Source organism: Parabacteroides sp. B2-S-102, from assembly GCF_023656665.1.
Taxonomy (GTDB): Bacteria; Bacteroidota; Bacteroidia; order Bacteroidales; family Tannerellaceae; genus Parabacteroides; species Parabacteroides distasonis.
This window is the reverse complement of sequence record NZ_JAMOKM010000008.1, coordinates 1-115,343: the sequence shown is the minus strand read 5'-3', so window position 1 is coordinate 115,343 and position 115,343 is coordinate 1. Positions and strand designations below refer to the sequence as shown.

Sequence of the window (115,343 nt, the reverse complement as noted above, 5' to 3'; positions counted from 1 at the left end):
ATTACCAAAGCATGGGATTCAAGTTTGCCTTCGAGTTATTTCAATAAATCGATAGTGGGCGGGCTACCAATATCCCTTTACAGCTCTTTATCCCCTCGGCGTAATCTCGTAAGGAGGATGCTTGGATGATTACCTTTTTAGCGGAAGAAGAGGCATGGATAAATGTCAGTTGTCCATCCTTCCAATAGGCAATCCCGACATGCGTCACGTCCAGCCCCTTGATAGAAGTAACAAAACAGAGGATATCGCCATTCTTGATTCCGGACGAACATTTCTCGATCTCCTGTTTAGGCACATAATAATGAGGACGCAGGTTTATCTCCTTTTCCTTATCGGCCATCCTTCGAACCCTTTCCGGATGGTTCTTCAATTGCTTATAGCTATCCGGATGCGTGGATATAAAAGATAAATCCAAAGGTAGGGAGGCACCACCGATCTCCCGCCCCATATCTTTCACGATTCCTTTTCGCTCGTTCTCATAGAACCAGTCGGTCATATAATGCAAACGATCCGTGTAATCATGGATCGTGCCGTCTCTGTACCGGAGCTGCTGTAAATTCTCACAGAAGTTCTCAAAGGTAGGATTTTCTTCCCACAGGGTGCGGGATAAAGCCAATACGGTCTCCGCGAATGTGGTACAATCCAGTTCCCGCAGATTGACCACCAAGCCCTCCGGCTCCTTTTCCAAGGTAGAGGCGACATAAGGAGTCCCCCGGAAGAAAAGGGCGGTATGGATCATTAGCTCGTCTAGGGGTAACGACTTCTTAGGTTCCATCTGAGTACAATACCGATCGAAAATAGCACGATCCTCATCCGTACAATACAACTTACGGGATGTATGCTCTTGGGCGTTCACTAAAAACACCATACATACACACATCCAAAAACCGAGCAGTATCATTCCCCTTCTCATAAGCTAATCCTTTTTCGTTTTCAGTAAATCCTCCAATTTCACCAGCTCGTCACGGAATTGGGCAGCCTCGATGAAATCCAGTTTCTTCGCTGCTTCCGTCATCTGTTTGCGAGTCCGCTCGATCGCCTTCTCAAGCTGCGTACGGTTCATGTATTGCACGACCGGGTCCGCTACCAAGCTTGGTTCCGGCTCTATATAAGCGTAAGGCTCCGCCGTTTGTTGTTTCTCGGCAAGCATGGATACACTGTTTTTCATGACTTGCTTCGGAGTAATGCCATGCGCCTCGTTATAAGCCATCTGTTTCTCCCGCCGGCGATTGGTCTCGTCCATGGTCTGCTGCATACTCGCCGTGATCTTATCGGCATAGAAGATAACCTTTCCATTCACGTTTCGGGCGGCACGTCCAGCTGTCTGCGTCAAGGATCGGTGGGAACGCAAAAAGCCTTCCTTATCCGCATCCAAGATAGCGACCAACGAGACTTCCGGTAAATCCAGCCCCTCGCGTAGCAGATTGACACCGATCAGCACATCAAACAGGCCATTCCGCAGGTCGTCCATAATCTGTACACGTTCCAAGGTATCTACATCGCTATGTATATAGTTGCATCGTACCCCCATGCGGGTCATATACGTAGTCAGCTCTTCCGCCATACGCTTGGTCAAGGTAGTCACCAAGACTCGTTCGTCTTTTGCCGAGCGCTGCGTGATCTCCTCCATCAAGTCGTCGATTTGGTTTAATGAAGGACGGACATCGATAATCGGGTCCAGCAGGCCTGTCGGACGTATCACCTGCTCCACCACCACTCCCTCGCTCTTTATCAACTCGTAATCGGCGGGAGTAGCGCTCACATAAATGCCTAGAGGCGTCAACGACTCGAACTCATCGAAGGTAAGCGGACGGTTATCCATCGCCGAGGGCAAACGGAAACCATACTCCACCAAGTTTTTCTTCCGGGCATAATCCCCGCCATACATCGCACGAATCTGCGGGATCGTCACATGGCTCTCGTCTACGACAAGCAGGAAGTCTTTCGGGAAATAATCCAACAGGCAGAAAGGACGATCTCCCGCCGCGCGTCCGTCGAAATAACGGGAATAGTTCTCGATACCCGAGCAATGCCCTAGCTCCCGGATCATTTCCAGATCAAACGTGACACGCTCATACAGGCGTTTCGCCTCGAAGGGCTTACCGATCTCCTTGAGGAAATTCACCTGCGTCCCCAGATCCACATCGATCTGACCGATCGCCATATTGATACGCTCTTGGGTGGTCACGAATAAATTGGTAGGATAAATATTCAGCTCATCTTGCTCATCATACTCCTCGCCTGTCAACGGATTGAAAGAGGAGATGCGGTCTATCTCATCATCCCAGAACTCGATACGGTACGCCATGCCGTCGAAGGTCTCGATCGCCGGGAAAATATCCACCGTATCACCATTCACACGGAAACAGCCACTTTTGAACTCCAGCTTATTATTCACGTACAAGGCGTCTACAAACCGGCGCAACAGCTTATCCCGGTCGATACGCATACCCCGTTCCAGATGCGTCACTTTCTCGGCGAATGCCGTAGGATCCGCCATACCATATAAGCAGGATACGGATGAGACCACGATCACGTCCTTACGACCCGACAATAAGGAAGCCGTGGCCCTCAAACGCAGCTTATCGATCTCCTCATTGATCGCCAAATCTTTCTCTATATAGGTATCGGTAGAAGGTAGATAGGCCTCCGGCTGATAATAATCATAATAAGAGACAAAGTACTCTACCGCATTATTTGGGAAAAACGCTTTAAACTCACTGTATAACTGAGCGGCAAGCGTCTTATTATGGCTGAGTATCAAGGTTGGTCTCTGAACTTCCTTTATCACGTTAGCGATCGTAAACGTCTTACCAGAACCGGTAACACCTAAAAGTGTTTGAAAAGGAACGCCGCTCTTGATCCCTTCCGACAATGCCGCAATCGCCTCGGGTTGGTCACCCGTGGGACTGAACGAAGACGATATTTCAAAATTCATTCTTTATCCGATCTGTTGTTTAGGCATTATTAACCATAATATAATGTAGAGCAGTATACCGAATCCGGCGAAAAGAACCATCAATACCCATACGATCCGTACGATCGTCGGATCGATATCCAAGTATTCCGCAAGACCGGCACAAACACCCCCTATCATCTTATTATTCGAACGAGTCAATCTTTTCTTCTCTTCCATTATCCTCTATTTTAACAATTAGACAGTATACACGCAAAGATAATTTTTTCCCTCTAATAAAATAACAACTCCTGTCGATAATTCTTACAAATACGACAATGCCCATTGCAGGCTCTTTATAATGGGCATTATAAAGCACTTACAATGGGCATTCAACACCGCTTACAATCGTGATTAAGCGGCCTATCGATCCAGCAACTCTTGCAAATATTTACGAGTTTGGATCACATAATCATGGCGGGTACCATTCAGCTCACATTCAATTGTTATCGCACCCTTGAATCCTTGTTTTTTCAACTCGGCAATCACTGCGGGAAAATCTACATCGCCCGTAGGGATCGGTACCTCATGGCCCAGCTCATACGGATTGTTAGGATCCGGATACTTGCCATCCTTCGCATGGAACTCTTTAATCAAGTTACCAAACAACTTGACCGCATCCAGGGAGTTCGACTTGCCATACATTAGTAAATTCGCCAAATCACAATTGATAAACAAATTACCCGTACCGATATCCCGGATCGCACGAATCAAAGTGATTGGTGTCTCCTGCCCAGTCTCGAAATAAATCAAGACATTACGCTCCTTCGCATAAGTAGCCAAGCCACGCATCACCTCAATGAAATCCTTATACTGCGCCGAAGACGGATCCTCTGGAATAAATCCAAAATGCGAGTGCATAGCCGGAATACCAGCCTGTACACAAAAATCGATCATTTTACGGTATAAGTCCAACTTCTCGAAACGCTCATCGATAGGTACCAGGCCGATCGTAGCCGGTCCTTGACGAAAATTCCACGTACTTTTACTTCCCGGCACACCAACCAACGTAGTTACCCGGATCCGGTGCTTCTCGGAAGCGGCCTTCACCTGCTCCGCCAATTCCTTCGTGAATCTTTTTTCACTATAATTTAACTCACAAGAACCAAAGCCCTGCTCATGCAGGGCTTTGAAACTCTTATCTATATCGCGTACATCATATTGGATGACACCGATCGTGATCTGTTCCTGCGCCTTCACGCCCGGACAAATCAAGGCCATAGCCACCACGTACGCCCATATATATTTCCTAATGTTCATATTCCTTATTATTCAATCTAAGAATCAATCAATTATTGTTCCATAGTCGGATTGAACGTACCTCCCCAATTATTATTCTGCTCCAAATTCGGGTTCTCGTCCAAGTAAGTTTTCTTGATCGGGAAGAAATAGAAGCTTTCCTCGATCACGAACTGGCGCTCAGCTGCCTCCGTATAAGGAACTTGATGGATTACGTAGCGAAAATCACCGGTAGTCAACTCATTCTTGGCGATCCGGTCGCGAGCGACGTTCAAGTCCATATCCGAGCCATCCGGGTTGACTGCGATCGCCTCGATACCATGTTTCGTCCAACCGGCCAACATCATCATATTACGCGTACGGCGCAAGTCCCAGAAACGATGTCCCTCATAGCACAGCTCGATATGACGTTCATCCAAAATCGCCTGACGGATCTCCTCACGGCTACCAATCTTCAAGCCATACAAACCATCCGCCCCTGCCTCTATACCCGCACGCTTACGGATCTGTTTCAACAAATCGATAGCTACATCAGAATGTCCGTTCTCATTAGCGGCCTCCGCATAGATGAACATCACTTCGGCAAAGCGCATCAAGATATAATCAATATCGAACGTCATCACCTTGTCTTGTGTCAAGGAAAGATCAGACACTTTGTAATTATACATTCCAGAGAAAATATCATTGTTGGCCGCATTGACACCCGCATTCGGATTGACACCATATTGATCGTCTGCGTTGCTCACACCCAAGGCGTTATACATACGGTTGTCGGCAGATCTACCAGCTACCGGCCATTCGCGTCCGTTATACAAACAAGCCCTGTTGAAACGCGGATCGCGATTCTTCCAGAAAGCCTTCAGCAAAGCCTGCTCGTCACCTACGTAATACTTGCCCGTAGGATCGTCGTAACGCTTACCATCCAACATCGGGAAATCCTTTACGAATTCCCAAGTAGGATTATGATAAGGTTTATCACGGCTCACAGAAGCCGGACGCGTACCATACTCCCAAGTAGCGACACGGTTCGGATTTGAATAAATAACCGGGAAGATAACCTCCGGACCTCTTTCTTGCAACCAAATATCCGCCGGATTCTCTGTCAACGCGATGCCATTCTGCACACAAAAATCATACGCCTCCTTAGCCGCCACGTAAGCCTCTTTCCAGTATGCGTTATCATACATACGTTTCGGATTGAACTGAGGAGAAGCTTTCAGTAACAAGGTCTTTGCTTTCCAAGACTTTGCAAAACACTGGTCTATACGCCCATAATCACTGGAACTACCAGCTATTTTGGCAGGCAACAAGGAAATCGCATGATCCAAATCCTCTATCATAAACTGGAAACATTCCGGCGTAGAGTTACGTTTCACGTACAAATCATCCTTATCTTTATCTTGCGGCACTTTCAAATAAGGTACGCCACCATGATGCAACACCATCCAATAATACATATAGGCACGCATGAAATAGGCTTGTCCCAACATGAAATCCACAGCTTTCTTATCCTCTATCACGCTAGACTCCAGTTTAAAGATCGCCTCATTGATGTGGCGGATCTTGGTATAGTCCCATTTTTTATAACTATCCCCAGTCTCCGTGATCGTACCCAAATACCAAGGAATGCCCGTCACTTGATCCGAATTTTGGTCGGCAGAAACACTCCAGCCCTCAAAACACTCCTCATACAGATTGTTCACGTACGCCTGAGCCAGGTTAAGGTCTCCCCAAACCATAGACTCATCGTAGGTCTCTAGGTTGTCGATATCCAACGTGTCACAGCCTGTTGTCATTCCACCTAACAGAAAGGCCGCACTAATTATCGCGTATTTAAATTGAATCATTTTCATATCTTCCTATATTATATTTAGAATGAGAAATTAAGACCAAAAGAGAACGTTCTCATCAAAGGATAAGAATCATAATATTCTTGTTCCGGATCCAAGAACTCGGTCACAGCTGAAATACAGAACAAGTTAGTAGCATTCGCAAATACCTGAGCATGCGTGATTCCTAACGGACGAAGAATAGCCATAGGCAAATCGTAACCAATATTTAGATTCTTCAAACGCAAATAAGCGCCATTGCGCATCCAGTAACTCGTATTACCCGCTCCAGACTCATACCAACTCGTGCCCGTGATACGTGGATAAACCCCATCCGGATTAAGTTCCGGATCATACACCTTATCACTCGTCCAAATCGGGAAATAAGGACGAATCGTACCACCATGTTGATAGAAACCTCCATCTACGCCACCTACGAAGCGATCATATTTTCCGACCCCTTGAAAATGCACATCCAGCGTGATTCCCTTCCACTTGATACTACCGCCAAAACCATAATTGATACGTGGCGTACCATTCTCACTCAACAAATTATACTCATCATTGCTATCAATACGTCCGTCCGGTCCCTCCGAGTAGCCATCGCCTCTCGTATCCTTATACAAGATACCACCCAGATAAGGATCCCGTCCAAATTGCTTGAAACCTTTCGCCTTCAAGGCTTCCACCTCTGCCGGATCCGTCAGCAAGTGATCGGCGATCAGGCCCGTCAAGATTCCCTCAGCCTTACCCTGTTTTGACAACGCATGCAGGTTACCCCCTTCTCGATAAGTGGCATCCTCATCCAATACATCCCAACGATCACGAGCGAATCCCAGATTCAAGTAGGCAGAGTAAGTAATCTCGCCATTCGCGGCCTTATCCATCCAAGTCAGAGCCAACTCACCGCCTCGCCAAGAACGCTCGGCATAGTTTTCCGGAGCCAAAGCCTGTCCGTACGTGCTTGGGAGTGTCACCGTACGCGGTCCGAGGATATCTACCTCTTTCCGATAAAAGGCATCGAACGTTCCAGACAAACGATTATTGAAGAAACCAAAATCCAAACCACCATTATAAGTAGTTGAGGTTGCCCATGTCAAGGCATAGTTCGGAGTCGCTCCAGCCACAATCGTATTTGCCAAGTTATTACCAAAGATATATTTTTCACCCAATTGATACTTTTGCAAATAAGAGAACGCATCCACCTTGTCAATCGGGTCCTTGCTCAAATCCATATCATTACCCGTCGTACCATAAGAGGCACGGATCTTCAAATTACTCAACCAATCAGATGTCGGCTCCATGAAAGACTCTTGGCTGATACGCCATGCGGCAGATACAGAGGGGAAGAAGCCCCAACGCTTACCGTCTGGGAAAAGGGTATTACCATCGTAACGGAAAGAAAATTCTGCTATATACTTCTGATCAAATGTATAATTGAAACGGCCGATCCAAGAAAGGCGCCCTCCGTTCTTCTCCTTCGCCTCGCCCCAGCGTCGCAAAGCATCGGATGAGTAGTTGAACATCTGGTCTAAATTCGTAAGCGGAGACTCACCTTTGGCCGATACCTCCTCGCCACCATTAGATGCCTGCTCGAATACCACCATGGCTGCCACATCATGCTTACCGAACGTATTGGCATAATTCACGAACCAGTTGAATTGCTCGGTCCACAATTGTTTAGTCTTATACTCCAGATTCTCGTAATTCTGCGAGAAGTTGAAGGTATTATATTCATTCAAATTCAATGGAGCCGGCAAAAAACGATTGCCTTGCGGATCCGCTTGCTGGAATTTATAGTTTTTCTGGAAGGTCATAAAGCGCTTCCGGTTGTAATCGTGGCCTAGATAAGAGGCCATCACTTTCGTGCTCAAACCTTTCGTTATGAAATCAAGGTTGATATTGAACGAAACGATACCGTTCAAATTACGCCGACGTGTCTTCAAATAACGGTTTCCAACCACTTGATCCACGGGATTCCATCCCTGCCAAGAGCCATAGTCTTGATAGATCGGATAATCCGTGATGGTGTTAGCGGGCGTTCCGTCTAAGTAAGAGTAAAACGGCGTTGTCTTCATTGCGTTGAAGGTACAACGATATAAATCGTACACCGATTGGTCGTCATCGTCAGAGAAAGGCCAGTAGAAACGCTTATCGTTCGATTGATTCGCATCCAAGTTCACATTCATGGTTATATACTTGGTCAAATCGACAGAAAGGTTCGAACGTAAGGAGAATTTCTTATTCTCCAACGACACATACGATCCCTCCTCGGCCAAGAACGATCCCATCACATAATACTTTACCTTATCCGTACCACCGTTCACGCTCAAGGAGTGTTTCGTATTCCAGGGATTCTGCCAAATATAATCGTTCACGTTATAGTTGATCTTATTATCACGGAAATAGGCATACTCCTCCTCGCCATTAGGAAGCGGCGTACCTTGGAAACGAGCTACCGCATTCTGGTAGTCCAAATCATCAATCGCATCCCAACGGTCGGCAAACAATTCCTGAGTCGGTTTACTAAACGCATAAGAACCTTGGTAATTAAATATCGGTTTTTGGTTTTTCGTTCCTCCCTTAGTCGTTACCAACACGACACCATTTCCAGCAGCGGAACCATAGATTGAGGCGGTAGCCGCATCTTTCAAGAAGCTCATTTGGTCTATTTCATAAGGTTCCAATAAGTCGAAAGCCTCTTTATCGCGAATCACCCCATCAATAACGAACAAAGGATCACCGAATCCTCCACGCATACGAATCTCGGATTTAGCCCCCATCAAACCAGAGTTGCCCGTGATCGTAGCTCCCGGAGCACGTCCGGCCAAAGAGTTTGAAAGGTTTGTACTCGGGATCACAGATAGATCATCCGCTTTCACGTTCGATATAGACCCGGTCATGTTCACTTTTTTCTGCACGCCATAACCTACGACAACGACCTCATCCAACTTCTGCGTATCCTCTTTCAAACGGATTTCCAACGTACTTTTCCCTGCCACAGGAATCTCACGGTCTAGATATCCGATATAAGAAACCACCAAGATTGCGTTTTCAGGAACATTGATTAACGTAAACTTACCATCCATATCGGTAATCGTACCGTTTGTCGTACCTTTTACAAGAATGTTTGCACCAATCACTGGTATACCGGCTTCATCAATAACGGTACCCGTCAATCTTATATCATTCTGATTTACAGAATAATTATGGGGGGGGGGGGGGGGGGGTATTTTGTACACCATACAACGGAGAGAACGCTCCTAACGCTAAAAGCACCGTTGCTAAGTAATATTTATTATTCATAAAACTAGATTTAAGTCTCTTTTACACTTGAATTATACTAAAAATTCTTTTCAAAAACATCTCATCTGAATGAGATTACCCACACACTGTTCTATCCATCTCTCACCATATCTAAAATTTAAGATTTATTCATTAAACATCAAGGTTAACTTGCCTCAAAATCTTGTTTGCATTGAGAAGCATTTTTCTTTTCACCGCAAATATAAATAAAAATCATAAAAAACAAACAACACGATCAGGTTCCGCCAACATCCATTCAATAATTCAATCCGAACTACAAATAGACTATAGATTGAACCAATAATTCATTTTGATCATGAACGTATTTGTAGCGGGGAGTCCCCACATACGATCCAGATTACTTCCCCAGCCGGAGGAGTACCAGTTGTCCCGGTTAGACATCCGGTGTTCCCATACGAAATAAAGCGTGGAACCGGGCAAGTATTCCCAGCGGGCTACCAAGTTGGAACGAAACTCGTTAAACCTAAAATCAGGGTTCCTAAAAGGCATCTGCCCAGCTCCCTCCCCGATGGTATAGACTCCATCCGCATAAGTCAATTGATCCGGATCAATACGTTGGAAACGGTTCTCAAAGGTATGCGACTTCGTATCCGCCGCTAATTTAAAATCATCGTATTTAGCGATGGAGGTGAACGGGGCACCATAAAATTGAATGGAAATATCGGGGGTCACGTTCACTTGTAATTTCAGCGTGAGGCCATAGGTCTTCTGATCCATGTGGCCCATGACATAATAATAAGGGGCCAAGCTACTCGAGCTAAGCGGACTCGTCGTAGCCACATATTGCATCTCATCCGTATTCCACGCATAATCCAGTTGACCGGACAAATAGACATGGTTTCCCAAGCGGAATGTCAAGCTCGGCGAGATCGTATTGAAGCGATTTCCCTCGAAATTATGATCGCCCTCGTATTTGAGCATGAACATCATTCGTTTCGCCTTATCGGTATTGAACTTAGCGGAAGTTAAGAAATAAGAACCGAAGCGAACATCCGGTCCCCCTCGCAGCAAGCGGCTATCCAGCCAATTCCAAGCAAAGGTTTCCTTGACATCCCATTCATACCGGTTCATCGTCATACTTTGCCAACGCAAAGAAGCGTTGTTGCTAAAAGGAGTACCGCCGTAATTCCACATATTCTTTTGGGACAGGGTAAAGGCGTTGTACCGGAATATCTTCCAGATATCGGTCTGCCGATACATGATCTCCGTCTCATTCATCAGATAATCTGTCTCCTTCATATATCCCATATCATTCAAGTCGAAACCGGGTGACGACCAAGTAAAGGTCTCCGAGAAGTTCCATTTGGCGTTTCCTTTCCGTCCCACTTTCACATAACCACCCGTTCCGGTCAGGGAGCGACGGGTAGGATCCACCCCCAGATAATCGGCGGAGGAAGCCCTTTGATAATAATGCGCCACGCTATTCTGCAAAGCCGTGATCGCCCCGGCGCTACCATGCAAGGAACTCAACATTCCCTTTACATCTATATAATAAAGGCGATTCTTGAAATACTGGGTAAAGTCAATACCCGCCGTGAAAGCGTTACGCACCATGAAATCCTCCAGATAAGGCTGATCCAAGGCACGGTTTACCGAAGTCACCATACCGCCCAGCAAGGTATTCCCCTTCCAGTTCTTTTGCACACGGGCCACGGTATAGTTTGTCAAAGGCTCCACGACTTCCACATCCTCCACCCCGTTACGGGTAACCTTGGAGGAGGAACGTGCCGTTACGCTCTCGATCACTCCGATCGTCAAGCCCCGTTTATTCGTACCCGTCAGTTTCAAAGCACCAATAATCGGCACATTCTCTTTCGTCTCGGCATAACTGCCTACATTGTCTATACCCCGTGGCGTATAAGAGGGAGAGGCGCCGATCCTACGGGTATAAAACATCATATCGCTACCGTTCGCGAAATCCAAGATATGTTTTCCTTCCAAGAAGAAGGGGCGTTTCTCATCGTAAAACGTCTCGTAAGCCGTAAGGTTCATTACGGAGGGGTCCAACTCCACTTGTCCGTAATCCGGATTGATCGTCATATCCAACGTATAATCCGAGAGGGCGAACTTAGCGTCCAAGCCCACGTTTCCTCCCCAGCTATACCCTTTTTGATAAGGGCTGCCGTCTATCCGGGGTTCCTGCCTGTATTTACCCATTACATACGGCAAGAACTCGATGCCACGAGGCTTGGGAACAGAGTCCATGCCGCTCATGTTTCCGAACGAAAAGACATGTCCGTTATTCTTCAAGGGGATCATGCTCCAATTTTGCACCTCGTTATTCCTACGGATGATACGGCGTACATGCAAGCCCCAAACGCCATCCTCCGATCGCTGGTTATAACGCAACTGGCTGAACGGGATACGCAGCTCGGCGGTCCAACTGGAATCCGCCCGGTTGATATTCGTTCGTCCTTCCCAAACGGCGTTCCAGCTAAGGTTGACGTTCAACTTATCCGTTACGACCAGATCCGTCTTATTTCCTCCTAGATTGATATTGAATTCCGGTGCCGCACGATAATCATGGTAGGTATCGAAAGCGACACTGATCAAATCGCCCAGACTATTATCATCCCGGTTCCCGATAAAACGGTTCATCTTATCCGGCACGGCGTCCTTACAATACACGCCTATATAGATATATTTATCATCATAGAAAAGTTTCACCCGGGTCGGAGATTGGGTGATCGCCCGCTCATAGGGGATAATCTGTACGAAACGATCCGACCATTCGCCTTGCTTCGTCCAAAAGTCCTCATCCAGCTTACCGTCAATCGTAGGTTTCACTCCCGATACTTTCCGGATATTATAGGTACGCTTATAAGCTTTCTCAAAAGGGACGATCGAATCTTGCTGGGCTTCGCACAACAACGAGATTCCTAAAAACACGAGTAGAGTCAGATATTTCATAATGGTCTAGACTATAAGATAACAATAAGCCTCAAAGATAAGCACTTCTTTTCAGAAAAGAACACATCTTCCTTAGATTTATCGCAACGAAGCCGAAGGCATACGATATCAAGTACTCACTGCACCCCGTTTTGCAGTATTACCGCGACACACGTGCAGCGCTACTGCAACCGGCGTGCAGTAACACTGCAATGCGGGTTGCAGTACAATAACAATAGCGTCACGATAAAAATCAACAACCGCCTCCCAACGCCCGGTATAGCAATATCTTCTTCCGGCATAAATCGGTGACGATATCGATATGCTCCAGCTCGCTATCCAAATAACGCTCCTCGGCGGAAAGAACCTCCAAGAAACCGGTATAGCTTAATTGGAACATCTCGCCAGCATTCACCACGGAACGTTGGTGGGCAAGGGATTCTTTCTCTTTCAAGCGGATACGCTCCGTTTGGGTCTGGCTGGCGCAATAGAGATCGAGCACCTCGGTGTAAGCGTTCAAAGCGGTCTCGTGGTATTGGGATAAAGCGATACGCTGGGAAGCCTTCGCCTCGTTCCACATCGAACGGATCTCATTGCGGCGGAAGATAGGCGCCGTGATACCCGCCGCCAAGTCGTACACCAAAGAGGCCGGCGAATGAAACCACTTACCCACATCAAACGCATTGAAACCGCCACTGGCGCCAAGCACCAACGAGGGATAGAAAGCTGCCTTCGCCGCTATCACATCCGCCTTGGAGGCGATCAGCTCCATCTCGGCGGAACGTACATCCGGACGCAACGTCAAGAGGTTCGCCGGAATCCCTTCCGACAAGGGAACCGGCAACTTACGCAACTCATCGAATCCCATCCGGCGAATCTCGAAAGGGAAAACACCCAACAGGCAGGCGATCGCTCGCTCCTTCTCACCGATCAACTGATCGTTTTCCAGCAACTTACTCTCGATCGACAGCACACGGGCATAAAACTGATCGACCGCCAACTGCGTCTCCGCCCCTTCCTTCTTCAACTGGCGGGTCAGCTCATGGGAACGACGGGCACTGGCCAGCGCGTTCCGCAACACCTCCTTACGCCGGTCCAAGCCGATCAACTCATAATATTGAATCGCCAAATCGGAGATCAACATCGACTGGGCAAAACGGGTAGCCTCCACGGAAGCCATCCAGCGAGCGGCGGCGGCCTGCTTCTTCCGGGTCAGTTTGCCCCAGATATCCGCTTCCCATTGAAAGCTCAAGCTCAAGCCGAAATCCCGGTAAGGGTCCGGTATATGCTTATCTTTTGGCAAAGAAGGCACGTTCGTCTCGCTATTCCCCACACCATCCATCGTATATTCACCGAAACGGTTCACGGAGGCTCCGATGTTCAAATTCACGTCCGGCAGCAAAAGCCCTTTCGCCCGCTGCAAGGCCGCGCGGCTCATGGCGATGCGCTCCATGCTCTGCCGGAAGGAATGGTTATTGCGTAAAGCCACATCCACATAGCCTCGCAATAAGGTATCTTGGAAAAAGACATCCCACGACAGCGGTTTCACGAACGTAGCGTCGTTCATTCCCATCTCGCCGGATTCCGGAAGCGAGATCCGCTCGTCCATCGATAGCTCGGGAGTCTTACAACCGGCCAAAGCAATCAGAGCCAAGGCGCAGCCTATCATTATATATCTCATCTTATCAATACACATACTCGTCTTCTTTAATTTGCTCTTTCTCTTTTCTCTTTTTAAAATAAGTAGCCAGCGACTCGAAGATCACGTAAAGCCCCGGGATCAAGAAGATACCGACAAACGTACCGATCAACATACCTCCGGCCGCCGCCGTACCGATCGAACGATTACCCAAGGCACCGGCTCCCGAGGCGATCGTCAACGGGATCAAGCCGCTGATAAAAGCGAAGGAGGTCATTAGGATCGGGCGCAAACGACTGGTAGCCCCTTGAATAGCGGCCCCCATCACGCTGATACCTTCCTTACGGCACTGGTTCGCCACCTCGATAATCAAGATCGCGTTCTTTCCCAGCAAACCGATCAACATCACCAACGCCACCTGCGCGTAGATGTTATTCTCCAGCCCTACCACGTACAGCAAGAAGAACGAGCCGAACACACCCGCCGGAAGCGACAGGATGACCGGAAGCGGAAGCAATAAGCTCTCGTATTGGGCGGCAAGCAACAGATAGACGAATGCCAAACAAATAGCGAAAATCACCAACGTTTGCCCGCCGGACTCTTTCTCCTCCTTCGCCACACCGGACCATTCGGTATCGTAACCACGGGGCAATACCTCGGAAGCGATCTCCTCGACAGCCGCCAACGCCTCACCCGAGCTGACACCCGGGGCGGCCTCGCCGGTAATCATGGCCGAGGTAAACAGGTTGTAACGGGTAATCTGGCTCGGGCCATACACACGCTCCATCGTCATGAAGTTGGAGTAAGGCACCATATTCCCCTCCTTATTCTTAGCATACAGGCTGAACAAATCCTCCGGATTCATACGATACTCCGGCGCCGCTTGCAACATGACCTTGTACATCTGGCCGAAACGGACGAAGTTGGAGGAATAGAAACTACCTACATAGGATTGCAAGGTTTCCATGGACTCGTTCACGTTGATGCCTAGCTTAGCCGCCTTCGCCAAATCCACCCGGAGCAGATATTGCGGGAAATTCGGGTTGAAGCCGGAAGTGACACCAGTCAGGCGAGGATCAGCGTTCAGCTTCGCCACGAAGTTCTTGGCGACCTCATCCAACTCGGCGAACGTACCGGCGGTCTTATCTTGCAGACGAAGCTCGAAGCCGCTCGCGTTACCGAATCCCGGAACCGTAGGCGGCAGGAAGAACTGGATGTCCGCATCCTTGATATGGGCGACACGATCGGCATACACACTCATCAACTCCGCCGCCGTCTGCTCCCGTTGATCCCAAGGGGTTAGGTTAATCATACCCATACCGAAGCTGGCACCCTCCGTCTCGGTCATCAAGCTATAGCCGGCCAAGGTAGAGATCGTCTCCACCTCTTCCAACGGCAACAAAGCCGCTTGCACCTTGTTCAAGGCAGCTTCCGAACGCTCCAAGGTAGCTCCGGGAGGTGCGTCTACGTTCACATAGATCATACCTTGGTCCTCGTTCGGGATAAAGCCGGAAGGCAACACGAACGTCATGCCCCACGTGGCCAGACAGAAAAGGATCAAGGTTGCGTACGTCAGCATCCGACGGTTCAAGAACCATCTTAAATTCAAGCGATAACGACGCTCCAAGAAATCATAACGGCGGTTAAAGCCCTCGAAGAAACGAGTCAGAAGGCCCTTCTTCGCCTTTTTCGAATGAGATACCGGCTTCAGTAACAAGGCGCAAAGAGCCGGAGACAACGTCAAGGCGTTCACGCCGGAGATCACGATCGCCACAGCAAGCGTCAATGAGAACTGGCGATAGAAGATACCCACCGTACCATCCATGAAACCGACCGGGATAAACACGGCGGACATCACCAGCGTAATAGCGATAATCGCCCCTCCGATCTCACCGATCGCCTTTTTCGTCGCCTTCAACGGGGGCAGCTTCTCGTTGTGCATCTTCACGTGGACCGCCTCTACCACCACGATCGCGTTATCCACCACGATACCGATAGCAAGCACCAAGGCGAACAAAGTCAGCATATTGATCGAGAAACCCAGCATCTGCATAAAGAAGAACGTACCGATCAACGATACCGGAACGGCGATAGCGGGTATCAACGTAGACCGGAAATCCTGCAAGAAAAGATACACCACGATAAATACCAAGATAAACGCCTCCAGCAAGGTCTTGAGCACGACCGATATGGAAGCGTCCAAGAAACGGGATACGTCGTACGAGATATTATATTCCATACCCGGGGCAAATGTCGTTTCCTTCAATTCCTCCATCTTCGCCTTGATCTGCTGGATCACCTCACGGGCGTTAGAGCCCGGACGCTGCTTGATCATGATAGAGGCCGAGGGCTTTCCGTCCGTCATGGAGATCATATTATAATCCTCGGAATCAAACTCGATCGTAGCCACGTCTTTCAGGCGAAGCACGGAACCGTCCGGCAGGGCTTTCAAGACGATCTCGCCATATTCCTCCGGCGTGCTGAACTTACCGCTATACTGCAAGACGTATTGCAATTGCTGCGGGATCTTGTCGGAGCTGATACCCGTCTTACCCGGCGCCGCCTCGATATTCTGCGAGCGGATCGCCTCCGTAACCTCTTGCGGCGACATATTATAAGCCGCCAATCGGTTCGGGTTCAGCCATACACGCATCGCATAGTCGCGGCTACCCATGATCTCCACGAATCCCACGCCGTCGATACGCTTCAACTCACGCAAGATATTGATATCGGCAAAGTTATATACGAATTTCTCCGTATGGGTACTATCCGAGCTCATGATGTTCAGGTACATCAACATACTGTTCACCTCCTTCTCCGTGATCACGCCGGCACGGATCACCTCTTCCGGAAGCTCATCCAGCACGGTGGTCACACGGTTCTGCACATTCACGGAAGCTACGTCCGGATCGGTACCGACCTTGAAATAGATCGTAGTCAAGGACATACCGTCGTTCGTACAAACAGAGGTCATATAGGTCATTCCGGGCACGCCGTTGATGGCACGCTCCAACGGAGTCGCCACCGTTTTCGCCATCACGTCGGCGTTCGCTCCGGTATAACGGGCGGTAACGGTAACGGATGGGGGCACGATATCCGGGAATTGGGTGATCGGCAAAGAGTTGATCGCCAGCAATCCCAAGAAGACAATTACCACCGAGATCACGCCCGATAAGATAGGGCGTCTGATAAATATTTCAAACATAGGGCTTACTTATTATTCTCGATTTCGTTAGACGATTCCAATTGGCGATGGATCGTGGCTCCATCTACCATATCGGGATTGATAGTCATGCCGTCCGTGATCATCTGAACACCCTCGTAGACGATGACGGTCTGGTCCGGCAAATCCTGTGTCACGTAATAAGAACCGTGGCGGGCCAACGGCTCGAAGCTACGTACGCTCACCTTTCCATCTTCCGCTACCGTATATACATAGGTAAAATCCTGTATCTCGAAAGTGGATTGCTGAGGAACCAAGACCACGTTCTCCATCTTGGTCAGCATCCGGATCTTACCGGATACGCCATGTCGCAGCAAACGTTCCGGGTTCGCAAAACGGGCACGGAAAGCGATCGATCCGGTACCCCGCTCAAAGTCGCCCTCCACGGTCTCTACCTTCCCTTTATACCGATAGGTGGATTGGTCGGAAAGGATCAGCTCCAGATTATTATACTCCGGCTGGTCGATACCGCTCAACTGCGTCCGTTTATATTCCAGATACTCCTTCTCGTTGATCTTGAAATAGGCGAACATATCCGATACGTCCGTCAAGGAGGTCAATAAGCTGCTCGGCGTAACCAAACTTCCCACCTTAAAGGGGATGCGGTCCACGTATCCCTCGAAAGGAGCCGTGATCGTCGTGTACGAGAAATTAGTCTCCGCACGTTGCAAACGGGATTTGGCCTGTTGCACCTGCAAGCGTGCCACGTCCGCCTCGGCCATCGCCTGCTCCAGACGAATCGGCGAGATGATATCTTTCTCCACCAAACGCTTGATGCGGTCTACCTCTACCTCCGCCATCTTCAACTCGGCTTGGGCCTGTTTGTGATTGGCTTGCGCCTCTTTCACCTCCTCGTACAATTCCGCCGAGGAAAGCTTGAAAAGCACCTGCCCTTTCTTCACGTGCTCGCCCTCATCTACAAGGACGGCCTCCACGAACCCTTCCACTTTCGGTTTCACCTCTACGAACTGTACGGCTTGTACATCCGCTACATAGGACTGCGGCACCTCGATCGTGGTCGTGGTTAACCGCATCACCGGCGTATGATCTTTCTTCCCGGACTTTTTCTCCCGGTTTTGGCTACAAGATACCCATACACAAGCCGTTAAGCATAGTAAGGGTAAATAGTTAGAAAACAATTTTATCCTCATAAAACTTATAGATTTATAATTATTTGAATACGACGAAAAGCACATAGGCGAATCACCCCATGCGCGACAATAAGAAACAGGTAAGTTCTACTAAATCAGATAGGAACAGAACCAAACGAAATTCTGTGCTTTGTGTAGGTTATAAAATAAAGGAAGCTTGGCGCATTGCCGTAGTTCCAAGGAATGAATTAATTCATGTAAATCCAGAATCGTAAACAAGTCCCATATCAAATCGATCTCCAAGGCTCGGATTTGCACTTGCTCCTGACGTACCGTTCGCAAGGAGGCGTTATCGTCAAAATCCAACAACACATCGGGTGCCTCTTTATCGACTATTTCCATCGAGGTAGTGGTAATATTCTCCGGAAAGAAATCGCTTCCAATGGAATAAAACTGTAACAGCACCAACATGATCATAAGCATGATACGCTGGTGAAACCCAAAACGATTATTCACTGTTACATTTAGCATCTTTTATCTAATGGAGGCGCAAAGATAAACAATCTTTTTGGGAAGAAAAAACATTTCACCCGCATACGAGTATTGGTATCGCCCCACGCCGGTATAGGCATGAGGCGATGCCGGTATAGGCGTAGGGCTACACCAATACCGACACAGGCTCACGCCTATACCAGCACTTAAATATATGCTTTTACCTTCTCCCGATCCGTTTGCACCGTCTCGAATTCGGAGGACACGATACTGCTTCCCATCGGGACATTCTCATTGCGGTATTCCATTTTACTATATACGATACTTCGGGCGGACGTATGAAACTCTTTCGCTCCTGTCTCCGCCTCTATTTTCCCGATATTATTCTCACGTACGCCACATCCCGGCATGATGATGATCCGTCCGTCCGCACGTTTCACCAGCTCGGCGATCAAGGGGATTCCTTTCACGGCATCCGATTGCTGGCCGGAGGTCAAGATACGGTCGCATCCCAACTCGATTAGCTGCTCCAACGCAGTGAATGGGTCCCGGCAAACATCGAAAGCACGATGACAAGTTACGGACAGAGGTTTTGCCGCCTCGATCAAGCGCCGCATCAAGGGTACATCGATATCCCCGTCTTTCGTAAGACAGCCGAAAACGACGCCATGCACTTTTAGCTCCTTGCACAGTTCTATATCCAATAGCATGGATTGTACCTCGGCTTCCGTATACAAGAAATCACCGCCTCTCGGACGGATAATCACATTGATATCGATCTTGGAAGTCAGAGCCTTCGCCGTCTTGATCTCTCCATAACTAGGTGTAGTTCCCCCTTCGGGTATCCCGGCGCAAAGCTCTACACGGGTAGCGCCTCCCGCCTCCGCCTCCACACAGCTCTGGGCGGAGTTCGCGCATATCTCAATAATTCGTTTCATGTTTATTTAGTATTGTTGACGTACAAAATTACATAAATATCACCACTTGCTCAACAGAACCACAAATAACTATCCGATACCATTAAAAACACCTCTATTATGGATTAACAAAATAAAACAGAACTGTCACCTTTACTATCAAAAAGGCAGCAAATTCGTATCTCCTTATCTATCTATGCCTTAGAAATTTGACTATAGCTTTCTGATTCGTCCAAATAAGAAACAAATTGGTCTATTTCGGAACTACAGCTAAATAGTTTAATGTTTAACTAATCTCAAAAAGACACAAAAAGTTCTATTTTCAAGGATCGAAACGCCATAAAACGTAATATTGCAACGACATTTTAATAGGTTAAGATAAATAACAAATAGGCTTTATGGGAGAAATAAAAGGCTATATCTCACAGGTTATCGGCCCGGTAGTGGATATCCACTTTGATTATGGGACAGAAGAAACAGTAACCCTCCCCCGTATCCACGACGCCATGGAGATTTCCCGCCCAAACGGAAAGATCTTGATCGTCGAAGTTCAGCAACACATCGGGGAAAACACCGTCCGTACCGTAGCGATGGATACGACCGACGGATTGAGACGAGGCATGGAGGCCGTGTCATACGGAATGCCCATCACCATGCCGACCGGCGACCAAGTCAAAGGACGTTTAATGAATGTCACCGGCGACCCTATCGATGGCATGGCCCAGCTTACTAAAGACGGGGCTCTTCCCATCCATCGTGAGCCTCCTAAATTCGAGGATCTGACAACGACCCAAGAGGTCTTGTACACGGGTATTAAAGTAATCGATTTATTGGAACCTTACGCCAAAGGAGGCAAGATCGGACTTTTCGGAGGAGCCGGAGTCGGCAAAACGGTATTGATCATGGAATTGATCAACAACATCGCAAAGAAAAACAACGGATTCTCCGTCTTCGCCGGTGTGGGTGAACGTACACGTGAAGGAAATGACCTATTGCGTGAAATGATCCAATCCGGTGTCATCCGATACGGCGAGGAGTTTAAGAAGAGTATGGAGGCAGGCAACTGGGACTTGTCGAAGATCGATTACGATGAATTGGCTAAGTCGCAGGCTACCTTGGTATTCGGGCAGATGAACGAACCGCCGGGCGCCCGCTCGTCCGTGGCCTTATCCGGTTTGACGATCGCCGAATCCTTCCGTGACAAAGCCTCTGAGGGAGAAAGAAAAGATATATTATTCTTCATCGATAATATCTTCCGTTTCACCCAAGCCGGTTCCGAGGTTTCCGCCTTGCTGGGGCGTATGCCTTCCGCCGTAGGTTACCAACCGACATTGGCCACGGAAATGGGAGCTATGCAAGAGCGTATCACATCAACCAAGAAGGGCTCCATCACCTCCGTACAGGCGGTGTATGTTCCTGCCGATGACTTGACGGACCCGGCTCCGGCGACTACCTTTACGCACTTGGACGCAACAACCGTCCTCAGCCGCAAGATCACGGAACTCGGTATCTATCCGGCCGTAGACCCGCTGGAATCCACCTCCCGCATCCTTGATCCGCTAATCGTAGGCAAGGAGCATTACGACACAGCGCAACGGGTAAAACAAATCCTGCAACGGAACAAGGAACTTCAAGATATCATATCCATCCTCGGTATGGAAGAACTTTCCGACGAGGACAGGCTAACGGTCAACCGGGCCCGCCGTGTACAACGTTTTCTGTCCCAGCCCTTCTCCGTGGCAGAACAATTCACTGGCGTACCCGGTGTCATGGTCTCTATAGAGGATACGATCCGGGGATTCAAGATGATCATGGACGGGGAAACGGATGACATACCCGAACAGGCATTCTTAAACGTAGGAACCATCGAGGATGTCTTGGAGAAGGCCAAGCAGCTGAAAAAACAAGCAAATTAATCGATATGAAACTGGAAATTGTATCACCGGACGGCATTCTTTTCGAAGGCGAGACCGAATCTGTCTCATTCCCGGGAGTTGCCGGTTCATTCGATATCTTGCCTCATCACGCCCCATTGATAGCAGCGTTGAAGGCGGGTACGATCCGGTTCGAGGCAAACGGCAAAAGACAAGAACAAACGATACAAAGCGGATTCGTAGAGGTAAAAGACGACATCCTATCCGTTTGCGTCGAATAAAAACATACGACAATGAATGGCAGATTAAAAATGAGGTTAATGGGTTTGATCACGTTTATCAACGTGGCAATAGGCGTTTCATTGGGTGGTTTATTATATACCATCTGGCCGGAACACTATTTCTCGTGGTATCCGTCCATTCCCTTCTTTTACTGGGTCATGGCCATGGCGATGACTTTCTTCCTAGACCGGGTAAAAAGGAAAAACGGAGATGTGACCGTAACCATGTACATGCTAGTCCGGTTGTGTAAGTTCACGCTCGCTTTCGTCTTCTTATGGATGTACGCGGCGTTTGTCGGGCAACAATTAAAGACATTTGGTTTCACGTTGATGTTATTCTATTTCATTTACCTCGGACTGGAGACTTACATTTTATATCTGTTTGAAAAGAAAAGAATGAAAAGAGAGAAAAGGGAAAAGGATGATGAGTACAATCAAAGATAACAAATACATATGGATCGCTTTCTGGATGTGGCTCAGCTTTCTCACTCCGGCAAAAGCGGCGTCCGGCGAGATAGACGTGCAGGATATCGTCTTCTCCCACATTCAAGACGCCTATACATGGCATATCACGGAATGGAACGGACAAGAGATTGCGATTCCCCTGCCTATCTTGGTAAAAAGCGAGGAAAGAGGATGGGATTTATTCCTGTCATCCCATCTACATCATGGCCGGACGCATCACAATTATTATATCGCCGGGGAAGGTGAGCATGCGGGAAAGGTTGTTGAGAAGAACAGTGCAGGAGAAGAGGTTCGCCCGATGGATTTCTCATTGACCAAGAATGTTTGCGGACTGTTCCTCAGTTGCGGCCTCTTGCTTTTCATCGTTCTCCGGACCGCCCATTGGTATAAAAAGCACCCGAACGAGGCGCCGGGCGGATTTATCGGATTGATGGAAATGGCCATCTCCTACATACAAGACGGGGTGATCAAAGAGGCGATCGGAAAAGAATATAAGCCGTTCTCGTCCTATTTGCTGACGGTATTTTTCTTTATCTTGATCAATAACCTGATCGGGATCATACCGGTTTTCCCGGGAGGCGCTAATATTACGGGAAATATAGCGGTAACAGGCGTATTGGCACTTTGTACGTTTATAGCGGTCAACCTGTTCGCCACGAAAGTGTATTGGAAAGAGATTTTTTGGCCCAAAGCGCCGATCTACTTGAAACTGCCCTTGCCGATCATGCCGTTCGTGGAGTTCTTCGGGGTATTCACCAAGCCGTTCGCGTTGATGATCCGTCTGTTCGCCAACATCATGGCGGGCCATACGATTATCTTGGCGCTAACCTGTTTGATATTCATAACGGTAACGATGGGAGTAGCCGTGAATTTAGGTATGACGATCGTATCCGTCTTGTTCTGTGCGTTCATGAACTGTCTGGAATTGTTAGTGGCTTGCTTGCAAGCTTATATTTTCACCCTGCTGTCGGCCAACTATATCGGATTGGCCAAGGTAAGGGAATAAATCCAAAGAAATTAAGGTATTAGAATTATATTATTAAGGTTACTAATTTAAAATTAAACACTATGTTATCGACTATTTTATTACAAGCGGCAGCCGGGATGGGCGTAGCGAAGATGGGAGCCACTATAGGAGCGGGATTCGCCGCCATAGGTGCAGGTATCGGAATCGGATTGATCGGTAAAGGTGCCGTTGAAGCTATTGGACGCCAGCCGTCGGCCGCAGGAGAGATCCGTACCTCGATGTTGATTATGGGAGCGTTGGTAGAAGGTGTGGCATTGTTCGCTATTGTCGTATGTTTCTTAGCGTTGTTCCAATAAAAAAGTAACAAACTATGTCTTTATTAACACCGGATTCAGGGCTTCTATTCTGGATGATCGTTTCATTCGGGATTGTCTTCGTGATCCTTTCCAAATACGGTTTTCCCGTGATCGTCAAGGCAATCGAACAACGGAAAGCTTACATTGACAATTCCTTAGAGACGGCACGTCAGGCGAATGAGCGACTTGCCCATATCCAAGCCGAGGGCGAGAAGATGCTAGCCGAGGCCAAGGAAAAGCAAAACGCCGTCCTGAAGGAAGCCTTTGCCGAAAAGGAGCGGATCATCGAGGAGGCACGGAAAAAGGCTGTCTCCGAGGCACATCTGCAGATAGAGGAGGCTACCCGGCGTATCCGCGAAGAAAAAGAGAAAGCTATTCGCGAAGTCCGCTCGGAGATAGCGGATCTGTCTATCGCTATCGCAGAGAAAGTAATGAAAGAGAAAATCGGCCGGGATAAGGAACAACAACAGATGATCGACCGGCTGCTGGATGAGGTATCGTTTAGTAAATCGTAAGGTATGGATATAGGAACTATTTCTTCCCGGTATGCCAAAGCGCTTTTCTCCCTAGCGAAAGACAAGGGACAGGAAAGCCGGGTATATGATGATATGAAGATGTTGGCGGACAGCTTCTCGATGGAGCCGGAGCTTAGGGATGCCTTGAGCAACCCGATCGTTTCCGTACCGGAGAAAGTGAAATTGCTTACGGCGGCGGGAGGTATCGAGGTATGCGAGCTATATACACGTTTTATCAATCTGGTATTAGCCCATAAACGGGAGACGTTACTGCCCTTCATCGCATACATTTATATCCATTTGTACCGGAAAGAGAAAAAGATTACCCGGGTACGATTCGACACAGCCGTAACGGTAGACGATGCGGTCAAGTCTCACCTGCAAGACAAGCTGCGGAAAGAGACGGGATGCACGATCGAGTTCTCCGGCCATGTGGAACCGGAACTAATCGGGGGCTTCCGCCTACGCATCGGCAATTACCGGATAGACGCTAGCTATGCGACGCAACTACGGGATATCCGTACCGGGCTACTCGAAAACAGATAAAAAAGAAGAAGTATGACAGAACAGATAAAAGTGAGTGAAGTCTCCTCCATCCTGCGCCAGCAATTGGAAGGAATCCATACCAGCATCAAGCTGGAGGAGGTCGGGACCGTATTGCAGGTGAGTGACGGCGTGGCCCGCATCTACGGGCTGGATAATGCGGAGGCGAACGAGTTGCTTCAATTCGATAACGGGATGGAAGCGATCGTGATGAACTTGGAGGAAGATAATGTAGGCGCCGTCCTTTTAGGTCCGACCGACCGAATCAAGGAGGGCGACACCGTAAAACGCACGGGCCGCATCGCCTCTATCGATGTCAGCGAGGGGATGATCGGGCGTGTGATCGACCCATTGGGAAACCCGATCGACGGGAAAGGCGAGATCCTTGGCGAGACTTGCGAGATGCCGCTTGAGCGCAAGGCTCCGGGTGTGATCTTCCGTCAGCCGGTAAACGAGCCTTTGCAAACCGGTATCAAGGCCGTAGACGCTATGATCCCTATCGGAAGGGGACAACGTGAGTTGATCATCGGCGACCGGCAGACGGGAAAGACCTCGATCGCTATCGATACCATCATCAACCAACGTAGCAACTACGAGGCAGGGAACCCGGTTTACTGTATTTACGTGGCGATCGGGCAAAAGGGTTCCACGGTAGCGGCCTTGGTGAACACCTTGCAAGAGAAAGGCGCCATGGACTATACGATTGTCGTAAGCGCGACCGCCTCCGACCCGGCAGCCATGCAATATTTCGCCCCGTTCGCCGGAGCGGCCATCGGAGAGTACTTCCGGGATAGCGGACGACACGCCTTGGTGGTCTACGACGATCTGTCCAAACAGGCGGTCGCCTACCGTGAGGTTTCCTTGATCCTTCGCCGTCCTTCCGGACGTGAGGCGTACCCGGGTGATATCTTTTACCTGCACTCCCGCCTATTGGAACGTGCCGCCAAGATCATCAACCAGCCGGAGGTAGCCCGTGAGATGAACGATCTCCCCGAAAGCATGAGAGACAAGGTGAAAGGCGGTGGCTCCTTGACCGCTTTACCGATCATCGAGACTCAGGCGGGAGACGTATCGGCTTATATCCCGACCAACGTGATCTCTATCACCGACGGACAGATATTCCTTGAGACCGATTTATTCAACCAAGGGAACCGCCCGGCTATCAACGTCGGAATCTCTGTTTCCCGTGTAGGCGGTAACGCGCAATTAAAGGCGATGAAAAAGGTAGCGGGTACCTTGAAAATCGATCAGGCTCAGTTCCGTGAATTGGAATCATTCTCCAAGTTCGGGGGCGAGATGGATGCCGTCACCGCTTTCACGATCGATAAAGGGCAGAAGAATACCCAGTTACTGATACAGCCTCAATATAGCCCGATGCCGGTGGAAGAGCAAATCTCGATCCTTTATTGCGGAACGCAAGGTCTGCTGAAAGAGGTTCCATTGGACAAGGTGCATGAGTTCGAGGCAAGGTTTTTGCAAGAGTTACGTACCTCTCACCAACGGGACGTACTGGATGTCTTAAAGACCGGCGTTATCAATGATGAGATACGAGGTATATTGGAAAAAACAGCGAAGGAGTTATGGGTTCATTGAAAGAAATAAAAGTCCGGATCGCCTCTATACGGAGCACGCAGAAGATCACCGCCGCCATGAAAATGGTATCGTCGGCCAAGTTTCATCATGCCCAGACGCAAACCGAGCACACACTTACATATGCTAATAAACTATCCGCTATCTTAAACGGTCTTCTTTCGGCGGAATGCGACCTAGACTCACCTTACACCGAACAGCGTAAGGTGAGCAAGGTGGCTATCGCCGTATTCGCCTCGAGCACGGGGTTATGCGGGACATTCAATGCCAATATATGGAAAGAGTTATCCGCCACGATCCAGACTTATAAGAACCAGCAAATAGAGGTACGCCTCTACCCTATCGGCAAGAAAATAGCGGATGAGCTTCATAAAGCGGGTTATAGCTTCGACACTGATTTCATCACGATCGGCGAAAAACCGTCTTATGAAAGCGCCGTATCCTTGGCGAACCGTCTCATGGAGCTGTTCGTCACAGGTAAAGCAGACCGGGTGGAATTACTGTATCACCATTTCAAGAACATGGCGACACAAGTCGTAACCCACAAGACGTATCTTCCCCTTTCCCTCTCGGATACGGAAGCGGCGGAAACGGCCACCGACTACATCCTTGAGCCCTCGGCGGAAGAGTTGCGTAACCGGCTTTTCCCGAAATTGCTGAACCTAACCATCTATACGATCCTACTCGACACCTCAACCGCCGAGCACGCCGCCCGTATGATGGCCATGCAGACCGCCAACGACAATGCGAACGATTTAATCCAACAATTAACTTTGCAATATAATAAAACCCGCCAGCAAGCCATCACCAACGAATTGCTGGATATCATGGGAGGAGCGGCCGTTTCATCGTAATAAAAACGGGATGCTTCCTTGACTAAACAGACAATGATCCGTATGTAAAACACTTTACTAACGGATCATTTCTTATTTACAAAAAAAAGTAAGACCTTTGCTCACCAAAACATAAGCCTGTATACATTTATATTATACCAATCTAGGATCGTACTTATGATGAATCAAGAAAAGCTAAAAGGGCATCTCCTTATTTTAGCGGCCAACATCCTGTTCGCCATTAATATGCCCGTATCCAAATATCTACTCCCCGAGCATGTGCAACCCGAGGCGCTGACCAGTATGCGGATGAGCTTCGCTTGCGTGATGTTCTGGATCACCTCTCTATTCGTTCCCTATGAGAAAGTGCCGTTGAAGGACTTGGGACTTCTATGCCTTTGCGCCCTTTGCGGAGTAGGCTTGAACCAAGGGCTGTTTATCTGGGGATTGAATACCACGTCGCCGGTAGACGCTTCCATCATAGCGACCGCCGTCCCCATCTTTGTCATGATCTTGGCGGCCCTAATCCTAAAGGAACCGATCACACGGATGAAAACGTTCGGGGTACTGCTTGGCATATGCGGGGCGATCTCCTTGATACTACAATCCACGCAAGGTTCCAATCAAGCGAGCAGTCTAGGGGGAAACCTGTTGATTACGGTTAGCGGATTCATGTACTCGATCTATTTGGTAGTATCCAAGCCACTAACACTCAAGTACTCATCCGTCACGATGATGAAATGGATGTTCCTGTTCTCCACGCTGATTACCCTGCCTTTCGCTATCGAATCCATCTGGAATACCCCGGCTTTCCACAAAGAGGTCTTCGACGGCCAAGAGCTGGGAGCCATCTTCTTCGTGTTATTCGGGGCCACGTTCGTACCCTATTTATTAATACCGCTGGCCTTAAAGCGAATCCGCCCGACTACCGTCAGCATGTACAATTATATCCAACCGATCGTAGCTTCCTTTATCGCCGTATGCATCGGTCAGGATAGCTTTAGCGTAACGAAACTAGTATCGGCCGCACTTGTTTTCTCCGGCGTCTATTTAGTGACCCAAAGCAAGAGCCGGGCAGACCTTGAACAACAAAATAGTCAATCTTTTGACAAAAACGCTTGCAATATGAAAAATAATGCGTAATATTGCCCCCATAATATAAAAGAATAAGCACAATACAAAATCAATGATGAGTGTAGAGTCCTCATATTATACATGGGCATTGATGACCCCTTGGGGGGTTAGAATCTATTAATAAGCATTCGCGTAGACCACGTCACGCTATGTCGCAATCTCGTATTGCATCCTTTTTTATTTCTCCTTTTACATAAATAAGTTTAATCAATCGGTCATTGTCGGTTGCTAATCATGAAAAAGCCTTTCTTGATTGCCAATCCTCGATGAACCATTAAAAATACATATCGATGAAAGTATTAAAATTCGGCGGAACATCCGTAGGTTCCGTGAATAGTATCTTAAGTGTAAAGAAAATAGTAGAGGCTATCGAAGAGCCCGTAATCGTGGTTGTCTCCGCCTTAGGGGGCATCACCGATAAATTACTGGCCACTTCTACCATGGCTTCTAAAGGCGACCTTGCCTACGAGAAAGAATTATCGGAGATCATCGCCCGCCATCTGGACGTGATCGAGGGAGTGATCGAGGACAAGGAGGTACGCATGGATGTCCAGAAGAAAGTGATGGCTTTACTGGATGAATTGAGCAATATTTTCAAAGGTGTTTATTTGATTAACGATTTATCCGCCAAGACATCCGATACGATCGTAAGTTATGGCGAGCGCCTATCTTCCCTGATCGTCTCGAACGTGATCAAGGACGCTAAGTTGTTCGACTCACGCAAATATATCAAGACAGTTAAGCAATTCAACAAGCATATCGTGGATTTCGACTTGACCAACAAGCTCATAAAAGAGACCTTCTCGCCGCTGCCCAAGGTTTCCTTGGTGCCCGGGTTCATCTCTTCCAGTACGGAAACCGGAGAGGTTACGAACCTCGGACGAGGGGGATCGGATTATACCGCCTCCATCTTGGCGACCGCCTTAGACGCTAACACCTTGGAGATCTGGACGGACGTGGATGGTTTCATGACCGCCGATCCCCGTGTGATCAGCTCCGCCTACGTAATCGACCGGCTTACTTTCACGGAGGCGATGGAGTTGTGTAACTTCGGGGCGAAAGTAATCTATCCGCCGACGATCTATCCGGTTTATCATAAGAATATCCCGATCCGTATCTTGAATACCTTCAACCCGACCGCTCCCGGAACCTATATCTCGAAAGAGCGGGTGAAAGAGGAAGGCAAGGCCATCATCAAGGGTATTTCCTCCATCAACGATACCTGCTTGATCACGGTACAAGGTTTAGGTATGGTGGGCGTGATCGGCGTGAACTACCGGATCTTTAAGACGCTTGCCAAGAATGGCATCAGCGTATTTATGGTATCGCAAGCCAGCTCCGAGAACAACACGACTTTCGCCGTACGTAACGCCGACGCTGATTTGGCCGTACAAGTATTGAACGACGAGTTCGCCTTGGAGCGTGCGCAGGGTGATATGAACGATACCGTAGCGGAGAAGGATCTGGCTACCGTCGCTATCGTAGGCGAGAACATGAAACGTACCCCGGGTATCGCCGGTAAGCTGTTCGGTACGCTGGGACGTGCGGGCATCAGCGTGATCGCTTGCGCCCAAGGCGCTTCCGAAACGAATATCTCTTTCGTTATCAAGCATAAATACCTTCGCAAGGCGTTGAACTCCATTCATGACTCTTTTTTCCTATCTGAATATAAGGTATTGAACCTTTTCATTGCCGGTGTAGGAACCGTGGGCGGCAATTTATTGGAACAGATACGTATCCAGCAACCGAAACTGATGCGGCAAAACGGTTTGAAGCTGAATGTCGTAGGTATCTCAAACTCCAAGAAAGCCCTTTTATGCCGGGAAGGGATCAACCTCGACAATTATCTGGAGGAGCTGAAGGAGAACGGGGAAGAGAGTAACCCGGAGCATCTGTGCGAGGAGATCGTAAAGATGAATATCTTCAACTCCGTATTCGTGGATTGCACGGCAAGCCCGGACGTAGCGGCTCTTTACGAGACGTTGATGAACAATAACGTGTCCGTCGTGGCAGCTAACAAAGAAGCGGCCTCCTCCTCCTACGATAATTATACCAAGCTAAAGGAGACCGCCCGCCACCGGGACATCAAGTTCTTGTTCGAGACGAACGTAGGCGCCGGCCTCCCGATTATCAATACGATGAACGACTTGATCAATAGCGGCGACCATATATTGAAACTGGAGGCCGTACTTTCCGGTACGCTGAATTATATCTTTAATACGATCAGCGCCGATATCCCTTTCAGCGAGGCGATCCACATGGCAAAGGAAGCCGGATACGCCGAGCCGGACCCGCGTATCGACCTTAGCGGCAAAGACGTAATCCGTAAGCTGGTAATCTTGGCGCGTGAGGCCGGTTATCCGGTGGAGCAAGCCGACGTAAAACGGAACCTGTTCATCCCGGAAAAGTACTTCGAGGGTTCCCTTGAGGACTTCTGGAAGAATATCAAGGATACGGATGCCGGTTTCGAGGAGAAACGCCAGCTACTGGAAGCGGAAGGCAAACGCTTCCGTTTCGTGGCGAAGATGGAGAACGGCGCTTGCGAGGTAGGCCTACAAGCCGTAGACAGCCACCATCCGTTCTATGAACTGGAGGGCAGCAACAATATCATCATGATCTCCACCGAGAGATATCATGAATATCCAATGATCATCAAGGGATATGGTGCCGGGGCCGACGTGACGGCCGCAGGCGTATTCGCCGACATCATATCCATCGCAAATATTCGATAGGTATGAAGCACATTATCATTTTAGGCGATGGAATGGCCGACGAGCCGATAGAGGCCCTGGGAGGCAAGACCCCGATGCAATACGCCAAGACGCCTTATATGGATAAATTGGCGGAACTGGGAGTAACCGGGCAGATGAAAACCGTAGCGGATGGTTTCCATCCCGGTAGCGAGGTCGCGAACATGGCGGTATTAGGCTATGACCTGCCCTCCGTATACGAGGGACGGGGTGTATTGGAAGCCGCCAGTATAGGCGTCGCCCTGCAGCCCGGCGAGATGGCGATGCGTTGTAACTTAATCTGCGTAGAAGGCGACATCTTGAAGAATCACTCTTCCGGCCATATCTCCACGGAGGAAGCGGACGAGTTGATCCAATGCCTGAACGAGCGATTAGGTTCCGACCATGTCAAGTTCTATACAGGTGTCTCCTACCGCCACCTATTGGTAATCAAAGGAGGCGATAAGCGTCTGGATTGCACGCCACCACACGACGTACCCCTCCATCCTTTCCGGCCTTTAATGATAAAACCGGAAGTTCCGGAAGCACGAGAGACCGCCGATTTATTAAACGAATTAATCCTCAAGTCCCAAGAGATCTTAAAGGATCACCCGGTGAACCTCAAACGTATGGCAGCGGGGAAAGATCCGGCGAACAGTATCTGGCCTTGGTCTCCGGGCTACCGTCCGGCCATGCGAACGATGCGGGAGATGTACGGCTTCGGAAAAGGCTCCGTGATCTCCGCCGTCGATCTCATCCGGGGAATCGGCGTTTACGCCGGCCTCGAGGTGCTTCACGTAGAGGGAGCTACCGGATTATACGACACGAACTACGAGGGAAAAGCGCACGCCGCCCTTGAGGCCCTCAAGACAAACGACTTCGTCTACCTGCATATCGAGGCAAGCGACGAGGCCGGGCATGAAGGAGACGTAGACTTAAAGATCAAGACGATAGAGTATCTGGACGACCGTGCCGTACGTATCATCTACGAGGAAACGCAAAAATGGGACGAGCCGGTAGCGATCGCTATCCTTCCGGACCACCCCACTCCTTGCTCCATACGTACGCATACGAATACCCCGGTTCCATTCCTGATTTACAAGCCGGGCGAGCAACCCGACTCCGTTACCACATTTGATGAGTTCTCCGTATCAAACGGCAAATATGGCATACTGGAAAAAGATCAATTTATAAAAGAATTTCTAAACGATTAGAGCATGAAATATTACAGCACAAACAAACAAGCCCCTGTAGCCAGCCTAGAAGAGGCCGTCGTAAAAGGTCTGGCCGGCGATAAGGGATTATATATGCCCGAGTATATCGACTCCTTGGACGAGGAGGTGATAGCCAACATGAAGAACCAGTCCTTCCACGAGATCGCCTGCACGGTAGCTCAGATGTTCTTCGGGGAAGACATAGAACCGGAGGTATTGGACGGTATCGTAAAAGATACGCTCTCCTTCGAGACCCCGGTGGTACCCGTAAAGGATAATATCTATAGCTTAGAGTTATTTCACGGGCCTACATTGGCCTTTAAGGATGTAGGAGGGCGCTTCATGGCTCGTCTGCTCGGTTATTTCATAAAGAAAGAGGGATTGAAGCAAGTAAACGTATTGGTAGCTACTTCCGGCGATACGGGAAGCGCCGTCGCCAACGGGTTCCTAGGCGTTCCGGGCATTCACGTGTATGTGCTTTATCCCAAGGGAAAGGTCAGCCCGATACAGGAATGCCAGTTCACGACATTAGGACAAAACATCACGGCATTGGAGATAGACGGCACGTTCGACGATTGCCAAGCGCTGGTTAAATCCGCCTTTATGGACGAGGAATTAAACCGTCATATGAAACTGACCTCGGCGAACTCCATCAATGTAGCCCGTTTCTTGCCCCAATCGTTCTACTATTTCAACGCTTACGCTCAGCTGGACAAGCTGGGAAAAGCGGACGAGCTGGTTGTTTGCGTGCCGAGCGGTAATTTCGGAAACATCACCGCCGGATTGTTTGCCTATTGGATGGGGCTCCCTATCAAGCGTTTCGTAGCGGCAAACAACCGTAACGACGTATTCTTGGAATACCTGAATACAGGAACTTATACACCCCGCCCATCAGTCGCCACCCTAGCGAACGCCATGGATGTAGGCGATCCGAGTAATTTCGCCCGTATTATCGACCTATTCGGCGCATTCAATGATCCTCATAAAGAAATATGCGCACTGATCTCCGGACATCGCTATACGGACGAGGAAATCGCCTCTACGATGCGAGCCGTCTATAAAGAGACGGGATATATCCTCGACCCGCACGGAGCCTGTGGCTACCAAGGGTTACTAGACAGCGATCTAAGCGAGACCGAGACGGGTCTATTCCTTGAGACCGCCCATCCCGCCAAATTCAAAGGAACGGTCGATAAGATACTGGAGGCAGATATCGAGATCCCGGCGAAACTGAAAGTCTTCATGGAAGGAACCAAACAAAGCATCGAGCTGGCAAAAGATTTCGAGGGATTCAAATCTTTCTTGATGAGCCGGTAAAAAGAAAAATAGTTTTCGTAAGTGATAAGGGGAGGTGTGGCAAATATCGATAATATCAATTTGCCACACCTTCCATTTTATATCACCTAGGACATACAAAACAGGCGAGAATTTCAAAAAGAAATTCCGTAGGCAAGCTATCGCCGATTGGCACAAGTCTACCACCAATAAATAGTGAGCTACCTATATTCTCACGAACGAGATAGCTCTTTTCTTTATTTAACTAAATTATAACCAAGCTTTTCTTCCGAAAAGTCATGTTGTTAAATTCGATTAATTATAAGCCAAATGTATAATTATTGGAGAAATAGAGTTTTTATAGGATCAGTTGATAATTGGTGGGGATAATTATTTTCATCTATTTAAAATCTCTACCTTTGCTCTATGGAAACGAATCAACTTTATACATTAGCTCAGATAGTACTACCAAGTGCAGTTCTTACGTATTTTTAATGTCGTCAACATAGAAAGCACATCCACCGAGATTTTCATCCATCTTGATGAAAAGATGAGTGACAGTCTTAATATACATTAACCATCTCTCCCCCGATGGTTATCGGGAAATGGCAGAGGAACTATAGATACAAGTGACACATTTGTCTTTTTGACAACTTGTAATCTGAAGTCCCGGAGAATCGATTATTCCGTACCCAAGTGCGTCTCGCTTCCAAATTCGAGAGAAAAAAACAGCAATTCTCTGTTTGATAGCTGTTTGCTAAAAAACGGCCTTTCGTTCCAGCCGAAATAATTCACCCTAGTTCATGTTTTACGGTCGTAAGGCGGTAATAATGCCCAACGCTACCGCATGCGAGGGCCGATGCCTATATATGTGTAGGCTTACGCCACTATATGTGTAGCTTGACGCGACTATATGTGTGGGTTGACACTGCTATATGTGTGAGTTGATACAGCCATATGTGTAGGTTGATACGTATATATTCGTTAAAAAGCGACGCTTATCATGTTAAAAAGCGGTTGTGGCAGCTTGTTCGCACTCCCCGCTTACGCTCGTTGGCTTTTATAGCCAGAGAGCCGTGTCGTGAAAAAGAAGGTATTTCAATCAAAAAGATACCTTTCACGCCAAACTCGAAGCACAGGATCTCAATCCACCGCCCACTCTTTCATCTCATACATATCCTTATATTCTTCCCAATCCGGATCCATCTCGGTATAAATAGAGATGGGCAGTAACTCGAAAGGAGCCAAGGCCTCATTCAAGCGTTCGCCGAATACACGCACGGTACGTGTGTAAAACACCCAGACCTTCTCTCCTCCTCCGGTATAGACACCCGTCAGGATAGCCAGCTTGTCTTTCTTTTCCATCGCCTTACGAAGCGCTTCCTCCACGGCCTCCATTTTCTCGCCAAGGTCATCGCTAGGAAGGCCTCTCCCATCTCCCTCGTATTTCCAAGTGATCTCGACACGTTCCTTGAACTTACCGGATTCGGTGAACTCATTCAACTCGTCCCGCCCGTAAACGGTAATCATTTGCCCTGACTCGTTTTCCGAGAGAGCCGTAAACCATACATCGCTTAATCTCATATTTATATTTTCTATTTATCTATAAGTATTCCTTACTGACTTTACCGGGTAAAAATACGACAAAAAAGGCTGCGTCCGGTGAAGATACAGCCTTTTTATATTTCTCGACGGAAATTTATTATCTCTTTCCTAATCTATGATCCATAATGGCGTAATGGCATTCCCCATAATTCTTCAATTGATCCACGATCTCTTTAGCCGTAGATTCTTCCTCTACTTGCTCGCGTACGAACCAGAACAAGAAATCACGGGAAGCATGATCCTTATCAGCCTCGGCGATATCAACCAATTTGTCGATCAACTCTGATACATAGCACTCGTGTTTGTAAACATGCTCGAATACCTCCAACGGATTTCCCCAGCCTGTCGGAACCACGTTGATCTGGCCGATCGTAATATCGCCGCCACGATCCAAGGCGTAATCGATCAACTTATGAGCATGCTCCAATTCCTCAGCCGCTTGTTTCTTCATCCAATGGGCGAAACCGTTCAACCCTGCTTTCTGGAAATACACGGACATTGACAAATACAAATTCGAAGACCACATCTCCGCATTAACTTGGGCATTGAACGCCTCTGATAAATTTCTACTTAAGATCATAATTTTATCATTGTTTAAAAATGTTGAAGTATTATCCGTTCACGAAATTTCACTATGCAAATATAAATAAAAGTAGGATTCCTTATCTCATTTCCGCCCTTAGATATTGGCTACTTTCGAAAATTTTTCTAACTTACGCCCTTATTTGATAAACATCATGCAATACACCGACAAATATCGATCTCCCTTGGGAGAAATAACCCTAGCCAGCGATGGCGACCACCTGACAGGATTATGGTTCGACGGGCAAAAATATTTTGCCGCCACTTTATCGGCGGAACACCAAGAAAGAGAACTGCCGATATTCGAGTTAACCAAAGAGTGGCTGGATAGCTATTTCATGGGTAAGATTCCCAGCTTCACCCCTCCTATCCATCTGGAGGATACGCCTTTCCGACTTGCGGTATGGGACTTATTGAGCAAAATACCTTATGGCGAAGTCGTAACCTACAAGGAGCTCGCCGGGGAAATCGCCCGGCAAAAAGGTATCCCGAGCATGTCTACGCAAGCGATCGGAGGAGCGGTAGGCCATAACCCGATCAGTATCATCATCCCCTGCCACCGTGTCGTAGGCAGCGATGGCAGCCTAACCGGATACGCCGGAGGTATCGACAAAAAAAGGAGCCTGCTTACAATCGAACGGGCCAAAGGATTCTAAAACCGTATCAGTATGCGCACATTTCGTTCTATCGATGAATTGGTTCGTACGCTCGACCGAGAGAGGGAACTGCTACGTGAGATGTTTCATAAACGGACCTCCCTTTCTTTCAAATACGATTTCGCGGTGGAGCTGACCGATTATAAGGAGGAGCGGGTACAGAGCTTAATCAATCACGGAGTGATACGTAGTAGCGGCGATTTCTTGGAGATGGAAGACATTTACCTAAAGTTCTTCGAGGAGGTGCTGCAAGTGAACGAAGAGGTGAATGTAGCCTATATACAAGGACATCTCAGCAAGCTGAACGAGCAGATAGAGTATTATCTGAAAGAGAATAACGAGAGGCGGCGATATAACTACCATAATGACGTGCGCCGTACGCTCAAGAACATAGCGCTCACCACGGTACGCAACGTGATCGACCTGAAGCGGAATCTGGACAGCACGTATAAGAACGAGCCGAACTATCAGATAAAGAAAGTAAAACTGCAACGACTGGGCGAGAAACTGAAGAATATCATCCAACTCATCAACAAGTGCGAAAATGCGATCGATAAAGATCAATTGCTCTTCTTCCGCAAGGCAATGGATGCCCAGATGCGTGCCACGGTGAGCGACGTGAAGTTGCAACTCATCGACTCCTCCCACAACCTCATGGAGATACAGCGGCAAATCGTTCATTACCTCAACATGATCGAATACCAAAATCGAATCTTCGAGAAAGTACGCAAGCTGAAGTATCTTAAAGAGCAATTCCTGCTGGAGGAGAATACGAATATCAAGCAAGTGCTGGCTGAACGTAACCATGTGTGGATGGAGCCGCAACCTAGTTATCGCATCAAACTTTCAATAGATTACCTGCGCAATTCGGACGAAGCGCTGACACTTATCAAGAAACTCGCCACTAAGCTTAAAAGGCGTGACGATAAATCGAGAGACGTAGCGGAAGCAATACCTACCGAATATCTGGAAGGTAAGGCGGAAGTGATCGATCAAGTGAACTTGAGGGAAGTGTACAACTCGTTTGTGGCTTCCGGCGAGCATCTTTTCGCTTTTGTCATGAATTACGCTTATAAGAATGCGGTAAGTACAGAAGACAAGCTCGTCTTTTTCTGCCAGATAGCCTCTGAATATGCCGAAGATTTGAACTTTTCCGACCGTTACGAATGTAAGGGACAGGTAGAGTATCCCTTAGTTTTCCCTAAATAATTCATCAACCATGAAATATACCGAAGAAATATACAGTACATTGAGCCATGGCGGATTTATCTCGTCCAATAGCCTTTCGCCCGCAGTCCGTCGCTACTACGATGCCATCGAAGAGGAGTTGACCGACTATTATGAATATTATAAAGGCATAGGTTTCTATCTTGAAAGCGGCAATGGCTACTACTTTTTCGCACGTAAAGAAAGCAAGGCGGATATAGATCGTAAACTCGAAGCCGCCGCTCGCTGGATAGATTATCTCTGCTTCTTGAAAACCTACAATTCAGCCTTCGGCCCCGGTTTCGTATTCAGCAAGTCGGACATAGTGACACAAATACGTACCGAAATCGAGCTGAAGGAGCAAGCCAAGGAACTCTTTAGCGACAAGAAAGGTTTCGAGGAAATCGTTGATAAGCTCATCAATGAGTTAAAGACTATGGGATTTATAGAGTATGAAGACGAGGACGAAGGCACTTGGAAGGTACTAACGGCTTTTCATTATATAGAAGAGTTGGTAGATTGTATTAACATAACAGAAGAGGGACAAGATGAGATACCTGAATAAAATAGTTTTCCTGAATAGTGCGCATATCCCTTATTCCGAGATTCAACTGGACGGAAACGTGCATTTCATTGGTACGCAGGGTGTAGGAAAGAGTACGCTGCTCCGGGCTATTCTTTTCTTTTACAACGCCGATAAGCTGAGGCTAGGCATACCCAAAGAGAAAAGAAGCTACGATGAGTTCTACCTTCCTTATGCCAACTCATTCATCGTCTACGAGGTGATGCGTGAAAACGGCCCTTATTGCGTGATGGCTTTCAAGCAACAAGGGCGTGTGGCTTATCGATTTATTGACGCACCCTATCAGTCGTCATGGTTCGTCAACGAGCGTCGTGAGGTTCGTGCTGATTGGATCTCTATTCGCAAAGCCATTGGCACAGAGACGCAAATCAGTCGTATCGTCGTTTCTTATCAAGAGTTCCGGGATATTATTTTCGGCAACAATCGTCGTCCCGATCTCATAGGTTTCCGTAAATACGCTATCGTAGAAAGCCCCAATTATCAGAATATCCCCCGAACCATACAGAATGTGTTCCTCAACTCCAAGCTGGATGCCGATTTCATCAAGGACACGATAATCCGCTCCATGAATGAGGAAGAGGTGAATATAGACCTTGATGTCTACCGTAACCAGACGAAAGATTTCGAACAGAATTACAATGACGTTACGCTTTGGCTGGACAATGAAAAACCCGGAGGGTCGCCGGTACAAAGACAAGCCGGGAAAGTGATGCAAAGCTATCGCGACTTATTGTACATGGATAGCCACATAGCCAAGGGACGTGCCGAATTATGCTATGCAGAGAAATCAGCCTTGAAGCAGCGCCCATTAATTGACGAGGAAATATCCAGACACAAAACCGAGCTGGAACGTGTACATCGCTTACAAAGTGAGGAGACAAAGAAATACCAAGAGGGACGGGACAAATTGATAAAAGAGAAAGGCTCGGTTGATGCCGACTTAAAACGTGCCAAGCAGAAACAGCTGGAGTACGAGCAGATGAACATTACCGAAATAATTCGCAGGGTAGAGCAGAAAAGTGCGGTTACCGATGAATTAACACGCCAACAGCAACGGAGGCAGGAACTCACACGTGCCTACGATGATGTCATAGCCAAATACAGCGCACTTATAGAACGGGTAGATACCGACTTTCGAGCCTTTGAGAATGCGCAACACGCATTGGTGAACGAAAGGGAATATGCGACAAATAAGCAGAACGAGAGCTTGATGCAGACACGGCGCAATGAAGAGAACGAGGTATATACGCGTTTTGAGGAGAAATCGCAACTCTCGGCAGACAAACTCCAGCAACTACGAGAGGAGAAATCGCAACAAAACAATGAGTTGCTACGGATAGCCCACGAAGCTCCCTATAAAGAAGAACATGCCAAAGCCGACGAGGAACTGAACAAACTGAATACTCGTGCGCAGGAGTTGAAAATGTCCATTCAGCAACTCTCTACGCAAGCTGTAAGCCTGCGTCAAGAGGCTGGAATGAAGTTACGGGAATTGGAGTTGGCACAGGCTCAGCCTCTCGCTAACGCACAAAAAGAGAAGCAAGAGATAGAGGAACAAATAGCCCGGCTGGAGTCGCTCATCGAACGGCGCAAAGGTTCGCTGGCCGAATGGCTGGACAGGAACAAACCCGCATGGAAAGATACGATCGGAAAAATAGCCGATGAAGAGAAAATACTTTATCGCAATGACTTGGCGCCGCAGGTAACCAACCAAGGGGAGGCTTCCTTGTATGGCGTGCAAATAGACCTTACGGCATTGGAACGCAATTTCCGTACCCCCGAGGAATTGAAAGCAGAACTGGCCATATACCAAGGAGCATTGTCACAGTGCGTCAAGCGGATCAATATGCTACACCAAGAATTGGCAGAGCAAACGGAGGCTTTGAAGAAACAATACAACAAGCGCTTGCGTGAGATAACAGACCGACAGCGTCTGCAAGAATCCGAACAACTTCAGCTTCCCGCATTCATCAAGAACGCCATGGCACAATCCGCCTCATGGCAAAAGAAGACGGACGATTGGCGTGAACAGCGTATGGTTGAAATCCGGATGAAACAGAACGATACGGCTCATCGACTGGCGCTTTGCGAGGAAGAGATAAAGAAGTTGAAGGCTGATCGTGCGCATCGTCTTAAGGTATGCGAGAAAAGTTACAAAGAGAAGAAGCTCCGGCTGGAACAGGAACTGAATAACTACCGCAACAGTATCGAGACAGAAATAAAACTTCACAAGCAGCAATCGCTGGAACGCCGTAAAGAACTGGAGGCTTCCCAACAAGCGGAGCTTAGCGGAAAAGGCGCCGACACGGCAGCCATCGGAAAATATGACGCACGCATCCTGCAGATTCAAAAAGAGCTGGCTTACATCGAGAAACATTTCCCCGACACCATCCGCTATCAAAAGGACAAAGAGGAACTTTTTGATCGTGAACCACAACTTCGCAGTAGAAAGAAGATGCTTGAGGATGAATTGGCCACGCTTGAAGAACGTTTCACTTTGCGTAGCGAGAAACTGAACATACAAGAAAAACATCAGCAAGCCTTATTAGGCAAGGGCATCGAAACAAAGAGAAGCTTGGAGGAAGGTTTGGCACAGGCCGCCAAATTTCACGAAGACTCCACTTTCTGCCCACCCGAAGTAGTAGTGACCGAAGAGAGGCAGACCTGGAAGAGTTGCGCAGAGTTGGTGCAAGAGTTGAAAGACCATATCACCGGCCGCATGAAACAATTGGAAGAATTCAAACGGATGGTTAATCTGTTTAAAAGCAACTTCTCGGCCAAGAACACGTTCAGTTTCCGCACCGATCTGTCTACGGAGGAAGACTATCTGGATTTTGCCTCCAACCTCTGCGAGTTTGTGGATAATAATAAGATCCTCGATTTTCAGAAACAAATCAGCGAACGCTATACACACATCATTCAGCGCATCTCCAAAGCGGTAGGCGAGCTTACCCAGAATGAAGGTGAGATACATCGTACCATAGGCAATATCAACAAGGATTTCGAGCGCCGTAACTTTGCGGGAGTGATACGCAAAATAGAACTCCGTGCACAACCCAGCAGCGACCGACTGATGCAACTCCTCAAGGAAATAAAGAAATTTTGCGATGAGAACGAATTCAATATGGGTGAAGTAGACCTCTTCTCGCAAATGGATCTGCGCGAGGTCATCAACAGGCAGGCCGTGCGCTATTTGCTCAACCTCATGAAGGAATTGCAAAATGAACCGTCCCGTAAGCGGTTGCTGCTCACCGATACGTTTAAACTGGAGTTCCGCATCACGGAGAATGACAACGATACGGGATGGGTAGAAAAGATATCAAATGTAGGTTCGGATGGAACGGACATCCTGGTAAAGGCCATGGTGAACATTATGCTCATCAATGTCTTCAAAGAGAAAGCCTCACACAAGTTTGGAGAGTTTCGTTTGCATTGCATGATGGATGAGATCGGGAAATTGCACCCCACCAACGTGAAGGGTATCCTTGACTTCGCCAACAGTCGCAACATTTTGCTTATCAACTCCTCACCTACTACCTATAATGTAGAGAGCTATCGCTACACATATTTGTTGGGTAAGGACAGTGGAGCCAACACCAAAGTTACGCCATTATTGAAATATGATAATTAATGTTAGGAACCATGATTGATAGAGAACAGAATTTACGTTTGGGCGATGCCCGTAAACTGTCGCAAATGATGCAAGGCGAGAGCGTGCCCTCTTCCGGGCTTTCCAAACAGATGGCAGAAGAACCGCTCTCCGAGGATTTGATTTGGCAGCAAGTCTATGGTAGCAGAAGAAAATTCAAACTGAGAGACGCAAATGCGTTATCTATCTATTTAGCACAGCGATATGGGATACAAGTCTCGCTGGATGAGTGGATCAAGGTAATGGAGAGTGGCGAAACGGTGAGCCGTGCCAGACAAGTAGAAGTTACATCACGTTCTAAGGCGAAAAGTACCCGTAGTTTTACCGGATTCCTCGTTAAAAGTTATCAGCCCATTGAAACGTCGCTGTATGGAGAACCGCTGCTAATCAACCCTCCGCAGGGACTCTCTCTCTTTATAGAAGATTTCACGCATTTCCGCTTGGCGGATGATGTTACGGTGGTAGGTATCGAGAATGGAGAAAACTTCCAGCATATAGAGCAGATGAGGCATTTGTTCAAAAATATCAAGGTATTATTTGTCTCTCGTTATCCCCAGAGTTCGGATCTTCGCACATGGTTGCGGGCCATTTCCAATCCCTATCTTCATTTTGGGGATTTCGATCTTGCCGGCATTCACATTTTCCTCACTGAATTCTTCACTCATCTCGGTCTTAAGGCCCGCTTCTTTATACCTTCCGACATCGAGACGCGTCTTCAAACGGGAAACACCCTCCTTTACAACCTACAGTACGAACGTTTTAAAGAGATGAAAGTAATTGACGAACGGCTGAAACCACTCGTAGCGATGATCCACCGCTACCGTCGTATCTATGAGCAAGAAGGATATCTTCAAAATAGATAAAAGACACGCATTCAAAACAAGCAAGCTTCAATCCCAAAGTAAGTTAACTTACTTCATCATTTAAGTCAACTTACTTGGCCGCAAAGTTAACTTACTTTTTTTCGCCTTGAAATCTTATAAGTTTTCACCTTTATCAAGCTCTTTTGCCATCCAAAAATTAATAAGACAAAGCTGATTAGCCTTGCGTTTTCGTTCCACTTCTACTATATATCTTTTTTTCAAAGAAAAGGCGAGCGGTTAGGCTCACTTCCGATGTAACTCGTGTGATACCAGCCGTAATCGCATACCGCTCTATATCGTTTAAAAGTATCGTAACGATACCTTTACTTTGGAAGTCCTTGTGAACAAACATCGAATGTAGATGCCCAATCTTCTACCTCAGCTTGCGAATAATCGCACCTGTTCACCACCAATACGGTATTCTGAAATAAAGCTCGAATGCAAAGGTAGGAAAGTTTTTGGAGTAGCAAAACAAAAGTTGCTACTCCTCGCTTACATCACCACTCTCCTCGATGGAATTAATTTCTTGAATGAGTAATGCCTGAAGTTCGTCTTTGGGCAGCAGCAGTTGATACTCGGCAACCCCAATCGGCTTGTTTATATCTTGCAAAGCAATCTCTACATCCAAGTGGTCCTTGTCGGCGCAAAGAATGATACCGATTGACGGGTTCTCATTCTCTCCTTTTTCCAAGCGGTCAAGCAGCGAAAGGTAGAGATTCATCTTGCCTACATACTCTGCCTTGAAGGCCCCGAGCTTCAATTCAATCGCAACGAGCGACCTCAAACCTCTGTGAAAAAAGAGCATATCCACTGCATATTCCTTATTGTTATACTCCAGACGATATTGGTTTCCGATAAAAGAAAAACCTTTGCCCAACTCCAGTATAAACGACTTGATTTTAGATACTAATCGCTTCTCCAGTTCCAACTCCTTAACAGGCTCTGTTATTCTAAGGAATCCTAAGTTGTACGAACTTTTAAATACTTCATTAGCATAGTCGGCATGCGCCATCGGCAGTACGGCATCAAAGTTATTCGTTTTGATTTTCGTCTGACGGGCTGCGTAGGTATTCATCTTTATTGCATTGAGCAGCATATCTCTCGACCAACCTTTTTGCAAGCACTCTTCTGCGTAGAATAAGGCTTCATTAGCTGACAACGACTTATCCAACAGTAGTAAATTATGTCCCCAAGGTAAAACTGCCACAGCTTGTAGCAGTTTTGTATCTTCTTGATAATAACGCTCGTATAGGCGTTTCATATTCCAAAGGTTACGAGGAGACAATCCCATATCCGGAAACTGTTCTTTCAAGTCCACTGACAATCGTTTAACCACGCCACTACCATATCCACTCTCTAAATTTCTATCAAAGAGTAACTTCCCGATATTCCAATATACAGAATTGACGGTAGTGTTTACTTGCCGAGCAACGGTCGTGCGAGCAGTTTGAATCTCAGAAACCGCCTGCTGCAATATTTGAGCGTACTCGTTATCATTTATTCTTATTTCTTTTGCCATATCATGAATCTTTTCAATGCTAATCTATTATATTTTCTTCAGTAACACCTTCTTTGTTATTTTTTTCAACAAATAACATCGGTAACGGAGCACCAGCATATCGGGCATTCTCATGCCTTAACACCCTTTGGGTACGGTGCAAATGTCCGAGTGCCGTGTATGCAATCTTTTCGTCGAATACTTCAGACGAAAAACACTCTAACCTTCCGATAATAGTGCGTTCGGCACGGTTCTTTTCCAAAATCTTCGAACACGTAGCCTGCAAATACCACATTACAATGAAAGGTTTACTTTTGTCCGGCATAGGTAGTATATCAAAAAGTTCTCTGTACATCACTTGCACTCCTTTCAGCCGATAGGTTTGGGATATCAAACAAATCTCCGGCAATAAACAACCCATCCACCTCGTGAACTTTCACTTGCTCTCGAAGCCACGTCAAAAATAGAGTATGTTCACCTTTACGGTCATATTCAAAAAACGTTTGCCCTAAATGCCAATCTGCGGTATGGATTATTTTCATTTATTATTATTTATACCATTCTTTTTTTATCTCATCTATTTTGAGATCTTTCCATTCCTCTTTCCATAATTTCCAATAAGGGATATCATTTGACGATGGTTCTGGGCTACAACGATCTATTTGAACTATTGAAGGTAGTATAACTGATTCACCTATTAATATACACTCTCCGGCTTTGAGTGTCGGCATTTTATCAATAAGATTTCCAAGTGTATCCGGCAACAGTCTCTTTACATAATTTTGATCGTTTGGATTTGTTAATCGCATGGCTAAAAAATTGTTACACTGAGAAAATATTGTTTCTGATATTTCAGAAGGTCTCTGACTAGCTAAGAGTAAAGATACACCATATTTACGTCCCTCTTTTGCTATTCTTTCAATGGAGTGTTTAGATGACCGATATTTTGCCAAATCACTATTGGGAACATATTTGTGAGCTTCTTCATACACAAGTAAGATAGGGACATCGTTATTAATTCTTTCCTCACCATTCTTTGAGCATCTTAGTCGTTTATAAAAATAACCATATTCAAATATTATCCTTGAAATCAAAGAAACGGTAATACTTAACACATCAAATGGAACCCCACTTAAGTCTATAATTGTGATATTGGAATGTTTTGTTTCCTCATAAGCAATTAAATGCTTTAAAGTATCTTCGAATGTAACGTCTTCTGTGATTTCACCTAAAAGAAAATTTAATCTTTTATCATTAACTTTACTTTTTATTCTAGAGATAAATTTGTCAATGCTTCCGTCTGCGTACGTACCCTTTGAATAATTTTGGCTCTTTGGCTCTTCAAATGTATATATTTTCGTAAAGTAATGATTAATTTTAGCTGACTCATCATTAAAACACTGATGCGCTTCTTTTATTGCTATTTCATTTGTCTTTTTATAATCCTTCGTTTCTCTAGAAAGATTTGACAAACAAGTGATTACTTCATTTAAAATAAATTTCACGGGTGTATCAAAAGATATATTTTCTAGTTCTGAATTATATTTTTTCTTGTTTTCAGTTATCACTTTTTGTAACAAAGAAGCCTGATTGTAATTATTAAAATCTCCTGATTCTAAAAAAAGCTCTTCCAATTCATCCCCATTAAGAAGCCAATATGGGAGTATAAGATTATTGATATCAATAAAGTTTGCATCTGGAAATGCTGATTTGTATTCTGAATGAATATCAAATATTATAATATGAGAATTATTCAAACCAGAATATTCTCCTGTTTTTTCATGTGTAGCACTTTGAATTAGTTTCGCTACAGTATGGGATTTCCCTGAACCTGTTGATCCTACGATGGCAATATGCTTATTGAAAAACTTATTACCATTTACAGGAACCGAAATATCTTTATTTGTAGAAAGTTTAGAGAAAGTGAACTTGTCTTTTGCCTCAAGAGATTCTTCATAAATTTTAGAAATTTCTTCTTTCTTAGCAGGCTCAACTTTTTTAGGTGGAATAGCTATTGTATCTCCACCACGCTCAAACTTGTCACCACGAATCAATCCTAAGGGATTAGCTTCAAGAATATACTTTCTTGTTGCATTTCCTTCCTTATCTGCTCCAACTTCAATGGAAAAGTTCTCAATAATGGCAATTAACACAGCATTATCATTGTCTGCGATTCTTAAATATGAACCAACTTTAAGCTTTTCTTCTGCTAAACAGAAATCTTCTAATTTATCTACTGATATTTTTACTTTATTGGGAAATACAGATATTACTTCTGCATTAATTTTTTCTTGTTCTACCATAATAATTATATTATTTTATTGATATGAATTGTTTGTTCAACTAATATCTTGATATGTTCATGGTTCGTATTTTCATAAAAAGGTATTCTTGTATAAAATTGATAAATCTTTCGAGTCTTTTGTATACTATCTATTACAGAATCTAAATCTTCCTTATTGTACAAGATTTTAAGTTTTAATCCATTGTAACAAGTAGCCTTTTTAACAATTGAATTGACTGAAAATTCAGCATCTTTATAATCGTAGCCATCTATAAAAATAAAGTTGTCATCATGTAAACTTTTTAAAATATTTTTCAATCTATTCTCAGGTAAACCATATAGATATACATAAGGGCAGAATGGACTTGGATTTTTTGCTTCTATTTTTGAATATTTATTTCCAATTTGGATTAGTAAAGATTTTATTTCTGTATCAGAAATTATCGAGTCGCACTCTATAACAAAAAAACGTTCAAAAGGAGATAAATTTAAAGGAGAAAAATATTCTCTTTTAATCATTAAGCAATATTCTTTGATGCTTTTTTTTATCAAGAACCACTGGTTGAAAAATATATCCTTACTATTGATTTTATCAATAAATTCACGTTTTGTTATTCTTCTTTGAGAAATATCCGGATTTATCGATAATTCTTTTACTATTCTTAATGAATTATTGTAATAAAAGTATTCTGCTTCAAAATCATTACAGCTAAAGAGTCTTTTTAGTTCATTAAAAATATCAGTCTCTTGCTGTTCAAACTCTCTTGCTGCAATATCTATCTCCAAATTTGATAAAAATGATATTATTTGTTTATCTTCTATCGAAAGACCTTTAAATGCTTTTAGACTTATAAAGTTACTTTTAAAAAATTCTATATTAATAGGTAATATAAGTTTATCTTGACCTGATTTGTAATACCCATAAATCTTATATTTTATACCATTATTAGCTTTTGATAGATAATGATCTAACATATATCGCAATGGTTGAGCTATAACAGAATGATTATATTCTGTTCCTGCATAATATTTGCATTGAATAGCAGTACTTTCATCAACTGTTTTTAAATCAACATCCTCGATGCCTTCAATACAAATGGAATCAGTTTCATTATTGCATTTTAGTAACTGAAGGATAAAATAGTCAAATTGATAATAATATCCTTTGATTGTTGCTATTGCTGAACGTTCTTTTGCCATATTTAAAAGGTTAATTTCGGTAATCCATTCACTATCTCCATCATCTCTATACTTAATAAAATAACGCTGAGGAGCAAATCCAATATATAGCGGGGATTGTCATGTTCCGTTGCCCAGTCATTAGGATTATTAGTGATGCCGCTATCTTTGTGAGTGATGACGGCATAACGCTCCATAATCCATTCGATAGCACTTTTGCCATTTACTATGTATTCATAAGCTGTGGCTGGTATATTTTCAATCGTTATCTGGCTGTTGTATATAATTTTGCTTTTATCCGTTTTGGAGGGAAAGCGCATCTTTTCAACTTGATAATTGATTGTCTCCATCTCGCCTGATTGCATTACTTTTTCTATTTCGCTCTGCGGAATGGTATTATAGGTCACAATGACTCCGGTTGCCGAAGGACGATTCTCATAGTTCAAATGCAATTCCGCTAAGTTTCTTCCTGCTTTGCTAAAACTCCAAAAATCAAGGGCTTCATCCACTAATGGAATACGGGGCAACATCTTTTTAAGGTCGGCGGCAAAGGCGGTGCGATATTCCGTGCTGTGCAGAATGCCGTAAACATAGTAAAAAATATCTTCTTTACTCACATGTGGACCGTAGGCTTTGCGACAACGTTCTGAAATGAAATCGGAGATGGCATCACGACGAATATAATTATTCTGAATGGTGTCCTCGGCATCATCAAACAAAGTTTTACTCTCAATTTTACGTTCCTCATAGTGATACATTGGGAAACATTGAACTCCAGCCTCAAGAAAATTCAAGTCAACAATCGTTTCAGACATTAAGAAACTGTTTAAAAATGAATTAAAACAATTACTATATAATTATATATCATATTGAATATCAGTTAATTAACCGATATATTATTTAAAACCTAGTGGTTACTAAAACATTAAGTTATGGAACAATATTCAACCAACCTCACTGATAAACAGTGGCAATTTATAGAAAAAATAGTGAATACGCAAAAAAGAAGACGAAAATATTCTGTGGTCAAATTATTATATATCAGCTATCGATATTTAATTTTCCAATTCTTTATTTCTCTTTTTCCACAGCTGATAACTGTTAAAAATATTTTGCCACATATTATATATACAACATAATATAATGCTGATTATCAGAGTAAAAGCCCACCTATTACTAATAGTGGGTAACAAAATAGTAACAAAAAAACGAAGAAATCGCTTTGTGGTGGGCTTCATGTGCAAAGGTAACAAAAGCCCTCTAACCATAAAAGTAAAACTGGCGAAAAGAAGAATACTGTTTTTCTTTTCGCCAGTATATATATTTTGCTGTCTATAAAAGTAGGTTTAGTTCGTTTTGGATATATAGACAAAGGGATAAACTAAACTTGCAATGTATAGGAAAGCCTTTTCTTGAATATTAAAAGTTAATTTGTTCAAACTTAATAAGAAAGAAATAGCTTAACAAGCTGTTCTATTATTAACTTTCACTATATTTGAATATTGTTTATATAATTGGTTATGAAACATTTTCTACCCATATTATTTATATTTTCTTTCAATCTTGTCAGCCCACTTTTAGCACAAGACAAGAAGTGTGCAAATATGTCTGCTTTATTAGAGAACAAAATATGGAAAGTGCAACTTCCTAAAGACAAACAATATGCAATGGAAATGGAATTTCGTAGTGCCGGATGGAGAACTACATTTCTATATGATGAAAAACAAACCAAAACATTCTATTCCTATTCTTTGCATGGAGATACAATCAAAGTTTTTGAATCGGGTAAAAATTATATCATTCAAGAACTTACAGATAGTACTCTGACATTCCTTTATCTACCGGAAAGTTTGACAATCGGAGTTACGCCTGTCAGATGTACAACAGATAACAGTATTCAAGGGCAACGAGAGAACGAAGAACGTTTGGATAGTATTTGGCGCAAAGAAGATATTTGGAACAAGGGTACTGCTCCTATCAATAAAACTCAGGCTATCAAAGAATATCCCCGATGGGCTGTATGGGATTATGACTTGGAAAAGTATTTCGTTTCTCAAATGAAATACCCCAAAGAGTTACTGAAAAAGAATGTGGCAGGTCATTCTGTTGTGATGTTTTCCATCGACACACTGGGTTTACCTCGTGAAATCAATATTCTGACTACTATCCATAAAGAGTTTGACAAAGAAATAATTAGATTAACAAAAGAACTTCCACACTGTCTGCCTTGCAGGGATAAGAACGGTAAACGAATAGAATGCTTCCATACAGTATATGTACCATTCTTACCACAACATTATAGAGATAGAGTAAAAGCAGACAGCATTGCAAAGGAAGAATTGAAACAAAGTTTTGTGGAATGGGAAACTGTGTCTTATTTTGAAAAAGCAAATCCGTATGCAGTTACCAACTACATCAATGAACGCCTAACATACGACCCCAAGCTATTGAACGGCAAAAAAGAAGCCAAAGGGATTTATACGATACGAATTGATTCTTACGGAGAAATAATAAAGGTAGAAACCTTACGAAGTTGCGGCATACCAGAATGGGATAAGCAAGTATTGCAAATCATAAAAGGTATGCCACGGTGGACTCCTACCATCAATTATTACGGGAAAGGTGAATATCACAACTCCGTTTGGACTGTACCTGTTTTATTTAAAAATGATAATCGGTAAATCCTTGAATGAACATCGTGATTATAATTGAATTATCAAAACAGAAATTAAATTTAAACTAAAAAATGGGAACATTAGGCTGTATAAATGATATGCTACAACGGGACAAAGAGAACCGTGAGCTTCGCAAATTGAATAAAGAAAGGATGAAAGAACATCATAAATACCTCGTAAACAAGGGAAAAAATATTAATTTATCCAACATTTCCATTGAAACGATAGAGGAAATCCGTAAAAATACCATAGCAAAAGAACAGTCAGACCAAATTTATCTATTCAAGGCATATATAATTTTTGCAATATGCCTTTTAGGATTATTTTTATTGGGCATACTTTGTTATAAATTATTCTTCTGAATACCTAACGACATGCTGTCCGAAGAAAAATAAATGAATTTGAAAAGCCGGGCGATAAACATGATTCATCACTCCGGCTTTACTCCGCTTATGGCTTACCCAGTTTATCGGCTTCCTTTCTCAACAGCTCGGCTTGTTCATTGAGTAACCTTGCACGCTCCAACGCTTCCGCCTGCTTCCTGCTGCGATACTCAAAATCTATCACAGAATCGGTTAGACTTTGGATAAAACCGTTATCTCTCTGCCAATTGAATTTGGTTTCCAGTATATCAAAGACTTCTCCGTCTGCCTGTCCTTGCATCAGCAAATAGCGGTATTTTATATCGTTGTCCTGCAACTGCTGCATACGTGTAACCAAACGGACGTTCAAGAATATGGAAGCGGAACAAATAACCAGCACTGCCGAAAAAACAAACAATCCCGGACGAACCCAAGAAGTAACCTTGTTGTAAATCCGTTGATAGAACGGTAAGGACGTAGCTTCCTCTTTATCCGTCCTGCAAGAACCCAAAGTATCAATCATTACCTTGAAACAACGGTAGGTTTCCAATGTTATTTTCTTGGTGTCCTCTATGTTCTTCTGCTGACCTTGCATCCTGCTCCTTATGTCGTCAAGCTGACTTTGGATAACCTGCAACTTCTCTTCGGGAACAGCCGAATTACTGTGCAGTTCCGACAATGCCTGTTCGATTGTTCCCAGCCGTTCGAGAGTTTCCTCCCGGCTGGCTGGCGTTACCTGTGCTTCCAGCTTCTCTTTCAGTTCCGTAACCATAGAGAGAAGCCCCTCTAAAATCAAATTATCTTCCATGTCTTTACAATTTAAGTTGTTTTTTCTTTTTCTTCTTCTTTCTCAAATTAAAATTAGGTTCTTCATCCACTGGGGGAGAAGAAGCGGAAAACAGACCGAGCGAACCAGTTATCAACGGACTGTCAGCCTTGCCCGGTGCAGGTGCTTGCTCCCGAACGGGTGCGAAAGTTGTTTGCCGTTGGCTTTCGGCAACATTCATTCCTGCATCCCCGAAACATTTATCCAGTTTGGAAAAACTGAAACTGCGGTCTATCTCCGAACCCTTGAACGTGTATTCGCCTTTGGAAAAGGATATGCCCTGTATCTCATCGGTCTGTCCCTTTCGTTTGAACCGGACGGTGATACCCCTTTCCGCTAACCGCTGCTGTAACTGCTGCCAGTTACGGGATTTACCGATTTCATTCTTCACAGCCGTGTAAATCTCGTATTTCGACTTGTCCGGCTCTTTCAATCGGTGCTGCTTCACCTGCTCTTTCCCCTTGGCGAAATAAAGCCCGTGTTTGGCTTTCAGCTTCTTGCATACCTGTTCGTTACGGTACATGTCGTTCCTGTCCGAAATGGTCTTGCCGTTGTTGTCAATACGGTTGAATACGATATGCACATGTGGGTGTTCCCGGTCTTGGTGGCGCACGATGATATACTGCGTATCGGTGATTTTCATTTCACGCATATACTCCTGCGCAAGCTGTATCATCTTCCCGTCTGTCAATTTGAGTGCATCCACTGCCGAATAGCTTAACGCAATGTGTCCGACAGGCTTCTTCAAATCGGGATTCATCCCGGTCTGCATACAGAAGCTGCGGATTATATCGCCCCGGCTTTCAGTCAGAACCCCGTCCGCATGAAGCAAAACCGCCTGCTCCTTGCCCAACACATAGTTCACACAGCCCTTAAAACCGCTTCCCTTTTTTATTTTTCCAATCATCCGACAAATGGTTTATGATTTCAACAATCCTATCTTTGAGCTTCAAAAGTTCCACCGCCACCAGTGCGAAACCTCCGGCATTTGCCCGGTGCGCCAGCTGGTTGATATTGTTGGCTTCCCCTGCCAGCTTACGGATGGTGTCCGCATCCTGCCTGTTCAGCCGGGGTATAACCTCTGCCGAAACAACCGCCTGCCGGACATACTCACTGATACGCAACCCGGCTTCCCCGGCTCGCTTTCTGATGGCGTAATACTGCAACTCGGTCAGTTTCGTACTGACTACTTTTTTCTGCTTGTCCGTCCGTTTTTTTGCCGGACGACCGCCCAGCTTGTCCTGTATCTTCTTCATGTCTTTTTACTTTTAGGTGGTATATTAGAAATTGCGACCAACGGGAGCGATTTCCTTTGCGGTGAGCAAAGCAAGGTGGTTTCGGTATACCGAAACATAACCTTGCTCTCCAAATAAACCGCCAGCCGTTGATAGTCCTGCCGGATTAAATGTCCCTGCCTCTCTTTTGTCTTGGGGCGGCACGTTGTCCGGTTTCCTGCTTCGTTTCCTGCACTTGGCTGGCTGCGTTTTTCTGTTCCTGCTTCCTGCCGCACAGGTAATCGTTCAAGTCCGAATAGCCCCTATAATTGTGCGAGAAGTCACGCACATGGTAGGAGTATTCCAATTCGATAGCCCGTGTCGCTTCAAACCCCGCCTTGTCATTATCAAGCAAACAGTGGATGCGCTCATACGGGGACATCACGTCAAGGGCTTTCGACACATTAGCGGTAGAGTTAAGAATGACATAATCCTGCCTGTCAAGGTCGGGCATGGCCGGACAGTTCCTCATGCGGAGCGTAAGGAAAGAGAGGTAGTCCATGAAACCCTCGAACACCAAACATTTCTCCCTCGGCTCTCCCTGCTGCTGTATGTGGGTGATGTCTTTCGGGGCGATGCAGCCTTTGAAAAAAGAGTTGCGCACTTCATAACCTCCTGCCATGTTCGAGAAACCGATAGCGAAGAACGGTCTGCCGTTATTGGTAAAATGGAGTTCCTTGCATTCTCTTTTTGCCAGTTCGATATTGATACCCCGTCCCTGCAAGTAACGGAGCAATGCCGGATGGGTAAGGTCACGGACTTCCAAATGCTGGAAACTCGGTTCTGTCCTACGCTGGGGAAAAGAAAAACTGACCGGGCGGACGTGCGGTCTCTGTTCCGCTATCCGGTTTAAAAGGTATGGCAGGCTGTCGGAACAATAGAGTTCCTTTGCCAATGCTATGAGGTTGCCGCCCTTGCCTGCGCCAAAATCATACCAAAGGTTGCGGTCAGTGTTCACCTTGAAAGATGGTTCGTGTTCCTCCCTTAATGGTGATTTGTACCATAAGCCGTTACCCTGCTGCTTGACAGGAGAGTAACCTAAACTATGCAGATAGTCTGCGATGGGTATTTGTTTTACATCTTCGATGTTCATAACATTTTCTTTTTTTGGGGATTAAAAAATAGTTGAAAAATGCACCAATCCTGTTTAGTCCGTTATATATATACCCGTACCATACTAAACCTGCTTGTTCCGATGCAGGGAAATAGTAAGTCCGTTCCTCTTATATATACACCCGGACTAAACCAAACTGACTTTTAATAATGGAAATCGGGATTATAGCGGTAGCCCTTGCCCTCTTTCACTATCATGCGCTTGTTCACAAGGAACTTGTTCAGTTCCACATGGATATTGCGCCCACGCTCGTAGCCTATACTTGCATAGCCTTGTTTCAAAGTCTTTAGGACATTCTCGTAACCATATATGACCTGTTTGCCAAAACCGTTTTCCAAAGCTGTCCTGTGCTGTTGTTCCGTCAGTTCTGCCAGTGGAAAGCCCCGGTCTTGGCTGGGCTGCTTGAACACATAGCCGTCCACGACTTCGGGCAATGCGTTGTCATTGATACGAAATGCGAACGGGTCAAACTCCCGGTCACGTATGTGCATCGCCTTTACCTCGCTTATGTTACCGTCCTGCTGGCTTTTCGTAATTTGCAGGACGGTTTCAGCCTTGTTGTTCAACTCCGTACCGATATGCCCCCTTGTATTGTCATCCCCCTTGTTCAAATGTAGAACAGTGTGGATATGCAGGTTATATCCGCTTGACCAGCGCATCAAGAGGTTGATTAGGTCAGTCGATTCACTGGGGCTGTTGATGTCGTACATCAAATCACGGATTCCGTCAATGATGAGTAGTCCTACATCGGGCATATTTTCAAGCATATAGCCGATTATCTGCTTCCGTTTGTCGGGTGTCTGCTCCCTTAACACAATGAAAACAAAATCGTTCATATCCTTGTCAGTAGGCAGTCCGGCAAGGCGCAAAATACGCTCCATGACCTTGTGGCAATGGTACTTGCTCTGCTCGGTATCTACATAGAGGATTTTCCGCTTATTCGATGGCAGACATGCCGAATACTTCAGTACCTCGTCATTCTTCAACGCTGCCGCAACGATAGCGGAAATGTTGAATGTCTTCTTGCTCTTGGCTTTGCCTGTGGATGCACTGAAATTACCCAGCGTGCCGATGGTAGAACCGTTCACCCAAAGCATTTCGGGCGGTACTTCGTAAGTGTCCGTCACTTTTAGATGAATGGTTTTCCAAAGGGCTGCGAAATCCTCTTTCTGCATGGTGACATCCTGCCCGGCTTCTGTCGCTTTTCTATTTTCCATAACCGTTATTTCTTTAGAGGACGGTTAAGGATATACTTCTGCGCTTCCTGCTCTATCTGCGCCTGCGTTTTCACCGGGTTCTGACGCAACCACGCTTCCAGCTCCGCTTTCTCAAAATAAAGCATTTTGCCCTGCGGCTTGTAATGGGGTATCAAGTTACCCGAAGTCAGCTTGTACAGGTAGCTTTTTGAAAGGTTCAAAAACTTGCTCGCTTCATCGAAGCTAAGCACATTCTTTGAAAGGAACACTAAATTTTCGAGTTCTGCAACTCGCTTCTCAATACTTGTTTCCATATAACAAAAGTATTTGCGTTAGACAATATGGAGTGCATGCCCTCCGGTTTCTTGTAATCGATTACAGGGGCAAAAGTATTGAGGAATAGCTTGATAGCGGATTAAGCTATGTTTGAGGTCTTAACCTATTCTTAAAGTTTTTTCAGTTGTTTGATATAATTGCTGATGGTTACATAATCTTTTTCATGTTCCACCCCTTTTACATAATTGGCGGCTGTGGCTAAATCACCTTGATTCAGATATTTATCTTTCTTTATATTCTTCGTAACAAACAACTTATTCTTTGCTATAACAGATTGCCAGTTAGGTGTTATCAAACCACGATTGCTTAACTCCGAAAAAAGAAAAGCTACCTGCCTGTTGTTATTAGACCTGAATATAACTTTTGGTTTACAAGAAAGTATTGCTTTCAAATCTTCAAAAGTCATAGGAGCATTGAAAATTTCCACTTCATTGATACAATCCACCAACAATGCTATTTGCCTGTCGTTTAAAATAGACTTGAACGGATTTTCTGTTTCAGCAATATGGGAGATAATTTTAGGCTCTTGGTATTTATCTTGAATTGGTTGCGGCTCTTTCTGTTGTGGCTGCATTTCCGCTTGCACCTTACTTTCTTTCTTTTTTCGCAAGTACGCAGAATATCTTTCTAATACAATAGTTTTAACAACTACGGAAAAATAAGGCAGTTCTTCATCATAAACCGTATTATCTTGCTCATACCGGGAATAATCAAATGAAAGAGGATTAAACGACATGTATTTTCTTTTCTCATCGGATTTCAAGGATTCATAAAAACCGCTTTCCCCAAAGAAGTCAGATACAGAATAAAAATATGGAATATCATTCAACACAGAATAACGAATATATAACTGCACCAACTCATCAGCGGTACGAACATATTCTTGCTGTTCCAATTTATCTGCCTGTTCTTCGTCGAAATATAAGGACTTAGAGGCAATATTATCTATCATAACTTGGCTGGCATGATTGATACAGCGATTGAATATACCTTGTATATGGTCGAATTTTATTTTCAGTTCTTCTTCTGTCATAATAATCTATGTTTCAGTTAGTAGAAACAAAGATATATTTTTCCGGCTAAACAAAGACAAAAAAAGAAAGAAAGTACGGTAACTGTGATATAACCGTACTTTCTTCTTAAATCAGTCCGTCAAATTCGGTATCAGACTTATAGCTTCTTCTTTTTTCTTATCGACAATCTTCGCATAAATTTGAGTTGTGGCAATATTTTTATGTCCTAACAATTTGCTAACCGTGTACAAATCAGCCCCTAATGTAAGCATCATGGTAGCATGGGTATGCCGGGCGACATGAAACGAGATATGCTTAATAACCCCTGCATCTTTCGCCCATTTTTGAAGTATTTTATTTATAGTTCCCTCATGCGTCAAAGGAAAAATCAAATCATCGCCTTTTGCTTCATTTTGTTGCGGCAACCACTTTAACGCTTCATCGGATATAGGCAGATAAAGCGGTTCTTTTGTTTTCTGCATCTTTATTTCAATCCTTATTCTTTCACCGCTTTTCTGCAAATCGTTCCACTTCAATTTTCTTATATCGCTTACACGCAGCCCACACAAACAACTGAAAAGAAAGGCTTGTTTCATTATCTCATACTTGCACTCTGTCCCGATAAGCCGCTTCAATTCCTCTATTGTCAAATACTCCCTACGGCTAACTTCCGCTTTTACCTTACTGGCAAAATCAAACTCTTTCGTTGGATTGACCGTAATAATCCCCTCTTTATAGGCTCTATTTATAGCGGTACGCAACACCCCATAGTAAGCAATAACGGAATTATTACTTAATACTCCCCCAGCCTTTAACAAACCAAACTTGCTTGCTTTCTTCGCTTGTTTCAAGAAATCCACAAAGCTATTTAAGAAGTCCTTATCTATATCACGAAAAGCGATGTAATCCCCTCTGAACAACTTTAGTTCACGGATGGTATTACCAACAGTCTTTTCATAGTTCAAGCTGCCACGTTCTTTAGATTGGCTTCTCATGTTCATTAAATAATCAATCACATTCGCTTTTGACTTGTTGGTGTTCTGAAAACCGTGTGCATCATTTTGCAACTCCACTATCCTCTTACTCTGAATCGCTTTTGCAAGAGCCAATGTAGCTTCGTTCTTCGCCTTATCCTCCCTCGTTTTTTCGGGTATAAGGTACAACTTCAAAAATTCATATTGCCGTTTACCGCCAACATAATTTTCTTTTCTAATAACATCACCTGTATAGTAGTCCAAATAAATAGACTGGTTACCATTGGCAAGCTGCTTGAATCTAATCCTTACAGGTTCTTTCAATTTAACTTCTTGTTTTTTCTTCGCCATAATTATGTTCTTATTTTGTTACCGATACAAATATAGCGATTTGTTTTGTTACTCCAATGAATACGGGTAACAAAATAGTAACAAAATAAAGGCATTTATTAGACTAAACAAGAAAACAAAGAAAATAAAGGAAATCACATTCAATAAACGCAAATCACTAAATATCAACATATTATACTTAATATTTTATCTCATCCCTTCTCTTTTTCCACAACTGATAACTATTGAATAGGTTTTGCCACAGTACATAGCTTCCCGGGCCAACAGAAGACAAGGGGTTCAAATAGGTGTAAGACATCCAGATAGCTAACACGGTATTTTTTTGTCCCAAGGCTTGTCCGGCGCTAATACGGTCATTGTATTTCTTGCCGATGCGCTTTCCCAAATAAAACTGCGCGATACAGGTTATCAAGCCGCCTAAAGCGATCAGGATTTCTACATAAATCTCCGCCTCGCTATTGACCAAGGATTTCACGGTCTGCCCGGTCACGATAGCTAGAGCGACGGCCCAGAGGTAAAAGGCCATGTCTCGAAGCCCCGCAAGGAAGCGATGGATAGGTGGTATGAATCTACGCAAGAACAAAGCGAGGAAAAACGGGAATAACAGCAATGGAAAGACTTTTCCCAAGATCTTCAAGAATGCGGCGAAGAAAGTAATCTCGGCATGCGGTTCCACTAATGGGAAGACCAGCGGCACGACAATCGCTGCCAATAGATTCGATAATAAGGTATAAGTAGTCAGACTAGAGGCGCTTCCCCCTAATTTACCCGTAATCACGGCGGCCGCCGTAGCGGTTGGGCAAATCAGGCAGACCATCGCTCCCTCGAACACATCCCGGTATTCCTCTCTCATTGGCAGCCAGAGCAATAAGGCGGCAAGCACCAAACTGGAAACCGCTTGGATAAGCAATAGCCAACCATGCCAAGGGCTGGGCATCAATTCCCGGACAGAGATCTTACAGAAGGTTAAGAGCAACTGCGCAAAAATCAAAAAGGGCGTCAGATACGCTATTAAAGTGTACATGAACGGCTTTGTAGGCTCCAGAAAAGTAACATTGGCGAAAACAAAATACCCTATCGCACCCGCTAACATGGAGATAGGGAGTGTCCATGTCTTGAAGAATTTCAACATAACGCCTATTCTTTTAATTCGGGATGCAAAATAACATCTTTCCACCGAAAGAGGCAAGAGAAACGGGGATTAATTAGGGATAAAGAGAGACGGGGCATGCCCCGTCTCTACATTAGATATTCTTACAGCTTACTTTTAATGTCCTTATCCCGTAACGAGGGATAGAGAGACGCATTGAACTGGCGCCTTTCTTCTCGGTGACGGTTAAGTCCTCAACCAGACGGTTATCCAATTCCACCAAGCTCGCTTTCACGTCTTGTCCTTGGAAGGTTATCGTTTTAGGGGAGGCATCGCTTTGGGCATTGAATAGGCGGATGTAAAGGTCATTACCTTTATAGACCATGGAGACCAACTCGTAGGCATTATTCTCTATCCGGAAAAGGGAACCGGATGTCAAGGTAGCATCGCCGTCCAAGGTTGCGACCAAAGGCTCATTGCGTCGTTCGCTTTGTGTCCAAATACGGCTTTTCTCCCAAGTTCCGGCATGAGGGATCAAGGCATACGAGATCTCGGTCGGACGGTCTATGATATAATCCCGGCCCCACAAGCCTTTACCAGCGTATTGTACGTTCAAGGCCAATGGGAAATCCTTACCATGCGCATAGCTGGTCGTATGATCCGTGAATAATGACAGACCGCAAGAGTTATCCTTGCTCGCTACATCCACCCAATTCAAGATGATATTATGCTTGATGCTATCCCAACGATTGAAAAAGGTATTCTCCAACCGGCTCTCGCAAACATCGAACGGAGCGTCCTTATAAATCTGTTGGTTGGCGATCTGGGTAGGCAGATACACCAGAAGTTTGTAACGGTCGTCATAAAATGCCTTACGGGGATTATCCGCACGGAATTCGATACCCGGCTCACCAATACGGGGGCTTCCTATCCAATCCAGCTTAACACTCATATCGATGCGAGGCTCTCCCTGCGTTAACCGGATCGTTTGGGTAAACGGGAACTTTCCGATCTTACCTCTCACAGCGACCTTCACGAATAAAGGCCCTTGCTCCAACACGCTCACCTCAGCCGGTTGATCCATACTGGAAAGGAAACCACCCTCATCGATAAAATATCCCCGAAGCTCATTGAACCCACGTTCATTCCGGTTATCCACGAATTCCTTGCCTCGTACGGCTTTCGCTTTCAAGCTTTCTATTACACCTCCTTTAGAGGGGTTTAGCACCAAGGTGTATAAATCACTTTCCATGCGAAACGTACCGTCTTTCTGTCTCTCAGCCTTCAAGGTTCCGGACTGTTTATCCTCTGCCTTCCGGATCGCATAAGAGGCATAACCGGCAGAGGGGACTTGCGCACGAAACAAGAGTTTTGAAACGCCGTCTTCCGTCAGCCATTGAGCCGGCTGTTTCTTCCCTCGCTTATCAAGAACCACCCAATCTGAGTTTCTCCATGAGGCGGGAACTTCCACCGCCACCAATTCATTCCGGTCGGTAGCCAAGGTATTATATACGTACACCGTGGATTCACCTTCCTTTTCTTTCAATAAGGACAAGGCGTTATCAATTATCTGACGGCTGTTTTGAATGGTCACCCCAGTCCAATCCGTAACCGTCTCCGCCCATGTCTTTTTCCCTTGTAGTTGATTGTAAGGAACGATCCAGCAATCATGATGCTGCGACAATAAAAGCGTGCGCCATCCCTCATCGATACGTTCGGTCGGCCATTCCATGCCTTTGTATAAGCGAGCGTAAGCCGCCATTTTCTCCGCACGCACGATAGCGTTCTCGGCTACCCGTACCTCTCCGGCCAAACGCTGCATGACCTGCGTTCCCCACATCAAGCCACCTAGGACATCCTCTTGCGAGAAATGCCAATCATCCTGAGTAGTCCCGACGGAACAGTCTTGGATGTAATTCCGCCAAGTCTTATAGGCGGTCGGCGTATAATAGCCCGTCGTATCCTGTCCCAGCCAAGGGCCTTTATCCCAACCATGGCTCCATGAGGCATCTTGGATACACATGCCGACCGGGTGCTGGATACCGGCATCCAAGCATTTATGGATGTAGTCCTCCGTATTGAACCACGAGATGGATTGCCAGCAAGAGCCGGGTTGTAAATCCTCGCAGGCGTAACGGGGGACGGTGGTAAGTCTCGTACCATCCGGCCCTACCCAATTCACCAACTCACCTCCGTAGGCGCTTACGTAGCCACCCCACATCGTATTCGGGTTCTTAGTAGAGGCATACGAGAAGCCGAATGACTTCAATATATAGGGCAGGCAACTGGTAAAGCAAGGCTCCTCCGCCGAATAGGTGGTGAATACCGCCTCGGGGAAATGTTTCCGGATCAGCCGTATTCCATATTCGAATTGGCGGATAGCGCTCTCGCCGGATGTCCCGAAGAAATAACTTTGGGCATAGGTCGGGTTTACGTACTCGATCCGCCCGCTCTCCACGGATTGATCCTTAAATAAGCGCTTGAAAGCCTCGTAACCTTCGGGGTCTCGTTGCCGTACGACTTCCCATGATTCAGGCTCGATCTCGATATTGATATTCCAGTTGGGATTCTGCCTTAATTTCTGGGCGATAAAGGCGGTTTGTCCCACCGGGTAATGCCCGTAGATACCGCCATGATAGCCATCGATGAAATAGGCTTGTTGGGCATCCGCCCAACCGGCCAACAAGAATTGGCTTAATACGAATATCGCTAGTTTCTTTTTCATATAATATGTACTATTAATTCACATTTAGAATACTTCCAGTCGGTGGAAGACGGGGCACGCCCCGTCTCTACAAGTCTGTAAATTTCTTGATCTCTATTTGCAAGGGGATTGGTTTATTTTGCTCATAGATCCGGTCGACCAGATCCTGTTGCTCATTCACGCAATCCTCACGAATCCCCTTGTGCATGTATTGTAGCCAAAGGTCGCCGTTCCATTGCAAGAAGATGTCGTGGGGACGGTATTTGCGTAAAGTGTCCACGGCAGCCTCGTCGCAGGCCCAAAGCATGCCCGTCTTCCGCATCAAGTTATATTCCACCCAATAGAACTCGCGCATCTTACGCTCTTTCAACCAGCGTTCCTCGTTCATCTGGCGGATCTTCATCGCTTGTTTATACTGCGGGGTATTCTGAAGAAGAGCCATATTGATGCCTCGCTCCAACTCCCTCGCCGTAAAACGACCGATAAACTCCCCACCGATCGTCAACCCGTAATATCCATCCGACAAACCGCTCACGGACAATCCCTCATAATTCATCTCATCCATAAAAGGGATAACACTCAAGGCATCTGCCTGCGTATGTTTCTCATTATCATAATAAGAGGTATCGATAGGATACGGAAGCGATTTCGCCTCGTACGTAAAAGTAAGGTTATCCGAGGAAACAGACAAATCCGAGACACGGCAATTATCCGAGCGAGTCACCTTTTTCCCCGCTCCGTCTATCCGGATATCGGCTACCAGCTTACCGGCCAGGCCTTGCGCTTTCAAGAAAAGATAAGCCATGACCAGATGTCCGTCCGTAGAGGGATGTATACGATCCTTCCCGCATAAGGTATACATGGAATCCGCCGCTTGCTCCCATTGGTTGATCGCTACCATCGGGCGATTGAAATCCACGAATCCCCATTGATTCTCCCGGGCACGGGCATTCAGGAAATCCACGATCTTCAAGATCTGCGTATTCTTCCCCGGGAAAGCGACCTTATTGAAACGGGAAGTCTCGTCATAAGGAGAACTTCCGATCAAGATTTTCCTCACCTCCGGATACTTCTTATAGACCTCCTCGATAAGAGCATAATCCCGACAAGCTTTCTCTACCCGGTTCCGAGCGATCGTATCGGCCCCCGGCTTCCGAAAATCCATATAGCCGACATCGTTCATGCCAAAAGATAGCGTCACCACTGTAGGCTCATGTTCGAAAACCTTATCCAACCGCTGGTAAATCATCTCGGCTACATCCCCACCTACTCCCTCGTTAAAGATATCGATGCGTTGATCCGGGAAACGGGTCATATAGTACAGCCAGATATATGAATGATAATGACCACCGCAAGTAATGCTGTTTCCCACGAAGGCGATCCGATCTCCTTTCTGAAACGGAGCTATCGACTGAGCATATACTCTTGCAAGACCTGATAAAAGCAAACAGACAAACAAAACATATCTTTTCATCTCTATTTCTCTCTTCTCTAATTTTCTGTGATGAATAATATATACCGTGTTAAAAAATATTACTATCAATAGTAATCGTATTTATCATGGATAATAATCCGGATTACTACGGATAGTAATATCCTCCCACACACCTCTAGTCTAGAGAATCGCCCGCTTACTTTTAGCGAACGACATCCTCACCGAGCAGAGGGTTCAGTTCTTTCTCACGCAAAGGTACCGGGAAAACCAAATCCGATTCTTTAAACGGATACGTATGATTAACCGCCTGATAGCCGAATAAATCAACCATTTGCTTCGATACCGGATCAAACGCACGGTGAGTACGCAACATATCATACCATCCTGTAAACTCATAACAGAGTTCCCACGCACGCTCTTTCAATACTTGATCAACCGTGATCGAAGTTGGTCTCGCCTCATCAGGTAACGCACGGTGACGAACTTGGAAATAAGCATCAACCGCCGTAGCGTCAGAAGTAGATCCTCCATCCAAGGTAGCTTTTGCCTCCGCACACATTAATAGAACATCCGCATAACGGTAAACCGGGATATTCGCCCCGCTCTTTCCTGTAGATTCCGCATTCTCATCCCAATATTTGCATAGATAAGGAACATCCAAAGTAATCGTTGTCTCCGGATCACCATATTTGGGTTTAGAAGTATAGAAAAACTCCTCATTCCGTTTACGAATATCTTGGTCATCATAACTTTCATAAAACTCTTTACGAGGAGCCAAACCACCCCCATAAGCCGGAGTAATGGAAATCGGTTGTTCCGGATAAGGCAAAAGGCCAAAATGGAAAGGAGCCCCGGCATCTTGCGCCTCACGCTGGATCATAAAAATATGCTCACCACTATTTTCGTTCTCTAACGCACGTAAATCCTTATAATCAGCGAACAAGCTAAAGGCTCCACTGTCAATAACCTCCTTGGCTTTCTCGTAAGCCAATTGATAATACTCATTTCCTTTTTGAAGCGGATAACCTGCCATTGTCAAATAAACCTTGGCTAAAAGGGTTTTGATCGCTCCCATAGAGACATGGCCTGTTTTATCACTCCAATCCAAACCGGACTGCTCCGCCTTTTTCAAGTCTTCCACGATCTGGTTATAAATATCTTCCTTAGGAGACCTTGGAATCTTCACCGTATTCAAGTCTACCGTAGGTTCCGTCTTCAACGGGATATCCCCGAATAATTGTACCCCTTGAAAATAGTAATACGCCCGCAAGAAATAAGCCTCTCCCAGATACTTCGCTTTCTGGCTCTCGCTAATAATATCCGTAGCGGAAACATTTTGAATCACGCTATTACAATTTTCCAAAGGAAAGAAAGTAGCCTTCCAGAAGTTACGAATAATGCCGTTACTCTCTTCCAAACCGGAAAGCAACAAGAACTGGTTCTGCTCATTACCGGCCGCACGAGGACGATAACTAGTACCTACAAGATATTCCAAGTTAAAAAGGTGAACTGTGGCAATCTCGAGGTCGGAACTCAACAGATCATCAAGCCCGTCATAAGTGCCATCCACAGCCGCCTTTATCTGGTTCTCTGTCGTATAATATTCAGAAGGACTCAAGAAGGTTTTCGGGTCTTCCTCTAAAAAATTCGTACAGGATGTAAAAGCCATTGTCGCCGAAAGCAAGCCACACATCCATACATGCGCTTTATTTTTCATATCTTAGTTTTTTACGAAGTAAAGATTAAACAATTAGAAATTAACACCTAAAGTAAATGAATACGTACGAGGTTTGGGATAGGTATAAAAATCCACTCCTTGCTCAAATACAGCATCATAACTCGTCACCTCCGGATCACTACCAGAATAGTTCGTAATCAAGAACGCATTCTCCACATTGAATCCCAAGGATAAACTCTTGATGTGAGCGGCAGAAAGCATACGGGAACTAAAGTCATATTTCAAGCCGATATTACGTAAACGCAAGAACGAACCCGGCTCACAACTCCAAGAATCTACGTCATTCTCATATCCATCTCCCGGAAGGCGCAAGCTAGGCACCATCGTGTTTTGGTTTTCCGGCGTCCAAGCGTTCACCGGAATGTCCGCATAAGCATTGGAGAATGTCACACGGTTACCCATCAACTGGCGAGTGAAGTTAATCAACTTATTACCATACACCCATTGTAAATCAAACATAAACGTGAAGCCTTTCCACGAGAATGTATTTGTCATATTCATCTCGAATTTAGGAGCGCCATTTCCGATATAGTCTTGGTCTTCACCATCCTTCATTCCATTACCATTTTTGTCCCAATACTTGATATCGCCGGGTTTCTTATTATATTTAGCGGCTTCTTCCGCCTCATCGGTTCCCCATGTACCTAGGCGAACATAGCCGTAAAGGGCATTTAAAGGATGTCCCTCTTCAATACGTCCTCCCCATTTACCAATGATATTATCATTTATATCCAGTACCATCGATCGGTTCATCGTATAATTCCAAGAGGTAGTCCATAAGAAATCACGGCTTTGGATATTGCGTGTATTCAAGCTCATCTCAAGACCTTGATTACGGATCTTACCCAGATTTGTCATAGTTTTCTCATATCCCGAGTTAGAAGGCAATTGTAGCTCATACAATAAATCAGTCGTAATCTTATGATAATAATCCGCCATAAACTCGATACGCCCATTAAAGAAACTCAAATCGATACCCGCATCAAGTTGTCTGGATTTCTCCCAGCGTAAATCCGGATTTGCCATACTTTTCAACGTAACGATCGTCGTCATATCCTTGCCAAAAGGAAGGCGTTTATTCTCATAACGTGCCATAGACGCATAATCACCGATTTCCGCGTTACCCACCGTACCGTAGCTCAAACGGACTTTCATATCATCAATCACCTTTTTTGCGTTCTCGAAGAAATTCTCATTGGATACACGCCAAGCGGCCGAGAATGAAGGAAAGAAACCATATTGGTTATTCAAGCCAAAACGAGAAGAACCATCCTCACGGAAAGAAGCGCCCAATAAGTAACGATTGTCAAAATTATAGTTGATACGGGCATAGTAAGAATTCATTTTATTATCCGTATAGTCTGAGCCAACCTTAGAACGTACGGTGCCGACTCCCATATTATTGTACTCAAAATAATCATCGAAGAAATTCTCGGCCCCTAGCTCGCTTTTCTCTGTTTTTGAGTAATACCAACTGGCTCCCGCTACGACATTCAAGTTATGCTTATTCCAGCTTTTATCAAAAGTCAAGTAGTCCTCATTCGTCCACGACATCGTATTTCGATGTGCTTTCTCCGCTTTACCCTTTTGAGTATCTCCATAGCCGAATAAGGTACTCGGGTTATAAGATGAATTGATATAAGAACCATCCTGGCGGCTGAAGCTAGTCGTTAACTTTAACCAAGAGGTAATCTTAAACGTACCAATCACGTTAGCCAACGTGTACTGATTCTTATCGATATTCTTACGTTCCTTTAAAATCCTCACGGGATTCTCCGTATCTTCCGCACCTGGATAATCTCCTTTACGGGAATAGGTACCATCCTCATATTGAACCGGAAGGAACGGTAATGCTTCCAATGTATACCGAGAGATCGCATTCTCCGAGTTTCGGGCATTACTAGATCCAACATTCAACATGGCCTGTAAATGGAACCATTCTTTCAAATCCCATCCGACATTGATAAATGCGTTTAACTGACGTTTATAGGTCTCCAACATTATACCTTGATTATCTTTGTAACTTACATTCGCCACAGCGGTCAGCTTATCGCTTCCTCCAGAGAAACTAAGTGAATGCTGATGAGAAAAAGCCGTACGAGTCACGGCATCCTGCCAATCCGTATCATATTTCGGAGTCCCGTCCGGATTGAACAGGTCATTCTTATGCGTAAACATATTGCTCGGATCCAGATGGGGAGCGATACGTCCCGGTTGAGCCTCATAAGCACGCTTGAATACATCCAAAGCCTCTTCCGCATTTAAGACATCGACTTTACGAGCTAACGTTCCTGCTGACAGAACTGTATTATACGAGATATTCGTCGTATTTTTCTTACCTTCCTTTGTTGTTATCACCACAACGCCATTCGCACCTCTCGCACCATAAATAGAAGAGGAAGTAGCGTCTTTCAAGATATCGATAGACTGGACAATATTCGGATCAATCTGGTCCGGATCCACGCCAACCACACCATCGACCACATATAGCGGTGTATTAGAAGAATTCAAAGAACCGATACCACGGATTTTTATCGCAGGACTACCACCCGGCGCACCAGAATTCAAGGCGATATTAACACCAGCCACCTTTCCGGCCAATCCTTGGAATACGTTCGTGGCATTCGGACGCTCCAATAACTTCTCCGAGTCTACGGAACCCACTGATGTTGACAAGTTTCGTTTCAACATCGTACCATATCCAACGACAACGACCTCTTCAAGCGCCTTATAATCCTCGGCCAACTTCACGTTAAACAGTGTACGATTCCCGACCTCGATCTCTTGCTCCGCATAGCCGATATAGGAAAATGACAGGATATCGTTATTAGCCGCATCCAAGCTAAACTTTCCATCCAGATCCGTAACCGTACCGACCGTCGTACCCTTTATCACGACATTGGCCCCGATAACCGGTATGCCATCCGGATCCGTAACGATACCGGAGATCTTTTTCTTTTGTTGCTGTACGGCGTCTTTCTTCAAGATCGTGATGTGCTTACCTGATATGCGGTAGGTCAAGTTCGTGTTTTTCAACAACTCATTCAACACGTCGGTGACTTGGCGATTCTTCACCTGTATATCCACCTGCTTACTATTATCGATATCCTCGCTCTTATAGAAAAACATGAACTCGGTCTGTTTCTCAATCTCCGAGACGACATCATAGAACGTCCCGTTCTTTACTTCTACCGTAACTTGAGCTTTTTGCGCATAGGTATCCGCCGAGACATGCAATATACCCAGTATTAAAAAAAGCAATGTGATCTTCATGATTGATTTAATTTTTTTAGGCAATAGCTCATCGCTATTCCAGACTTTTTCCATAAGTTTGTAATTATTTTTTATTAATGACTTACCTTGCTCGCTACTTTTTAGAGGACAGCGATAAAGGTGATTAAACGAATAATGAACGTCTAAGAATCGGGGGTGAGTGGTGTCAGTCCCGATTCTTTTTTGTGATCAGGTATTTGTCATAGGCAATTCGAATGTTTAAGGTTATACATCTATTATTTTGTTATTTGCTCCTCGCCGATATCAGGATATCTTTTCCGTCTTTCGTGAAAGTGAATTGTTTCTCCGAGTTAATAATATCTAGCACCTCTTGTATACCTTGATCCAAGGAGAAGGTTCCTGTGTAGCGGATGTTCCGCAGACTGTCATGCGCCAAGCGGATATTTACCCCATAGTAATTCTCCAGACGTTTTACGATAGAGACTAAGGTCTCATCCTTGAAACGATATTTCCCTCCTACCCAAGCGTTCGAGATCGAGGCATCTGTCTCTGACAAGAAAATAGAGCCGGTCCGGTTATCCGACCGGGCTTGTTGATTCGGCTTTAGCTTCATGCTACTCATTTTCCGTCCTTGAGCGTCAAAAGATTCCAACAGGATACTACCACTTAATAAGGTGGTGACGCTAAAGCGATCATCGTTGAAAGCCTGTATATTGAATGAGGTTCCGAGTACCGTGATTTGTTGGTTCTTTAGTTTTACGATGAAAGGTTTCGAATGATTCTTCGCAACCTCGAAATAGGCCTCACCCTCCAGATGAACCACACGCTCATCTCCATTAAAAGAGGTGGGGTATTTAAAACGGGTGGAGGCATTGAGTATGATCTTACTGCCGTCGGATAGCAATAGCGTGTTCGCACGTCCGCCTTTTTCCACTACGATCTCGTTATATTCCATATCGCCGGCATATAAACGATTGCTTATCCATTGATTCATACCCACACCTATTCCCATAGCGATTACGATAATCGCCGCATATCTCAAGAATGAAAGCCAGAACTGTTTGCCAAGGACCTTGGATTTCACAGATACGCCAGAGATCGCATCCAGCTTTCCAGCCATTCGCTCCCAACTACGCTCCACGGAATAATGGTTCAAGAACGCCACTTCTTTCCGAGTGTCAAAAAGCCCCTTAAGCTCAAAGAAGTGGGCTTTATTAGCGTCACTCTCATGAATCCAAGCATCCAACACTCGAAGTTCATCCTCTTGAATCTCGTTCTGCAAATAGCGTATGATCAGTTCTTCTATCGAATTATTAGATTCCATTTTCTGTTTCATTTATAATATATACGACCGGTTTCCTCTTTTTACTTACGTATTCTACCGTATTTTCATCTAAAAAATAAAACCAGTGCCAGAAGCGCCAACACATTCCGTATGATCTTCAATCCTTTATAGAGTTGCGCCTCTACCGTACGTTGAGAGATATTTAGCATTCCTGCGATCTCCACTGATTTCTTCCCGTCCACATAAGCCAACGTAAAAACCTCTCGGCATCTGTCCGGTAACTTGGCTATTTCCCGGTAAACGGAGTCCAGACGCTCTTTCTCCAGCTCCGCCGCATCCGACTGATTATAATAATCTATCTCCTCTATCTTTAGTCTACGAGCAACCTCATCCGCATAAGTCATTTCTATTGATTTATGCTTTAGGTAATCGAGGCAAGCATTTTGAACGGAACGGAATAGGTATGTCTTCAAGCCTTCTTCCACGGAATAAATCTCTTTCTTTTGCCAGATCTTGATGAATATATCATGCACTAAATCTTCCGCCGTATCGCTATCCACATATTTCGAGGCATAAAAGATCAGTCTGGGGGCATTCTCCAGATATAATAATTTAAATTTATCCAACTCATGGTTCTTAATAATATAGTCTTTCATGCTCAATGTGGACATTTCTTGTATTATATTAGACAGTTCAAGGCTTCTCCTTTATCTATATACGATCATAGAAACAGATCTACTTACGCCCACACGAAAAAAATAACACAAAAACAAAAAGCCCTATCCGAACTTAATCAGATAGGGCTTTCAGATTATTCTATCGCTAGATATTATCTCAACGGGATATATTGTACAAACGCCTCGATCGCCTCATAAGAAGCCAAACCTAATTGGCGATACAACTCTGCGGTAGCACGGTTGCGATCTTCGGCACGCTGCCAGAACAAACGCTCGTCGTCACCCAGATACGGAGCGCTCTCGGCCTGCGATTGATGCTTCAAAATAGCGTTACGTTTGAAGCGCAACTCCTCCGGACTGATAGGTACGGCCATCTCAATATGGTCCATTTCCCATTCTGCCCATGCGCCGCGATACATCCATACACGGCAGTTCTTCATCCATTCCTCGTCTTTCACCTCGTCGATAGCGGCCAGTACGGCATCCAGACAAACCTTGTGGGTTCCGTGCGGGTCAGCCAAGTCACCGGCGACAAACATTTGATCCGGCTTGATCTCGAGCAACAGGGCCTTTACGATATCCTTGTCGACCTCACTCAAATCATTCTTTTTCACTAATCCGGTCTCGTAGAACGGAAGATCCAAGAAATGAACATGATCGTCCTTCACGCCCGAGTAGCGGCAACCGTGACGGGCCTCCTCCCGACGGATCGTTCCTTTCATAAAGAGGACATCCTTCCGCTCCGGCTCGCCGTTCTCCACCTTCTCGTAACGCAGGTAGTTGATGATCTCGTTCGCCTTATCCTTCACGGCCGAGTCGGGAGAGTATTTCTCACATACATCACGCAAATACTCGCAATAACGGATTACCTCCTCGTCGCCTACGGCAATATTACCGGAAGTCTCGTAAGCCACATGCACATCATGATGCTGGTCGCACAAACGACGCAAGGTTCCGCCCATGGAGATCACGTCATCATCCGGGTGCGGACTGAATACGATCACTTTCTTCGGATACGGGTTAGCACGCTCCGGACGATTGGAATCGTCGGCGTTCGGCTTGCCACCCGGCCATCCGGTAATCGTATGCTGGATATCATTGAATATCTTGATATTTACGTTGTAAGCGGAACCATATAACGCCAATAGCTCACCCAATCCGTGCTCGCTATAATCCTTGTTTGTCAATTTCAAGATCGGTTTGTCCGTCAACTGACACAACCAAACGATCGCACGGCGGATCAACTTATTATCCCACTCGCAGCTAGTCACCAACCAAGGATGGCTGATACGAGTCAAGTCGTAAGCGGCGGAAAGATCGATCACGACCTTGGCGTTCGGATGATTCTGCAAATAGCTGGAAGGAACGGCATCGCTAACCTTGCCCTCAACGGTCTTAGCGACAATGCTAGCCTTATCCTCGCCCCAAGCCATCAAGATCACGCTGCGGGCGTTCATCATCGTAGAGATACCCATCGTGATGATACCTGCCGGGACATTCTCCTGCGAAGGGAACGTACGGGCAGCCTCCTTGCGAGAAGCGCCTTCCAACAAGACCATACGGGTACGCGAGCTGATCGTCGTTCCACCCACGTTGAACATGATATTGCTGGAGTTACCGATACCTAGCAACATGCAATCGATACCTCCCACGGATTGGATCGTCTCCTCATACTGGCGACAGAAATCTAGGATAGCGTCTTTCGGCATGCTTCCGTCCGGGCAATAGATATTCGCAGGATCGATATCGACCTGATCGAATAACTCCTCTTTTAAGCGAGCCAGATTTCCGGCGCTGGGATTAGCCAATGGATAGAACTCATATTCCACGAAAGCGATCACGTTGCGAAAACTTAATTTCTCCTCTTTATGCATACGGATCAACTCCTTGTAAACGCTTAGCGGAGAACGTCCGCCGGGTAAAGCGATCACGAAGGGCTTACCGATATCTTGTTTTTTACGGATTTGTGTTGCTATCTCTTTAGCGATAGCGAAAGAACCTTCCTCGGCCGATTCATAAATGTTTGTCGGAATCTTTTCCAAACGGGTTAAAACTGAATGCTCGAAAGCATTTTCCGGGCGATAATACCGCAACGGTATACGCGTCAGAGTAATTTGAGAACTAAGGTTCGTTTTCATGTTTAATTATTGATTTAGTATTACAATCTTACTTGAATCACAAATATATGAAATAAGTACTGATTTCGCCATACGTTGATAGAACAAATTTATTAGCCGAAAGGTTTGATCTATATCGCCTAAAAATAAAAAAGGACCGTCCCGGCCAGCCAAGACAGCCCCTCTCTTTATTATTAACGTGTTTAGACCAATGTATTTGTCTCTGGAACTAAGTTTCCCATGCTCCATACCGCACGCACGTTCAACTTACGATCCAAGATCACGATATCCGCATCCTTCCCTCTTTGCAAGGTTCCGGTGCGATCGCTTACCCCCATCAGGCGGGCCGGAGTCTCGGAAGCCATACGGACTGCATCGGCCAAAGGAATGTCAGCCTTCTGCACCATCGTACGTACCAGTACGTCCATCGTGGCGATACTTCCCACCAATGAAGAATGATCCGCCAACTTGCATACGCCATCCTCAATGATAATGCGGGGATCGGATAACGGCTTACCCTCGTTGGCTGCGCATGAGAGAGCGTCCGTAACCAAGCAAGTACGTTCCACTCCTTTCAGCTTATAGACCAATCGGAGGATCGTAGAGGGTAAATGACGCCCGTCAGCAATCACCTCTACCGTCATATCGTCCATCAAGAAAACACTTTCCACCGTTCCCTCGTACTTATATTCACGACGCTTATGGAAACCAGGCATGGCGTTATAGAAATGAGCCGCATGCGTGAAACCGGCATTGTAAGCGGTCTTAATATCATCAAACTCCGCTTCCGTATGCGAGATAGCGGATAGGATTCCCCTCGACTTCAAGTATTGGGCGAACTCAAGCGCACCCGGTATCTCCGGGCTGGAATCCCAGCGCTTGATGCAATCCGTGCGTTCCAATATCTCTTTATATTCTTTCGGGTCGGCGGGATTCTCCTTATCGATAAACAGGCTCGCCGCCATCTTCGGATTCAGATACGGTCCCTCGATATGCAATCCCAAGATAGGGCCGTCTTTTTTCCTCATCATCTCCTCGCATACGGCCACCGCCTTATCGATCACCCCGATTTCCGGAGCCAACACGGTAGGGAATATCGTCGTGGCCCCATGCTTCTGATGGGCAGCTACCGCACCGTGGAAAGCCTCTTCCGTACATTCGGAGAAGTCGAAGCCCCCACCGCCATGGATATTCATCGCCACGAAACCGGGAACGATCGACATTCCTTTCGCATCCACCACCTTGGCGCCAATCACCGCTAAATCGCTATTTGTAACCTCCAATATCTTCCCGTCGCTAATCAATACGGAACCATCCTTCATCCATCCTTGCGGCGTAAGGATATGGCCATTTATAATCTGTGTCAACATAATCGTTCTTGCTTAGAATAGTTTATTCGTACCTTCAACCAACTTACCCATCGCCCAGACCGCACGGACATTCAAGTCACGGTCCAACAAGACGATATCGGCGTCTTTGCCCCGCTGCAACGTTCCCTTGCGATCGGATACGCCCATGATACGGGCGGGAGTCTCCGAGGCCATACGCACGGCATCCTCCAAGGGGATCTCGGCCTTCTGCACCATCGTACGGATCAGGCGGTCCATCGTGGCGACACTACCCGCCAAGGCCGAGCGGTCGGCCAACTTACACACGCCATCCTCGATGATGACACGGGGATCGAAAGCGACTTGGCTATCACTGGCAGCGCAAGCCAAGGCATCCGTGATCAGACAAGTGCGTTCCACACCTTTTATCTTATAGACCAGACGAAGGATCGTAGGCGGCACATGGATACCATCGGCCACGACCTCGACGGTCATATCATCGAGTAGATAGATACTTTCCACCGTTCCCTCATACTTATACTCGCGGCGTTTATGGAAGCCCGGCATGGCGTTATAGAAATGGGTGGCGTGGGTATAACCTACCTCATAAGCGGTCAGGATATCCTCAAACTCGGCTTGGGTATGCCCTACCGAGGCGAGCACGCCTTTCGAGGTGATATATTTACCAAACTGCATCGCTCCCGGAAGTTCCGGAGCGGCATCCCAGCGCTTGATACAATGCGTTTCCTCCAGCAAAGGGATATATTCCTCGGGATCGGGATTCTTGATGTTCTCAGGGATTTGTCCACCAGCCATTTTCATATTGAAATAATGTCCTTCTAAGTGAAGCCCCAGAACCGGGCTATCTTTCTCGGCCATCAGTTTCTCGGTGGTCTCGGCGGCGGCACGGATCATCGGGATGGTAGAAGAGGATAAGGTGGGGAAGATACTGGTAGTACCGTGTTTCATGTGTGTGGCCACCGCCGCATGGAAAGCTTCCTCGGTGCCTTCCATAAAATCACGGCCTCCACCTCCGTGCACGTGAATTTCCACGCCTCCGGGGACGATGTACATACCTTTGGCGTCTATCAAGGTTGCCCCCACTACCGCTAAGTCGCAGTTTGTCACTTCTAAAATCTTCCCGTCGCTTATCAATACCGAGCCGTCTTTCAGCCAGCCTTGCGGGGTAAGAATCTTTCCATTAATGATCTGTGTTAACATGATATGTGTTTTAAGCTTTCGCGTTTCTTTGGATAGCAAAGTTAAGGACTTTCTTTTTAAAACGAGTAAGCTATTAGAGGTTATTTTCAAAGAATAATCAAAATGACACTTTGTAATCCGAACCTCCGGAGAATCGAATATTCCGGGCCCTAAGTACAGCTCGCCTCTAAATCCGAAAGAAAATTTCAGTAATCAACTAATGGCCAACACCATACCCCAAAACAGCCTTTTATTCTAGCGAAATCAATTCATCCTAATTCATATCAAAGGGAGAGATTGGTATCATTTATAGGGTTACAATACGGTTCTAGCAGGGTAAGAATGCCTATTCACAAGTAGTCATAACCCTATTCTTGAGTAGTCACGATGCCCAACGGCGGCATATGCGTCGGCCGATGGCAGTACTGGCGTAGCCCAATGCGGCCTATCACGCATGGGAAAAGGGATATTCTCCCTTTTAAAAGCCAGCTCTCGCACTCTCTCTTCCGCTATTTCGCATCATCAACGGCAAGCACTTGTCACGAAAACAGGAGTATTTGAATCAAAAAGATCAGATAAGCTGCCTTTCACTGGCTAGCAGCCTTTTCATGAATCCTGCGTATTCAACTCTTCCAACTCCATTGTCCGTTCGGTCCATAGATCCATCGCATCGGAAAGTTCTTTTTTTAGGGCAGAATATTCACCGTAGAGAGAAGCGTCGGAGGCACCTTCCGGCGTAGCCAGCTTCGCCTCGATAACGGCAATGCCATTCTCAAGCTCCGAGATACGGGCCTCGGCCTCGGCAACAGCTTTCTCCGCTTTCTTAATCACTTTACTCAGTTCCTTCCTTGCCTCATAGGAGAGCTTGTTATGGGATACCTGAGCCTCACCGGTACCGGACATGGAAGTACTCGTCCCAGTAGAACGTTCCAATTCACGCAAGCTATCCATTTTCTTATGCTCCAAGAAATTATAGATGCCGCCTAAATGCTCGACGACTTTCTGGTTACCGAACTCATAGACCTTATCGACTAGGCCATCCAAGAACTCACGGTCGTGGGAAACCACGATCACCGTGCCGTCGAACTCCCTCAAGGCGTCTTTCAGCACGTCTTTCGAACGCATATCCAAGTGGTTCGTCGGCTCATCGAGAATCAGCAGGTTGACCGGCTCCAATAACAAGCGGATCATCGCCAAACGGGTACGCTCGCCACCCGACAGGACTTTCACCTTCTTATCGGAGGCCTCGCCGCCAAACATGAAAGCACCTAGGATATCCCGTATCTTCAAACGGATATCCCCTTGGGCTACGTAATCGATCGTATCGAAAACGGTAAGGTTCTCGTTCAATAGCTGCGCTTGGTTCTGGGCGAAGTAACCGATCTTCACGTTATGGCCTAATTGGAGCTTTCCGGTGAAATCGGCAATCTCTCCCATGATACATTTCACCAAGGTAGATTTACCCTCGCCGTTCTTTCCGACGAAAGCTACTTTATCGCCCCGATTGATTGTCAAGGTCACATGGTCGAAGATCAGATGATCGCCATAACGCTTCGCCACCTCCTCACAGATCACCGGATAGGAGCCGGAACGGGGAGCGGGCGGGAATTTCAGTCGCAGCATGGCTGTATCCACATCATCTACCTCGATACGTTCCACCTTCTCCAATTGCTTGATGCGGGATTGTACCTGTACAGACTTCGTGGCTTTATAACGAAAACGCTCGATGAAAGCTTCGGTATCGGCCAGTTTCTTCTGTTGGTTCTCGTAAGCGCGTAGCTGCTGCTCGCGGCGTTCGCGGCGAAGTACGACGTACTCCGAATATTTTACCTTATAATCGTAGATGTTCCCCAACTCAATCTCAAGGGTACGAAACGTGGTATTATCGATAAAGGCACGGTCGTGCGAGACTAAGATCACGGCGTTGGCACGGGTAGCGATAAAGTTCTCCAGCCATTGGATGGACTCGATGTCCAAGTGGTTCGTCGGCTCATCCAGTAGCAAGACATCCGGCTGGCGGAGCAAAAGCTTAGCTAGTTCGATACGCATACGCCATCCACCGCTGAACTCGGACGTCGGGCGATCGAAGTCCTCACGGGAGAAACCTAACCCGATCAACGTACGTTCCAGCTCGGCGTGATAATTATTGCCGCCCATCATCTGAAAATGCTCGGTCAAATAAGTGACACGGTCTATCACCTTTTGATAACCTTCCGACTCGTAATCCGTACGCTCCGCCAATTGGGTATTCAAGCGGTTGATCTCCTCCTCCATCTCATGGATATGCTCGAAAGCGCACTCCGCCTCCTCCCGAACCGTACGGGTATCCACCAATTGCATGTGCTGGGGCAGGTATCCGATCGTGACCTCCTTCGGCACGCTAACGGTTCCCGATGTGGGTGATTGCAGACCGGCGAATATCTTCAACATCGTCGATTTACCCGCTCCGTTCTTGCCCACTAGGGCGATACGGTCCTTCTTGTTTACCACAAATGAAATGTCATCAAAAAGCGTGAAACCGCCAAACTCAACTGTTAGTCCTTCAACCGAAATCATACTGTCTCTTTAATTTATGACCGCAAAGATACAACAGTTCAAGGTTTACTCACAAACTTTTCAATTAATATCAGCACATCCTTATGCAACGGAAGGGCCGGATCGGTATAGGTAGCCATCTGTTTTTGCTGATCCATCGTATCGCAAGTCTTCATCAGATGGTTCATATTCCCGATCAAATGGTAATCGGCCGAAGGTTGGGATCGCTTCAATAGTTCGGCGTCTTTTACGGATACTTGCATATCCTTATCCCCTTGCAAGATCAACACCGGGACTTTTAGTTTCTTGATGATTTCCTGCGGATTATACGTATACCATGAGATCATATAAGGCTGTACCGACGAGCGGAACAGGGCTTGCAAACCGATCGGCACGTCCGGTACGAGCTTCCCTTCCTTCAAGGACGTGTTTATGGATCTCACCATATTCCGGATCACTTCCGGTTGACCGGCCATCTGTTCCTCTATGATCTCATAAGCGGGACGCCCCGCACCCGCCACCGAAATGTATCCTTTCACTTTCGGATTATCCACCGAAGCCGCCATACCGACCAACGCTCCCTCGCTATGCCCCAACACATAGATTCCGGAGATCCGTTTGTCCTTGCTTAAATAATCGATCCAGCCTCGTGCGTCCTTGATCCCGTCCTCGAAACGCATGGAATACTCATCCTTTCCGGCCGAGGCGCTCGAAGCGATACCCCGCTTATCATAACGCAGGGAAGCGATACCCTTCCCTGCCAGCCCTTCCGCCAAATATCTCAAGGAATTATTCTTACCCGGCAAGGCGGCGGAGTTCCCGTCCATATCCGTAGGGCCGGAGCCGGGGATGATCAATACCACAGGATAACCGGACTCCTGATTGGGAGTTACCATCTTCCCTTTTAATACCCCGGTAGACGTATTCAACACCACCGGACGCTCATTCAACCGTACAGGCAACTGGGGCAGACCAGACAAGGATACGAGAAGAAAGCAAACGAAAGCTATCAGTTTCTTTTTCATAACGGAATCAATTTATATACTTAAAGCACACATGAGACATACAATCTCAGTATCCGCCAAATGTAACTAAAAAAGGGGAAAACCTCTCGGCCTTCCCCCTTCTTTATCTAACATCTTTATAGGAAATTAATAACCCGGATTCTGTTTCAAGTTCGGATTCTTATCCATGCTTGTTTGAGGAATCGGCAAGTAACGGTTACGAGAAGAGAACTGGCGAGTCTCAATAACAGCCGTACCCGTGATTTCCGCACGTTTAGTAGGCTCAGACTCCCCATAATTAATCGTTCCTGTAACACGTAACAAATCACCATTCATGACTTTCTCGGCAAGCATCTTTCCATCTTCCTGCCAACGGACGATGTCCGCACGGCGCAAGCCTTCGCCGGCCAACTCTACCGTACGCTCACGACGGATCAATTCACGAAGTTTATCCTTCGTCCCATATTTAGCCTTATCCACTTCCCCCATTCCTACACGCTGGCGGATCTGGTTCAAATAACCATAGATCTCATCAGAAGGACCGCTCAGCTCATTCGCGGCCTCCGCATACGTCAATAGAACCTCCGCATAACGGAATACGATCGGACAAGCTCCCGAACTCCAAACATCTCCATATTGATCCATCGGATCCAAGTATTTCGCCCAAGTCAAAGCACTCTTGGAAGCATTATCTGTATAAGTCGGGAAGTTCTTGTTGACAGTACCATCTTGAAGTTTCTCATCCAAAGTATTCAAGACATCACCTCTCCAGTCACGTCCCGGATATAAAATGGTCATGGCCATACGAGGGTCGCGATTCGCGAACGGATGCTTTGCGTCATAAGTCTTCGACTCTTCTTTCGTCAATCCATCTGACATTTCATACATATCCACCAAATTCTGGGTCGGGACGATAGAAGACCAACCTTGGTCAACATTATTATACATTTGCCCGATGGTTCCCAATCCGTCCAACGTCTCAATATTCTGATCCGCTAGGATTATCTCTTTAGAATCCACTCCCGATACCTTAAAAAGATTCGTATAATCCGGATCCAACTCATACTGCTTCAAATCAATGATTGCCTTAGCTGCGTCTTTTGCCTTTTGCCAATCACCATAATACAAAGCCTCACGCATCTTGATAGCTAAAACAGCACCTTTAGCGATATAGCCACGAGCCTCCGGAGCCTCCGCAATCCCAGCTAAGGCCTCGTCTAAATCCTTAGCTATATAATCGCGTACCTCTTGTTCCGTATTACGTTCCACTTTAGCCTCGTCCGCACTTGAATAAGAACTAATAATAGGCACACCACCATACCACCAATTCATCAAGAAATACTTATAAGCACGGATCGCTTTAGCTTGAGCCACATAATTAGCTTTTACAGCGTCACTAGAAAACGTCACCTTGTCTACATTCTCCAAGAATGTATTCGCCTTACGAATCGACTTGTAATCATAAAGGATCTGCCCAGGATTAGAACTAGACAATGACCCATCCCCCCACGGGCGGAATCCTTCCCAAGGGAAATTATTATAGCCTATATCTGAGCCACAATCCAGATAAAGCAACGTATTTCCATCTAGCAAATCCTTATAACAGCCTACTATGAAGCCCTTCGCATCCGCCTCTGTCTGCCATGTGGTAGAAGGAGCCAACTGATCCTTAGGCACCGTATCCAGAAAATCCGAACACGAAGTAGATAACGCAGCCATACCAGCCGCCAACATATATATTGATAATCGTTTCATAAAATCTTCTATTTAAATGGTCTTAACTAATTAGAATGTCACATTTACGCCAAAAGAATTTGTCATCACTAATGGGTAGCTAGACAAACGGGAACTAACCGTCTCCGGGTCTACGTTCAATGGCATAGAATCTATCGTAAACAAATTCTCCGCAGAATAATAAACACGTACATTCGACAAACCGATAGCGTTCAGCACACTCTTTGGAAGCGTATATCCCAATTGCAATGTCTTCAGACGCAGGTAACTGGTATTAATTACCCAGAAATCAGACATCACGTTAGAAGCCTCACTCGGAGATTTTCTAGACTCCGCTACACGCGGCATACTTGCATTGGTATTTTCCGGTGTCCAGCTATCCAGCCATGCAGTAGAAGGATGTCCGGCACTACCCGAGAACTCACCAAACGCTTCTTTCGTAAACGCACGGCCTACATTAGCCGCACCGGTGAAGTTCAAAGTCAAGTCAAATGCTTTATAGCCTACATTCAAGTTCAAACCAAATGTAACAACTGGATTGATAGTCTTAGACAATACACGGTCATCCGCATCCAGCTTTCCATCTCCATTCGTATCTACATAACGTAAATCACCGGCTTGGAAATCCTGTCCGAACGGGTAGCCGTCTTTTCCTTTATAGGTATCCATCCATTGTTGTGCCTCCGCGTCAGATTGGAAAAAGCCATCAGCCTTATATACATAGTAAGAATCGATTGGCTTTCCAACAAAACGCCACAAATCACCGTCATCAGGATTTGTCATACGGTCTACACCTCCTAAATCCTCGATCTTGTTCTTATTATAGGCCATATTTCCCATCACATTCAATGACCAGTCATTCCACTTATTGTTATAACCTAGCTGTACCTCGACACCTCGGTTACGCATAGAACCCACGTTGTCGAAATAAGGATCCAAGCCAAACTCAGTCGGGACCGGTACCTCCATGATGATATCCGTAGTCTTGCGATCATAGTAATCAAACGTGAAAGTCACATGATTAATAATCGCATCCAAGCCAATACCCCAAGTCGTAGATTTCTCCCATGACAAATCCTCGATACGATAGGCTTTCTGGTAATATCCCGTCGTCAAGTTGCCTCCCATAGGATAATTGCCATCCAAATTATAAGTCTGCATCCAAGGATAATATTGGTTCTCCCAAGGATTCGATTTATTCAAGGCGTCTTGATTACCTAACATACCCCAAGAAGCACGAATCTTCAAACTGCTCAACCAATCATGCGTACTTTCCATAAACTCCTCCTCGCTGATACGCCAAGCACCGGAGAAAGAAGGGAAATATCCCCAACGATGTCCCGGAGCAAAACGAGAGGAAGCATCCGCACGGAAGTTTGCCTCTAATAAATATTTTCCCGCAAAATCATAATTAATACGCCCAAAATAGGAAAGCATGGCAAGCTCTCGGCTCAAACCATCATTTGTTTGTGTAGAAGCCCCACCGGCATCCATATCATTCAGGCTATTACTCGGGAAATTATTCCTCTGCATCTGATTCTTGCTAACCTCATACTTCTCCGCATGATAACCTACCATCACTTTCAAGCCATGTTGACCAAAGTTCTTGCTGTAATTCAGCAAAGCATCGAAATTATAACGTTTCCAATTCACGAAGCGTTCAACCAAGGAAGTGGTACGAGACGCAGATGCCGGATCATCCGGTATGCTCAGAACTCGCTCCGTATGACGTTGGTCCTCGTTCACATAGGCACCCGTCACAGTAGCCTTCAGCCCATCAATAATATCATAATCAACAGAAAGTGCCCCCGTAAAATTCTGATTACAATTATCCACCGTCTGCCCGGAATCCAACCATGCGATAGGGTTACCATCGTTAGTTTGTCCGTATTTGCCATCCTTATCCTTGACAGGAATCATCGGGCTAATAATATTCAATTGACGGATAATCTGGTCGGAAGAACCACCATAATAGCTAGCATTCGGATCCGAGAAGTCATTCTTGATGAAAGACATGTTCATCCGAACAGCCAGTTTCTTCGTCAACTGCATATCCAGATTCGTACGTCCGTTAAACTGTTTACGATCTGAGTTAGGAAGGATACCCGTCTGCCCTAAATATCCGGCCGAAGCCATATACTTCACGTTCTCCGCACCTCCTGTAATACTAACATTGTGCTTATGCAACAAACCTGTCCGATAAGCCTCATCATTCCAGTCCGTATTAGGATGTCCGTAAGGATCAGAGCCATCCTCAAACATCCGGATGTCCTCGTCACTATAACGTCCCGGCTCGAAACGATTCCACAAACGTGCGTAATCGGCTGAGCTGACACGATCAATCATGGAAGTAGCTTTCGAGGCACCCACATATCCGTTATAAGAGATACGAGGAGCACCCGTCTTACCACGTTTTGTCGTGATCAAGATAACACCATTAGAAGCCTTCGAACCGTAAATAGCGGCGGAAGAAGCGTCTTTCAATACAGAAATACTCTCAATATCATTCGGATCGATATCATTCATAGAGCCACTCTCGATACCATCGATCAAGATATATGGGCTGGCAGAGTTCAAAGTACCGACACCACGGATACGGATCGTACTACCATCCTGTCCCGGACGGCCTTGACCCGAGGTAACGGTTACACCCGGCATCATACCTTGAAGACCGGAAGACACGTTGGAGATAGGACGGCTTGTCAACTCCTTGCTATCCAATTGGGCTACCGCTCCCGACAAGTTCGCCTTCTGTTGCGTACCATAACCGACAACGATCACCTCATCTAATTTCTGGGTATCTTCCTGCAAGGATACATTGATGGAAGGCTCTCCATTATATTTGAATTCTTGAGTTAGATAACCGATAAAGGATACTTGGATCACATCCCCTTTCTTCACATCCAACACGAAATTACCATTCATGTCGGTTACAGTACCATTCGTAGTACCTTTTACAACTATTGACGCTCCGGCCACAGGGCCAAAACTGTCACTAACCGTTCCCTTCAAACTACCTTCTTGCTGGGAAATACCTACCCTCGGAGTTATCGCCGCACGATCAGAAGCATGAACCACACCTCCGGAACAAAACGCTGCAGACAATAGAACAAAACTGACAGGTCTTACAATTTTCAACATAAGAATCGTTTTTTGTTTATTAAATAGCTGTTACTATTATAAGACTTAAGGCATACTATTTTAGATCTCGTTTCTTATAATATTCACTCTTCTAAATCATTAATGTATAATTATAAATCCTCGGTTAACTACCATGAAAGCACTTCTTCATCGTTCTGGCGGAACTTATAATCATTAGACGCAGCAAATATAGCACTATTTTTAATTATAAAACAAAAAAGACTAATTTTTTGCATACGAATCTAAAACAACACCACCTAGTTATTAAAATATTTAACAAACAATCTTTCCAACCATAATCTTTTTTAGTATGGAGCTATGGACATCAAAGAGGTATATGGTTTGAAATTCAAACATGAAGTTAGTGTATATGAGTAATAAACGGAGTTCCGCCAGAACTACGTACTTATAGAAGCCTGACTAATATTAAGGCACTTATTCCATTTATTCCTTTATAACCACTATTTATCATGAAAAAGTTGTTATCTTCGTCCCTTGTAATAACTAATTATTAAATTATGAAAAAGAAAAGCTTAACTTTATTACTAGCGACTACGGTGGCAAGTAGTATCCTATTTTCGTCCTGTATAGGATCTTTTGGTTTAACAAACAAACTTTTAACGTGGAATAGAAGCATCGACAGTAAGTTTGTTAATGAGCTAGTGTTCATTGCTTTCTGGATTGTCCCGGTTTACGAGATTTCCGCTTTGGCTGATGTCCTTGTGATCAACTCTATCGAATTTTGGAGCGGAAGTAATCCTGTAGCGGATGTAGGTAACGTTAAAACAATCGATGGTAAAGACGGCGTTTATACCGTAGAAACAAAAGTTGATGGATACCATATCCAAAAGGAAGGCGATGAGAAAGCGGTTGACTTAGTTTTCAACGAGGCTGACCAAAGCTGGAATGTAGAAGCTAACGGAGAAAGCACAAAATTATTAAAATTCAATGGTGATGACGAAGTTGTCATGTATTTACCCGATGGCAAGGAAATGAATGTCGAGCTAAACCAAGCAGGTGTTTTAGCTTTCCAACAGGTAGCTGACGGATATTCTTACTATGCAGCTAAATAATTGAAAATTGAGAATTGAGAATTGAAAATTACGTAGAGTCACTTCTAATTCTCAATTCTCAATTTTCAATTCCCCAGTGCTAATCTAAATAAAATACGATGAATATGAACTCTATCAAAAAAATGATGCTTTCCGGAGCATTAGGTTGCCTTATTTCCGGAATGGCTTATGCGGACGGTTCTTCACCCCAACCCGTAAAACCTTATTGGCAAGACATTCAAGTCGTAGCCGTAAACAAGGAAAAACCCAGAAGCTCCTTCATGAGTTATGCGGACCGAGAAACCGCCCTCACCTCTCGATTTGAGAAAAGCCCGTACTATTTCCTATTAAACGGTACTTGGAAATTTTTCTTTGTCGACTCTTACAAAGATCTTCCTCAAAATATCACAGATCCTTCCGTTAATACCTCTTCATGGGATGATATAACCGTTCCCGGAAACTGGGAAGTACAAGGACATGGCGTAGCCATTTATACGAATCATGGTTACGAGTTTAAACCAAGAAATCCCCAACCTCCGTTATTGCCGGAAGCGAATCCGGTTGGCGTATACCGCAGAGACATCGAGATACCCGCAAGTTGGGATAACCGGGATATTTATTTACACATCGGCGGAGCTAAATCCGGCCTTTACGTATATTTAAACGGGAAAGAAGTGGGTTATAGCGAGGATTCCAAAAATCCCGCCGAGTTCTTGATCAATAAATACCTGCAACCCGGAAAGAATGTACTTACATTAAAGATATTCCGTTGGAGCACCGGTTCTTATTTGGAATGTCAGGATTTCTGGAGAATGAGCGGTATCGAACGTGACGTATTCCTTTGGTCTCAACCCAAGGCCAGTATTCAAGATTTCCGTGTCGTCTCAACTTTGGACGATACGTATACGAATGGAATCTTCAAACTGGCGGTAGACTTAAAGAATCATACCCAAGAAACAAAAAACTTAAATGTCGGATATGAGCTTTTGGACGCAAAAGGTAATCTTATGGCCTCCGAGGCTAATGATATATGGGTAAGTCCTGCAAGTCCTCAAACAGCATCTTTTGAGTATGATTTAAAGAACGTAGCCCCTTGGAGTGCCGAGCACCCGAATCTATACAAATTATTGATGACAATAAAAGAAGATGGTAAGGTAATCGAGGTAGTTCCATTCAACGTTGGTTTCCGCCGGTTCGAGATGAAGCAAATCGACCAAGCAGCGGAAAACGGAAAACCTTATACGGTCTTATTATTCAACGGACAACCGGTGAAGTTCAAGGGAGTCAATATCCATGAGCATAACCCGGAAACCGGACATTACGTTACCGAGGAACTCATGCGTAAGGATTTCGAGCTGATGAAGCAAAACAATATCAACGCTGTCCGCCTATGCCACTATCCGCAAGACCGTAAATTCTATGAACTCTGCGACGAATACGGATTGTATGTTTACGATGAGGCGAATATCGAGTCTCACGGTATGTATTACAGCCTGAAAAAAGGCGGCACTTTGGGTAATAATCCGGAATGGCTGATCCCGCATATGGACCGTACGATGAATATGTACGAACGAAACAAGAATTATCCGAGCGTTACTTTCTGGTCACTCGGAAACGAGGCTGGAAACGGATACAACTTCTATCAAACTTATTTGTATCTGAAAGACAAGGAAATAAATAGCATGAATCGTCCGGTGAACTACGAACGTGCCCTTTGGGAATGGAATACGGATATGTACGTACCTCAATACCCAAGCGCTGAATGGCTAGAGGAAATCGGACGTAAGGGTAGTGATCGTCCGGTAGCTCCTTCGGAGTATTCACATGCGATGGGTAACTCTTCCGGTAACTTATGGGATCAATGGAAAGCGATCTATAAATACCCGAACCTGCAAGGCGGATTTATCTGGGACTGGGTGGACCAAGGTATCTTGGAAAAAGATAAGAATGGACGTGAATATTATACCTATGGTGGTGACTATGGAGTAAACGCCCCTAGTGACGGAAACTTCCTTTGCAACGGTATAGTAAACCCAGATCGTACCCCGCATCCCGCTATGGCAGAGGTTAAATACGCCCATCAAAATATCGGGTTTGAGGCGATCGATTTAGCGAACGGTTTATTCCGCATCACGAACCGTTTTTATTTCACGAACCTAAAGAAATATATGGTCCACTATAGCGTAACAGCCAATAATAAAGTTGTACGCTCCGGTAAAGTCTCTTTGGACATAGAACCTCAAGCTTCTAAGGAATTTACGGTTCCCGTAGGCAACTTAAAGCCACAAGCCGGTACGGAATATTTCGTAAACTTCAACGTAACGACCGTAGAAAAAGAGCCGTTAATCCCTATCGGACACGAAATCGCTTGCGATCAATTCCGCTTACCGATCGAAAACCCCAAGAAGACGTTTAAGACCAGCGGCCCTAAATTAACGGTTTCAACCAATGGAGATAACTTATCGGCATCCTCCTCAAAGGTAAACTTCGTGTTTAACAGGAAGACAGGAATCGTTACTTCTTATAAAGTGGATGGTACGGAATATTTCAGCGAGGGTTTCGGTATCCAACCGAACTTCTGGCGTGCGCCGACCGATAACGATTACGGAAACGGTATGCCAAAACGCTTGCAAGTCTGGAAGGAAAGCAGCAAGAACTTCAACGTGACAGACGCTACCGTCACTATGGATGGCAATAACGCCGAGGTTAACGTGAACTATTTATTGCCGGCAGGAAATCTATACATTGTTAATTATACGATCTATCCAAGCGGAGCCGTAAATGTGGCCGCCCGTTTCACATCCACGGATATGGATGCCGCCCAAACCGAGGTATCGGAAGCTACTCGCACGGCAACCTTCACTCCGGGACGTGACGCCGCCCGTAAAGAGGCCTCCAAACTAAACGTTCCTCGTATCGGTGTTCGCTTCCGCTTACCGGCAAGTATGAATCAAGTGGAATATTTCGGACGGGGACCTGCTGAGAACTACTTGGACAGAAACGCCGGTAGTATGATCGGCTTATATAAATCTACAGCCGAGGAATTATATTTCCCATATGTACGCCCGCAGGAAAACGGTCATCATACCGACACTCGTTGGGTATCACTTAGTACCGGCAAGAAAGGCTTGTTGATCCAAGCGGATAATACGATTGGATTTAATGCTTTGCGTAATTCCATAGAGGATTTCGATGACGAGGAAGCGACTGGCCTATCCCGTCAATGGAGTAATTTCACACCAGAGCAAGTAGCGAATCATGATGAAGCCGCAGCAAAGAACGTATTACGTCGCCAGCATCATATCAACGATATCACGCCTTGCGACTTCGTTGAGGTTTGCGTCGACTTGAAACAACAAGGTGTAGCAGGTTATGATAGCTGGGGTTCACGTCCGGAACCAGCTTATACATTACCCGCAAACCGGGAATACAACTGGGGCTTTACCCTTATTCCGCTTAAATAAAGAAAAGTCATAACTTATCCATAACAAAGGGAGTGTATTAGGCTTAATCCAATACACTCCCTTTGTTTATACTACCGCAACGGCTTTGCAGTAACGTATCCTTATTTAATCACTTCCTTCAAGGTATTCTGTAAGTCTTCTCCTGTGATATTCTTGGCGATAATCACCCCATTCGGATCCAATAACACATTTGCCGGAATACCCCGTACCCCATAAAGAGCAGGGATCTCAGAATCCCAATATTTCAAGTCGGAAACGTGAGTCCAAGTCAGATGATCGTCTGCGATCGCTTTCTGCCATTTAGCCTTATCCTTGTCCAAGGATATACCTACGATCGTAAAGTTCTTATCCTTATATTGCTGGAAGGCATTTACCACGTTAGGGTTTTCCTTGCGACACGGGGGACACCAAGAGGCCCAAAAATCCAATAACACATATTTTCCCCTAAAGTCCGACAATGACACAGAAACTCCTGCAGTATCCGGCAAGGAAAACTCCGGAGCGACTTGTCCGATCTGTACGTGTTCTAATTGCTTGATAATACCGTCCAAGTCCTTCACATAAGGACTATTCGCCAATGCCGGGGAAATCTTCGCACGAGTCGCCTTCAAATCATCCAAAGATAATTGGTAGGTAAAATAACGATATAGATAGAACGCCGCCGCCGGAGAATCTGGATATTTCGAAATCAAACTGTCAATATCATACCCTTCCTCAAATACCTTCTCCGCATTTTCTTGAAAGACATCATTCACCGGTGAATTCTGTACGGTAATAGTCTCCCCGTCATTCCCGATCTTGACATTCATATCCGTATTCTCCAAGAAGAGCTGAACCGGATAGTTCATATTCTCGGTTGCCAAACCAAAAAGTAAAGGCTGATCTACCTCACCCTTAAAGGTGAATTTCCCGTCTTTTACCTCTGCCGTATCCACGTCAAAGAACATTTTATTACGGAATGACTTCAAATAAATTTTACCGTCGGGCATATTCTCTACCTCGCCATTGATAACATATCCTTTTGGAACTTCTTGGCAACCAACCACCAAAAGGCCGGCAAGCGCCATCATACAAAATTGCTTCATTTCTCTATTCTATTTATTGATTACTTAAACTCTGGGTGATGATAACGTCCCTTTTTCAACGAGATCTTCCCATATTCTATCGCACGCACCGGACAACGATGAATACAGGCAACACACTGAACACAAGTATCAGCCCATTCCGGTTTTCTGTCATCCGACAAGGAAATCGTACCGGTCGGACAGATCTTCGCACAAATTCCACAAGAGACACAAGTCTCCGTCGCATAAAACCGATTACTTCCAATCGCAAAATTCACGAAAAGCGGATACACCAGATAACTTTTCAAAAAAGGTACTCCACCCGCATAATATAAAGGTAAATTCTCCTCTCGGCGAATGCTACCGATGACCTCTTGAATACGTTCTGACGCTTTCCTCAACTTATCCGTCTCCACCTCCTTACTATCCACGTCAAATCCCGGCATCAGGACATAATTGTTCGGCATTTGTACCGAAAAGCCATTCGTCAAGATAATCCCTCTTTTTTGCAGGGTTTTCCGCATGATCCGATCCGTATACCCGCAATCATCACCACAAGTACATACGAAATAAACCGCCTGACCTCCATATCCTTCCAGCCTCAACCGGGAAATAAGGCGAGTAACCAATACCGCCGGTCCCCAAGAATGAACAGGAAATACAAAAATAACCTTTTCCCTCTCTCCCAACGGATAAACATATTCACTCTTTTCTTCTGTCAACACTTCGACTATAGAAACCAAAGGCTCCTCTAAAGCCTTTCTCAATGCTTCCGCAACCCAACGGGAGTTTCCTGTTCCTGTAAAGTAGAATATCATGCGCTCATTTTATTTAGACGCAAAAATACATAATATCCAAATATATACGCTATCTTCATCTAATTTTAGAATCAAATCTCAATATCCCAAATACCCGCCGAACGTTCTAATTCGACCAAGGCTGAGCTGTAATTAAACAGCGTCTCGATATACTGAGCTTGTACCTCATCGTAAGTACGCTGAGCGTCCAAGACTTCCAACAAAGAGACTTCCCCCCTATTATAACTGTAAATCTTGCCATCCATCACCTCACGGGCTTGCCTTAAAAGCCCATCCTCATAATGATTAACTTGCTCGGCGAAAGATTGATAATTACGATATGCCTGCATCACCTCCGTCTGAACTTGCAAAAGAGCCTGCTTATATTGCGCTTCCGCTTGTTGCTCCCGATAACGAGCGGCACGAACCGTCCCCTTATTGAAATTAGAGAATTTCAAAGGAACAGCGATACCTGCCGTCACTCCGGTAAAAGGAGGTGCCGGGGCTTCCTCATTATAAACCCGGGCATTACGGCTTACGGCGATAGACAAATCCACATCCGTATTCCGCTCCCGGCAAGCTACTTTCAAGGCTCTCGCGGCCACTTCCTTGTTTTTTAAGGCAGCTACCAAATCCGTACGCCCCTCGCTTGCCGCCGTTATTAAGTCAACAAGGATAAAATTCCGAGGCTCCATACGTAACTCGGCCTCTGGGTGAAATAAAGTATCCATACTGAAAGTCCCCGTCAAGAGGTTTAAGTTCGAGAAAGCATTCTTTAATTCCGCTCCGGCTTGCAGCAACTCGTTTCGTAAGACCCCGGCCTCTACCCGGCTCTGCGTAGCATCCACCTCACGAATTTGCCCTAAAGAGAAACGGATGCTGTCGCTCTCCGCCAATGTCCGGATATTCTCATAGGCATTCTCCTTTACCTTATACAACTCATGTTGCTTCAAGGCTTCCATATAGGCAATCGTAGCGTCTGCCCGAAGGTTCCGGAAATAATCGGCCAACAAAGCCTCGGTCAACTCACTCTCGCTACGTGCCAATGAGATATTCGCACCCCGTTTTCCAAAAGAGAAAGTTTTGCTCAGTTCTACTTCAACACCTTCTCCCATCTGCAAGGAATTATTCTCATTATTGAAATAAGACACGGAAAGGTTCGGATCGTTAAACACTTTTGCCGCCGTTACCTCAGCCTTAGCGGTCGGCACATTCAATTTCTCCGACGCATACTCAAAGTTGCCTTCCGCAACCCGCTCCATATATTGCCGATACGTAAGCGGAACCATGGTCTGGGCATTCACGGATAAGCATCCGCAGAGTAACGACAGGATTATATATTTCTTCATATCTTCTAATCTAAACATAGTATATCTTTTTAATTCCACCTCCGGATTAAGCGTGCAGCTCTTTTTCCTCCGATACCGGCGTCAAATCCTTCCCCTCATAATGTTTCTCGATCATGTAGTATAAAGCGGGAAGTACATAAAGCGTGATTACCGTAGCAAATAAAAGCCCGTAAACGATTACCGTAGCCAAGGGACGCTGCACGTCCGAACCGATACCTGTACTAACAGAGGCAGGAAGCAATCCCAAGACCGCAACCGTAGCCGTCATCAAGATCGGACGGAAACGGTGCTTAGTTCCCGTTATCACCGCATCTTTCAAATCTCGTTCCCTTGTACGTAAGTTATTGATATGGGAAATCATGATCACGCCATTTTGGATAGCGACACCAACCAAGGCAATAAAACCAACCGCCGAGGAAACATTCAATGTCATTCCCCGCACATTCAACGCCAACATACCACCAAACAAAGCCAAGGGAACGACACTCATCATCAAAGCCGCCTGCCGGAATTTACCGCAAGCCGCAAACAACAGAAGCAGCATCAGTCCCAACGCCAAAGGAACCACAGCCCCCAAACGGGCATACGCACGATGCTGGTTCTCGAACTGTCCGGCCCATTTCAAATGCACGGAATCATGATCGTATTTCACCTCTTTATCAATCAACGCATTCGCCTTATTCAAGAACGCCGTCAAGTCCACGCCACGTAAATTAACCCGTACCGTCAAGTGCCGCTTATTCATCTCACGGGTAATCGTACTGGCACCGGTTGTCATCTTAATCTCCGCTACTTGCGAAAGAGGAATCTTCGTTCCGGAACCGGTAGTCAGCAATAGATTACCGATACGTTCGGGAGAATTGCGGCTAGCGTCATCGAAACGACAAATCACGTCATAACTTTTACTTCCGACAAATATCTGGGAAATAGAGGCTCCACCGATCGCTAACTCAATCAAATCAGCCACATCCGACACGTTCAAGCCATACTGGGCGATACGGGCACGATCCGCGATAATCTGCAATTGCGGCAACGGAGGCTCTTGATCTACCGCTACGTCGGCAGCACCCGGTATTTCCTTCAACACATTAGCGACTTGATCCGCAATATGGCGACTTTCCGTAATATCATCGCTATAGATCTTCAACGCCAAATCACTATGAGCCCCGGCGATCTGATCCATCACCATATCGATGATCGGCTGGGAGAAACCGACCGAGTAGCCGGGCATAGTCTCCAACTTAGCTGCCATCTCCTCGATCAAATCCGCTTTCGTCTTACCGAACTCCCATGTACTATAGGGCTTCAATCCCACGCCACACTCCACATGGGAGAGTGAGAACGCTTCCGCCCCCTCATCATCGCGACCTACTTGGGTCATTACATATGAGACTTCCTTAAACTCTTTCAAAGTCTTCCGAAGCTCCGCCCCCATCTCCTTCGATTTCTCAATGGAAATACCCGGAGGAAGCTGTACCTGTATCCAGATCGCCCCCTCATCCAACGGAGGCAAGAAGTCTTTTCCTACGGTATAACTTAAAATCCCCGCTCCCAGCAATATCGCCAGTAACGGTACAATAACCCGTCTTGGCTTCTCCATCAATCGGACAATTTGTGAATGATAAGCCGTGGAAAGTTTCTCCAACCAACGATTATGGTAAATCTTTCCCGGCTTACGATACGCATAAAAGGCCAATCCCGGAATCAAGAACAAGGCCACGCACAAAGCGCCCAGCAAAGCATACCCTACGGTATAAGCCATCGGCGTAAACAATTTCTTCTCAATATGCTCAAAAGCGAACAAAGGAAGATAGGCGGTTATAATAATTAATGTAGAGAAAAAGATCGGGCGAGCCACCTCAGTCGTACGGCGCAAGATCGAATCTTCCGTCAATACCTCATCCGGATGCCGTTCCCTTTTCTTCAAGACCGTCTCCATCATCACGATCGCTCCGTCTACCAAAATACCGAAGTCTATAGCGCCTAAGGAAAGTAGGTTCGCAGGAATATTCGTAACATGCATCAAGATAAAGGCAATCAATAGAGACAAGGGAATGGTTAAGGCCACCAACAAAGCGCCACGCCAACTCCCCAAGAATAAGATCAGTACTAAGACAACCAATACCATACCCTCGAACAACGTATGCGATACGGTATGCAAGGTCGTATTAACCAAATCCGTACGATCCATAAACGGATGGATACGGGTTCCCTCAGGAAGTGTCTCGTTATTTAGTTCGTCTACCGCCTTATGCACATCATCCAACACCCGGGACGGATTCTCCCCCCTGAGCATTTGTACGATACCTTCCACGCCATCGGAGTAATCACGGGTATCGTCCGTAAAACCTAAAACGCCCTTACGCTCCAAGTTTCCGTATTTCAGTTTACCGATATCATTCAAGTAGACCGGGACACCATTCACTGTCTTGATCACGATATGCCCCAAGTCTTCCAAGTCCTTAACCAGACCGATTCCACGGATCACATAACTCAAATCCCCCCGGCTTAACATACTACCACCGGCGTTCACGTTATTCTTCTCTATCTTTTCCGTAATATCCCCTAAGGTAATGTCGTATTGCTCCATCTTATAAGGGTTCACCTCGATCTGATATTGGGTAGTGATACCGCCGTAATTACTTACATCCGCTACACCCGTAACCTGTTTCAGTCTCGGAATAATTACCCATTTATGCAAATCGGTCAACTCCCTCAAGTCTAAACGGTCACTTTCCACCACATAACGAAAGATCTCTCCCGTCGGCGAAGTCAAAGGATTTAAGCCGGGAACCGCATTATAAGGAAGCTCCACGTCTACCAACCGCTCTTGTACACGTTGCCGGGCCCAATAATCCTCAATACCATCATCAAAAACCAATACGACCGTAGACAAACCAAACGTATTCTTGCTACGCATTACGTTTAGTCCCGGCAGACCATTCATAGCCCGCTCGATCGGAATACTGATTTGTTGCTCGATCTCCTCGGCGGCCAATCCGGGAACCTGCGTCACGACTTGCACGGTGGTATCGGCGATATCCGGATAAGCATCTATCGCCAACCGCATCCAAGAATAATAACCAACGATCGCTAAGAACAGAAATAACACGAACATCAGTCCTCGCCGATGTATCGCCAAGTAAATAATCCTTTTCATAATCCGTTAGCGTGCATCAAGTAAATAAAACGCTCCCGTAGCTACGATCTCGTCACCTACGTTCAAGCCGGATAAAACCACCGTCTTGCCATCTTCAGTAAGGCCGGTCTCGATCTTTTGTTTCCGGTAATCGTTATTCCCCAATTCCACCAATACGTACATATTCTCCTCTTCCTGCAAGATAGCGGAAGTAGGTATACGGATCACCTCCGCCTCACGGTCGCTCAGCTTGACCGTGCCGTACATCTCCGGCTTCATCAAACGGGTAGTGTTATCGCACTCGATCAAGACCTCCACCGAACGGGTATCGGGGTCCAGCATCTCGCTGATGTGATAAATCTTTCCCGATATCGGTTTATCCGGCATGGCTACCAACCGGATTTCCACCTCATCCAAAGTCTGTATTAAACTCAAATCCTTCTCTTTTACATGGGCGACCACCCATACCTTGCTCAAATCGGCGATGACAGCTACAGGCTCGGCATCCTCTTTCATATATTGCCCGATTACGATCCGATCTTTCACGACCTCACCGGATATAGGCGAGCGAACGATCAATGGTTGCCCCAAAGCCATTTCATCCGGATTAATCTGAAAGACTTTTAATGCGGCTACCATATTCTCATAGTCTTTTTTCTTTAACTCGTAATTCACCTCGGCCTCTTCCAATTCCTTTTGGACACCAACCTTGTTTTTCATCAAGTCTTTCTCCCGATTCAAACTTTTCAAAGCCAGTTCCATCTCTTGGCGAGCTTGGTAATAAGATTTCCCCGCCTCATAAACAGCGGGAGCGCTAATCTCGAAGATCGGACTACCGGGGGCCACTTTCTGCCCTAAGCGAACGAACGATTTCGTAATTCGCCCGCTTACCGGTGAAGCCACCTCCGCATAATTAGAAGGAATCGCCTGTACGACCCCCGAGGTGGTAAACTCCATACGATAAGGTTCCCGTTTAACCGTTTCCTTTGTCAATTTGGATAAAACAGGAGATTCGGAACCGATATGTATAATATCCCCTTTGAGTGTTACGGCATTCGCAGACTCATCCTCTTGCTTTTGGGTATGGCAAGAGCATAGTACTATCGCTGGAAGCAATAGTAAAAATATAGATTTCATATAAGATGCGTAAAATGTTTAGTATAAAAAGTGATTCTAATTGCTTGATCCATATTTCATACTAAACAAGGGGGAGCACGCAGTATGGCACGCCAAACAGGGTGTAATGTTATCCCTTTTCCTGGCCAGGAAACCACCCTCATCAAAAATACCAAAGCCATAACCACCGACAAGTCTGGTATCAATTCCATACATAACCCTGTCAGCTCCTCGATCGTATTAAAACCGGCCGCACTATGATCATGATGGGGCAAGCCATCGGTACCCGGCAAATAAGGGTGAGAGTGAGTGATACTGTATGTCAGGAAATAGTGCGTATGGGTAAAGGTCGTACCACCTACGTAGTAACTCATGAAGAGTACCACCAAAAGGGGCCTTAACCATTGTAAGCTACGCAGTGTTTTCATTCGCCAATCCTGTTTACGCCGCAAAGTTATATAAAAGAATAACATTAAGCTTTACATATCCAGTACTTAAATTATAAAATTTAAAAGAAACCCCGACTTAAACAGACAAATTATTTGGTGTAACCTGATTTTATCTTTTTATTTGCAGTAATGAAATAAACACTACTTTATGAAAAAGATTTTACTCGTTTGTGCGGCGCTAGCCTGCATGGCGACTTCTCCTGTACCAGCGCAGGATGCGGCCGTAAAGAAAATTATCGAGATGGGTCAGAATGACAATCAAGTGATGCATCAGCTGGATATCCTTACGAACCGCTTTGGCGGACGTTTAATCGGTTCCGACGCTTATGAGAACGCCGCCGAGTGGATGGTGCGTGAGTTTAAGAGTTGGGGACTCGATGTCCAATTAGAAGAGGCCGGTACCGTCCCTGTCGGCTTTAATCGAGGACCTTGGTTCGGACGCTTGTTGAGCGACAACGGAATGATCCTGCATTTCGCCACCCCTTCCTACACTTCCGGAACGAAAGGCGTGCAACGTGGGCATGCGGTGATGGAGCCTCGTAACGACGAGGAGTTCCAGCAAATCAAAGGAAGGTTGAATGGTGCTTGGGTTCTTATCTCAGGGAAAAACGCAGGTTGGCCTATCGACCGCTCCGCCTCGGGAGATTCCATCCGTGCGGAGATCAAGAAAGAGAACAGCGAGATCATGAAGAAAAACAATGATCTAAGACGCCGCAACTGGGAAAACGGGGAGAAAAACGAGATGTTGCCTTATAAAGAATTCCCCGGATTATATTATAAGGAAATGTGCGAGGCCGGAGCTTTAGGTTTTATCCAATCCTCCACCGTACCTATCCGTGCGTTATACGACCGGAAAATGATGAACGACCCGAATACGAACTTCGACAATCTGCCGGAACTTCCGGATATCAAATTAGACGAGCATCAATTCGCGATCATCGAACAAATGGTGAAAGAGAGACGTACATTCGAACTAGAGTTCGATATTCGTAATCATTTTAAATTAGGCCCGGTTAAATACCATAATGTCGTAGCATCTATCAAAGGCAGCAAATACCCGGACGAATATGTTATTATCAGCGGTCACTTAGATGCTTTCGACGTGGCTACCGGAGGCATCGATTGCGGTACTGGAATCGGACCGATGATGGAAGCCGCTCGCATGATCGCCAAATCCGGAGCCAAGCCTAAGCGCACGATCTTATTTATCGGATTCGCCGGTGAGGAATTTGGCTTATTAGGAGCACAAGCTTGGGTGAAAGCGCATAAGGATAAATTACCCAAAATCGCTAATTTGTTCAATCGTGACGGTGGCCCGGAACCTCCTGTCGGTATCTCCGTCCCTCAAGCCATGTATGATGATTTCGTGAAGATCAGCGAACCCATCCAAAAAATCCGTCCGGACTATCCTTTCGAGGTAAAAGTTCGTGAACCCCGTAAACGCCCGACACGCATGGGGGGAACAGACGCATCAGTTTTCGCCATCGAAGGTGTCCCCACATTAGGTTTCACCACAGAAGATTTCAAAGGATATGATTTTGATTACGGCGAAATCTGGCATACGGAACGGGATTTATACACAAAGAACATCCCCGAATACCAAGAACATACGGCTACGGTTACCGCTATCATAGCCCTCGGTGTAGCGAATCTGGATAAGCAATTATCAAGAGAAGGTTTATATACCGAAGAGTAGGTCAGCACGATCGCTATTATAAGGAGTTTACAATGCCTATTGTAAGCTCCTTATGATGGGCATCATAAAAGACTTACAATGCCCATTATAAGAAATAGAAAAAGGATATGCCCTAATAGACATATCCTTTTCTCATTCTAGGGTGAAAGATGGGGCTCGAACCCACGACCCTCGGAACCACAATCCGATGCTCTAACCAACTGAGCTACTCTCACCATATAAAAAAACCTTTCATTCTTCACAGACACCTTGGTTCATAAAACCTTGTTTTATTCATAACAAGATTTTTATCTAAAAAACCACAATGGGTGAAAGATGGGGCTCGAACCCACGACCCTCGGAACCACAATCCGATGCTCTAACCAACTGAGCTACTCTCACCATATCCGCCTTTCAAAGGATTCCCCCTTTAAGACGGCGCAAAGATAGGTATAAATTCTGATTACACAAACCTTTTGCGAACTTTTTTATCCATCCACTTACTTATAGATCGCTTTCTTTCCCGCTAACAATGTGTTACGCATCAAAGAAATGATTGTCATAGGCCCTACGCCACCCGGAACCGGAGTGATATAGGAACATTTAGGAGCCACCTCGTTAAACAAGACATCTCCCGTTAACTTAAATCCGCTCTTGGTTACGCTGCTTGGCATACGGGTTGTTCCCACGTCTACGATCACGGCGCCTTCCTTCACCATATCCCCTTTCAAGAATTCAGGAACACCTAAAGCCACGATAATAATATCAGCAGACAGGCACATCTCCTTCAAGTTCTTAGAACGGCTATGGCATACGGTCACCGTACAATCGCCCGGATAAGATTTCTGCATCATCAAGGTAGCCATCGGCTTGCCGACAATATTGCTGCGTCCCAAAACCACGCAATGCTTTCCTTGCGTCTCGATATGATAACGCTTCAATAATTCCAAGATACCGGCAGGCGTAGCCGATACGAAACAAGGTAAACCGATAGACATACGTCCCACGTTAATCGGATGGAAACCGTCCACGTCTTTACGATAATCGATCGCCTCAATCACCTTCTGCTCGGATATATGTTTCGGAAGCGGAAGCTGTACGATAAAGCCATCCACATCCGGATCATTATTTAACTCATCGACCTTACGAAGCAATTCTTCCTCTGTAACATCCTCCTCAAAGCGAATTAAGGTAGACTTAAAACCAATCTCCTGACAAGTCTTGACTTTACTAGCCACATAAGTCTCGCTACCACCGTCATGGCCCACCAAAATAGCGGCCAAGTGAGGGATCTTACCTCCAGCAGCCTTGATCTGGGCTACCTCCTCAGCCATCTCCTTCTTCATCTGAGCGGAAACGGCCTTACCATCCAGCAATTGATAATGTTGTTCTTCCATATTATTGATTGTCTCCTGTTAATTAACGTCTGAACGAGGGCTTCATCGAAGGTAGCTTCATCTTCCCCGACTTCGCAGAAGTAAGCATACGCATCATCTTACGGGTCTCATCAAATTGCTTGATCAGCTTGTTCACCTCCTGGATGCTCGTACCGCTACCTTTGGCGATACGCTGACGGCGTGAGCCATTCAAGATAGCCGGGTTGCTACGCTCATCCGGAGTCATCGAATAAATGATAGCCTCGATACTCTTGAACGCGTTATCATCGATATCCACGTCTTTCAATGCCTTTCCTACACCCGGGATCATGGATGCCAACTCTTTCAAGTTACCCATCTTCTTGATCTGTTGGATCTGGGAGATAAAGTCGTTAAAATCGAACTGGTTCTTAGCGATCTTCTTCTGCAAACGTTTCGCTTCTTCCTCGTCATATTGCTCTTGCGCACGTTCCACCAAAGACACGATATCACCCATGCCTAAGATTCGATCCGCCATACGTTCAGGGTGGAAAATATCCAAGGCATCCATCTTCTCGCCCGTACCGACAAACTTAATCGGCTTATCAACAACCGTACGGATCGACAAAGCGGCACCACCACGGGTATCACCATCCAACTTCGTAAGTACGACGCCGTCGAAGTTCAACCGCTCATTAAATTCCCTCGCGGTATTCACGGCATCCTGACCCGTCATGGCATCTACCACGAACAAGGTCTCATCCGGCTGGATAGCGCTCTTGATAGCGGCGATCTCGTTCATCATCTGCTCATCGATAGCCAAACGACCGGCGGTATCCACGATCACGACGTCATTGCCTTTAGCCCGTGCCTCGCGGATAGCGTTCATAGCGATCTCCACCGGATTCTTATTCTCCAATTCCATGTATACCGGAACACCCACCTGCTCTCCGACTACACGCAACTGCTCGATAGCTGCCGGACGATACACGTCGCAAGCGGCTAATAATGGTTTCTTATTTTTCTTGGTCTTTAATAAAGACGCTAGTTTACCAGTGAAAGTAGTCTTACCCGAACCTTGCAAACCGGACATCAATATAATGGCGGGATTTCCCTGCAAATTCACGTCAACCGCCGTGCCACCCATCAAGCTGGCCAACTCATCGTGAACAATCTTAACCATCAACTGACTAGGCTTAACCGATGTAAGCACGTTCTGTCCTAAAGCCTTCTCTTTTACCGTATCCGTAAAACTCTTGGCAACCTTATAATTGACGTCGGCATCCAACAACGCTTTACGCACATCCTTCAATGTTTCCGCCACATTGATCTCGGTAATCTTGCCTTCGCCCTTCAACAGTTTAAACGATCTGTCTAACCTTTCGCTTAAGTTCTCAAACATAATTTGTATGTGTATTTATATTATTTTCTACTGGATTAAGGGGCAAAGGTACGAAAAAGAGATGAGTATGCGATGAAAGCGATCTCGAAATTCTTCACTTCTCAACGTTTTAGTATACGGACCGAATTAAGAACCGCCAGCAGAGACACGCCTACATCCGCGAAAACAGCTTCCCAAAGCGTGGCAAAACCGAAGGCTCCCGCCACAAGGACTATCACCTTCACGCCAATAGATCCCACGATATTCTGACGGACGATATTCCGGGTAGCACGTCCGATAGAAATAGCTTCCGCTACTTTAGAGGGCTGGTCCGTTTGGATAACCACGTCCGCACTCTCGATGGCCGCATCCGATCCCAATCCACCCATCGCAATACCGACATCACTTAAAGCCAGTACCGGCGCATCGTTCATCCCATCGCCCACAAAGGCAACCGACTTATCCGGCTCCGCCGTTAATCGCTCTATATAAGCGGCTTTATCCTCCGGCAGCAGATTACCATACGCTTTATCGACACCCAAACGCTCAGCGAATTGATTCACGATCTCTTGCTTATCCCCGGACAACAAGCGAATATCTTTAACATCCAGATCCTTTAACCGACGAATCGCATCCACGGCATCCTTCTTCAAGGTATCCGAAAGGAGAAGATGCCCCGCATATTTCCCATCGATCGCACAAGCCACCACGGTAGATACACTATCGGATAATTCCTTCGGGACAGGAATATCACGTTCGGCCAATAAACGAATGTTACCGACAAGCACCTGCCGACCGTTCACGATAGCCTCGGCACCATGCCCTGCCAATTCCCGCATGTCAGTGATTTCCATCGGCACGCTATCTTGTTTCTCCGCATAGCGAACTACAGCCTGCGCTACCGGATGGGTACTTTTCCGCTCTACTGATAACAAAACACTCAAAAGATCAGAAGCCGGGATACCCGTGCTTTCCACCGTTGTGACCTCAAAACGCCCGGTAGTCAATGTACCGGTCTTATCGAACGCTACCGTATTTACCCGTGTGATCGCATCTAAATAATTACCACCCTTAAATAATATCCCGGCACGAGAAGCGGCACCTATACCACCGAAATATCCGAGCGGAACACTTATAACCAAGGCACAAGGACAAGAAATAACCAAGAAAACCAATCCCCTATATAACCAATCCGAGAAAACATACTGGAAAGAAGGCGTCACCATCCCTACCAAGGCAGGAACCGACACGATTAGAAACGACAGAAGAATCACGATTGGGGTATAAATCCGTGCGAAACGCCGAATAAACAATTCCGCCGGCGCTTTCCGCTCCGAGGCATCTTTCACCAAAGCCAAAATACGGGCCAAGGCACTTTGCTCGTACGGCCGATTCACTTGTATACGTACCGCCTGTCCCTGCACGATCATTCCGGCAAGCACCTCTTCACCCTCACGGATAGAACGAGGCATACTTTCCCCGGTTAATGCCGAAGTATCGAACTGTACCTCGGCTTCCAATAAAACGCCATCCAAAGGCACACGTCCGCCGGGCTTCACCTCGATCCGCTCGCCTACTATCACATCCTTCGGAGATACATTCATATATGTACCCGTCCGCCATACATCCGTTCGTTCTGGCCGGACATCTAATAAGTCACTGATATTCTTCGAGGCTTTATTCACGGCTAGAAGTTGCAATCTCTCTCCTACCGTATAGAAAAGCATCACGGCTACGGCCTCGGGATACTCCCCAATACAAAACGCCCCGATCGAGGCGATCGCCATTAACGAGAACTCACTAAAAAAGTCTTTCCGCAAAGCCGCTTCCCAAGCTTCTCGCATAACAGGAAGTCCTACCGGCAAAAAAGCGACCAGAAACCAAATGGCCTCTATCCAAGACTCAGCAAACCAACTTATCCCCGAGTACTTCCCGATAAGTCCTATCACCAACAAAACGAAAGAAACCGTCGGCATCCATAAACCGGAACTTCCGTGCGAATGGCAATGTTCGCATCCACATGTTGTACTCATAATCTTATCTATTTTAATTATTTACTTCTTGATTACGGTACAAAGGTAAGAGAAGGGAGTTGCAACTTGATTGCAAATTATCAGGGTTTCTGAAAACGTCGCTTATTACACAATGGGCAAACACCCTTTACCGTATAATTAATGGTATCCATTATATATCCTTCCGGCAATTGAGCGACCGGGATCTTGATATTATTTAAACAAGAGGTTTTACGGCATACCTCGCAGAAAAAATGAATATGCCTATCACCCACTGGGCATGTCTCCGAACGGCTCTGGCATATCTCATATTTTATAGAGCCACTACCATCTTCGAAAGAATGGATCGCATGATGTTCCAATAACAAGGCCAATGAACGGGAAATGGTCGATTTATCCAACGTCTCCAACTCCGCCTCCAATTCGAACAGGGAAGCCGGGCTGGTTCGTTCTGATAATTTTTGCAAGACAAGGATCCGTGCGGCAGTAGGCCGTACTCCTTTTCCTACCAACATATCTTCACATTGCTTCGTGGACATGAGTTACCTTTCTTATTTGATTACAATACAAAGATACTACAAAAAAGTGGAATACAGAAGAATGAAGTAATAGAATTGATTTACAGAGGTTTCATTTAAGCAGCCGATTATCTCCAACGCCACCACAATCCTTGCCGAAGCCAAGTCAAGACGTCGCAACGTTACTTGTTCGTAACCACACCATATAGGTGACGAAATTGGCACGAATGGCAAAACAAGGCGTTGTGATATAGTGAGTTACTAACAACTCACGCGACAAATCCAGTTACGGAAAAAGATTGCGTCGTTCCTCCGTGTTTTGCGTACCGACGAAGGATTCTTCACCGACTAATTTTGAACCTAAAAAAATTAAGGACGATGAAGAGTACATTTTCAGTTATCTACTACCTCAAACGTCAGGTAGTGAAAAAGGACGGGACAGTACCCGTCATGGGACGTATCACGGTGGACGGCAGCCAAACACAGTTCAGCTGCAAACTGACCGTCGATCCTAAGCTGTGGGACACCAAAGGAGGACGTGTCACGGGCAGAAGCACGGCTGCACTCGAAACGAACCGTATGCTCGACAAGATGCGCGTACGCATCAACAAGCACTATCAGGAAATCATGGAGCGTGACAACTTCGTCACTGCGGAAAAGGTGAAAAACGCCTTTCTTGGACTGGAACACCGCTACCACACGCTATTGCAGGTGTTCCGGCAACACAACGAGGACTATGCCAAGCAGGTGGAGGCAGGCATGAAAGCCAAAGGCACGTTTGACAAATACAAGATCGTTTACAAGCACCTGCAAGAGTTCCTCACCATCCGCTACCACGTGAAGGACATCGCCCTGAAAGAGCTTACCCCCGCTTTCATTTCCGATTTTGAAATGTTCCTGCGCACGGACAAACACTGCTGCACCAACACCGTGTGGCTGTATGTCTGCCCGCTTCGGACGATGGTGTTCATCGCCATCAACAATGAGTGGCTCACGCGCGACCCGTTCCGCGAGTATGAAATCAAGAAGGAGGAAACGACCCGCAGCTTTCTGACGAAAGATGAAATCCGCCTGCTGATGGAAGGTAAGCTGAAGAATGCGAAGCAAGAACTGTATCGTGATTTATACCTGTTCTGCGCCTTCACGGGCTTGTCGTTCGCCGATATGCGCAACCTGACGGAAGAGAATATCCGCACCTACTTTGACGAACACGAGTGGATAAACATCAACCGCCAGAAGACGGGTGTGGTGTCCAACATCCGTATGCTCGACATAGCGAAGCGCATCATCGACAAATACCGTGGGCTGTGTGGGGACGGCAGGATATTCCCCGTACCCCACTATAACACGTGCCTTGCCGGAATCCGTGCCGTCGCCAAGCGTTGCGGTATCACCAAGCATATTACATGGCATCAAAGCCGCCACACGGCCGCCACGACGGTGTTCCTCTCCAACGGCGTACCCATCGAAACGGTCAGTTCCATGCTGGGACACAAAAGCATAAAGACAACGCAGATATACGCGAAAATAACCAAAGAGAAGCTCAATCAAGACATGGAGAACCTTGCCGCGAGATTGAACCAAATCGAAGAATTTGCAGGTCGTACCATCTAAAACAGAGAAGCCATGAAACGTGACATAATCATCATTGAGGACAAGGCGGTCAGCGTAACCGGTAACGATGTATGGATGACCGCCGGAGAAATCGCCAGACTGTTCCACACGGGTGTCCCGGCAGTGAACGCCGCCATCAAAGCCATCCTCAAAACGGACGTGCTGAACGACTACGAGGCATGCCGCTACATCCAACTTGAAAACGGTCTGTATGCGGATGTTTACTCGCTTGAGATAATCATCCCCGTCACCTTTCGGCTGAGCACATACCATGCCCATCTTTTCCGCCGCTGGCTGATGGACAAGGCACTTGCAAAAGACAAGCATACCGCCTACATGTTATTCGTACATAGCGGAAAAGGCGGTTACTGCTGAAAAGACGATGAAAATCAATTAAAAACGGACAACCATCAAGCTGTCCGTTTTAACTTTAAAATAGTCAATTTTGAATATACAAATTATGTGCTAAAGAATATGAGGTATCAAAATTGAGATGGCTTATATAACATCTCATACTTTAACGAGCCACAATCAATGTACATATCATATTCCGCAATTCCTTTTTCTTGTGCTATATAATGCAAAGTTTTCTTGTGGATGTTTGAAATTCTCTCTCCATAATAGATTGCTTTAGGAACAATTTTCAGGCTTGTTGCACGAGAATGTGCGGCAGGTTGTTTCTCTGAATGAATAATACGCCATTCATTTTCATATTCCCACTGTGTGGATTTGTGAATAGCCATTTTCAAATGCGATAGTGAATCTATATTTTTAACATCCAGCCCCAAGCTCTTTGCTATATACCATTGAATAAAACTATTTGCATCAAAGCGGTTATTATCATATATAACAGGCAAGATACAACAATTCATTTCTCCTTGTTCTAATAAGAACCTTAAATCATATTCCAATGCAAACCCTTCATGATTTTGGGCATAGTGACTCCACATTATAACAGAATCTATGCTTTCACTTAAACATGCTATTGTAGATACGACCTTTAATGTATCCCCCATTTTTAATAGGATTTCTTTCAATATGTTTTCCATTACAACACTAAAAAGAGCTAATGTCAATGGATTTATGCCGTTACACGATATTACCTGTTTTTTTAAACCTGTCAAATTGTTTCTTCCGAAAAATTGGATTACACTTGGAGGAAATTCGAAATCTTTAGTTTCAAGTATCTGTTTGAATTGTTCAAGAAATTCTTCTGTACAACAAGCTCTCATTTGCTCTTGAATATTATCCAAACTATAATAAACAAGAGTGTCATAGGGGTCATTAAACTTATCAGCAGTAACAGCATAAACCAGATCCTTGTCAAAAGCATCAAGGTTTAATGTTGAACAACTCCTATATCTATACAGTTTTTGTGGCAACATTGACATCAATGCTGCACTTATAGGATAGATTCGGGATTTTATGTCCTCTTGCTCAATTCCTTCAGGAATTATTGTGGATTCTAACAATTTTGCAAATTCACTCCGAAGCATAATGGTATTCGTTTTAACCACAAAGGTACGCATTTTATTCCGGAATGTCAGGACATTACTCCATCGGTTTGCGGTAATTCGCCTCCAGCAGTTCACGCAATCCCGATTCGGGGTAAAGCACCTTCCCGCCTAAAAGGATAAAGGGCAACACTCTGTTGTTACGGTATTCCTGCAAGGTACGGCGGCTCACACGGAGCAACTCCGCCACCTCCCTGTCCGTCAGGTAACGTTCCCCGTCCAGCGGTGGACGGTAGTTTTCCAAAAATGCAGAGAGCCATTTAGAGCCTTTGCGCATATTCTGCACCACGGTGGCAAGCGGCTCGTCCTCCAGTGTAAAAACATCGTTGTTCTCGTTCATCATAACTTTGGATTCAGTGGGTGAATAATAAGATTACCTGCCGCCGGGATAGAGCGTACCGATAAGCGGAATCAGCCTCCTAACTTCTTCCGGCTTGTAATAGAACCTGCGGTTTATCTGCGAGTAGCCGATAAGCCGCTTGTCGCGCAACGTCTGCAACGTGCGCGGGCTTATTCTCAACTGCCCGCAGACCTCCTCGCCCGTGAGCCATCTTTCCATGCGCCCCGTGTCGCTTTTGCGCCTCAGTGCGGCGACCTTCTCCGAGAGTGCGCCGAATGTCGCCACCATCATCTCGAAAGTCTTTTTCTCAATTGATACTATTTCCATATTCATGCAATTATCGGTTTGCCCGCAAAGGTAACGATACACTCCCGGACACGTGCCGTTTTCCACTGAAAGGCTGCCTGTTGCGCCGTTTGACCGGGTTACGGAGCCATCTTCCGTAAAAATCTTACGTGAGTCACGTAGTGAGTTGTTAAAGCCCCTTTTGTTTATTGCCGAATTTTGCCGCAGATACAAAAAGAAAGGACTGAATATGAAAGTGATAACAATGGAAAGTTCCGTCTTCCGGTCATTGACGGAACAGATAGCGGAGATTGCGGCACACGTCCGTGCCGTCTCCGGTGACAAGAGAGCGGCATCGCCCGACAGGTTGCTCACCACACGCGAGGCGGCGCACCTGCTTAACGTGAGTACCCGCACCCTCCAGCGTATGCGCAGCGAGCAACGCATCGGCTATGTCGTGCTTCGCGGCAAATGCCGCTACCGGCAGTCGGAAATCGACCGCCTGCTTGATGAGAGTACCGTCAACGAGGACGCGGCGACACCGCAGGAACTGAAACGCAACCACACGTTGCGCACGGGCGGCAACCCCAAAGGAAGGAGGACATAGGTCATGGAACTGCTCACACGAAACAACTTCGAAGGCTGGATGCAGAAGTTGATGGAACGGCTCGACCGTCAGGACGAACTGCTGCTGGCGATGAAGGCTGAGGGGAAACAGCCTACTATCACGGAAAGCATCCGCCTTTTCGACAATCAGGACTTGTGCATGCTGCTTCAGATAAGCAAGCGCACCCTGCAACGCTACCGCAGTGTCGGCGCATTGCCCTACAAGACACTGGGCAAGAAAACCTATTACAGCGAGGAGGACGTGCTGACATTCCTTTCCAACCATATCAAGGACTTCAAAAAGGAAGATATAGCCTTCTACAAGGCTCGTATCCATAATTTCTTTCATAAATAACCCATTAAAACATTTTTCAGATGGCAAAGAAAAAAGACGAAAAGGACGTGCTGGTGGTCCGTGACGAGAAGACGGGCGAGATCAGCGTGGTTGCCGGGCTGAACGCGGACGGCACACCCAAGCGCACCCCCGCGAAAGCGGAAAACGCGCAGAGTTTCCTGCAATTCGACCGACACGGCGACGTGCTGGACAACTTCTTCAAGAACTTCTTCCGGCAGTGCAAGGAACCCAGCCGCTTCGGTTTTTACCGCATCGCGGCAGACCAAGCCGAAAATCTCTTGGAGGTGATGAAGCAACTGCTGAAAGACCCCGAAGCGAACAAGGAGCTGCTTGCCCCTCACAAGGTGGACACCTCCGACTACGAGAAAAAGGTGCAGGAAGAACTGGCAACCGAAAAACAAGAACCTCAAAAACAGGAAAACATGGAGCAACAAAAAGAACAACAGGAAGATCCCGAACAGACGCAGGGCAAACGGGGCTACCAGCCCATCGACGAGAGCAAAATCAACTGGCAGGAGCTGGAGGACAGATGGGGCGTGAAGCGTGACGACCTTGAAAAGTCCGGCGACCTTACGAAGATGCTCCACTACGGCAAGTCCGACTTGGTGAAGGTCAAGCCCACCTTCGGCGGCGAAGCATTCGAGCTGGACGCCCGCCTTTCCTTCAAGAAGGACGGCGAGGGAAACATCAGCCTCGTGCCGCACTTCATCCGCAAGGAGCAGAAACTGGATGAATACAAGGAACACAAATTCTCCGACGACGACCGGAAGAACCTGCGCGAGACGGGCAACCTCGGCAGGGTCGTGGACATCGTGGAGAAGGAAACGGGCGAGATTATCCCCTCCTACATCAGCATCGACCGCAAGACGAATGAGATCACGGACATTCCGGCGAGCAAGGTACGCATCCCGGAGCGCATCGGCAAGACGGAAATCACCAAGCAGGAGCAGGATATGCTCCGCGCCGGACTGCCCGTGCGCGACAAGCTCATCGAGCGCAACGACGGCAGGAAGTTCGTCACCACTCTGCAAGTGAACGTGGAGCAGCGCGGCGTGGAGTTCGTGCCGGGAACCGGAAGGTCGCCCCGTACCGTACAGACGCAGGAAACCAAAGGCGACACGTCGAAAAGTCAGGCGCAAGGCGGGGAAAATGCCACACAGACCAAGAAGGAGCAACGCCGCAACACGTGGACGAACGAGGACGGCAGCATCCGCCCCATCAGCAAATGGAGCGACGTGAACTTCACCGACAAGCAGAAAGCCGACTATGTGGCGGGCAAAGCCGTGAAACTGGAGAACGTGACCGACAAGCAGGGCTTCCATGCCACGATGTATATCAAGTTCAACCCGGAGAAGGGTCGCCCGTACCGCTACGAAACAAATCCCGACATCGGGCAGCAGGTCGCCCCGTCCAACGAGAGCCGCACGCAGGTGGCGGTGAACAACGAGGGCAAGACCAACGAGGCGACAAAGAACCTGAAAGAGCCTTTGCAGAAAGGTCAGACCACTCCGAAGGACGCCCGCCAGCAACAGCAGCAGGACAAGCCGCAGAAGAAAACGGGCAAGGGCATGAAAGTATAGACCGATGTCCGCCACTGAATCCAAAATAAAATCCAAAGTATCAACAAAAAAGAAGAAGACATGAAGACAATCATTGCAGAAAAGCCCTCCGTGGCACGTGAAATCGCCCGCATCGTGGGCGCGACAAAGAGAGAGGAAGGATATTTCGAGGGAGGCGGCTATGCCGTGACATGGGCATTCGGACACCTTGTCCAGCTCGCCATGCCCGATGGCTACGGCGTGCGCGGTTTCGTCCGTGACAACCTCCCGATTATCCCCGACACCTTCACGCTCGTCCCCCGTCAGGTCAGGACGGAGAAAGGCTACAAGCCCGATAGCGGCGTGGTGTCGCAGATAAAAACAATCAAAAGGCTGTTCGGCACCAGCGACCAAATCATCGTGGCAACCGATGCCGGACGCGAGGGTGAACTTATCTTCCGCTACCTCTACCACTACACGGGCAGTACCACTCCTTTCGTGCGCCTGTGGATAAGCTCGCTCACCGACAAGGCTATCCGCGAGGGATTGCGCAACCTCGAAGACGGCGGCAAGTATGACAACCTATACCTCGCCGCCAAAGCGCGAAGCGAATCCGACTGGCTCGTGGGCATCAACGGCACGCAGGCTCTCTCCATCGCCGCCGGACACGGCACATACTCCGTGGGGCGGGTGCAGACACCAACGTTGGCTATGGTATGTGAACGCTACTGGGAGAACCGCCGCTTCACGCCCGAAGCCTTCTGGCAACTCCATATCGCAACGGACGGTTGCGACGGCAAGGTCGTGAAATTCTCATCCTCTGAAAAATGGAAGTCGAAAGAACCGGCAACGGAGCTATATAATAAGGTAAAGGCGGCAGGCTTCGCAACGGTAACGAAAGCCGAGCGCAAGGAGAAAACGGAGGATACCCCGTTGCTGTACGACCTGACCACGCTTCAGAAAGAAGCCAACGCCAAGCACGGCTTCACGGCGGAGCAGACGCTTGAAATCGCGCAGAAGCTCTACGAGAAGAAGCTGATAACCTATCCGAGAACGGGTAGCCGCTACATCCCCGAAGACGTGTTTGCCGAAATTCCCAAACTGCTCGCTTTCATCGGCACACAGCACGAATGGAAAGACAAGGTGCGGGCAAAAGCCATCCCGACACGCCGCAGCGTAGACGGCGGCAAGGTGACAGACCACCATGCCCTACTCGTCACGGGTGAGAAACCGCTCTTCCTCTCCAAAGAGGACAATACCATCTATCAGATGATTGCCGGGCGCATGGTCGAGGCATTCTCTGAAAAATGCGTCAAGGACGTGACCGCTGTCATGGCGGAATGTGCCGGAGTGGAGTTTACCGTGAAAGGCAGCGTCATCAGGCAAGCCGGATGGCGTGCTGTCTATGGCGAGGAAAACAAGGAGGAAACCACCATTCCCGGCTGGCAGGAAGGCGACACGCTGACACTGAAAGCCTCTTCCATCACAGAAGGGAAGACTAAGCCCAAGCCGCTACATACCGAAGCCACCCTGCTGTCCGCAATGGAAACGGCGGGCAAGGAAATCGAGGATGACGCACTGCGGCAGGCGATGAAGGACTGCGGCATCGGTACTCCCGCCACACGCGCCTCCATCATCGAAACGCTCTTCAAGCGCGGTTACATGGAACGCTGCAAGAAATTGCTTGTCCCCACCGAAAAGGGGCTTGCACTCAATTCCGTGGTGAAGACGATGCGCATCGCCGATGTCGCCATGACAGGCGAATGGGAGAAGGAACTGGCACGCATCGAGCGTGGGGAGCTGTCCGCCGATACCTTCCGCAAAAAGATAGAGGCGTACACGCGGGAGATTACCTCCGAACTGCTCTCATGCGACAAACTCTTCGGCAGCCGCGATTCCGGTTGCGCGTGTCCCAAGTGCGGCACGGGCAGGATGCGGTTCTACGGCAAGGTGGTACGCTGCGACAACACGGAGTGCGGGCTTCCCGTGTTCCGGCTGAAAGCGGGACGCACCCTGTCCGACGATGAAATCAAAGACCTGCTCACCGAAGGGCATACCCAGCTGCTCAAAGGCTTCAAGAGCAAACAGGGCAAGAGCTTCGATGCCGTCGTCGCCTTTGACGGGGAATATAACACGACGTTCGTGTTCCCGGAGGCTAAAAAGGGCAAGAAATTTTCAGGACGGAAGAAATAGTATTAACTTTGCCACTTGTTCAGAGTAATGAATTGTTCTTCGATACCGGATTACACTCATACTTTGGATTTAGTGGCGGCACTCGGAGGGATACCGAGTGCCTTTTTCTTCCTTTTTTCCAACCGATTATCCCGTTAAATATCAATCCACTAAACTCCAAAGTAATGAACAACAAGAAGAACAACGAAGGGCAGTCCGACTTTTCCTATTACGGTCTGTACCTGATGGACTACCTCCGCACGAACAAGTTTGAACAGGCTACCGACACCGCTTTCATACGGGAACGCGCCGATCGTGCCGCCGAAACGTATGAAAAGGCGCGGATTGAAGGCTATCCCACCGACGGTGCGCAGGAACTGGCGATGGAAACACTGCTGCGCGGGTTGCACTATTCCCGGTACGCCATGCTCCACGAAGTCGTGGAGAACGAGTTTGCCAACGAAGTGCCGGAAGAGAAACAAGAAGCCTTTATCCATAAACTCCTGCCGCTTGTCGGCAACGTGTTCTCCGTCTATGACCTTTCGGACGACAACTTCGCCCTGTCTTCCGATTACGACCTGCTCTACACGGAGCTGACGGGAGCAACCGTCCTTTACTTAGACGAATATGGCGTTTAACCGCAAACAGAAACTGCGGGACAACATCGAGGCGATACGGACGGCATTCATCCTTGACAGGGAAAATAGGACAGCGACAACCGAAGAGCGTGCCATACTTCAAAGGTACTGCGGTTTCGGCGGTCTGAAATGTATCCTCAACCCTGCAAAGGAACTGACGGATGCCGTCCGGTGGGCGAAATCCGACCTCGAACTGTTCGCCCCGACGGTGGAGCTGCACAGGCTTATCCGTGAGAACAGCAAGGACGAAACAGAGTACAAGCGGTTTGTGGATTCGCTGAAAGCGTCCGTGCTGACCGCTTTCTACACCCCCAAAGAGATAACCGACACCATCGCGGACGTGCTGGCAGATTACAGCGTCCGCCCCGCCCGTATGCTCGAACCGTCGGCAGGTGTCGGCGTGTTCGTGGATTCCATGCTGCGGCACAGCCCCAATGCGGATGTGATGGCTTTCGAGAAGGATCTGCTCACGGGTACAATCTTGAGGCATCTCTATCCCGACCAGAAAATGCGCACCTGCGGTTTTGAGAAAATCGAAAGACCGTTCAACAATTATTTCGACTTGGCGGTGTCCAACATTCCGTTCGGTGACATTGCCGTGTTCGACGCGGAGTTTCAGCGGAGCGACTCTTTCGGCAGACGCTCCGCCCAGAAAACCATCCACAACTATTTCTTTCTCAAAGGACTGGATGCCGTGCGTGACGGCGGTATCGTGGCGTTCATCACCTCGCAAGGGGTATTGAATAGCACCAAGACCTCCGTGCGTAACGAGCTGTTCAGTCAGGCCAATCTGGTATCCGCGATACGCCTGCCCAACAACCTGTTCACGGACAACGCGGGCACGGAGGTGGGCAGTGACCTGATTGTCCTGCAAAAGAACCTCAGCAAGAAGGAAATGTCGCAGGACGAGCGGCTGATGACCGTGATACAGACGGACACGAAAACCGCCCTGACCGACAACGCCTATTTCATCCACCACCCGGAACGCATCGTGCATACGATGGCGAAACTTGACACAGACCCCTACGGGAAGCCCGCTATGGTTTATCTGCACGAGGGCAAGGCAGCAGGCATCGCCGGGGATTTGCGCCGTATGCTCGACGAGGATTTCCATTACAGGCTTGCCATGCGCTTGTATTCGGGTTCAATCCGGCAGGCAGGAACGGAAGAAAAAGTTGCCGTTCAAAATAAAGTAGAGCGTCCTGCCATAAAATTGGAAACAGTATCCTCGGCGCAGACGGTGGAAACTCCGACAGAAAAGCCGCAACCCGCAGATGAAAAGCCGGAGATAGAACCGCGCCCGCAATATTCCGCAGGCGTGCAGCTCACCCTGCTTGACCTCTGGGGGATGACGGAAGAGGTCAGCCAACCGAAAACCTCCAAAAAGAAAAAGACGGTGAAAAAGGCAGTTACGGCAAAGTCCACTCCGCCCAAACCGAAAGTCACGGTTACACCGACAGCTCCAACTGCAAAACCCGCAATGGAGAATAAGGAGGTGAAAGCGGAGAACACCGCCAAGCCTGCCGACCCGGACGACATCTATGCCACACTGGACTGGGATACCAATCCTCCCATCAACGGTTTCTATGAAATGATGATGGGTTTGACGCCGGAGCGTAGGAAAGAACTTCGGGAACTGGCAAGGCAGCATAACGAGAAACAAGTGGCGGAAAAGACGGAAGTGAAAGCCGTGCCGGAAACTTCCCGTGAGCAGCCACGACAGGAGGAAACACAGCCGGAGGCAGTCGCCGCACCTGCCGTTACAGATACCCCATCGGAAGCGGTGGGGACTTTCCTTTTCCCCGACATCGAAGCGGAAAAGCCGAAGGAGGAAGTCGTGGACCTTTCTCCGCGTGCCTACCACCGCACGCCGGAGATGCACCTGCGCGAAGGGTCGCTGGTGGCTGACCGGGGGCGTCATAACATCGGCTACCTGAAAGACATCACGCCATACGGGGCGACATTCCAGCCGCTCGACCTGAAAGGATACCAGAAGGAAAAGGCGTTGTTGTATGTGTCGCTGCGTGACGCCTACGAGCGTCTGTACCGTTATGAATCGCTCCGGCGCGAGGCAAATGTTCCGTGGCGAGAGCATCTGAATACCTGTTACGATGAGTTTGTCATGCGCTACGGCAACCTCAACGCCAAGCAGAACGTGAAGTTAGTGATGATGGATGCGGGCGGGCGCGACATCCTTTCGCTGGAACGGATGGAAAACGGAAAGTTCGTCAAGGCGGACATCTTCGAGCATCCTGTTTCCTTCGCGGTGGAGAGCCATGCCAACGTAGGCTCTCCCGAAGAAGCCCTGTCTGCGTCGCTCAACAAATATGGTACGGTCAATCTCGACTATATGCGGGAGATAACCGACAGCACGGCGGAGGATTTGCTCACTGCCCTGCAAGGGCGCATCTACTACAATCCGCTCGTGACCGGTTACGAAATCAAAGACCGTTTCATCGCCGGAAATGTCATAGAGAAAGCGGAACGCATAGAGGCATGGATGGGTGACAATCCCGAAAATGAGCGTATGCCGGAGGTGAAGCAGGCGTTGGAGGCTCTGAAAGATGCCGAGCCGCAGCGCATCGCCTTCGAGGATCTGGACTTCAATTTCGGGGAACGCTGGATTCCGACGGGTGTCTATGCCGCCTACATGAGCCGGCTGTTCGACACGGAGGTGAAAATCGCCTATTCCGCAAGCATGGACGAGTTTTCGGTGGTGTGCGGCTACCGCACCATGAAAATCACGGACGAGTTTCTGGTGAAGGGGTATTACCGGAACTATGACGGTATGCACCTCCTAAAACACGCCCTGCACAACACCTGCCCTGACATGATGAAGTCCATCGGCAAGGACGAGCATGGCAACGACATCAAGATGCGCGACAGCGAGGGAATACAACTCGCCAACGCCAAGATTGACGAGATACGAAACGGCTTCTCCGAATGGCTCGAAGAGCAGTCGCCACAGTTCAAGGAGCGGCTGACGACGATGTATAACCGCAAGTTCAACTGTTTCGTGCGCCCGAAGTATGACGGCTCGCATCAGACTTTTCCCGACCTCAATCTGAAAGGGCTGGCAAGCCGGGGCATCAGGAGCGTCTATCCCTCGCAGATGGATTGCGTCTGGATGCTGAAACAGAACGGCGGCGGAATTTGTGACCACGAGGTTGGAACCGGCAAGACGCTGATAATGTGCATCGCCGCGCATGAAATGAAGCGTCTGAACTTGGCGCACAAGCCGATGATTATCGGGCTGAAAGCCAATGTCGCGGAGATTGCCGCCACCTATCAAGCGGCATATCCCAACGCGAGGATTCTGTACGCTTCGGAGAAAGACTTTTCGACCGCCAACCGCGTGCGTTTCTTCAACAACATCAAGAACAACGACTACGATTGTGTCATTATGTCGCACGACCAGTTCGGCAAGATACCGCAGTCGCCGGAGTTGCAGCAGCGCATCCTGCAAGCGGAGCTTGACACGGTGGAGGAAAACCTCGAAGTGCTGCGCCAGCAGGGAAAGAACGTATCGCGGGCGATGCTGAAAGGTCTGGAGAAGCGCAAGCATAACCTTGAAGCGAAATTGGAGAAGGTGGAACACGCCATAAAGTCACGCACGGACGACGTGGTGGACTTCAAGCAGATGGGCATCGACCACATTTTCATTGATGAATCGCACCAGTTCAAGAATCTGACTTTCAACACGCGCCACGACCGTGTGGCGGGATTGGGGAACAGCGAGGGAAGCCAGAAGGCACTGAACATGCTCTTTGCTATCCGCACCATACAGGAGCGCACGGGCAAGGACTTGGGGGCGACCTTCCTCTCCGGCACGACTATCAGCAACTCGCTGACTGAGCTGTACCTGCTGTTCAAGTACCTGCGCCCGAAGGAGCTGGAACGGCAGGACATTCGATGTTTTGATGCGTGGTCGGCGATATTTGCCAAGAAGACAACGGATTTTGAGTTCAACGTGACGAACAACGTGGTGCAGAAGGAGCGTTTCCGCTACTTCATCAAAGTGCCGGAGCTTGCCGCCTTCTATGCGGAAGTATGGGAGTAGAAAGCAGAAAATGGCATAAAAGTC

Annotated in this window: 86 protein-coding genes, 2 tRNA genes and 2 pseudogenes (1 of these 90 running past the window's edge); 32 read left to right on the top strand and 58 right to left on the bottom strand. The window is 46.5% G+C overall.

The window, feature by feature from the left end; all coding sequences use genetic code 11:
* Positions 1-47 carry the 3' portion of a DUF5686 family protein gene (locus tag NBH07_RS12155; RefSeq protein ID WP_034527832.1) on the top strand. Its footprint begins 2,158 nt before the window's first position, so 47 of the gene's 2,205 nt are visible here — the last part of the coding sequence; the start codon falls outside the window, past its left edge; the stop codon is at positions 45-47.
* On the opposite strand, the gene NBH07_RS12150 is transcribed toward NBH07_RS12155, so the two are convergent.
* The 12 genes from NBH07_RS12150 to NBH07_RS12095 all read right to left on the bottom strand — a co-directional run bounded on the left by NBH07_RS12150 (position 41) and on the right by NBH07_RS12095 (position 19,623).
* Positions 41-913, bottom strand: a complete 873-nt coding sequence (locus tag NBH07_RS12150) for an N-acetylmuramoyl-L-alanine amidase-like domain-containing protein (protein WP_005861824.1) — start codon at positions 911-913, stop codon at positions 41-43. The two genes, NBH07_RS12155 and NBH07_RS12150, sit on opposite strands and share 7 nt — an antisense overlap.
* 3 nt (positions 914-916) lie before the next feature.
* The gene (gene uvrB, locus NBH07_RS12145; protein ID WP_005861822.1) at positions 917-2,938 is read right to left on the bottom strand and encodes an excinuclease ABC subunit UvrB; all 2,022 of its coding nucleotides are present in this window, start codon (positions 2,936-2,938) and stop codon (positions 917-919) included.
* A 3-nt stretch (positions 2,939-2,941) separates the two neighbouring features.
* The gene (locus NBH07_RS12140) at positions 2,942-3,136 is read right to left on the bottom strand and encodes a PspC domain-containing protein (protein ID WP_005861820.1); all 195 of its coding nucleotides are present in this window, start codon (positions 3,134-3,136) and stop codon (positions 2,942-2,944) included.
* A gap of 183 nt (positions 3,137-3,319) precedes the next feature.
* Complete coding sequence (locus NBH07_RS12135; protein WP_005861818.1) at positions 3,320-4,216, bottom strand: sugar phosphate isomerase/epimerase family protein; 897 nt, start codon at positions 4,214-4,216, stop codon at positions 3,320-3,322.
* Positions 4,217-4,248: 32 nt separating this feature from the next.
* On the bottom strand, positions 4,249-6,048 hold the full coding sequence (locus NBH07_RS12130; protein WP_005861816.1) for a RagB/SusD family nutrient uptake outer membrane protein: 1,800 nt from the start codon (positions 6,046-6,048) through the stop codon (positions 4,249-4,251).
* A 17-nt stretch (positions 6,049-6,065) separates the two neighbouring features.
* Positions 6,066-9,203, bottom strand: coding sequence for a SusC/RagA family TonB-linked outer membrane protein (locus NBH07_RS12125; RefSeq protein ID WP_010185450.1), 3,138 nt, complete (start codon positions 9,201-9,203; stop codon positions 6,066-6,068).
* 412 nt (positions 9,204-9,615) lie between these two features.
* Positions 9,616-12,261 carry a DUF5916 domain-containing protein gene (locus tag NBH07_RS12120; RefSeq protein ID WP_009018556.1) on the bottom strand — a complete coding sequence of 882 codons (2,646 nt, stop codon included), beginning with the start codon at positions 12,259-12,261 and terminating at the stop codon, positions 9,616-9,618.
* 232 nt (positions 12,262-12,493) lie between these two features.
* Complete coding sequence (locus NBH07_RS12115; RefSeq protein WP_009018557.1) at positions 12,494-13,936, bottom strand: efflux transporter outer membrane subunit; 1,443 nt, start codon at positions 13,934-13,936, stop codon at positions 12,494-12,496.
* Complete coding sequence (locus NBH07_RS12110) at positions 13,926-17,084, bottom strand: efflux RND transporter permease subunit (RefSeq protein ID WP_005861806.1); 3,159 nt, start codon at positions 17,082-17,084, stop codon at positions 13,926-13,928. Before NBH07_RS12110 ends, NBH07_RS12115 begins: the two co-directional genes overlap by 11 nt.
* A 5-nt stretch (positions 17,085-17,089) precedes the next feature.
* On the bottom strand, positions 17,090-18,253 hold the full coding sequence (locus NBH07_RS12105) for an efflux RND transporter periplasmic adaptor subunit (RefSeq protein WP_009018558.1): 1,164 nt from the start codon (positions 18,251-18,253) through the stop codon (positions 17,090-17,092).
* A gap of 90 nt (positions 18,254-18,343) precedes the next feature.
* The gene (locus tag NBH07_RS12100; RefSeq protein WP_005861803.1) at positions 18,344-18,724 is read right to left on the bottom strand and encodes a hypothetical protein; all 381 of its coding nucleotides are present in this window, start codon (positions 18,722-18,724) and stop codon (positions 18,344-18,346) included.
* A 167-nt stretch (positions 18,725-18,891) separates the two neighbouring features.
* Positions 18,892-19,623, bottom strand: coding sequence for a copper homeostasis protein CutC (locus tag NBH07_RS12095; protein ID WP_005861801.1), 732 nt, complete (start codon positions 19,621-19,623; stop codon positions 18,892-18,894).
* 377 nt (positions 19,624-20,000) lie between these two features.
* Between NBH07_RS12095 and atpD the strand changes: the two genes are divergently transcribed.
* The 13 genes from atpD to thrC all read left to right on the top strand — a co-directional run bounded on the left by atpD (position 20,001) and on the right by thrC (position 33,420).
* Positions 20,001-21,518: a F0F1 ATP synthase subunit beta gene (gene atpD, locus NBH07_RS12090; RefSeq protein ID WP_009018559.1), complete on the top strand. Its 1,518-nt coding sequence runs from the start codon at positions 20,001-20,003 to the stop codon at positions 21,516-21,518.
* A 5-nt stretch (positions 21,519-21,523) separates the two neighbouring features.
* Positions 21,524-21,757, top strand: coding sequence for an ATP synthase F1 subunit epsilon (atpC, locus tag NBH07_RS12085; RefSeq protein WP_005861798.1), 234 nt, complete (start codon positions 21,524-21,526; stop codon positions 21,755-21,757).
* Positions 21,758-21,769: 12 nt separating this feature from the next.
* Positions 21,770-22,201 carry a hypothetical protein gene (locus NBH07_RS12080; RefSeq protein WP_008774073.1) on the top strand — a complete coding sequence of 144 codons (432 nt, stop codon included), beginning with the start codon at positions 21,770-21,772 and terminating at the stop codon, positions 22,199-22,201.
* Entirely contained in the window at positions 22,179-23,228 is a 1,050-nt protein-coding gene (atpB, locus tag NBH07_RS12075) for a F0F1 ATP synthase subunit A (protein WP_156682358.1), read from the top strand. Before NBH07_RS12080 ends, atpB begins: the two co-directional genes overlap by 23 nt.
* Positions 23,229-23,290: 62 nt before the next feature.
* Entirely contained in the window at positions 23,291-23,545 is a 255-nt protein-coding gene (gene atpE / locus NBH07_RS12070) for an ATP synthase F0 subunit C (protein WP_005861792.1), read from the top strand.
* A gap of 14 nt (positions 23,546-23,559) precedes the next feature.
* Entirely contained in the window at positions 23,560-24,060 is a 501-nt protein-coding gene (atpF, locus tag NBH07_RS12065) for a F0F1 ATP synthase subunit B (RefSeq protein ID WP_005861790.1), read from the top strand.
* A gap of 3 nt (positions 24,061-24,063) precedes the next feature.
* Entirely contained in the window at positions 24,064-24,606 is a 543-nt protein-coding gene (locus NBH07_RS12060; protein WP_009018561.1) for a F0F1 ATP synthase subunit delta, read from the top strand.
* 12 nt (positions 24,607-24,618) lie between these two features.
* Complete coding sequence (gene atpA, locus NBH07_RS12055) at positions 24,619-26,196, top strand: F0F1 ATP synthase subunit alpha (RefSeq protein WP_005865921.1); 1,578 nt, start codon at positions 24,619-24,621, stop codon at positions 26,194-26,196.
* Positions 26,184-27,047, top strand: a complete 864-nt coding sequence (locus NBH07_RS12050; protein WP_005861784.1) for a F0F1 ATP synthase subunit gamma — start codon at positions 26,184-26,186, stop codon at positions 27,045-27,047. The genes atpA and NBH07_RS12050 overlap by 13 nt, the downstream gene beginning before the upstream one ends.
* 156 nt (positions 27,048-27,203) lie before the next feature.
* On the top strand, positions 27,204-28,169 hold the full coding sequence (locus tag NBH07_RS12045) for a DMT family transporter (RefSeq protein WP_008780814.1): 966 nt from the start codon (positions 27,204-27,206) through the stop codon (positions 28,167-28,169).
* A gap of 281 nt (positions 28,170-28,450) precedes the next feature.
* Positions 28,451-30,892, top strand: a complete 2,442-nt coding sequence (gene thrA / locus NBH07_RS12040; protein ID WP_005861780.1) for a bifunctional aspartate kinase/homoserine dehydrogenase I — start codon at positions 28,451-28,453, stop codon at positions 30,890-30,892.
* A gap of 2 nt (positions 30,893-30,894) precedes the next feature.
* Positions 30,895-32,103, top strand: coding sequence for a cofactor-independent phosphoglycerate mutase (locus NBH07_RS12035; RefSeq protein ID WP_009018562.1), 1,209 nt, complete (start codon positions 30,895-30,897; stop codon positions 32,101-32,103).
* Between the two features lie 3 nt (positions 32,104-32,106).
* Positions 32,107-33,420: a threonine synthase gene (gene thrC, locus NBH07_RS12030; protein WP_009018563.1), complete on the top strand. Its 1,314-nt coding sequence runs from the start codon at positions 32,107-32,109 to the stop codon at positions 33,418-33,420.
* A gap of 1,101 nt (positions 33,421-34,521) precedes the next feature.
* Here thrC and NBH07_RS12025 read toward each other — a convergent pair.
* Positions 34,522-34,962 carry a DUF695 domain-containing protein gene (locus NBH07_RS12025; protein ID WP_005861774.1) on the bottom strand — a complete coding sequence of 147 codons (441 nt, stop codon included), beginning with the start codon at positions 34,960-34,962 and terminating at the stop codon, positions 34,522-34,524.
* 118 nt (positions 34,963-35,080) lie between these two features.
* Positions 35,081-35,563, bottom strand: a complete 483-nt coding sequence (locus NBH07_RS12020) for a ferritin (RefSeq protein WP_005861772.1) — start codon at positions 35,561-35,563, stop codon at positions 35,081-35,083.
* A 157-nt stretch (positions 35,564-35,720) separates the two neighbouring features.
* On the opposite strand from NBH07_RS12020, the gene NBH07_RS12015 reads away from it, so the two are divergent.
* From NBH07_RS12015 to NBH07_RS11995, 5 genes are read left to right on the top strand one after another with little or no spacing between them, the layout of a single operon-like run.
* Positions 35,721-36,221: a methylated-DNA--[protein]-cysteine S-methyltransferase gene (locus tag NBH07_RS12015; protein WP_156682357.1), complete on the top strand. Its 501-nt coding sequence runs from the start codon at positions 35,721-35,723 to the stop codon at positions 36,219-36,221.
* A gap of 12 nt (positions 36,222-36,233) precedes the next feature.
* The gene (locus NBH07_RS12010; protein WP_005861768.1) at positions 36,234-37,430 is read left to right on the top strand and encodes a hypothetical protein; all 1,197 of its coding nucleotides are present in this window, start codon (positions 36,234-36,236) and stop codon (positions 37,428-37,430) included.
* A 10-nt stretch (positions 37,431-37,440) separates the two neighbouring features.
* Entirely contained in the window at positions 37,441-37,992 is a 552-nt protein-coding gene (locus NBH07_RS12005; protein WP_005861767.1) for a condensin complex protein MksE, read from the top strand.
* Positions 37,976-41,641, top strand: a complete 3,666-nt coding sequence (locus NBH07_RS12000) for an ATP-binding protein (protein WP_005861766.1) — start codon at positions 37,976-37,978, stop codon at positions 41,639-41,641. Before NBH07_RS12005 ends, NBH07_RS12000 begins: the two co-directional genes overlap by 17 nt.
* Before the next feature lie 11 nt (positions 41,642-41,652).
* Complete coding sequence (locus NBH07_RS11995) at positions 41,653-42,522, top strand: DUF7281 domain-containing protein (protein ID WP_250833516.1); 870 nt, start codon at positions 41,653-41,655, stop codon at positions 42,520-42,522.
* Between the two features lie 114 nt (positions 42,523-42,636).
* Here NBH07_RS11995 and NBH07_RS11990 read toward each other — a convergent pair.
* From NBH07_RS11990 to NBH07_RS11960, 7 genes and pseudogenes are all read right to left on the bottom strand, one after another.
* Positions 42,637-42,992: pseudogene (locus NBH07_RS11990) on the bottom strand (GNAT family N-acetyltransferase).
* 11 nt (positions 42,993-43,003) lie between these two features.
* Positions 43,004-44,041, bottom strand: a complete 1,038-nt coding sequence (locus NBH07_RS11985) for a PDDEXK nuclease domain-containing protein (protein WP_005861764.1) — start codon at positions 44,039-44,041, stop codon at positions 43,004-43,006.
* 19 nt (positions 44,042-44,060) lie between these two features.
* On the bottom strand, positions 44,061-44,375 hold the full coding sequence (locus NBH07_RS11980) for an exonuclease (protein ID WP_011965932.1): 315 nt from the start codon (positions 44,373-44,375) through the stop codon (positions 44,061-44,063).
* Entirely contained in the window at positions 44,356-44,562 is a 207-nt protein-coding gene (locus NBH07_RS11975) for a metallophosphoesterase (RefSeq protein ID WP_005861762.1), read from the bottom strand. Before NBH07_RS11975 ends, NBH07_RS11980 begins: the two co-directional genes overlap by 20 nt.
* 6 nt (positions 44,563-44,568) lie before the next feature.
* The gene (herA, locus tag NBH07_RS11970) at positions 44,569-46,323 is read right to left on the bottom strand and encodes an anti-phage-associated helicase HerA (RefSeq protein ID WP_005861761.1); all 1,755 of its coding nucleotides are present in this window, start codon (positions 46,321-46,323) and stop codon (positions 44,569-44,571) included.
* A gap of 5 nt (positions 46,324-46,328) precedes the next feature.
* Positions 46,329-47,504: a DUF4297 family anti-phage-associated protein gene (locus tag NBH07_RS11965; RefSeq protein ID WP_005861760.1), complete on the bottom strand. Its 1,176-nt coding sequence runs from the start codon at positions 47,502-47,504 to the stop codon at positions 46,329-46,331.
* 2 nt (positions 47,505-47,506) lie between these two features.
* A complete protein-coding gene (locus NBH07_RS11960) occupies positions 47,507-48,298 on the bottom strand; it encodes a type ISP restriction/modification enzyme (RefSeq protein ID WP_005861759.1) in 792 nt (263 codons plus the stop codon).
* A 705-nt stretch (positions 48,299-49,003) separates the two neighbouring features.
* On the opposite strand from NBH07_RS11960, the gene NBH07_RS11955 reads away from it, so the two are divergent.
* Both NBH07_RS11955 and NBH07_RS11950 read left to right on the top strand, forming a co-directional pair.
* Positions 49,004-50,164, top strand: a complete 1,161-nt coding sequence (locus NBH07_RS11955; RefSeq protein WP_008765438.1) for an energy transducer TonB — start codon at positions 49,004-49,006, stop codon at positions 50,162-50,164.
* A gap of 65 nt (positions 50,165-50,229) precedes the next feature.
* A complete protein-coding gene (locus tag NBH07_RS11950) occupies positions 50,230-50,520 on the top strand; it encodes a hypothetical protein (protein ID WP_005856047.1) in 291 nt (96 codons plus the stop codon).
* An 88-nt stretch (positions 50,521-50,608) separates the two neighbouring features.
* Here NBH07_RS11950 and NBH07_RS11945 read toward each other — a convergent pair whose 3' ends face one another.
* From NBH07_RS11945 to NBH07_RS11840, 22 genes are all read right to left on the bottom strand, one after another.
* Positions 50,609-51,328, bottom strand: coding sequence for a hypothetical protein (locus NBH07_RS11945; protein WP_008765439.1), 720 nt, complete (start codon positions 51,326-51,328; stop codon positions 50,609-50,611).
* Between the two features lie 4 nt (positions 51,329-51,332).
* Complete coding sequence (locus NBH07_RS11940) at positions 51,333-52,253, bottom strand: relaxase/mobilization nuclease domain-containing protein (protein ID WP_008765440.1); 921 nt, start codon at positions 52,251-52,253, stop codon at positions 51,333-51,335.
* Positions 52,219-52,602 carry a MobC family plasmid mobilization relaxosome protein gene (locus NBH07_RS11935; RefSeq protein WP_008765441.1) on the bottom strand — a complete coding sequence of 128 codons (384 nt, stop codon included), beginning with the start codon at positions 52,600-52,602 and terminating at the stop codon, positions 52,219-52,221. The genes NBH07_RS11940 and NBH07_RS11935 overlap by 35 nt, the downstream gene beginning before the upstream one ends.
* A 145-nt stretch (positions 52,603-52,747) precedes the next feature.
* Positions 52,748-53,713, bottom strand: coding sequence for a DUF8464 domain-containing protein (locus tag NBH07_RS11930; protein ID WP_008765442.1), 966 nt, complete (start codon positions 53,711-53,713; stop codon positions 52,748-52,750).
* A 164-nt stretch (positions 53,714-53,877) separates the two neighbouring features.
* Positions 53,878-54,951 carry an AAA family ATPase gene (locus NBH07_RS11925; protein ID WP_008765444.1) on the bottom strand — a complete coding sequence of 358 codons (1,074 nt, stop codon included), beginning with the start codon at positions 54,949-54,951 and terminating at the stop codon, positions 53,878-53,880.
* Between the two features lie 5 nt (positions 54,952-54,956).
* Positions 54,957-55,244 carry a helix-turn-helix domain-containing protein gene (locus tag NBH07_RS11920; protein ID WP_005802192.1) on the bottom strand — a complete coding sequence of 96 codons (288 nt, stop codon included), beginning with the start codon at positions 55,242-55,244 and terminating at the stop codon, positions 54,957-54,959.
* Positions 55,245-55,375: 131 nt separating this feature from the next.
* Entirely contained in the window at positions 55,376-56,299 is a 924-nt protein-coding gene (locus tag NBH07_RS11915; protein WP_250833515.1) for a hypothetical protein, read from the bottom strand.
* Positions 56,300-56,410: 111 nt separating this feature from the next.
* Entirely contained in the window at positions 56,411-57,604 is a 1,194-nt protein-coding gene (locus tag NBH07_RS11910) for a site-specific integrase (RefSeq protein WP_008765446.1), read from the bottom strand.
* Between the two features lie 178 nt (positions 57,605-57,782).
* A complete protein-coding gene (locus tag NBH07_RS11905) occupies positions 57,783-58,736 on the bottom strand; it encodes a transporter (RefSeq protein WP_009018569.1) in 954 nt (317 codons plus the stop codon).
* A gap of 112 nt (positions 58,737-58,848) precedes the next feature.
* Positions 58,849-61,419 (bottom strand): glycoside hydrolase family 38 C-terminal domain-containing protein, encoded by a 2,571-nt coding sequence (locus NBH07_RS11900; RefSeq protein WP_156682356.1) that lies wholly within the window; start codon positions 61,417-61,419, stop codon positions 58,849-58,851.
* Positions 61,420-61,486: 67 nt separating this feature from the next.
* Positions 61,487-62,872 carry an SGNH/GDSL hydrolase family protein gene (locus NBH07_RS11895; RefSeq protein ID WP_005861754.1) on the bottom strand — a complete coding sequence of 462 codons (1,386 nt, stop codon included), beginning with the start codon at positions 62,870-62,872 and terminating at the stop codon, positions 61,487-61,489.
* Positions 62,873-63,035: 163 nt separating this feature from the next.
* On the bottom strand, positions 63,036-64,550 hold the full coding sequence (locus NBH07_RS11890; RefSeq protein WP_005861752.1) for a RagB/SusD family nutrient uptake outer membrane protein: 1,515 nt from the start codon (positions 64,548-64,550) through the stop codon (positions 63,036-63,038).
* 33 nt (positions 64,551-64,583) lie between these two features.
* Positions 64,584-67,844: a TonB-dependent receptor gene (locus NBH07_RS11885; protein WP_224202097.1), complete on the bottom strand. Its 3,261-nt coding sequence runs from the start codon at positions 67,842-67,844 to the stop codon at positions 64,584-64,586.
* Positions 67,845-68,088: 244 nt separating this feature from the next.
* Entirely contained in the window at positions 68,089-69,129 is a 1,041-nt protein-coding gene (locus NBH07_RS11880) for a FecR family protein (RefSeq protein WP_005861748.1), read from the bottom strand.
* 65 nt (positions 69,130-69,194) lie between these two features.
* Positions 69,195-69,761, bottom strand: coding sequence for an RNA polymerase sigma-70 factor (locus NBH07_RS11875; protein WP_005861746.1), 567 nt, complete (start codon positions 69,759-69,761; stop codon positions 69,195-69,197).
* A 158-nt stretch (positions 69,762-69,919) separates the two neighbouring features.
* Positions 69,920-71,905 carry a glucosamine-6-phosphate deaminase gene (locus tag NBH07_RS11870; protein ID WP_005861744.1) on the bottom strand — a complete coding sequence of 662 codons (1,986 nt, stop codon included), beginning with the start codon at positions 71,903-71,905 and terminating at the stop codon, positions 69,920-69,922.
* Between the two features lie 182 nt (positions 71,906-72,087).
* The gene (nagA, locus tag NBH07_RS11865; protein WP_005861742.1) at positions 72,088-73,254 is read right to left on the bottom strand and encodes an N-acetylglucosamine-6-phosphate deacetylase; all 1,167 of its coding nucleotides are present in this window, start codon (positions 73,252-73,254) and stop codon (positions 72,088-72,090) included.
* A 12-nt stretch (positions 73,255-73,266) separates the two neighbouring features.
* Complete coding sequence (gene nagA, locus NBH07_RS11860; protein ID WP_036629182.1) at positions 73,267-74,433, bottom strand: N-acetylglucosamine-6-phosphate deacetylase; 1,167 nt, start codon at positions 74,431-74,433, stop codon at positions 73,267-73,269.
* Between the two features lie 585 nt (positions 74,434-75,018).
* Positions 75,019-76,968, bottom strand: coding sequence for an ABC-F family ATP-binding cassette domain-containing protein (locus NBH07_RS11855; protein ID WP_005861738.1), 1,950 nt, complete (start codon positions 76,966-76,968; stop codon positions 75,019-75,021).
* 38 nt (positions 76,969-77,006) lie between these two features.
* Positions 77,007-77,972, bottom strand: a complete 966-nt coding sequence (locus NBH07_RS11850; protein ID WP_005861736.1) for an alpha/beta hydrolase — start codon at positions 77,970-77,972, stop codon at positions 77,007-77,009.
* A 126-nt stretch (positions 77,973-78,098) separates the two neighbouring features.
* The gene (locus NBH07_RS11845) at positions 78,099-79,706 is read right to left on the bottom strand and encodes a RagB/SusD family nutrient uptake outer membrane protein (RefSeq protein WP_005861734.1); all 1,608 of its coding nucleotides are present in this window, start codon (positions 79,704-79,706) and stop codon (positions 78,099-78,101) included.
* A gap of 30 nt (positions 79,707-79,736) precedes the next feature.
* Positions 79,737-82,826: a SusC/RagA family TonB-linked outer membrane protein gene (locus tag NBH07_RS11840; RefSeq protein ID WP_156682355.1), complete on the bottom strand. Its 3,090-nt coding sequence runs from the start codon at positions 82,824-82,826 to the stop codon at positions 79,737-79,739.
* A gap of 518 nt (positions 82,827-83,344) precedes the next feature.
* On the opposite strand from NBH07_RS11840, the gene NBH07_RS11835 reads away from it, so the two are divergent.
* Positions 83,345-83,899 (top strand): DUF3332 domain-containing protein, encoded by a 555-nt coding sequence (locus tag NBH07_RS11835; RefSeq protein WP_005861730.1) that lies wholly within the window; start codon positions 83,345-83,347, stop codon positions 83,897-83,899.
* A gap of 104 nt (positions 83,900-84,003) precedes the next feature.
* On the top strand, positions 84,004-87,342 hold the full coding sequence (locus NBH07_RS11830; protein ID WP_502921454.1) for a glycoside hydrolase family 2 TIM barrel-domain containing protein: 3,339 nt from the start codon (positions 84,004-84,006) through the stop codon (positions 87,340-87,342).
* A gap of 101 nt (positions 87,343-87,443) precedes the next feature.
* Here the strand turns inward: NBH07_RS11830 and NBH07_RS11825 are convergent, their stop codons facing one another.
* The 6 genes from NBH07_RS11825 to NBH07_RS11800 all read right to left on the bottom strand — a co-directional run bounded on the left by NBH07_RS11825 (position 87,444) and on the right by NBH07_RS11800 (position 95,235).
* Positions 87,444-88,427, bottom strand: coding sequence for a TlpA disulfide reductase family protein (locus tag NBH07_RS11825; RefSeq protein WP_009018576.1), 984 nt, complete (start codon positions 88,425-88,427; stop codon positions 87,444-87,446).
* 20 nt (positions 88,428-88,447) lie between these two features.
* Positions 88,448-89,224 (bottom strand): EFR1 family ferrodoxin, encoded by a 777-nt coding sequence (locus tag NBH07_RS11820; protein ID WP_009018577.1) that lies wholly within the window; start codon positions 89,222-89,224, stop codon positions 88,448-88,450.
* A 71-nt stretch (positions 89,225-89,295) separates the two neighbouring features.
* Positions 89,296-90,570, bottom strand: a complete 1,275-nt coding sequence (locus NBH07_RS11815; protein WP_009018578.1) for a TolC family protein — start codon at positions 90,568-90,570, stop codon at positions 89,296-89,298.
* A 28-nt stretch (positions 90,571-90,598) separates the two neighbouring features.
* Entirely contained in the window at positions 90,599-93,712 is a 3,114-nt protein-coding gene (locus NBH07_RS11810) for an efflux RND transporter permease subunit (RefSeq protein WP_009018579.1), read from the bottom strand.
* Positions 93,713-93,718: 6 nt separating this feature from the next.
* Positions 93,719-94,828: an efflux RND transporter periplasmic adaptor subunit gene (locus NBH07_RS11805; RefSeq protein ID WP_009018580.1), complete on the bottom strand. Its 1,110-nt coding sequence runs from the start codon at positions 94,826-94,828 to the stop codon at positions 93,719-93,721.
* Between the two features lie 56 nt (positions 94,829-94,884).
* The gene (locus NBH07_RS11800) at positions 94,885-95,235 is read right to left on the bottom strand and encodes a DUF8478 family putative metalloprotein (RefSeq protein ID WP_009018581.1); all 351 of its coding nucleotides are present in this window, start codon (positions 95,233-95,235) and stop codon (positions 94,885-94,887) included.
* 169 nt (positions 95,236-95,404) lie between these two features.
* Between NBH07_RS11800 and NBH07_RS11795 the strand changes: the two genes are divergently transcribed.
* Complete coding sequence (locus NBH07_RS11795; RefSeq protein WP_009018582.1) at positions 95,405-96,952, top strand: M28 family metallopeptidase; 1,548 nt, start codon at positions 95,405-95,407, stop codon at positions 96,950-96,952.
* Positions 96,953-97,093: 141 nt separating this feature from the next.
* Here the strand turns inward: NBH07_RS11795 and NBH07_RS11790 are convergent.
* The 6 genes from NBH07_RS11790 to NBH07_RS11765 form a co-directional block, all read right to left on the bottom strand.
* Positions 97,094-97,167 (bottom strand) — tRNA-His (locus NBH07_RS11790).
* Positions 97,168-97,259: 92 nt separating this feature from the next.
* A tRNA-His gene (locus NBH07_RS11785) sits at positions 97,260-97,333 on the bottom strand.
* A gap of 98 nt (positions 97,334-97,431) precedes the next feature.
* Positions 97,432-98,328: a bifunctional methylenetetrahydrofolate dehydrogenase/methenyltetrahydrofolate cyclohydrolase FolD gene (gene folD, locus NBH07_RS11780; RefSeq protein WP_005865864.1), complete on the bottom strand. Its 897-nt coding sequence runs from the start codon at positions 98,326-98,328 to the stop codon at positions 97,432-97,434.
* A gap of 22 nt (positions 98,329-98,350) precedes the next feature.
* Positions 98,351-99,688: a signal recognition particle protein gene (gene ffh / locus NBH07_RS11775; protein WP_005861632.1), complete on the bottom strand. Its 1,338-nt coding sequence runs from the start codon at positions 99,686-99,688 to the stop codon at positions 98,351-98,353.
* 101 nt (positions 99,689-99,789) lie between these two features.
* A complete protein-coding gene (locus NBH07_RS11770) occupies positions 99,790-101,700 on the bottom strand; it encodes a heavy metal translocating P-type ATPase (protein WP_009018583.1) in 1,911 nt (636 codons plus the stop codon).
* 80 nt (positions 101,701-101,780) lie between these two features.
* Positions 101,781-102,218 (bottom strand): Fur family transcriptional regulator, encoded by a 438-nt coding sequence (locus tag NBH07_RS11765; RefSeq protein ID WP_005865860.1) that lies wholly within the window; start codon positions 102,216-102,218, stop codon positions 101,781-101,783.
* A 357-nt stretch (positions 102,219-102,575) separates the two neighbouring features.
* Between NBH07_RS11765 and NBH07_RS11760 the strand changes: the two genes are divergently transcribed.
* Positions 102,576-103,811 (top strand): site-specific integrase, encoded by a 1,236-nt coding sequence (locus tag NBH07_RS11760; RefSeq protein WP_032542969.1) that lies wholly within the window; start codon positions 102,576-102,578, stop codon positions 103,809-103,811.
* Positions 103,812-103,823: 12 nt separating this feature from the next.
* Positions 103,824-104,186, top strand: a complete 363-nt coding sequence (locus tag NBH07_RS11755; RefSeq protein WP_005809276.1) for a hypothetical protein — start codon at positions 103,824-103,826, stop codon at positions 104,184-104,186.
* Positions 104,187-104,293: 107 nt separating this feature from the next.
* On the opposite strand, the gene NBH07_RS11750 is transcribed toward NBH07_RS11755, so the two are convergent.
* Genes NBH07_RS11750 through NBH07_RS11740 form a run of 3 tightly spaced genes read right to left on the bottom strand, consistent with a single transcriptional unit; the run spans position 104,294 to position 105,998 of the window.
* A complete protein-coding gene (locus tag NBH07_RS11750; protein WP_005809274.1) occupies positions 104,294-105,307 on the bottom strand; it encodes a DUF2971 domain-containing protein in 1,014 nt (337 codons plus the stop codon).
* Positions 105,308-105,362: 55 nt separating this feature from the next.
* Positions 105,363-105,668 (bottom strand): helix-turn-helix domain-containing protein, encoded by a 306-nt coding sequence (locus NBH07_RS11745; protein ID WP_032538125.1) that lies wholly within the window; start codon positions 105,666-105,668, stop codon positions 105,363-105,365.
* A gap of 30 nt (positions 105,669-105,698) precedes the next feature.
* On the bottom strand, positions 105,699-105,998 hold the full coding sequence (locus NBH07_RS11740) for a helix-turn-helix domain-containing protein (protein WP_095231473.1): 300 nt from the start codon (positions 105,996-105,998) through the stop codon (positions 105,699-105,701).
* A gap of 202 nt (positions 105,999-106,200) precedes the next feature.
* On the opposite strand from NBH07_RS11740, the gene NBH07_RS11735 reads away from it, so the two are divergent.
* The 6 genes and pseudogenes from NBH07_RS11735 to NBH07_RS11710 form a co-directional block, all read left to right on the top strand.
* Positions 106,201-106,557 carry a helix-turn-helix domain-containing protein gene (locus tag NBH07_RS11735; RefSeq protein WP_025072716.1) on the top strand — a complete coding sequence of 119 codons (357 nt, stop codon included), beginning with the start codon at positions 106,201-106,203 and terminating at the stop codon, positions 106,555-106,557.
* A gap of 3 nt (positions 106,558-106,560) precedes the next feature.
* Positions 106,561-106,911 (top strand): helix-turn-helix domain-containing protein, encoded by a 351-nt coding sequence (locus tag NBH07_RS11730; RefSeq protein ID WP_004291454.1) that lies wholly within the window; start codon positions 106,561-106,563, stop codon positions 106,909-106,911.
* A gap of 20 nt (positions 106,912-106,931) precedes the next feature.
* Positions 106,932-108,491: a DUF3945 domain-containing protein gene (locus NBH07_RS11725; RefSeq protein WP_250833513.1), complete on the top strand. Its 1,560-nt coding sequence runs from the start codon at positions 106,932-106,934 to the stop codon at positions 108,489-108,491.
* 60 nt (positions 108,492-108,551) lie between these two features.
* Positions 108,552-110,642: a type IA DNA topoisomerase gene (locus NBH07_RS11720; protein WP_004371701.1), complete on the top strand. Its 2,091-nt coding sequence runs from the start codon at positions 108,552-108,554 to the stop codon at positions 110,640-110,642.
* Positions 110,643-110,806: 164 nt separating this feature from the next.
* The gene (locus NBH07_RS11715) at positions 110,807-111,259 is read left to right on the top strand and encodes a DUF1896 domain-containing protein (protein ID WP_095231474.1); all 453 of its coding nucleotides are present in this window, start codon (positions 110,807-110,809) and stop codon (positions 111,257-111,259) included.
* Positions 111,249-115,310 (top strand): annotated as a pseudogene (locus NBH07_RS11710) (helicase-like domain-containing protein); the annotation flags it as partial. The gene NBH07_RS11715 and the pseudogene NBH07_RS11710, both read left to right, overlap by 11 nt.
* Positions 115,311-115,343: the final 33 nt, after the last annotated feature.

What these genes read in the sequence shown, in the direction of transcription:
- NBH07_RS11985 (WP_005861764.1), bottom strand. Translation starts at nt 44,041, where the DNA reads ATGGCAAAAGAAATAAGAATAAATGATAACGAGTACGCTCAAATATTG.
- NBH07_RS12110 (WP_005861806.1), bottom strand. Translation starts at nt 17,084, where the DNA reads ATGTTTGAAATATTTATCAGACGCCCTATCTTATCGGGCGTGATCTCG.
- NBH07_RS11925 (WP_008765444.1), bottom strand. Translation starts at nt 54,951, where the DNA reads ATGGAAAATAGAAAAGCGACAGAAGCCGGGCAGGATGTCACCATGCAG.
- nagA (WP_036629182.1), bottom strand. Translation starts at nt 74,433, where the DNA reads ATGTTAACACAGATCATTAATGGAAAGATTCTTACCCCGCAAGGCTGG.
- NBH07_RS11890 (WP_005861752.1), bottom strand. Translation starts at nt 64,550, where the DNA reads ATGAAAAATAAAGCGCATGTATGGATGTGTGGCTTGCTTTCGGCGACA.
- NBH07_RS11750 (WP_005809274.1), bottom strand. Translation starts at nt 105,307, where the DNA reads ATGCTTCGGAGTGAATTTGCAAAATTGTTAGAATCCACAATAATTCCT.
- NBH07_RS11995 (WP_250833516.1), top strand. Translation starts at nt 41,653, where the DNA reads ATGATTGATAGAGAACAGAATTTACGTTTGGGCGATGCCCGTAAACTG.
- NBH07_RS11955 (WP_008765438.1), top strand. Translation starts at nt 49,004, where the DNA reads ATGAAACATTTTCTACCCATATTATTTATATTTTCTTTCAATCTTGTC.
- NBH07_RS11965 (WP_005861760.1), bottom strand. Translation starts at nt 47,504, where the DNA reads ATGGCAAAAGAACGTTCAGCAATAGCAACAATCAAAGGATATTATTAT.
- atpD (WP_009018559.1), top strand. Translation starts at nt 20,001, where the DNA reads ATGGGAGAAATAAAAGGCTATATCTCACAGGTTATCGGCCCGGTAGTG.
- NBH07_RS11915 (WP_250833515.1), bottom strand. Translation starts at nt 56,299, where the DNA reads ATGACAGAAGAAGAACTGAAAATAAAATTCGACCATATACAAGGTATA.
- NBH07_RS12025 (WP_005861774.1), bottom strand. Translation starts at nt 34,962, where the DNA reads ATGAGATTAAGCGATGTATGGTTTACGGCTCTCTCGGAAAACGAGTCA.
- NBH07_RS11800 (WP_009018581.1), bottom strand. Translation starts at nt 95,235, where the DNA reads ATGAAAACACTGCGTAGCTTACAATGGTTAAGGCCCCTTTTGGTGGTA.
- herA (WP_005861761.1), bottom strand. Translation starts at nt 46,323, where the DNA reads ATGGTAGAACAAGAAAAAATTAATGCAGAAGTAATATCTGTATTTCCC.
- NBH07_RS11755 (WP_005809276.1), top strand. Translation starts at nt 103,824, where the DNA reads ATGAAACGTGACATAATCATCATTGAGGACAAGGCGGTCAGCGTAACC.
- NBH07_RS12020 (WP_005861772.1), bottom strand. Translation starts at nt 35,563, where the DNA reads ATGATCTTAAGTAGAAATTTATCAGAGGCGTTCAATGCCCAAGTTAAT.
- NBH07_RS11910 (WP_008765446.1), bottom strand. Translation starts at nt 57,604, where the DNA reads ATGGCGAAGAAAAAACAAGAAGTTAAATTGAAAGAACCTGTAAGGATT.
- NBH07_RS11740 (WP_095231473.1), bottom strand. Translation starts at nt 105,998, where the DNA reads ATGAATATGGAAATAGTATCAATTGAGAAAAAGACTTTCGAGATGATG.
- NBH07_RS11980 (WP_011965932.1), bottom strand. Translation starts at nt 44,375, where the DNA reads ATGTACAGAGAACTTTTTGATATACTACCTATGCCGGACAAAAGTAAA.
- NBH07_RS11835 (WP_005861730.1), top strand. Translation starts at nt 83,345, where the DNA reads ATGAAAAAGAAAAGCTTAACTTTATTACTAGCGACTACGGTGGCAAGT.
- thrC (WP_009018563.1), top strand. Translation starts at nt 32,107, where the DNA reads ATGAAATATTACAGCACAAACAAACAAGCCCCTGTAGCCAGCCTAGAA.
- NBH07_RS11820 (WP_009018577.1), bottom strand. Translation starts at nt 89,224, where the DNA reads ATGATATTCTACTTTACAGGAACAGGAAACTCCCGTTGGGTTGCGGAA.
- NBH07_RS11795 (WP_009018582.1), top strand. Translation starts at nt 95,405, where the DNA reads ATGAAAAAGATTTTACTCGTTTGTGCGGCGCTAGCCTGCATGGCGACT.
- NBH07_RS11830 (WP_502921454.1), top strand. Translation starts at nt 84,004, where the DNA reads ATGAACTCTATCAAAAAAATGATGCTTTCCGGAGCATTAGGTTGCCTT.
- atpA (WP_005865921.1), top strand. Translation starts at nt 24,619, where the DNA reads ATGACAGAACAGATAAAAGTGAGTGAAGTCTCCTCCATCCTGCGCCAG.
- nagA (WP_005861742.1), bottom strand. Translation starts at nt 73,254, where the DNA reads ATGTTGACACAGATTATAAATGGCCATATCCTTACGCCGCAAGGATGG.
- NBH07_RS11840 (WP_156682355.1), bottom strand. Translation starts at nt 82,826, where the DNA reads ATGTTGAAAATTGTAAGACCTGTCAGTTTTGTTCTATTGTCTGCAGCG.
- NBH07_RS12115 (WP_009018557.1), bottom strand. Translation starts at nt 13,936, where the DNA reads ATGTGTATTGATAAGATGAGATATATAATGATAGGCTGCGCCTTGGCT.
- folD (WP_005865864.1), bottom strand. Translation starts at nt 98,328, where the DNA reads ATGGAAGAACAACATTATCAATTGCTGGATGGTAAGGCCGTTTCCGCT.
- NBH07_RS12050 (WP_005861784.1), top strand. Translation starts at nt 26,184, where the DNA reads ATGGGTTCATTGAAAGAAATAAAAGTCCGGATCGCCTCTATACGGAGC.
- NBH07_RS12015 (WP_156682357.1), top strand. Translation starts at nt 35,721, where the DNA reads ATGCAATACACCGACAAATATCGATCTCCCTTGGGAGAAATAACCCTA.
- atpE (WP_005861792.1), top strand. Translation starts at nt 23,291, where the DNA reads ATGTTATCGACTATTTTATTACAAGCGGCAGCCGGGATGGGCGTAGCG.
- NBH07_RS12080 (WP_008774073.1), top strand. Translation starts at nt 21,770, where the DNA reads ATGAATGGCAGATTAAAAATGAGGTTAATGGGTTTGATCACGTTTATC.
- NBH07_RS12060 (WP_009018561.1), top strand. Translation starts at nt 24,064, where the DNA reads ATGGATATAGGAACTATTTCTTCCCGGTATGCCAAAGCGCTTTTCTCC.
- NBH07_RS12005 (WP_005861767.1), top strand. Translation starts at nt 37,441, where the DNA reads ATGAAATATACCGAAGAAATATACAGTACATTGAGCCATGGCGGATTT.
- NBH07_RS12120 (WP_009018556.1), bottom strand. Translation starts at nt 12,261, where the DNA reads ATGAAATATCTGACTCTACTCGTGTTTTTAGGAATCTCGTTGTTGTGC.
- NBH07_RS11880 (WP_005861748.1), bottom strand. Translation starts at nt 69,129, where the DNA reads ATGGAATCTAATAATTCGATAGAAGAACTGATCATACGCTATTTGCAG.
- NBH07_RS11735 (WP_025072716.1), top strand. Translation starts at nt 106,201, where the DNA reads ATGAAAGTGATAACAATGGAAAGTTCCGTCTTCCGGTCATTGACGGAA.
- NBH07_RS11875 (WP_005861746.1), bottom strand. Translation starts at nt 69,761, where the DNA reads ATGTCCACATTGAGCATGAAAGACTATATTATTAAGAACCATGAGTTG.
- uvrB (WP_005861822.1), bottom strand. Translation starts at nt 2,938, where the DNA reads ATGAATTTTGAAATATCGTCTTCGTTCAGTCCCACGGGTGACCAACCC.
- NBH07_RS11765 (WP_005865860.1), bottom strand. Translation starts at nt 102,218, where the DNA reads ATGTCCACGAAGCAATGTGAAGATATGTTGGTAGGAAAAGGAGTACGG.
- NBH07_RS11805 (WP_009018580.1), bottom strand. Translation starts at nt 94,828, where the DNA reads ATGAAATCTATATTTTTACTATTGCTTCCAGCGATAGTACTATGCTCT.
- NBH07_RS11825 (WP_009018576.1), bottom strand. Translation starts at nt 88,427, where the DNA reads ATGAAGCAATTTTGTATGATGGCGCTTGCCGGCCTTTTGGTGGTTGGT.
- NBH07_RS11770 (WP_009018583.1), bottom strand. Translation starts at nt 101,700, where the DNA reads ATGAGTACAACATGTGGATGCGAACATTGCCATTCGCACGGAAGTTCC.
- NBH07_RS11900 (WP_156682356.1), bottom strand. Translation starts at nt 61,419, where the DNA reads ATGAAAAAGAAACTAGCGATATTCGTATTAAGCCAATTCTTGTTGGCC.
- atpB (WP_156682358.1), top strand. Translation starts at nt 22,179, where the DNA reads ATGATGAGTACAATCAAAGATAACAAATACATATGGATCGCTTTCTGG.
- NBH07_RS11930 (WP_008765442.1), bottom strand. Translation starts at nt 53,713, where the DNA reads ATGAACATCGAAGATGTAAAACAAATACCCATCGCAGACTATCTGCAT.
- NBH07_RS11905 (WP_009018569.1), bottom strand. Translation starts at nt 58,736, where the DNA reads ATGTTGAAATTCTTCAAGACATGGACACTCCCTATCTCCATGTTAGCG.
- NBH07_RS11855 (WP_005861738.1), bottom strand. Translation starts at nt 76,968, where the DNA reads ATGATTTCGGTTGAAGGACTAACAGTTGAGTTTGGCGGTTTCACGCTT.
- NBH07_RS11920 (WP_005802192.1), bottom strand. Translation starts at nt 55,244, where the DNA reads ATGGAAACAAGTATTGAGAAGCGAGTTGCAGAACTCGAAAATTTAGTG.
- NBH07_RS11975 (WP_005861762.1), bottom strand. Translation starts at nt 44,562, where the DNA reads ATGAAAATAATCCATACCGCAGATTGGCATTTAGGGCAAACGTTTTTT.
- NBH07_RS11715 (WP_095231474.1), top strand. Translation starts at nt 110,807, where the DNA reads ATGAACAACAAGAAGAACAACGAAGGGCAGTCCGACTTTTCCTATTAC.
- NBH07_RS12100 (WP_005861803.1), bottom strand. Translation starts at nt 18,724, where the DNA reads ATGCTAAATGTAACAGTGAATAATCGTTTTGGGTTTCACCAGCGTATC.
- NBH07_RS11745 (WP_032538125.1), bottom strand. Translation starts at nt 105,668, where the DNA reads ATGATGAACGAGAACAACGATGTTTTTACACTGGAGGACGAGCCGCTT.
- NBH07_RS12135 (WP_005861818.1), bottom strand. Translation starts at nt 4,216, where the DNA reads ATGAACATTAGGAAATATATATGGGCGTACGTGGTGGCTATGGCCTTG.
- NBH07_RS11870 (WP_005861744.1), bottom strand. Translation starts at nt 71,905, where the DNA reads ATGAAAACGAACCTTAGTTCTCAAATTACTCTGACGCGTATACCGTTG.
- NBH07_RS11845 (WP_005861734.1), bottom strand. Translation starts at nt 79,706, where the DNA reads ATGAAACGATTATCAATATATATGTTGGCGGCTGGTATGGCTGCGTTA.
- NBH07_RS11885 (WP_224202097.1), bottom strand. Translation starts at nt 67,844, where the DNA reads ATGAAGATCACATTGCTTTTTTTAATACTGGGTATATTGCATGTCTCG.
- ffh (WP_005861632.1), bottom strand. Translation starts at nt 99,688, where the DNA reads ATGTTTGAGAACTTAAGCGAAAGGTTAGACAGATCGTTTAAACTGTTG.
- NBH07_RS11730 (WP_004291454.1), top strand. Translation starts at nt 106,561, where the DNA reads ATGGAACTGCTCACACGAAACAACTTCGAAGGCTGGATGCAGAAGTTG.
- NBH07_RS12035 (WP_009018562.1), top strand. Translation starts at nt 30,895, where the DNA reads ATGAAGCACATTATCATTTTAGGCGATGGAATGGCCGACGAGCCGATA.
- atpC (WP_005861798.1), top strand. Translation starts at nt 21,524, where the DNA reads ATGAAACTGGAAATTGTATCACCGGACGGCATTCTTTTCGAAGGCGAG.
- NBH07_RS11935 (WP_008765441.1), bottom strand. Translation starts at nt 52,602, where the DNA reads ATGAAGAAGATACAGGACAAGCTGGGCGGTCGTCCGGCAAAAAAACGG.
- NBH07_RS12150 (WP_005861824.1), bottom strand. Translation starts at nt 913, where the DNA reads ATGAGAAGGGGAATGATACTGCTCGGTTTTTGGATGTGTGTATGTATG.
- NBH07_RS11720 (WP_004371701.1), top strand. Translation starts at nt 108,552, where the DNA reads ATGAAGACAATCATTGCAGAAAAGCCCTCCGTGGCACGTGAAATCGCC.
- NBH07_RS11950 (WP_005856047.1), top strand. Translation starts at nt 50,230, where the DNA reads ATGGGAACATTAGGCTGTATAAATGATATGCTACAACGGGACAAAGAG.
- NBH07_RS11960 (WP_005861759.1), bottom strand. Translation starts at nt 48,298, where the DNA reads ATGTCTGAAACGATTGTTGACTTGAATTTTCTTGAGGCTGGAGTTCAA.
- NBH07_RS11810 (WP_009018579.1), bottom strand. Translation starts at nt 93,712, where the DNA reads ATGAAAAGGATTATTTACTTGGCGATACATCGGCGAGGACTGATGTTC.
- NBH07_RS11945 (WP_008765439.1), bottom strand. Translation starts at nt 51,328, where the DNA reads ATGGAAGATAATTTGATTTTAGAGGGGCTTCTCTCTATGGTTACGGAA.
- NBH07_RS12105 (WP_009018558.1), bottom strand. Translation starts at nt 18,253, where the DNA reads ATGAGGATAAAATTGTTTTCTAACTATTTACCCTTACTATGCTTAACG.
- NBH07_RS11815 (WP_009018578.1), bottom strand. Translation starts at nt 90,570, where the DNA reads ATGTTTAGATTAGAAGATATGAAGAAATATATAATCCTGTCGTTACTC.
- NBH07_RS12130 (WP_005861816.1), bottom strand. Translation starts at nt 6,048, where the DNA reads ATGAAAATGATTCAATTTAAATACGCGATAATTAGTGCGGCCTTTCTG.
- atpF (WP_005861790.1), top strand. Translation starts at nt 23,560, where the DNA reads ATGTCTTTATTAACACCGGATTCAGGGCTTCTATTCTGGATGATCGTT.
- NBH07_RS11725 (WP_250833513.1), top strand. Translation starts at nt 106,932, where the DNA reads ATGGCAAAGAAAAAAGACGAAAAGGACGTGCTGGTGGTCCGTGACGAG.
- thrA (WP_005861780.1), top strand. Translation starts at nt 28,451, where the DNA reads ATGAAAGTATTAAAATTCGGCGGAACATCCGTAGGTTCCGTGAATAGT.
- NBH07_RS11940 (WP_008765440.1), bottom strand. Translation starts at nt 52,253, where the DNA reads ATGATTGGAAAAATAAAAAAGGGAAGCGGTTTTAAGGGCTGTGTGAAC.
- NBH07_RS12010 (WP_005861768.1), top strand. Translation starts at nt 36,234, where the DNA reads ATGCGCACATTTCGTTCTATCGATGAATTGGTTCGTACGCTCGACCGA.
- NBH07_RS12095 (WP_005861801.1), bottom strand. Translation starts at nt 19,623, where the DNA reads ATGAAACGAATTATTGAGATATGCGCGAACTCCGCCCAGAGCTGTGTG.
- NBH07_RS12000 (WP_005861766.1), top strand. Translation starts at nt 37,976, where the DNA reads ATGAGATACCTGAATAAAATAGTTTTCCTGAATAGTGCGCATATCCCT.
- NBH07_RS11895 (WP_005861754.1), bottom strand. Translation starts at nt 62,872, where the DNA reads ATGAAAAGATATGTTTTGTTTGTCTGTTTGCTTTTATCAGGTCTTGCA.
- NBH07_RS11850 (WP_005861736.1), bottom strand. Translation starts at nt 77,972, where the DNA reads ATGAAAAAGAAACTGATAGCTTTCGTTTGCTTTCTTCTCGTATCCTTG.
- NBH07_RS12045 (WP_008780814.1), top strand. Translation starts at nt 27,204, where the DNA reads ATGATGAATCAAGAAAAGCTAAAAGGGCATCTCCTTATTTTAGCGGCC.
- NBH07_RS12140 (WP_005861820.1), bottom strand. Translation starts at nt 3,136, where the DNA reads ATGGAAGAGAAGAAAAGATTGACTCGTTCGAATAATAAGATGATAGGG.
- NBH07_RS11760 (WP_032542969.1), top strand. Translation starts at nt 102,576, where the DNA reads ATGAAGAGTACATTTTCAGTTATCTACTACCTCAAACGTCAGGTAGTG.